Origin of the sequence: Pseudomonas sp. PDM04, assembly GCF_014851765.1 — a bacterium.
Lineage (GTDB): Bacteria > Pseudomonadota > Gammaproteobacteria > Pseudomonadales > Pseudomonadaceae > Aquipseudomonas.
The window spans coordinates 275,906-391,248 of sequence record NZ_JACVAI010000007.1 but is presented as its reverse complement, the minus strand read 5'-3'; the positions used below and the strand labels follow the sequence as shown (position 1 = coordinate 391,248).

General features: G+C 60.9%; 98 protein-coding genes, 1 tRNA gene and 3 pseudogenes (1 of these 102 cut by a window edge). 65 read left to right on the top strand and 37 right to left on the bottom strand.

Annotated features, from left to right (window positions below):
* The first annotated feature begins 74 nt into the window (after positions 1-74).
* The 20 genes from IB249_RS26440 (at position 75) to IB249_RS26345 (ending at position 23,090) form a co-directional block, all read left to right on the top strand.
* Positions 75-1,121, top strand: a complete 1,047-nt coding sequence (locus IB249_RS26440) for an ABC transporter substrate-binding protein (RefSeq protein WP_192308816.1) — start codon at positions 75-77, stop codon at positions 1,119-1,121.
* A complete protein-coding gene (locus tag IB249_RS26435) occupies positions 1,121-1,921 on the top strand; it encodes an ABC transporter permease (RefSeq protein ID WP_192308814.1) in 801 nt (266 codons plus the stop codon). The genes IB249_RS26440 and IB249_RS26435 overlap by 1 nt, the downstream gene beginning before the upstream one ends.
* Positions 1,922-1,930: 9 nt before the next feature.
* Entirely contained in the window at positions 1,931-2,701 is a 771-nt protein-coding gene (locus IB249_RS26430) for an ABC transporter permease (RefSeq protein ID WP_192308812.1), read from the top strand.
* Between the two features lie 14 nt (positions 2,702-2,715).
* Entirely contained in the window at positions 2,716-3,534 is an 819-nt protein-coding gene (locus IB249_RS26425; RefSeq protein WP_192308810.1) for an ABC transporter ATP-binding protein, read from the top strand.
* 225 nt (positions 3,535-3,759) lie between these two features.
* Entirely contained in the window at positions 3,760-4,851 is a 1,092-nt protein-coding gene (locus tag IB249_RS26420) for a sigma-54 interaction domain-containing protein (protein ID WP_192308809.1), read from the top strand.
* Between the two features lie 188 nt (positions 4,852-5,039).
* The gene (locus IB249_RS26415; protein ID WP_192308808.1) at positions 5,040-5,849 is read left to right on the top strand and encodes an energy transducer TonB; all 810 of its coding nucleotides are present in this window, start codon (positions 5,040-5,042) and stop codon (positions 5,847-5,849) included.
* A 48-nt stretch (positions 5,850-5,897) separates the two neighbouring features.
* Positions 5,898-6,623 carry a MotA/TolQ/ExbB proton channel family protein gene (locus tag IB249_RS26410; protein WP_192308807.1) on the top strand — a complete coding sequence of 242 codons (726 nt, stop codon included), beginning with the start codon at positions 5,898-5,900 and terminating at the stop codon, positions 6,621-6,623.
* A 1-nt stretch (position 6,624) separates the two neighbouring features.
* A complete protein-coding gene (locus IB249_RS26405; RefSeq protein WP_057023577.1) occupies positions 6,625-7,026 on the top strand; it encodes an ExbD/TolR family protein in 402 nt (133 codons plus the stop codon).
* Between the two features lie 287 nt (positions 7,027-7,313).
* Positions 7,314-9,593 (top strand): TonB-dependent receptor family protein, encoded by a 2,280-nt coding sequence (locus IB249_RS26400; RefSeq protein ID WP_225607202.1) that lies wholly within the window; start codon positions 7,314-7,316, stop codon positions 9,591-9,593.
* A gap of 50 nt (positions 9,594-9,643) precedes the next feature.
* Positions 9,644-11,236 (top strand): GMC family oxidoreductase, encoded by a 1,593-nt coding sequence (locus IB249_RS26395; protein ID WP_192308805.1) that lies wholly within the window; start codon positions 9,644-9,646, stop codon positions 11,234-11,236.
* An 11-nt stretch (positions 11,237-11,247) separates the two neighbouring features.
* The gene (locus IB249_RS26390; protein ID WP_192308804.1) at positions 11,248-12,657 is read left to right on the top strand and encodes an aldehyde dehydrogenase family protein; all 1,410 of its coding nucleotides are present in this window, start codon (positions 11,248-11,250) and stop codon (positions 12,655-12,657) included.
* A gap of 35 nt (positions 12,658-12,692) precedes the next feature.
* Entirely contained in the window at positions 12,693-13,898 is a 1,206-nt protein-coding gene (locus tag IB249_RS26385) for an MFS transporter (RefSeq protein ID WP_192308802.1), read from the top strand.
* A gap of 246 nt (positions 13,899-14,144) precedes the next feature.
* Positions 14,145-15,197, top strand: coding sequence for an ABC transporter substrate-binding protein (locus IB249_RS26380; RefSeq protein ID WP_192308800.1), 1,053 nt, complete (start codon positions 14,145-14,147; stop codon positions 15,195-15,197).
* Between the two features lie 325 nt (positions 15,198-15,522).
* On the top strand, positions 15,523-16,449 hold the full coding sequence (locus IB249_RS26375) for an ABC transporter permease (protein ID WP_192308798.1): 927 nt from the start codon (positions 15,523-15,525) through the stop codon (positions 16,447-16,449).
* Positions 16,450-17,244: an ABC transporter permease gene (locus IB249_RS26370; RefSeq protein WP_192308795.1), complete on the top strand. Its 795-nt coding sequence runs from the start codon at positions 16,450-16,452 to the stop codon at positions 17,242-17,244.
* A gap of 271 nt (positions 17,245-17,515) precedes the next feature.
* Positions 17,516-18,976, top strand: coding sequence for an NAD-dependent succinate-semialdehyde dehydrogenase (locus tag IB249_RS26365; RefSeq protein ID WP_192308794.1), 1,461 nt, complete (start codon positions 17,516-17,518; stop codon positions 18,974-18,976).
* Between the two features lie 159 nt (positions 18,977-19,135).
* Complete coding sequence (locus tag IB249_RS26360; RefSeq protein WP_192308793.1) at positions 19,136-20,224, top strand: ABC transporter ATP-binding protein; 1,089 nt, start codon at positions 19,136-19,138, stop codon at positions 20,222-20,224.
* Positions 20,225-20,486: 262 nt separating this feature from the next.
* The gene (gene gabT / locus IB249_RS26355) at positions 20,487-21,776 is read left to right on the top strand and encodes a 4-aminobutyrate--2-oxoglutarate transaminase (RefSeq protein ID WP_192308792.1); all 1,290 of its coding nucleotides are present in this window, start codon (positions 20,487-20,489) and stop codon (positions 21,774-21,776) included.
* Positions 21,777-21,873: 97 nt separating this feature from the next.
* Positions 21,874-22,560, top strand: coding sequence for a hypothetical protein (locus IB249_RS26350; protein WP_192308791.1), 687 nt, complete (start codon positions 21,874-21,876; stop codon positions 22,558-22,560).
* 38 nt (positions 22,561-22,598) lie between these two features.
* Positions 22,599-23,090: an Lrp/AsnC family transcriptional regulator gene (locus IB249_RS26345; RefSeq protein ID WP_081567735.1), complete on the top strand. Its 492-nt coding sequence runs from the start codon at positions 22,599-22,601 to the stop codon at positions 23,088-23,090.
* Between the two features lie 88 nt (positions 23,091-23,178).
* On the opposite strand, the gene IB249_RS26340 is transcribed toward IB249_RS26345, so the two are convergent.
* The 4 genes from IB249_RS26340 to IB249_RS26325 all read right to left on the bottom strand — a co-directional run bounded on the left by IB249_RS26340 (position 23,179) and on the right by IB249_RS26325 (position 27,043).
* Positions 23,179-23,889 (bottom strand): cupin domain-containing protein, encoded by a 711-nt coding sequence (locus IB249_RS26340; RefSeq protein ID WP_192308790.1) that lies wholly within the window; start codon positions 23,887-23,889, stop codon positions 23,179-23,181.
* A gap of 15 nt (positions 23,890-23,904) precedes the next feature.
* Positions 23,905-25,188: an NAD(P)/FAD-dependent oxidoreductase gene (locus IB249_RS26335; protein ID WP_192308789.1), complete on the bottom strand. Its 1,284-nt coding sequence runs from the start codon at positions 25,186-25,188 to the stop codon at positions 23,905-23,907.
* 60 nt (positions 25,189-25,248) lie between these two features.
* Entirely contained in the window at positions 25,249-25,953 is a 705-nt protein-coding gene (locus IB249_RS26330; RefSeq protein ID WP_192308787.1) for an HAD-IA family hydrolase, read from the bottom strand.
* 142 nt (positions 25,954-26,095) lie between these two features.
* The gene (locus tag IB249_RS26325; RefSeq protein ID WP_192308785.1) at positions 26,096-27,043 is read right to left on the bottom strand and encodes a LysR family transcriptional regulator; all 948 of its coding nucleotides are present in this window, start codon (positions 27,041-27,043) and stop codon (positions 26,096-26,098) included.
* A 137-nt stretch (positions 27,044-27,180) separates the two neighbouring features.
* Here IB249_RS26325 and IB249_RS26320 point away from each other — a divergent pair, with 137 nt between their 5' ends.
* On the top strand, positions 27,181-28,608 hold the full coding sequence (locus IB249_RS26320) for an aldehyde dehydrogenase family protein (RefSeq protein WP_192308784.1): 1,428 nt from the start codon (positions 27,181-27,183) through the stop codon (positions 28,606-28,608).
* 29 nt (positions 28,609-28,637) lie between these two features.
* Here the strand turns inward: IB249_RS26320 and IB249_RS26315 are convergent, their stop codons facing one another.
* From IB249_RS26315 to IB249_RS26305, 3 genes are all read right to left on the bottom strand, one after another.
* The gene (locus tag IB249_RS26315) at positions 28,638-30,371 is read right to left on the bottom strand and encodes a GMC family oxidoreductase (protein WP_192308783.1); all 1,734 of its coding nucleotides are present in this window, start codon (positions 30,369-30,371) and stop codon (positions 28,638-28,640) included.
* A 9-nt stretch (positions 30,372-30,380) separates the two neighbouring features.
* The gene (locus IB249_RS26310) at positions 30,381-31,430 is read right to left on the bottom strand and encodes an ABC transporter substrate-binding protein (RefSeq protein ID WP_192308782.1); all 1,050 of its coding nucleotides are present in this window, start codon (positions 31,428-31,430) and stop codon (positions 30,381-30,383) included.
* Positions 31,431-31,659: 229 nt separating this feature from the next.
* Positions 31,660-32,571: a LysR family transcriptional regulator gene (locus IB249_RS26305; RefSeq protein ID WP_192308781.1), complete on the bottom strand. Its 912-nt coding sequence runs from the start codon at positions 32,569-32,571 to the stop codon at positions 31,660-31,662.
* Positions 32,572-32,679: 108 nt separating this feature from the next.
* Here IB249_RS26305 and IB249_RS26300 point away from each other — a divergent pair, with 108 nt between their 5' ends.
* Both IB249_RS26300 and IB249_RS26295 read left to right on the top strand, forming a co-directional pair.
* Complete coding sequence (locus tag IB249_RS26300; protein WP_192308780.1) at positions 32,680-33,759, top strand: tartrate dehydrogenase; 1,080 nt, start codon at positions 32,680-32,682, stop codon at positions 33,757-33,759.
* A gap of 107 nt (positions 33,760-33,866) precedes the next feature.
* Positions 33,867-34,793, top strand: a complete 927-nt coding sequence (locus IB249_RS26295; protein WP_192308779.1) for a 2-hydroxyacid dehydrogenase — start codon at positions 33,867-33,869, stop codon at positions 34,791-34,793.
* A 171-nt stretch (positions 34,794-34,964) separates the two neighbouring features.
* Here IB249_RS26295 and IB249_RS26290 read toward each other — a convergent pair whose 3' ends face one another.
* Positions 34,965-35,957, bottom strand: coding sequence for a cytochrome-c peroxidase (locus IB249_RS26290; RefSeq protein ID WP_192308777.1), 993 nt, complete (start codon positions 35,955-35,957; stop codon positions 34,965-34,967).
* A gap of 644 nt (positions 35,958-36,601) precedes the next feature.
* On the opposite strand from IB249_RS26290, the gene IB249_RS26285 reads away from it, so the two are divergent.
* Both IB249_RS26285 and IB249_RS26280 read left to right on the top strand, forming a co-directional pair.
* On the top strand, positions 36,602-38,089 hold the full coding sequence (locus IB249_RS26285; protein WP_225607201.1) for a sensor histidine kinase: 1,488 nt from the start codon (positions 36,602-36,604) through the stop codon (positions 38,087-38,089).
* A gap of 537 nt (positions 38,090-38,626) precedes the next feature.
* A complete protein-coding gene (locus tag IB249_RS26280) occupies positions 38,627-39,853 on the top strand; it encodes an OprD family porin (protein WP_192308775.1) in 1,227 nt (408 codons plus the stop codon).
* A 40-nt stretch (positions 39,854-39,893) separates the two neighbouring features.
* On the opposite strand, the gene IB249_RS26275 is transcribed toward IB249_RS26280, so the two are convergent.
* Positions 39,894-40,670: an IclR family transcriptional regulator gene (locus IB249_RS26275; protein ID WP_192308773.1), complete on the bottom strand. Its 777-nt coding sequence runs from the start codon at positions 40,668-40,670 to the stop codon at positions 39,894-39,896.
* A gap of 371 nt (positions 40,671-41,041) precedes the next feature.
* Here IB249_RS26275 and IB249_RS26270 point away from each other — a divergent pair, with 371 nt between their 5' ends.
* The 5 genes from IB249_RS26270 (at position 41,042) to IB249_RS26250 (ending at position 46,731) form a co-directional block, all read left to right on the top strand.
* A complete protein-coding gene (locus IB249_RS26270) occupies positions 41,042-42,412 on the top strand; it encodes an aminotransferase (protein WP_192308771.1) in 1,371 nt (456 codons plus the stop codon).
* Positions 42,409-43,563, top strand: a complete 1,155-nt coding sequence (locus IB249_RS26265; protein WP_225607200.1) for an ABC transporter ATP-binding protein — start codon at positions 42,409-42,411, stop codon at positions 43,561-43,563. The genes IB249_RS26270 and IB249_RS26265 overlap by 4 nt, the downstream gene beginning before the upstream one ends.
* A gap of 83 nt (positions 43,564-43,646) precedes the next feature.
* Positions 43,647-44,696 carry an ABC transporter substrate-binding protein gene (locus tag IB249_RS26260; protein ID WP_192308769.1) on the top strand — a complete coding sequence of 350 codons (1,050 nt, stop codon included), beginning with the start codon at positions 43,647-43,649 and terminating at the stop codon, positions 44,694-44,696.
* Positions 44,697-44,716: 20 nt separating this feature from the next.
* A complete protein-coding gene (locus tag IB249_RS26255) occupies positions 44,717-45,928 on the top strand; it encodes an ABC transporter permease (protein ID WP_192308768.1) in 1,212 nt (403 codons plus the stop codon).
* 2 nt (positions 45,929-45,930) lie between these two features.
* The gene (locus tag IB249_RS26250) at positions 45,931-46,731 is read left to right on the top strand and encodes an ABC transporter permease (RefSeq protein ID WP_412548029.1); all 801 of its coding nucleotides are present in this window, start codon (positions 45,931-45,933) and stop codon (positions 46,729-46,731) included.
* Between the two features lie 125 nt (positions 46,732-46,856).
* Here the strand turns inward: IB249_RS26250 and IB249_RS26245 are convergent, their stop codons facing one another.
* The 4 genes from IB249_RS26245 to IB249_RS26230 all read right to left on the bottom strand — a co-directional run bounded on the left by IB249_RS26245 (position 46,857) and on the right by IB249_RS26230 (position 52,163).
* Positions 46,857-47,657, bottom strand: coding sequence for an IclR family transcriptional regulator (locus IB249_RS26245; protein WP_225607199.1), 801 nt, complete (start codon positions 47,655-47,657; stop codon positions 46,857-46,859).
* 73 nt (positions 47,658-47,730) lie between these two features.
* Positions 47,731-49,071, bottom strand: coding sequence for an MFS transporter (locus IB249_RS26240; protein WP_192308765.1), 1,341 nt, complete (start codon positions 49,069-49,071; stop codon positions 47,731-47,733).
* Between the two features lie 45 nt (positions 49,072-49,116).
* A complete protein-coding gene (locus tag IB249_RS26235; RefSeq protein WP_192308764.1) occupies positions 49,117-50,706 on the bottom strand; it encodes a GMC family oxidoreductase in 1,590 nt (529 codons plus the stop codon).
* A gap of 26 nt (positions 50,707-50,732) precedes the next feature.
* On the bottom strand, positions 50,733-52,163 hold the full coding sequence (locus tag IB249_RS26230; RefSeq protein ID WP_192308763.1) for an NAD-dependent succinate-semialdehyde dehydrogenase: 1,431 nt from the start codon (positions 52,161-52,163) through the stop codon (positions 50,733-50,735).
* Positions 52,164-52,346: 183 nt separating this feature from the next.
* Here IB249_RS26230 and IB249_RS26225 point away from each other — a divergent pair, with 183 nt between their 5' ends.
* The 4 genes from IB249_RS26225 to IB249_RS26210 are packed head-to-tail and all read left to right on the top strand — an operon-like array spanning position 52,347 to position 55,523.
* Complete coding sequence (locus IB249_RS26225) at positions 52,347-52,742, top strand: cupin domain-containing protein (protein WP_192308761.1); 396 nt, start codon at positions 52,347-52,349, stop codon at positions 52,740-52,742.
* Complete coding sequence (locus tag IB249_RS26220; RefSeq protein WP_192308759.1) at positions 52,739-53,497, top strand: HpcH/HpaI aldolase family protein; 759 nt, start codon at positions 52,739-52,741, stop codon at positions 53,495-53,497. The genes IB249_RS26225 and IB249_RS26220 overlap by 4 nt, the downstream gene beginning before the upstream one ends.
* A gap of 27 nt (positions 53,498-53,524) precedes the next feature.
* Positions 53,525-54,451, top strand: coding sequence for a DUF6282 family protein (locus IB249_RS26215; RefSeq protein WP_192308757.1), 927 nt, complete (start codon positions 53,525-53,527; stop codon positions 54,449-54,451).
* 10 nt (positions 54,452-54,461) lie between these two features.
* Positions 54,462-55,523: a dihydroorotate dehydrogenase gene (locus tag IB249_RS26210; protein WP_192308755.1), complete on the top strand. Its 1,062-nt coding sequence runs from the start codon at positions 54,462-54,464 to the stop codon at positions 55,521-55,523.
* 326 nt (positions 55,524-55,849) lie between these two features.
* On the opposite strand, the gene IB249_RS26205 is transcribed toward IB249_RS26210, so the two are convergent.
* Entirely contained in the window at positions 55,850-56,719 is an 870-nt protein-coding gene (locus IB249_RS26205; protein ID WP_192308753.1) for a helix-turn-helix domain-containing protein, read from the bottom strand.
* 151 nt (positions 56,720-56,870) lie between these two features.
* On the opposite strand from IB249_RS26205, the gene pobA reads away from it, so the two are divergent.
* The 6 genes from pobA to IB249_RS26175 all read left to right on the top strand — a co-directional run bounded on the left by pobA (position 56,871) and on the right by IB249_RS26175 (position 66,367).
* On the top strand, positions 56,871-58,055 hold the full coding sequence (pobA, locus tag IB249_RS26200) for a 4-hydroxybenzoate 3-monooxygenase (protein WP_192308751.1): 1,185 nt from the start codon (positions 56,871-56,873) through the stop codon (positions 58,053-58,055).
* 406 nt (positions 58,056-58,461) lie between these two features.
* Positions 58,462-60,165, top strand: coding sequence for a response regulator (locus IB249_RS26195; protein WP_192308749.1), 1,704 nt, complete (start codon positions 58,462-58,464; stop codon positions 60,163-60,165).
* 113 nt (positions 60,166-60,278) lie between these two features.
* Entirely contained in the window at positions 60,279-64,337 is a 4,059-nt protein-coding gene (locus IB249_RS26190) for an autotransporter outer membrane beta-barrel domain-containing protein (RefSeq protein WP_192308747.1), read from the top strand.
* A 181-nt stretch (positions 64,338-64,518) separates the two neighbouring features.
* A complete protein-coding gene (locus IB249_RS26185) occupies positions 64,519-64,803 on the top strand; it encodes a hypothetical protein (RefSeq protein WP_192308745.1) in 285 nt (94 codons plus the stop codon).
* 189 nt (positions 64,804-64,992) lie between these two features.
* Positions 64,993-65,709 carry a hypothetical protein gene (locus tag IB249_RS26180; protein WP_192308743.1) on the top strand — a complete coding sequence of 239 codons (717 nt, stop codon included), beginning with the start codon at positions 64,993-64,995 and terminating at the stop codon, positions 65,707-65,709.
* The gene (locus IB249_RS26175; RefSeq protein WP_192308741.1) at positions 65,702-66,367 is read left to right on the top strand and encodes a hypothetical protein; all 666 of its coding nucleotides are present in this window, start codon (positions 65,702-65,704) and stop codon (positions 66,365-66,367) included. Before IB249_RS26180 ends, IB249_RS26175 begins: the two co-directional genes overlap by 8 nt.
* Before the next feature lie 138 nt (positions 66,368-66,505).
* Here the strand turns inward: IB249_RS26175 and IB249_RS26170 are convergent, their stop codons facing one another.
* Entirely contained in the window at positions 66,506-67,456 is a 951-nt protein-coding gene (locus tag IB249_RS26170) for a LysR family transcriptional regulator (RefSeq protein ID WP_192308739.1), read from the bottom strand.
* Between the two features lie 240 nt (positions 67,457-67,696).
* On the opposite strand from IB249_RS26170, the gene IB249_RS26165 reads away from it, so the two are divergent.
* On the top strand, positions 67,697-68,122 hold the full coding sequence (locus tag IB249_RS26165; RefSeq protein WP_192308737.1) for an ester cyclase: 426 nt from the start codon (positions 67,697-67,699) through the stop codon (positions 68,120-68,122).
* Positions 68,123-68,247: 125 nt separating this feature from the next.
* Here IB249_RS26165 and IB249_RS26160 read toward each other — a convergent pair whose 3' ends face one another.
* Positions 68,248-69,426, bottom strand: a complete 1,179-nt coding sequence (locus IB249_RS26160; protein WP_192308735.1) for a XylR family transcriptional regulator — start codon at positions 69,424-69,426, stop codon at positions 68,248-68,250.
* 176 nt (positions 69,427-69,602) lie between these two features.
* On the opposite strand from IB249_RS26160, the gene xylA reads away from it, so the two are divergent.
* The 5 genes and pseudogenes from xylA to IB249_RS29875 all read left to right on the top strand — a co-directional run.
* Positions 69,603-70,919, top strand: a complete 1,317-nt coding sequence (xylA, locus tag IB249_RS26155) for a xylose isomerase (RefSeq protein WP_192308733.1) — start codon at positions 69,603-69,605, stop codon at positions 70,917-70,919.
* Positions 70,920-71,068: 149 nt separating this feature from the next.
* Entirely contained in the window at positions 71,069-72,070 is a 1,002-nt protein-coding gene (gene xylF / locus IB249_RS26150) for a D-xylose ABC transporter substrate-binding protein (protein WP_192308731.1), read from the top strand.
* Positions 72,071-72,236: 166 nt separating this feature from the next.
* Positions 72,237-73,793, top strand: a complete 1,557-nt coding sequence (xylG, locus tag IB249_RS26145; RefSeq protein ID WP_192308729.1) for a D-xylose ABC transporter ATP-binding protein — start codon at positions 72,237-72,239, stop codon at positions 73,791-73,793.
* A complete protein-coding gene (locus tag IB249_RS26140; RefSeq protein WP_192308726.1) occupies positions 73,794-74,930 on the top strand; it encodes a sugar ABC transporter permease in 1,137 nt (378 codons plus the stop codon).
* Positions 74,931-75,051: 121 nt separating this feature from the next.
* Positions 75,052-75,264 (top strand): annotated as a pseudogene (locus IB249_RS29875) (AAA family ATPase); the annotation flags it as partial.
* A gap of 337 nt (positions 75,265-75,601) precedes the next feature.
* Here IB249_RS29875 and cynR read toward each other — a convergent pair.
* Entirely contained in the window at positions 75,602-76,489 is an 888-nt protein-coding gene (gene cynR / locus IB249_RS26135; RefSeq protein WP_192308724.1) for a transcriptional regulator CynR, read from the bottom strand.
* 110 nt (positions 76,490-76,599) lie between these two features.
* Here cynR and IB249_RS26130 point away from each other — a divergent pair, with 110 nt between their 5' ends.
* The 6 genes from IB249_RS26130 to IB249_RS26105 all read left to right on the top strand — a co-directional run bounded on the left by IB249_RS26130 (position 76,600) and on the right by IB249_RS26105 (position 80,619).
* Positions 76,600-77,259 (top strand): carbonic anhydrase, encoded by a 660-nt coding sequence (locus tag IB249_RS26130; RefSeq protein ID WP_192308721.1) that lies wholly within the window; start codon positions 76,600-76,602, stop codon positions 77,257-77,259.
* A gap of 33 nt (positions 77,260-77,292) precedes the next feature.
* The gene (gene cynS / locus IB249_RS26125; RefSeq protein ID WP_192308719.1) at positions 77,293-77,763 is read left to right on the top strand and encodes a cyanase; all 471 of its coding nucleotides are present in this window, start codon (positions 77,293-77,295) and stop codon (positions 77,761-77,763) included.
* 110 nt (positions 77,764-77,873) lie between these two features.
* A complete protein-coding gene (locus IB249_RS26120) occupies positions 77,874-78,128 on the top strand; it encodes a DUF2790 domain-containing protein (protein ID WP_192308717.1) in 255 nt (84 codons plus the stop codon).
* Between the two features lie 293 nt (positions 78,129-78,421).
* A complete protein-coding gene (locus IB249_RS26115) occupies positions 78,422-79,396 on the top strand; it encodes a quinone oxidoreductase family protein (RefSeq protein ID WP_192308716.1) in 975 nt (324 codons plus the stop codon).
* A gap of 35 nt (positions 79,397-79,431) precedes the next feature.
* Positions 79,432-80,361 carry a LysR family transcriptional regulator gene (locus IB249_RS26110; RefSeq protein WP_192308715.1) on the top strand — a complete coding sequence of 310 codons (930 nt, stop codon included), beginning with the start codon at positions 79,432-79,434 and terminating at the stop codon, positions 80,359-80,361.
* Between the two features lie 105 nt (positions 80,362-80,466).
* Positions 80,467-80,619 (top strand): hypothetical protein, encoded by a 153-nt coding sequence (locus IB249_RS26105; RefSeq protein ID WP_192308714.1) that lies wholly within the window; start codon positions 80,467-80,469, stop codon positions 80,617-80,619.
* A 4-nt stretch (positions 80,620-80,623) separates the two neighbouring features.
* Here the strand turns inward: IB249_RS26105 and IB249_RS26100 are convergent, their stop codons facing one another.
* From IB249_RS26100 to IB249_RS26090, 3 genes are all read right to left on the bottom strand, one after another.
* A complete protein-coding gene (locus IB249_RS26100) occupies positions 80,624-80,986 on the bottom strand; it encodes a response regulator (RefSeq protein WP_192308713.1) in 363 nt (120 codons plus the stop codon).
* A gap of 23 nt (positions 80,987-81,009) precedes the next feature.
* Positions 81,010-82,449 carry an ATPase domain-containing protein gene (locus IB249_RS26095; RefSeq protein WP_192308712.1) on the bottom strand — a complete coding sequence of 480 codons (1,440 nt, stop codon included), beginning with the start codon at positions 82,447-82,449 and terminating at the stop codon, positions 81,010-81,012.
* Positions 82,450-82,637: 188 nt separating this feature from the next.
* Positions 82,638-83,417, bottom strand: a complete 780-nt coding sequence (locus tag IB249_RS26090; RefSeq protein ID WP_192308711.1) for an SDR family NAD(P)-dependent oxidoreductase — start codon at positions 83,415-83,417, stop codon at positions 82,638-82,640.
* Between the two features lie 394 nt (positions 83,418-83,811).
* On the opposite strand from IB249_RS26090, the gene IB249_RS26085 reads away from it, so the two are divergent.
* The 3 genes from IB249_RS26085 (at position 83,812) to IB249_RS26075 (ending at position 87,972) form a co-directional block, all read left to right on the top strand.
* Complete coding sequence (locus tag IB249_RS26085) at positions 83,812-86,217, top strand: glucose/quinate/shikimate family membrane-bound PQQ-dependent dehydrogenase (RefSeq protein ID WP_192308709.1); 2,406 nt, start codon at positions 83,812-83,814, stop codon at positions 86,215-86,217.
* Positions 86,218-86,318: 101 nt separating this feature from the next.
* On the top strand, positions 86,319-87,608 hold the full coding sequence (locus IB249_RS26080) for a carbohydrate porin (protein ID WP_192308707.1): 1,290 nt from the start codon (positions 86,319-86,321) through the stop codon (positions 87,606-87,608).
* Positions 87,609-87,711: 103 nt separating this feature from the next.
* A complete protein-coding gene (locus tag IB249_RS26075) occupies positions 87,712-87,972 on the top strand; it encodes a hypothetical protein (protein ID WP_192308705.1) in 261 nt (86 codons plus the stop codon).
* Here IB249_RS26075 and IB249_RS26070 read toward each other — a convergent pair.
* Positions 87,963-88,208, bottom strand: coding sequence for a hypothetical protein (locus tag IB249_RS26070; protein ID WP_192308890.1), 246 nt, complete (start codon positions 88,206-88,208; stop codon positions 87,963-87,965). The genes IB249_RS26075 and IB249_RS26070 overlap by 10 nt on opposite strands.
* Before the next feature lie 191 nt (positions 88,209-88,399).
* On the opposite strand from IB249_RS26070, the gene IB249_RS26065 reads away from it, so the two are divergent.
* On the top strand, positions 88,400-89,623 hold the full coding sequence (locus IB249_RS26065; protein WP_192308703.1) for a zinc-dependent alcohol dehydrogenase: 1,224 nt from the start codon (positions 88,400-88,402) through the stop codon (positions 89,621-89,623).
* 76 nt (positions 89,624-89,699) lie between these two features.
* On the opposite strand, the gene IB249_RS26060 is transcribed toward IB249_RS26065, so the two are convergent.
* The 6 genes from IB249_RS26060 to IB249_RS26035 form a co-directional block, all read right to left on the bottom strand.
* Positions 89,700-90,629 carry a ZIP family metal transporter gene (locus IB249_RS26060; RefSeq protein WP_192308700.1) on the bottom strand — a complete coding sequence of 310 codons (930 nt, stop codon included), beginning with the start codon at positions 90,627-90,629 and terminating at the stop codon, positions 89,700-89,702.
* Between the two features lie 45 nt (positions 90,630-90,674).
* Positions 90,675-90,902 carry a PLD nuclease N-terminal domain-containing protein gene (locus IB249_RS26055; protein WP_192308698.1) on the bottom strand — a complete coding sequence of 76 codons (228 nt, stop codon included), beginning with the start codon at positions 90,900-90,902 and terminating at the stop codon, positions 90,675-90,677.
* A gap of 93 nt (positions 90,903-90,995) precedes the next feature.
* Entirely contained in the window at positions 90,996-91,436 is a 441-nt protein-coding gene (locus IB249_RS26050; protein ID WP_192308888.1) for a DNA methylase, read from the bottom strand.
* A gap of 194 nt (positions 91,437-91,630) precedes the next feature.
* Positions 91,631-94,054, bottom strand: coding sequence for a TonB-dependent siderophore receptor (locus IB249_RS26045; protein ID WP_192308696.1), 2,424 nt, complete (start codon positions 94,052-94,054; stop codon positions 91,631-91,633).
* 98 nt (positions 94,055-94,152) lie between these two features.
* Complete coding sequence (locus IB249_RS26040; protein WP_192308694.1) at positions 94,153-95,115, bottom strand: FecR domain-containing protein; 963 nt, start codon at positions 95,113-95,115, stop codon at positions 94,153-94,155.
* Positions 95,112-95,618, bottom strand: a complete 507-nt coding sequence (locus IB249_RS26035; protein WP_192308692.1) for a sigma-70 family RNA polymerase sigma factor — start codon at positions 95,616-95,618, stop codon at positions 95,112-95,114. Before IB249_RS26035 ends, IB249_RS26040 begins: the two co-directional genes overlap by 4 nt.
* Positions 95,619-95,727: 109 nt before the next feature.
* Here IB249_RS26035 and IB249_RS26030 point away from each other — a divergent pair.
* Positions 95,728-95,918 (top strand): annotated as a pseudogene (locus IB249_RS26030) (carbohydrate porin); the annotation flags it as partial.
* 106 nt (positions 95,919-96,024) lie between these two features.
* On the opposite strand, the gene IB249_RS26025 reads toward IB249_RS26030, so the two are convergent.
* The 4 genes from IB249_RS26025 to IB249_RS26010 form a co-directional block, all read right to left on the bottom strand.
* The gene (locus IB249_RS26025; RefSeq protein WP_192308690.1) at positions 96,025-98,229 is read right to left on the bottom strand and encodes a hypothetical protein; all 2,205 of its coding nucleotides are present in this window, start codon (positions 98,227-98,229) and stop codon (positions 96,025-96,027) included.
* Positions 98,230-98,422: 193 nt separating this feature from the next.
* Positions 98,423-100,852 (bottom strand): TonB-dependent siderophore receptor, encoded by a 2,430-nt coding sequence (locus IB249_RS26020; RefSeq protein WP_225607198.1) that lies wholly within the window; start codon positions 100,850-100,852, stop codon positions 98,423-98,425.
* A 79-nt stretch (positions 100,853-100,931) separates the two neighbouring features.
* Positions 100,932-101,900, bottom strand: coding sequence for a FecR domain-containing protein (locus IB249_RS26015; protein ID WP_192308688.1), 969 nt, complete (start codon positions 101,898-101,900; stop codon positions 100,932-100,934).
* Positions 101,893-102,423, bottom strand: coding sequence for a sigma-70 family RNA polymerase sigma factor (locus IB249_RS26010; RefSeq protein WP_412548028.1), 531 nt, complete (start codon positions 102,421-102,423; stop codon positions 101,893-101,895). The genes IB249_RS26015 and IB249_RS26010 overlap by 8 nt, the downstream gene beginning before the upstream one ends.
* Positions 102,424-102,470: 47 nt before the next feature.
* Here IB249_RS26010 and IB249_RS30040 point away from each other — a divergent pair.
* Positions 102,471-102,630: pseudogene (locus IB249_RS30040) on the top strand (type II toxin-antitoxin system ParD family antitoxin); the annotation flags it as partial.
* Between the two features lie 84 nt (positions 102,631-102,714).
* Here the strand turns inward: IB249_RS30040 and IB249_RS26000 are convergent.
* The 5 genes from IB249_RS26000 to IB249_RS25980 all read right to left on the bottom strand — a co-directional run bounded on the left by IB249_RS26000 (position 102,715) and on the right by IB249_RS25980 (position 106,503).
* Positions 102,715-102,790, bottom strand: a tRNA-Gly gene (locus IB249_RS26000).
* Between the two features lie 62 nt (positions 102,791-102,852).
* Positions 102,853-103,413 (bottom strand): CDP-diacylglycerol--glycerol-3-phosphate 3-phosphatidyltransferase, encoded by a 561-nt coding sequence (pgsA, locus tag IB249_RS25995; RefSeq protein WP_192308683.1) that lies wholly within the window; start codon positions 103,411-103,413, stop codon positions 102,853-102,855.
* Positions 103,414-103,445: 32 nt separating this feature from the next.
* Positions 103,446-105,269 (bottom strand): excinuclease ABC subunit UvrC, encoded by a 1,824-nt coding sequence (gene uvrC, locus IB249_RS25990; protein WP_192308681.1) that lies wholly within the window; start codon positions 105,267-105,269, stop codon positions 103,446-103,448.
* Between the two features lie 2 nt (positions 105,270-105,271).
* Positions 105,272-105,913, bottom strand: a complete 642-nt coding sequence (gene uvrY, locus IB249_RS25985; protein WP_008015884.1) for a UvrY/SirA/GacA family response regulator transcription factor — start codon at positions 105,911-105,913, stop codon at positions 105,272-105,274.
* Positions 105,914-106,038: 125 nt separating this feature from the next.
* Positions 106,039-106,503 (bottom strand): GNAT family N-acetyltransferase, encoded by a 465-nt coding sequence (locus IB249_RS25980; RefSeq protein WP_192308679.1) that lies wholly within the window; start codon positions 106,501-106,503, stop codon positions 106,039-106,041.
* A gap of 616 nt (positions 106,504-107,119) precedes the next feature.
* On the opposite strand from IB249_RS25980, the gene IB249_RS25975 reads away from it, so the two are divergent.
* The 3 genes from IB249_RS25975 to IB249_RS25965 all read left to right on the top strand — a co-directional run bounded on the left by IB249_RS25975 (position 107,120) and on the right by IB249_RS25965 (position 109,663).
* Positions 107,120-108,193, top strand: a complete 1,074-nt coding sequence (locus tag IB249_RS25975) for a 3-deoxy-7-phosphoheptulonate synthase (protein ID WP_192308677.1) — start codon at positions 107,120-107,122, stop codon at positions 108,191-108,193.
* Between the two features lie 225 nt (positions 108,194-108,418).
* Positions 108,419-109,297: a lipase family alpha/beta hydrolase gene (locus tag IB249_RS25970; RefSeq protein WP_192308675.1), complete on the top strand. Its 879-nt coding sequence runs from the start codon at positions 108,419-108,421 to the stop codon at positions 109,295-109,297.
* Positions 109,298-109,381: 84 nt separating this feature from the next.
* Positions 109,382-109,663 carry a peptidylprolyl isomerase gene (locus IB249_RS25965; protein ID WP_192308674.1) on the top strand — a complete coding sequence of 94 codons (282 nt, stop codon included), beginning with the start codon at positions 109,382-109,384 and terminating at the stop codon, positions 109,661-109,663.
* Positions 109,664-109,747: 84 nt separating this feature from the next.
* Here IB249_RS25965 and IB249_RS25960 read toward each other — a convergent pair whose 3' ends face one another.
* Positions 109,748-110,638, bottom strand: coding sequence for a hypothetical protein (locus IB249_RS25960; protein WP_192308673.1), 891 nt, complete (start codon positions 110,636-110,638; stop codon positions 109,748-109,750).
* A 223-nt stretch (positions 110,639-110,861) separates the two neighbouring features.
* Here IB249_RS25960 and IB249_RS25955 point away from each other — a divergent pair, with 223 nt between their 5' ends.
* The 4 genes in view from IB249_RS25955 to IB249_RS25940 are tightly spaced (at most 39 nt apart) and all read left to right on the top strand, a layout consistent with a single transcriptional unit that may run on beyond the window.
* On the top strand, positions 110,862-112,727 hold the full coding sequence (locus IB249_RS25955) for an extracellular solute-binding protein (protein WP_192308672.1): 1,866 nt from the start codon (positions 110,862-110,864) through the stop codon (positions 112,725-112,727).
* Positions 112,727-113,788 carry a microcin C ABC transporter permease YejB gene (locus IB249_RS25950; RefSeq protein WP_192308671.1) on the top strand — a complete coding sequence of 354 codons (1,062 nt, stop codon included), beginning with the start codon at positions 112,727-112,729 and terminating at the stop codon, positions 113,786-113,788. Before IB249_RS25955 ends, IB249_RS25950 begins: the two co-directional genes overlap by 1 nt.
* The gene (locus IB249_RS25945) at positions 113,788-114,810 is read left to right on the top strand and encodes an ABC transporter permease (RefSeq protein WP_192308670.1); all 1,023 of its coding nucleotides are present in this window, start codon (positions 113,788-113,790) and stop codon (positions 114,808-114,810) included. The genes IB249_RS25950 and IB249_RS25945 overlap by 1 nt, the downstream gene beginning before the upstream one ends.
* 39 nt (positions 114,811-114,849) lie before the next feature.
* Positions 114,850-115,343, top strand: partial view of an ABC transporter ATP-binding protein gene (locus tag IB249_RS25940; protein WP_192308669.1) — the beginning only. It continues 1,084 nt past the right edge of the window; only the first 494 of its 1,578 coding nucleotides appear in the window; the start codon lies at positions 114,850-114,852; the stop codon falls past the right edge of the window.

The window sequence follows — 115,343 nt, the reverse complement described above, 5'->3', positions numbered from 1 at the left end:
CGTTGCCTCGGGCAGCCGGCTACAGCCCCTGCCCGTTTCGATTTTCAGTGCCATGACTTGTCTGGATTGCCTGCATGACAAAACCTCTCGATACACTCTGGTACACCCATAGCCCGGTTCCCACCGGGCTGGGCATCGCGGTCGAATCCGGCCGCCTGGCCGAAGCTTTCCGCCCTTACGGCACGAACATTCAAGGCTTGCGCGAATCTTCCGACCGGGAAGTGCGCGAGGCGCATTTCGACCACCACCTGGACAACTCGGTCCGCCACGGCGGCAACACCCCGGCGATCTGGGCCAAGGCCAGCGGCAAGAACACCCGTGTGCTGGGCCTGTCCTGGAGCGACGAAGTCCAGTTGATCCTGACCACCCCGGAAAGCGGGATCAAAACCACCCGCGACCTGCGCAACCGGCGCTTTGGCATTCCCAAATGGGCCAACGTACAGATCGACTTCGGTCGCGCCCAGGCGTTGCGCGCCCTGGAAAACGCCCTGCAACTCGAAGGACTGGGGATCGCCGACGTCGAACTGGTGGATTACCCCTACGGCGGCACCCACAGCGACGAACCGATCCAGCATGTGTTCGGCGCGCAAATAACCCTGAAGAATCGACGGCGCAACAACGAGCTGATCGGCCTGTTGCGTGGCGACATCGACGCGGTCTTCGCCAAGGGCGCTCATGGCGTGCAACTGGCCGAGGAGTTCGGGCTGCATGTGGTGATCGATACCGGCTCGCACCCGGACCCGATGATTCGCAGCAACATCGGCACCCCGCGAACCCTGACGGTGGACCAACACATGCTCGACGAGCATTTCGATGCCGCGGCACTGATCGTCGAAACCGTGTTGCGGGCCGAACAGTGGGCCTGGAGCCATGCCGACGAAACCCGCCGCTTCCTCGCCCGCGAACTCAACACCAGCGAATATTTCGTCGCCGCAGCCTATGGCGAAGACGCACACCGGCGGTTGGTCACCCGCCTCGAGGAACGGTCCCTGCTGGCCCTGCAGGACCTGACCCATTTCCTTCATCGGCATCACTTCATCGACCACGCCTTCAATGTGCGTGACTGGGTTGATTCCCGGCCGTTGGAGTCGGTGCTGGACAAAACCAGGCTGGCCATCTGATGAACAGCCTGATCAGTGCGACAGCCCAGCCACGGCTGTTTATTCGGCGGCTGCGCTTCAGCCGGCTCAGCGGGTTTGTGTCACCGTTGCTGGTGCTGCTGGCCTGGACGCTGGTGGCGCAATCCGGTCGCTATTCCGAGCAGTTGCTGGTGCCACCGGCGGTGGTCTGGGACACCTTCAAGGACTTGCTGCACAGCGGCGAACTGCTGGAGCACATCCGCTTCAGCCTGAGTCGCCTGGGCCTGGGTTTCGCCTTCGGCGCCAGCGCCGGGTTGCTGTTCGGTATCGTCCTGGCCCTGTCGAAAACAGTCGAAGTGTATTGCTCTCCGCTGTTCCACACCCTGCGGCAGATCCCCTCCATTGCCTTGATACCGATGTTCATCCTGGCGTTCGGCGTGGAAGAGACATTCAAGATCCTGATCGTCACCAAAGCCGTGTTCTTCCCGGTCGCGCTGGCTGCCAGCGAGGGGATCAAGGCGATCCCGCGCAACTACTTCGAGGTCGGGCGAATTTACCGCCTGCCGCTGCGCCATCTGATTGCCGACATCGCCTTCCCTGCCGCCGCACCGCCGATTCTCACCGGCCTGCGCATCGGCCTGAGTCGGGCCTGGATGGTCCTGGTCGCCGCCGAGCTGCTGGCGGCCGACAGCGGCCTGGGGCAGATGATCGAGATGGCGCGGCAGATGATGCGCATCGACATCGTAATGGTCGGCGTGGTGGTCATCGGACTGATCGGCTTCGTCCTCGATTACGGCTTTCGCCTTCTCGAAAAACGCCTGTTCCGCTGGAAAACCCGTTAGGAGAATCCCATGAATTCATTGGTTCGCGTGCTGCGTCGTGGTCGTGGCCTTTTGCTGCCGATGCTGCTGATCGGTCTGTGGGAAATCGCCTCGCGCCAGGGTGCCGCCCAGGCCTATGCCTTCGTCCCCCTCGAAGTGATCGGCCAGGGCCTGGTGGAATTGATCGACAGCGGCGCCTTGCTGATCAGCACCCTGGCCAGCCTGCAACGCACCTGCATCGGCTTGCTGCTGGGGGTCACGCTGGGCATAGGCGTCGGCGCAGCCATGGCGCTTTCGACCGTCGTCGAGCGGGTCATCGGCCCGCTTTACCACATCATGCGCCAGGTGCCGATCCTGGGGCTGATCCCGTTGATCGCCCTGTGGTTCGGCAGTGGCGAGGGGGCAAAGATACTGATCGTCAGCCTCGCCGCGTTCTACCCGATGACGCTCAACACCTTCGAGGGCTTCAGTCACATCGAGCCGCGCTACCGCGAAGTCGGCCGGGTGTTCGAATTAGGCCCACTCCAGCAACTGACCCAAGTGCTGCTGCCGAGCGCCCTGCCCTCCATCGCCAACGGCGTGCTGCATGCCCTGGCATTCGCCTGGGTGAGCTCCGTCGGTGTCGAGCTGTTTCTATCGACGGGCGCGGGTCTGGGCAACCTGATGATGAATGCCGAGGCTGGCTCACGCATGGAAGTCGTGGTCATCGGCGTGCTCTGCATCGGCCTGCTCGGCTACGCCATGAACCAATTGTTCTCGCGCCTGAGCCAGCACCTGCTGCGCTGGCGCGACACTCGTTGAAGGCTGGATCAATCATGAACGCATCACTCAAGCAACTCTGGCTGGATCAGACCACACACTCGCCCGGTTCCCTGGACATACGCGGCCTGGGTAAACAGTACGCCATCGAAGGCAAGCCGTTGACGGTCTTGCAGGACATCAACCTGTCGGTCAAGCCCGGCGAATTCGTCAGCATCGTCGGTGCCAGCGGCTGCGGGAAATCTTCCCTGCTGCGCCTGATCGTCGGCCTTGAAGCCGAGTACAGCGGCGACATCCTGCTGGACGGCGAACGGATCGACTCCACCAGCCTGGAGCGCGGCATCGTGTTCCAGGACCACCGCCTGTTCCCGTGGAAAACCGTCGAGCAAAACATCGCGCTGGCGCTGAAAAACCACCCCCTGACGAAAAAGGCAAAAGCGCGCCTGGTGGCGGAACACATTCAACTGGTCAACTTGCAAGGGTTTGAACACGCCTATCCGCATCAGTTGTCCGGTGGCATGGCACAGCGCGCAGCGATTGCCCGCGCGCTGATCAACCAACCGAAAATCCTCCTGCTCGACGAACCGTTTGGCGCCCTCGACGCGCTGACCCGCGTCCACCTGCAACGCGAACTGCAACGCCTGTGGGTGCAGCAACGCAGCACCATGATCATGGTCACCCACGATGTCGAGGAAGCGTTGTACCTGGGCGATCGGGTGATCGTCATGGACGCGCGTCCGGGGCGCATCAAGCACGAAATCCACGTCGATCTGCCCCACCCTCGCGAGCGCCATTCACCGCGCTTGCAGAAGCTCAAGGACGAGTTGCTGACGGAACTGGTCGGCAGTGATCACGTCGAGGTTGCGCCTGTGTAGGTGTTCATTTCCACGCGATTTCAGCCCTCCGACGGTACGTGCTGGCGGGGGTTTCGAGAGCGGGCCAGAGCCGTTACGGCCCCCTGCATCCTGGCGTTTCACACCCTCTTCAACCGATGAAACATATATTCCTGTTACGCATAACTAAATGCTAATTAAGAATTTTTTTATCTATATGAATATCGTGCATGATGTTTTGGCGGTCTTAGCTACAGGAATAGCACCATGGCACTGATTACCCATCCCCATGCTCGCGAGCTGACCAAATCGGTCCGGGCCACCGTACTGGTGTTCAAGGATCCACGCTCGCTGGAACTGCTCAATCGCATCGAGCGTCTCGCACCCAGCGACGCCAACGCGCTGATCATGGGCGAGACCGGTACCGGCAAGGAACTGGTCGCGCGACACATTCACAATCTCAGCCACCGGCGTAACGAGCCCTTTGTCGCGGTCAACTGCGGCGCGTTTGCCGAGACGCTGGTGGAAAGCGAATTGTTCGGTCACGAGAAAGGCGCCTTCACCGGCGCCACCACTAGCAAGGCCGGGTGGTTCGAAGCCGCCAAGGGCGGCACGCTGTTTCTCGATGAGATCGGCGACTTGCCGCTGAACATGCAAGTCAAGCTGCTGCGGGTGCTGCAGGAACGTGAAGTGGTGCGCCTGGGTTCACGCACTCCGATCCCGATCAATGTGCGCCTGGTGTCCGCCACCAACGTCAACCTGGCCGACGCGGTGGTGGCCGGCAACTTCCGCGAGGACCTGTTCTATCGCCTGCACGTCGCGACGATTCGCTTGCCGGCGTTGCGCGAGCGGCCGGGCGACATCCTGCCCCTGGCGGAGTTTTTCCTTGAAGAACATTGCCAGCGGCTGGGCTACAACCGCGCCACATTGAGCCCGGAATGCGAACGCAAGCTGCTTGAGCACAGTTGGCCGGGCAACATCCGCGAACTGGAAAACTCCATTCACCACGCGTTGCTGGTGTGCCTGAACAAACGCGTGCAACCGGAAGACCTGCACCTGGTGGACATGCGCAATCACGGCGCCCGCCCGAACGGTTCGCCGTCGGCTGTCGCTGCCGGCCAGTCACCTGCAAGTCTGGAAGACGCGTTGGCAAAACTGTTCGAACAGAACCTGCCCAACCTCTACGAACACATCGAGGAAACGGTGTTTCGCGAGGCCTACCGGTTTTGCCATGGCAATCAATTGCAGACTGGCAGAATCCTGGGCATCAGCCGCAACATTGTCCGTGCGCGCCTGGAGAAAATCGGTGTCCTCGCACAATCGCCACGCAGCGCCAGCCTGGAAGCCGCCAAACACTGAACACGCCTGCTGCTACAGCAGCAGTCGGACAGCAACGCTGCTGCGTGAATGGCAGCCCCCCCTCGAGTAATGAACACCACCGAGGCCTCTTCCTCCAACGTCGACAGCCACCAGGCCCCGTTTGGAAAGGTTGGGCACAGTAATTGCTCTTTTGCTCTCAACAGCCTTTTTCATAACTGGAGTCAGTAATGGGCAAAGTCCAAACCACTGCCGCTGTGCCGGAGACGCTATGGCGTCAGGCACCGGTCGGCGAGTTGGTCGACCTCGGCCGGGCACCTCGGGTGCCGTTGGCGCAGCTGCGCTTGCAGCGCGCGCCCAAAGGCGTGTTAAGCCGCCGCGAAGGCGTCCTGCTCGGTGTGCTAGCGTTGCTCGCACACGGCGCGGTGATCTTCTGGATCATTCAGCAACCGACCACGGTATTGCCGGTGGTGCCGCCGCAAATTCCGCCGATGACCATCGAGTTTTCGCAACCGGCGCCACCCGTTGTCGAACCCCCGCCGCCACCGCCACCGCCGCCTCCACCACCGGTGGTCGAACCGCCGCCGCCCGTGGTTGACGAACTGGCCGCGAAACCGGCGCCCAAGCCGATCCCCAAGCCCAAACCCGTGGTCAAGCCGGTGCCCAAGCCCGCGCCGAAAGCGGTCGAGCAACCGCCCGCGCCGCCGCAACCGCCAGCGCCGGTCGCCGCACCGCCCGCCCCACCGGCACCCGCGCCGGTGACGCCGGCTTCGGCCAATGCGGCGTACCTCAAGAACCCCGCGCCGGAATACCCGTCACTGGCCCAGCGTCGCGGCTGGGAAGGCACGGTGCTGTTGCGGGTACAGGTCCTGCCAAGCGGCAAACCGGGTGAGATCCAGATCCAGAAAAGCAGTGGTCGCCAGCAGCTCGACGACGCGGCGTTGAACGCCGTGAAACGCTGGAGTTTCGTACCGGCCAAACAGGGCGATGTCGCCCAGGTCGGCTGGGTCAGCGTGCCCATCGATTTCAAAATCAATTAATGACTGAAGGGGGCGGACACATCGCGCCCCACGCCGAGGGAAAACATCATGACGTTACTGGCATCTCCACTTGAATCCATCGAAAGCGCGGTCATCTGGCTGCTGGTGGTTTTTTCCGTCGCCACCTGGGGCCTGGCCCTGCTCAAGGGCGTGCAATTCGGCCGCCTGAAAGCCCAGGATCGCCGGTTTCACAAACAGTTCTGGGCCGCGCCGAGCCTGGATTCGGCCGCGGCATTGGCCGACACCCAACCCGGTGCCGCCGCTCGCGTGGCACAGGCCGGCTATGCCGCGATCCAGGTCGGTGAAACAGCGCCTGCAGCCGACCTGAGCCAGGCGATCAATCACCAGGACCGCCTTGAGCGCGCCCTGCGCCAGCAGATCGTCCGGGAACGCCGCTCACTGGAAACCGGCCTGGCCGTGGTGGCCAGTATTGGCAGCACCTCGCCGTTCATTGGTTTGTTCGGCACCGTGTGGGGCATCATGGAGGCCCTGAAAGGCATCAGCGCGGCCGGTTCCGCCAGCCTGGAAACCGTCGCCGGCCCCATCGGTGCCGCGCTGGTCGCGACCGGCGTGGGGATTGCCGTCGCCGTGCCGGCGGTGCTGGTCTACAACTACTTCCTGCGTCGCCTGAAACTCACCGCCGCCGACCTCGACGACTTCGCCCATGACTTCTACAGCCTGGCACAGAAGAGCGCATTCCGTGTGCTGGTGAACCCGGGCACGCGCAAGGTCGCGGTCCCGGGCACCGCGCACAAAGTGCAGGAGGCGTCCTGAGATGGCCTTCTCCACGCAAGACAGCGACGAGGTGCTGAGCGAGATCAACGTGACCCCGCTGGTGGACGTGATGCTGGTGCTGCTGGTGGTGTTCATCGTCACCGCCCCTCTGCTGACCAACGCCATCCCGATCAACCTGCCCAAGACCGAAGCCGTGGCGCCGGTCGAGCAAAAGGACCCGTTGGTGGTGAGCATCGATGCTGCCGGCAAGCTGTTCATCAACAAGGACGAGATCCAGCCGGACTTGCTGGAGTTCAACCTGACGGCAGCCAAGGCCAAGGACCCCGACGTGCGCGTGCAACTGCAGGCGGATGACGGGGTGAACTATGGCGAAGTGGCGCGAGCGATGGCATCGATCGAACGCGCCGGCATCACCAAGCTGTCAGTGATTACCGCACGATAAGGCTCCTGTGGTTTTTTGGGCCGTCTTCTGCAAAGAGACGGCCCTTTTTTTTGGGATCCTGACCGATGATTCGCCCTTGTAGTAGCGAGCCTGCTCGCGATGGTCAATGGCGTGAAGTCGCCGTTTTTTGCTTGCTGCTCCAGCAGCACCCTCCCCGCACACGTGCTGTGCTCCCAGCAACAATCGCCCCAAAAAAACACATAACTTATTGATAATTGTAGATTTAAATTGATGGCATATCGCTTGCAACGCTGTCCCCAATGCTTAAAAACCGGGGAACTAGACGCATGCAATATCTGAGTGGATTCAAACTCACCAGCCTGGCCATTTCGGTGTCAGGCACGTTACTGATATCGGCTTACGCCACTGCGCAAACCAAGGATTCGGTACTCGACACCGTGGTCGTGCAGGGGCAGAGCGAAACCGCCGAGACCTTTGTCGGCGACGCGAAAAAAGAGAAGGCGCCGCAATCCAGGGCCACCTTGAGCAAGGGCCAACTGGACAAGTTCGTCGGCCTGGACAGCGCCGTCACGGGCGCGCTGAAATACCTGCCGGGGGTGCACTCGAGCGGCGGCGATTCCAGTGGCATCACCGAAGGCTCGCTGAACATTCGCGGGTTCTCCCAGGATCAGCTGGGCTTCACCCGCGATGGCATTCCGCTGAACGACCCGCAGTTCCTGACACCCCACGCGGACTTCCTGGGCGACCCGGAAAACTATGAGTCGGTGTCGGTGCTGTACGGCTCCGCATCGATCAACGCACCGACCCTGACAGCCAGCGGCGGCAGCGTCGAGATCAAATCAGTCGCCCCGACCAAGGAAAGCGGGGTGCTGTACAAGCAGAACATCGGCAGCAACAACCTGTATCGCTCATTCGTGCGGGTCAATACCGGCGAGTACGAGGGCTTTTCGGCGTGGCTGTCGGCATCGCGCACCACTGGCGATCTGTGGGACGACTCCGACGGGGAGCTGTCGTCCAATCGCTACGAGGGCAACCTGCAGTACAAATGGGGGGACGGCAACCAGATCAACGCGTTGTTTTCCAGTTTCCTGATGCGCACCAACAGCTACCTGTCGCCGACCCTGGCGCAATACCGGGCCAACGATTACGACCACGGCTACCCGCGCAACGTCTACCCCACCGAGGGCGGCACCAACGGCGTGGCCGACATCACCGTGCCTGGAAGCAGCGCGGCCAACTCCCGGGCCGACTTCAAGATCCAGACCTATGGCCTCAACGGCGTGTTCAACCTGAACGACAGCGCCCAGCTGAAGATCAACCCATATTACGTGCGCGTCACCGACGGCACCGCCTCCATCGCCACGGCGGCGGTCAACGAACGCACGCTGGGTACCGACGTCAACCATGACGGCGATGCCCTGGACCCGGTGGTGCCGGCGTCGCTGCAACTGTTCCCGACCCAATACCGCGTCGGTTCGAGCAACAGCCTGGACTTGACCCTGGCCGACAACAATGTACTGCAACTGGGGCTTTGGACCGACTACACCCACGCGCGCAACCAGTTCGTGTTCACCCCGATCAAGAGCAACGGCAAACCGGCGAGCATCGATGGCAGCGACTCGATCCGCGACAGTCGTGGCAATGTCGCCTACAACACCAACCAGGCGAACCAGATCACCACGCAAAAGCTTTGGGTCCAGGACACCTGGAACATCAACAGCGCCCTCGCCCTGACCACCGGCCTGGCCTGGCAGCACACCGAACTCAAGGGTGCAGACCGCCTCACCGGTTACGACAACAGCGAAGACTACAATCGTTTCCTGCCCAGCCTGAGCCTGAGCTACCAGCTCGACCAGCAGAACCAGCTCTACTACAACACCACCTCGAACATGCGCGTACCCGCCATCGCGTCGGTGTACGGCCGAATCAACGGCGGCGACAAACAGAAACCCGAGCTGACCTGGAACCAGGAAATCGGCTGGCGCTACAGCACTGACAAGACGCTGGTCAGTGCCGCAGTGTTCTACGACAAGTTCAAGGACCGCCAGGCCGCCTATTCACCGGTGACCGGCGTGACCGAGTACTTCAACGCCGGCAACGTCACCACCAAAGGCCTGGAGCTGGCGGTGAACGGCAAGTTGCCAGCCAACTTCAACTACTTCGGATCCTTCACCTGGCTCAGTTCTACCCAGGATTCGGACTACAGCGCCGGCGGCCTGACCGTCGACACCCAGGGCAATCAACTCTACGACGCGCCCCATCGCCTGGTCAGCGCCGGCGTCGGCTATGACAACGAGGCGTTCTACGCCAACTTCCTCGGACGCTACACCGGCAGCTACTACGGTGACCTGGCCAACACCCAGAAAATCGGCGGCTACACGGTCTTCGACCTTAACCTGGGCTATCGCTTCAAGGACCTGGTCAGCGGGCTCAAGGAAACCACCGTCAGCCTTAACGCCAACAACATTTTCGACAAACAGTACCTCTCCGGGGTGAAGTCCGGAACCATCAACGCCGACCCGACCAACCCCAACTTCTTCGGTGCGCCGCAGTACTACAAAGGGCAGCCACGCTCGCTGGTGGCCTCTTTGACAGTCGGTTTCTGAACCGGCCTTTCGATTATGAAGGGACGGTCTGACCGTCCCGAGGAGCAGGCATGAGTACCGAACACTACGACTACATCATCGTCGGTGGCGGCAGCGCCGGCAGTGTCATTGCCAACCGGCTGTCTGCCCGCGCCGACCAGCGCGTGCTGTTGATCGAGGCGGGTGCCGACACCCCCGACAGCAACACCCCGGCGGAGATTCTCGACGGCCTGCAACCCTGGCGTCCGCGCCTGGCAGGCGAGCGCTTCTTCTGGCCGGACCTGACCATCCTGCGCGCCAGCGAACACCCGGACATCCCGCGCGATGCCCAGGTGTATGAACAGGGGCGCATTCTCGGCGGCGGCTCGAGCGTCAACATGATGGTCGCCAACCGCGGCTTGCCTCGCGACTACGACGAATGGGCGGAGCAAGGCGCCGAGGGCTGGAATTGGCAAGGCGTGCTGCCGTATTTCCGCAAGCTGGAGCGCGACCTCGACTTCGGCCTGAGCGATCCGCAGCAACACGGTCACGAGGGGCCGCTGCCGATTGCCCGGGTCGACTCGCGACGCTGGGGTCGCTTCACCCGCGCCTCCGCGCAAGCCCTGCAGACCCTGGGTCTGAACAACATCGTCGATCAGAACGGACGCTTCGAGGACGGTTACTTCGCCCCAACCGTGGCCATCGAACATGATCAGCGGGTGTCGAGCGCTCGTGCCTACCTGAGCAGCGATGTGCGTGCCCGCGGCAACCTGACCCTGTGGACCGACACCCCGGCGGGCCGATTGCTCCTGAGCGGCAACCGGGTGACCGGGGTGCAAGTGCTGCGCGACGGCAAGCGGCTGGAGGTCACGAGCAACGAGGTCATCCTCACCGCCGGGGCGCTGCAATCCCCCGCCTTTCTGTTGCGTGCCGGGATTGGCCCCGCGGACCAGTTGCGCGACTTGGGTATCGAAGTCGTCGCCGACCGTTCGGGGGTCGGGCGCAACCTGTGGGACCACAGCTCGATCGGGCTCACCGCCCCCCTGCACGATCCGCTCGCACCGAGCGACGAACCCGGTGCCGCCCACTTGCTCGCCGCACGTGTGTCGTCCGGAATCGACCCCAAGGTGCCGGCGGATTTGTACCTGGGCATCGCGTCCAATGCCGAGCTCGGCACCGCGAGTGCGGTGCTTTGGGTGAACAAACCGAGCTCCACGGGCCACCTGCGGTTGCGCAGCGTCGACCCGACGGACTACCCGACGGTGGAGTTCAATCTGCTGTCGGACCGGCGCGACCTGGATCGATTGCGCGAAGGCTTGCAGGTGCTTGCCCGCGTGTTCGCGGACCCGGCGGTGGCCGCCTTCAGCGGTCCGCCACGCTTGAGCCGTTTCGCCCAGGCCTCGACCGATGGGCCACTGCTGTCCGATCTCCTGGCCAACGACGCGGCACTGGAGCGCTACCTGCGCACCCATGTCGGCGGTGTCTGGCATGCCAGCGGCACCTGCCGTATCGGTCGAGCCGATGACCCGCTGGCCGTGGTCGATCACGCCGGTCGGGTGTATGGCGTACAGGGCTTGCGCGTGGCCGATGCGTCGGTGATGCCGAGCATTCCCACCGCGAACACCAACCTGCCGACCCTGATGATCGCCGAGAAAATCGCCGACGCCATTCTGGCCAACGCCTGAGGACCTTCACCATGACCCACTATGCCTTGTTGATCGATGGACAATTGCACACCACCGAGCACCTGGATGAAGTGCTCGACCCCGCCACCGAGCAGGTCGTCGGCCACGCCCCGCGTGCCAGCGAAGCCCAGGTCGATGCCGCAGTCGAAGCGGCGCAACGTGCGTTCGCCGACTGGGCGGCCGACCCGCAGGCGCGGCGCCAGGCGCTGGGCCTGGCGGCGGCCGTGCTGCGGGAAAACACGCAGCAGATCGCCGAGTTGATCAGCCTCGAGCAAGGCCGGCCCTTGCGCTTCACCCTGGGTGAAGTGGCGGGCGCAGCGGCCACGTTCGATCACTACGCCGGCTTTGAAGCACCACCGGCCGACGTCCTGCGCGACGATGATCAACGCCTTGTGCGCCTCGAGCGTCGCCCCCTGGGCGTCGTGGCGGCCATCACCCCGTGGAACGTGCCGATCATCCTGCTGGTACTCAAACTGGCTCCGGCGCTGCACGCTGGCAACACCCTGGTGGCCAAGCCGTCGGAGCACACTCCGCTGTCCACCGTGCTGCTGGGGTATTTGTTGAAGGACGTGTTCCCGGCCGGGGTATTGAACATTGTCGCCGGTGACGGCGCGATCGGTGAGCGCTTGAGCCGGCATCCGCAGGTGCGCCACATCACCTTCACCGGCAGCGTGTCCACCGGCAAGCACCTGTACGCCGGAGCGTCCGCCGACCTGAAGCGCCTGACCCTCGAGCTGGGTGGAAATGACGCGGCACTGGTGCTGGCGGACGCCGACATCCCCGCCATCGCCGAGTCGCTGTTCTGGGGCGCGTTCTGGAACAGTGGCCAGGTGTGCTTCGCCATCAAGCGGCTGTACGTGCATAAGAGCCTGTTCGAACCGCTGATTGCCGCTTTGGTGGCGCGCGCCGAAAGAACCCGCCTGGGCAGCGGCCTGGACCCCGACACCGAATTGGGGCCGCTGACCAATCGCCAGCAACTGGAGCGGGTCAAGGCCCTGGTGGCTGACGCACGCACCCACGGTGCCGTGGTCCATACCGGCGGCACACAGCCCGACGGTCCTGGCTACTTCTTCGCGCCAACCATCGTCAGTGGCATCGGCGCCGGTATCGCGCTGGTCGACGAAGAACAGTTTGGCCCGGTGCTGCCGGTGATTGCCTTCGACGACGTCGAGGATGCCATCCGCCAGGCCAACGCCAGTCCCTTTGGCCTCGGCGCGTCGGTCTGGACCCGGGACGTTGCCCAGGGCGAAGCAATCGCCCGGCGCCTCGACGCCGGCCTGGCCTGGGTCAACCAGCATCTGGACGTGCACCCCGGCGCACCGAAGGGCGGCTACAAATGGAGCGGCCTGGGCTACGAAGGCGGGCTGCGCGGCTATGACGCCTTCAGCGACCTGCAAGTGATCAACATTGCCCGGCGCTGAGCCGGGCACCTATCCCGAACATCAAGGATTTCCCCATGCGTGCCGGTAGCTGGCCCTCGATTATCCTCACCCTCGCGTTCGCCGTGATCATTGCGGCGTGCCATGGCAAAACCATCCTGCTGATCGCCGACATCGCCAAGGCCTATTCAGTCAGCCCCTCTCACGCCAGCTGGGTGGTCTCGGCGGTGGCCATCGTCGCCGCCCTGGCTTCGCCTATCGTCAACTGGGGCGTGGCGCGCGTGGGCGAACGTCACGCAATCATTTCGGGGTTGTTGGTCGCGGCGCTGTCGAGCTTCGCCGCCAGCCGCAGCGACAACTTCTCTGTGTTGCTGGCGCTTCGTGTCGTCGAAGGCGCCGGTTACATCAGCGTGGTGCTGGCGGCACTGGCCCTGTTGATCCACACCACTGCGGGCAAACGACGCACCAGCGCCCTGGCGTTCTGGTCGGTGGCTTCGCCACTGGGCGGTGCCATTGCGATTTTCGCCGTCTCGCCCTACATAGGCGGCGCCCATGAAGAATGGCGTATCGCGTTCAGTGGCCATGCGGTCGTGCTGTTGCTGCTGTTGCTGGCCACCCCGCTGCTACCGTCGATCAACCTCGCCAACCGTGTGGAACGCAAACCGTTGTCCCAGGTGTTCAGGATCTATGCCGACCCTTCGGTGCTGCGCCTGGCGCTCGCGGTCGGCGCGCCGCTGACCGTGGCACTGGGGCTGATCACCATAACCCCGACCTACCTGATCAACGTGCTGAACGTGGCACCCGCGACGATCGGGGTGATTTCCACGGTGGGGATTCTCTCCAGCGTCGTGGCCGGCCTGTTCGCCGGGTTCATTCTCAACCTGCGGCTGATCGGCCCGTTGGCCGTGATCGCCAGCGCCTTCATCGGGGTGACCCTGGAAATCCTGGTGTTCATTCCCGGCGTGAGCGCCGAATGGGCGATCGGGGCGAAAGTGGTCCAGGGCTTCTTCACCAGTTTCGTGGTGGCCTGGGTGTTTACCAGCATCCCGAAAATGACCCGCAACGGCGATGTGATGGGGGCCGGCGGCATTGCTGAACAGGCGCTTTACCTGTCGATGTTCCTTGGCCCGGTGCTGCTCTACCCGCTGTTCACCCTGCCCTCGCGCCTGCCGTTCTTCGCGGCCTTGATCGTTGCCAATCTGCTGCCGTTGTTTCTGCTGCCACTGGGCCTCAAGCGCGACCGCGACAGCGGCTCGCTCGAGACCGGGCTGGCGCGTTCCTGACCCGTCAATCCTCGCAAACCCCTGTTGCATGCCCACGGACGCCGTCCGTGGGCTTTCCCCCCGCGCTCGACGCACGAAATACCGTGACTGTTCCCATTTTCGCAATAAACAGCTTTTCATCCGCGCATTTGTAGCCGCTTCGTTCATGGACAAGCCGGTACATTAGACCTCCATGGTCCCGCAGAGCGACCGACAACAAAACCTACAGCTCGCCTCAGAAATCTGCCAACCATTCGGAGTCTTTCCATGAGCACATTGCGCACCACAGCTTTCCAACTCGCGAGCCTGGCCCTGTTCATCGGTGGCGCCACCCAGGCCATGGCCGAGGACATCACATTCGTTTCCCAGGGCGGTGCCTACCAGGAAGCCCAGAGCAAGGCGATTCTCGAGCCGGCCGCGAAAAAACTCGGCCTGACGCTCAAGCAGGACAGTTCACCGAAGGCCTACCCGATCATCAAGACCCAGGTCGAGAGCGGCAAGGTCACCTGGGACGTGGTCGACCTGCCCACCGGCGACTGCATCCGCGGCGAGGCCGAAGGCCTGTTCGAGAAACTCGACCTGTCGCTGATTCCCAACGCCGCGCAGATCCCGGACAGCCTCAAGGACGAATACAGCGTCGGCTACATCAGTTACTCCACGGTGCTGGCGTATCGCACGGACGCCTTCAAGGGCGACAACGTCCCCAAAACCTGGGCCGACTTCTGGGACACCAAGAAGTATCCGGGCCAACGCTCCCTGCGCAACTTGCCGCGCCCGACCCTGGAAATCGCCTTGCTGGCGGACGGTGTGCCGGTGGACAAGCTTTACCCGCTGGACGTTGATCGCGCCTTCAAGAAGCTCGAACAGATCAAGCCCGACATCACCACCTGGTGGACCTCCGGCGGACAGTCGGCGCAGCTGATCAGCGACGGCGAAGTGGACATGATCCAGGCCTGGAACGGGCGGATCACCGCCGTGCAGGCCGCTGGCGCCCCGGTGGCGTTCGATTACAACCAGGGCGTGCTGGAAACCAACTCGCTGTGCGTCCTCAAGGGTTCCCCGCACAAGGTGGCGGCGATGAAGTTCGTCAACGAAGCCATCGATGCCAAACTCCAGGCGGCACTGCCAATGATCATCGACTACGGCCCGCTGAATCCCGAGGCGTTCAAGACCGGAGTGATCCCGGCCGAGCGCGAGGCCAAGCTGCCGTCCTCTCCCGAGAACATCTCCCGCCAGGCCCTGCTCTCGGCGCAGTGGTGGGCTTCGGATGCCGGGGTCAAGGCAGAGGAACGCTGGCTGGCCTTCGTCCAGAAAAAGTAACGGCCGCTTTGCGCTGCGCCGCGGGCCAGACGCCTCGGCGCAGGACATGCCGTCTGCCTCCCCGATTTCGACATAAAGCACTTCGGCACCGGCCAATTCCACCCGCTTCGTTCGTTGGCATCCCGGTACATTAGGCCTGAGGGTCCCGCAGAGTGACCTGTGCAGACCACTCGCGCTCGCCTTGAGTACCTGCCCACCATTGGGAGTTCCTTACATGACAGTTTCCGAGCACCGCACCTCGCCGTCCGCGAGGACGATTGCCACCGCCAGCACTGTGCGCCAGCGCTGGGTTTCCTCCAGCGCCCTTCAATGACGAGAGGTCTCTATGTCAAACGCCTATCTCGCCAAATCCATGCCTGACTCCAGCGACCAGCAGCAACCGCCGTTGACCAGCGAACACGCCCTGGCCCGAGAGGAACGCAAGGAACACACCTCGATGCTGTTGCTGCTCACCCCCGCCCTGGTGATGGTGGTGGTGCTGTTGATCCTGCCGCTGTGCTGGCTGGCCTTGCAGTCGGTCCAGACCGAGGAAGGGTTTTCCCTGGCCAACTACATCCGGATATTCCAGGAGACCATCTACTGGGACACCTTCGCCCTGACCTTCAAGATCAGCTTCATGGTGACCGTCCTGTCGATCCTGATGGGTTTCCCCATCGCCTACGCCGCCTCGCGCCTGCAAGGTTTCTGGGCCAACTTGATCCTGATCTGCGTGATCCTGCCGTTCTGGACCAGCGTGCTGGTGCGGGCCTATGCCTGGCTGGTGTTGCTGCAACGCCGCGGGCTGGTCAACCAGACGCTGATGGATCTGGGCATCATCGACCAGCCCCTGACGCTGATGCACAACACCACCGGCACGGTGATCGGCACCCTGCACGTGATGCTGCCCTTCATGGTCCTGCCGCTGTATTCGGTGATGAAGAAAATCCCCCAGGACCTCATGCAAGCCTCGGAAAGCCTGGGCGCAAAACCTTTCTACACCTTCCGCCGCGTGTTCCTGCCGATGGCAGCACCGGGAATCATGGCCGGTTCGATCCTGGTCTTCGTGATCTGCCTGGGCTTCTTCATCACCCCTGAACTGCTCGGGGGCGGTCGCACGATCCTGGTGTCGATGCTGGTGCAACGCAACGTCGAGCTGTATCACGCCTGGGGCGCGGCCAGCGCGGTCGGCCTGGTGCTGCTGTTCGTGGTGTTCCTGATTTTCTGGGGCATCAACCGTTTCATTCCCATCGAACGCATTCTGGGAGCGCGCTAAATGAACCTGCTTGCCAACCTGCGTCACCTTCGCCTGTCCCACGTGCTGTTCACCGTGGTGGTGGCGGTGATTCTGCTGTACCTGATCATCCCGGTGCTGATCGTGGTGCCCATGTCGTTTTCCGAAGCCCGCTTCCTGCAATTCCCGCCCAAGCAATGGTCCTTCCATTGGTACGAAGCGTTCTTCAACAGCGTGGAGTGGATGTCGGCGGCACGGGTCAGCCTGATCACGGCGTTCTTCACCATGGCGATCAGCCTGCCGATCGGCATGGCCGCCGCCTACGCCATCAACAACTCGAGCCTGAAGGTGGTGCGCACGCTGCAGATCATTCTGCTGCTGCCGATGATGGTGCCGATCATCCTGATCGCCGCCGGCGTGTTCTTCGTGTATGCCCGGGTCGGTCTGATCAGCACGCTGACCGGGCTGGTGCTGGCGCACATCATGCTCGCGCTGCCCTACGTGATCATCGCGCTGCTGGCCGGCTTGCGTAACTTCGACATGTCGCAGGAAATGGTGGCGCGCAGCCTGGGCATGAACCGCTTCCGCGCGTTCATGGCCGTGACACTGCCGCAGATCAAGCCGAGCGTGGTGTCGGCCACGCTGTTCGCCTTCATCACCTCGCTGGATGAAACCGTGGTGGCGCTGTTCATCTCCGGCGGCGACAACCAGACCCTGACCAAACGCATGTTCACGGCCCTGCGTGACGAGATCGACCCGACCATTGCCGCGATCAGCTCGATCCTGATCCTGGCCTCCCTGATCCTGGTGGTGATCGCCGGTCGCAACAAGCAGTAAACCTTCCGCAAAAACGCCTTTGCCCGCCTGGGCGGTACGCCGGACAGCCTCAATGTCCGGGCTGTACCGCACTCGCGGGCAAAGGCGTTTCCGGGGCATCGTCCCGTCCCTGTCGATCACACGCCACCCGGTCATTTCCAGCGCCAGCACAGCCTGCCGTCATGCGCCTGATTTCAGCATCTATCACCCGTGCGCAGGCCCATCTCGGCATCGGCCACTGGACGGGGCTTTTTACAATGGACCCATCGTTCGCACCCTCAAGGCCCTGATCATGTTGAAAAACCAACTGCGTGACCCTTCCCTGCTTGTCGAACGCGCCTACGTCAACGGCGCCTGGATCGAGGCCGATGACGGCGCGACGATCGACGTGACCAACCCCGCCGATGGCAGCGTGATTGCCCGAGTCCCGGCCTTGCAGGCCGCGGAAACCCGCCGCGCGATCGAAGCGGCGCAGGCGCGCTTCGGCACCTGGCGCGAAGTGCCTGCCGCCGAACGCGCGCGCTACCTGGAGGTGTGGTTCAACCTGATCATGGAGAACCAGGAAGACCTGGCGCTGATCATGACCAGCGAGCAAGGCAAACCGCTGACCGAGTCCCGCGGCGAAATCGCCTACGGCGCCAGTTTCGTCAAGTGGTTCGCCGAGGAAGCCCGGCGCATCTATGGCGACACGATCCCTTCGCCAGCCGCCGACCGGCGCATTCTGGTGCTCAAGCAACCCATCGGCGTGGTCGCGGCCATCACCCCCTGGAACTTCCCCAATGCGATGATCACCCGCAAGTGCGCACCCGCCCTGGCGGCCGGTTGCACGGTATTGGTCAAGCCCTCGGAGATGACCCCGCTGTCGGCCCTGGCGCTGGCGGTACTGGCTGAACGCGCGGGCATCCCGGCCGGCGTGTTCAACGTCCTGACCGGCCTGCCCGCCGGGGTCGGTGGCGAAATGACCGCCCACCCCGATGTGCGCAAACTGTCGTTCACCGGTTCCACCCGGATCGGCCAGTTGCTGATGAGCCAGTGCGCCGCCACTATCAAGCGCCTGAGCCTGGAACTGGGCGGCAACGCGCCGTTCATTGTCTTCGACGACGCCGACCTTGACCTGGCCATCGCCGGCGTCATGCAGAGCAAATTCCGTAACGCCGGCCAGACCTGCGTTTGCGCCAACCGCATCCTGGTGCAGGACGGCATTTACGACCGTTTCGCCGAACGCCTGAGCGCCGCCGTGGCCGAGTTGAAAGTCGGCGACGGCCTGCAAAGCGGCGTCACCATCGGGCCACTGATCAACGCCGCCGCCGTGGACAAAGTGGCGCGACACATCAACGACGCCCTGGAGAAAGGCGCGAGCATCGCCATCGGCGGTGCACCTCAAGGCGAGGGGCTGTATGTGCAGCCCACGGTTCTGCGCGATGCCAACGCCGACATGCTGCTGGCCACGGAAGAAACCTTCGGCCCGGTCGCCCCGCTGTTCCGCTTCAAGGATGAGGCCGAAGCCCTGACCCTGGCCAATGCCACGCCCTACGGCCTTGGCGCGTATTACTTCACCCAGGACATGCGCCGCGCCTGGCGCGTCGGTGAGCGCCTGGAGTTCGGCATGGTCGGCCTCAACACCGGGATCATTTCCATGGAAGTCGCGCCCTTCGGCGGTATGAAGCAATCGGGCACCGGCCGCGAAGGTTCCAAGTATGGCCTGGACGAGTTTCTCGAGGTGAAGGCCTGGCACATCGGCGGCCTGGGCTGAGCGTCACCGGCGCAAAGCAGCCTGTAGCTCCCCACTCGCGCCGGACAGCAGATCCTGTTGACCCGGCGCCCCAAAACGGCACGAATCAGGCCCGCGCCTGTGTTCAGATAACCAGCAGGCTTATCGGGCAATCCCTGGTTCCACAGAGGACGACGCTTCATGAATTTCACTGAAGGTTTTGAATCGGTCAGCGTTAACAAAGTGTGCAAGCACTACGGCAACCTCAAGGCTTTGAACAACGTGGACCTCAAGGTCGAAGCCGGGGAATTCATGTCATTGCTGGGCCCGTCCGGCTCGGGCAAGACCACCTTGCTGAGCATCCTGGGCGGTTTCATCCGGGTCAGCTCAGGCAGCATTTTATTTGGCGAACGCGACGTCACCCTGATGCCGCCGCACAAGCGTGAAATCGGCGTGGTGTTTCAGAACTACGCGCTGTTCCCGCACATGACCGTCGGCGAGAACGTGGCCTTTCCACTGCGTGCCCGTGGCGAAAGCGCGAGCAAAAGCCGCGACCGGGTCAAGAGCGCCCTGGCGACCGTGGAGCTGTCGGGGTATGAAGACCGCAACATCGCCGCGCTGTCCGGCGGTCAGCGTCAGCGCGTGGCCCTGGCCCGCGCCATTGTCTTCGAACCCAAGCTGATCCTGATGGACGAACCGCTGTCGGCCCTGGACAAGCAACTGCGTGAAATCATGCAGATTGAATTGCGTGCCCTGCACAAGCGCCTGGGCGCCACCATGATCTACGTGACCCACGACCAGCGCGAAGCCCTGACCATGAGCGACCGTATCGCGATCATGCGCGGCGGTCAGTTGGTGCAGGTCGATACACCGCGTCGCCTGCACGATCACCCGGCTGACGATTTCGTCGCCAGCTTCATTGGCGAAAGCACCCTGGTGCCGCTGCAACGCGGTTCGGACAACGGCTTGACGCTGGGCGCCACGACCCTGCGCACGACGCGCCCGGTGCCGACGTCCGGCGACGTGTTCCTGGCCCTGCAATCGGAAAAACTGCTGCTGGACAACGGCAGCTCGGGACCGGAGTGGAACCGCCTGCGTGGCCGCGTGGCCGACATCGTTTTCCAGGGCGAAAGCCTGAAGGTGTTCGTCGACCTCGAAGGCGGGCCAACGGTCAGCCTGCGCCAACCCAGCCATCACGAAGGCAACCTCAACCTGCCGCCCATTGGCGCACCGATGATGATGCGCCTGCACCCGGAAGACACCATCGTCGTCCCCCGCGCCGGGGTCTGATTCATCCGCAACACTTCGGCCCGTAGCAGCACGGTTGGTCGGCATCAGCAATCCAGGGTCACGCCGACCAACCGCTCTGCCACGGGCCGATGTCGTTTCCGGGGCAAACGATACCCGGCGCCCGGCGCAGCGAAATATTTCGTCACACCCCTGCAAAACAGTCGATCACAGCGCCCGGCACCCCAAGTTCAGCGCTTGTGGTTCCGGGCAATCCTTATCCTGATGACATCACCCGCCACCTTCGGCGTTCACGGAGATCGAGATGAATTCTGCACTGACTGAAAACCAACGTCTGCTGGCCCTGCGCGAACAGCATGTACCGCGTGGCATCGCCACCGCCCACCCGGTGGTCGCGGCGCGCGCGCAGGGGGCCGAACTGTGGGATGTCGACGGCAAGCGCTATCTGGATTTCGTCGGCGGCATTGGCGTGCTCAACGTCGGCCATAACCATCCGAAAGTGGTCGAGGCCGTGCGTCGCCAGGTGGGCGAGATCTCCCACGCCAGCTTCCAGGTGGTGGCCTACGAAAACTACATTCAAGTGGCCGCCCGCCTGAACAAACTGGTCGGCGGCGACGCCCACTACAAAAGCGTGTTGTTCACCTCCGGCGCCGAAGCCGTCGAGAACGCGGTAAAGATCGCCCGTGGCTACACCAACCGCACGGCGGTGATTTCCTTCCGCGGCGGGTTCCACGGCCGCACCCTGCTGGGCGTGACCCTGACGGGCATGAGCCAGCCCTACAAGCAGAACTTCGGCCCCTTCCCCGCCGAGATCTATCACGCCACCTACCCCAACGCCTATCGCGGTGTCAGCAGCGATGACGCGCTGGCCGAGCTGGATGAGCTGTTCGCCACCGACGTCGCGCCGGATCGGGTCGCCGCGATCATCATCGAACCGGTCCAGGGCGATGGCGGCTTCCTGGCGGCGCCCAGGGAATTCCTGCAAGCCTTGCGTGCCCGCTGCACCCAGCACGGCATCGTGCTGATCCTCGATGAGATCCAGGCGGGTTTTGGACGGACCGGCACAATGTTCGGTTTCCAGCATGCCGACATTCAGCCCGACCTGGTGACCGTCGCCAAGAGCCTGGCCGGTGGCATGCCGCTGTCCGGCGTGGTCGGTCGCGCCGAGATCATGGACGCGCCGACCCCGGGTGGCCTGGGCGGCACGTACGGCGGCAACGCAGTCGCTTGTGCCGCAGCGCTGGCCGTACTGGACCTGTTCGAAGAGCAGGATCTGCTGGCTCAGGGCGAGACACTGGCCACTCAACTGCATGACGAGTTGCTGGCCCTGCAGAAACGTTACCCGAGGATCGGGGACGTGCGCGGCCTGGGCTTCATGCAGGCGATTGAAATGGTCGCCGACGATGCCGCTCACAGTCCGGATGCGGCACTGGCGCAAAAGGTCATCGATGAAGCCCGTCAGGCCGGTTTGCTGGTGATCAAATGCGGTGTGCATCGCAACGTGGTGCGGTTCCTCGCGCCGCTGGTGACCACGCCGGAGCAAGTGGCAGAAGCCTTGCAGATGCTCGAAAAAGCGTTGGCCGCCGCCTGCTGAACGCGCTGACGGTAACACCCGGCCCGACCTGCCCTGGCAGTGTCGGGCCGTGGGCCGAATCATGATGGAACCGGCATGGCCTACTCAGGAGCAACTCATGAGAGTCACCCATTACAAGGCGTTGGGCCTGTCCTTCGGCACGCTGGTTGACCGCGAACGGGGCATTCTCGAAGGCCTGCGACCGCTGGCAGTGCAGAGTGAAACCAGCGCCAGCGACGCGCAGCTGCTCAGCGCTTACCGACAAGTGGCGCAGGAGCTTGCCAGCCAGGCGCCGCAGATCAGCGCAACGGCTTTTCAAGGCCAGCTCTACCAACGTGTGGCGCAACAATTGCAAATCATTCCGGGCTGGGATGAAAGTGTGGCATTCAGTAGCTCTTCTTCCCTGTGGCCCATTTTCGAAGATGCTCCCGGTGCCCTTCAGTACCTGGGCAAGTTCTACCGTTTGATACTGATCGCCCCACCCCAGGGTATCGATGTACTTGCCCTGGCCCGTCGCCTGCCGGTCGAATTCGATGCGATTGTCGAACCCAGCGACGAGGATTGGCACAACAGCCTGGAAAGCGAGTTGCATCGCCTGGGGCTGGAGCGTTCGCAACTGTTACCGGTGCGCAGCACGGAAAGCGATGACCCGTGGAATCAGCGGGTGGATTTTCCGGTCTGCACACTCCGTCGCGGCCATGACCAGCCGTGGAACCATTCGCCTCAGGCAATGGACGGCAAGCGCTGTGAATACGCCAGCCTCGCTGACCTGGCCCATGCCCATCAAAGGGCATTGCACGCCTGAGGACGACGGCCCTGATTTGATATTGCGAGGACTGATCAATGGACGCTGCAACCAAGCTCGACCGAATCGACATCAACATCCTGGTCCAATTGCAGAAGGACGGGCGCATGACCAATGTCAGCCTCGCCGAAGCCGTTGGCCTGTCGCCCAGCCCTTGCCTGCAACGCGTCAAACGCCTGGAGGCCGCCGGCTACATCAGCGGCTATGAGGCCCACGTCAATCTGGCCAAGTTCGCCAATTCGGTGACCGTGTTCACCGAAATGACCCTCTCGGACCACAAGCGTGCCGACTTCGTGAAGTTCGAATCGAGCATCCGCAACATCGACGAAGTGCTGGAGTGCCACTTGATCAGTGGCGGCTACGACTACCTGGTGCGCTTCCTGTGCAGCAGCATTCAGCACTACCAGGAACTGATGGAATCGATCCTCGACAAGAACATCGGCATCGAGAAGTACTTCAGCTACATCGTGATCAAATCCCCCGTGGTCAAGAGCACCGTGCCGTTGCGCAGCCTCGTTCGGGCGGTCTGAAACAAAACCTGCAGCGGTGCGGCGGGCCCTGTCGTTGGCCAACCGCACCGCTGCAGGTCGGATGAATCCTCAAGCGCCTTTGCCGAACTCACGACAAGATGCAGAACACCTTGCGCACGGTCTCCTCGCTGACCCACGCGTTGGTGGCGCCCTTCGGTACGATCACCGTTTCTCCCGCCCGCACATGATGGCGGTCGCCCTGTTCAGCCTGCAGCGTCACCGAGCCTTCGAGGATAAACATCAGCTCGCTGTAACCGGGCTCGACCTGCTGGCGAGCGTACGCCTCGCATTGCCACAGCCCGATACGCAGGTGACCGGCGCTGAACAGGGTTTCACTCCAGGCCCTGGGTGTCGCGGTCAACAGCACACTGGCTGCCGGCGGGCTTGCGGGCGCAAGCGGCTGGGACAGGTCGATCCTGAGGGGACGGCCGGGCATTTGCGTGGAGGCTGAAAGCCCCGGAAACGCCATGAACAGCCGGCGCAATTGGCCGTGATGTTGCCAGCGCACACGGACGCCACGGGGCACGACGAAGCAATCCCCCGCCGTCAGTTGCAGGTCGAAACCCTCCCCCTGCAAACGCAGTTCTCCGGCTTCAACCACACCCAGTTCAACCCAGGGGAATGCCTCAATCAGCAGGTTCGCACCGGTGCTGACACTGCTGCCGGCGGCATAGCCCTGAACGGGGTCGTGGAAGTTGATGACCCGCCCGGCCGCCAGTGGATCGCCCTGCAGGGCGAACGCGGCGCAGGGCAATTGACGATCAGTGTGGGGGTGGGAGTAATGCAGAATCGGTGGCATACGCTTAACGCTCGCTCATCGGCCGATGATGTCTAGAAATTGCTGCCAGCCCGCCGCCAGGCGAACGCCCGGCGCCCGGAAGGCATGCAGAGGAATGGGGTTGAAATGCTCGCCCGCGAGCAAGCCGAGCTCGACCTTCTCGCCCGCCGTCATGGCGGCCAGTTGCTTGCCCATCCAGGTCGACATCGCGACGCCGCCACCGTTGTAGCCGATGGCGTAGTAGCTGCGCTCATCGAGCTGCCCGGCATGGGGAAGGTAATCCAGGGTCATGGCCACCAGGCCCGACCAGCGATAGGCGATGGGCTGGTCGCGCAGGCTCGGGAACACATCGCCCATGCTGCGCTGCAACGCGTCGAACGCGCTTTGTGAATCGCCTTTGCCGAACGCGCCACGACCGCCGAAAATCAGGCGATCGCCGATGACCCGAAACCAGCGCAACATGCGCTTGGTGTCGCCACACACCTGCCCGCCCGGCAGGATCGCGGCGAGGATGTCCGGCGGCAGGGGTTGCGTGGCGATGATTGCGCTGCGAAACGGAATCAACCGTCGATGCAAGGTATCGGTGGCTCGGGTCTGATCGGAATAACCGTTGGTGGCGTAGATCACCTGCCGGGCACTGACCCGCCCTTGCGGCGTCTGCACGATCACCCGGCCGCCTTCATGACGCACTTGCTCGGCCGGGCTGTTGATGAACATTTTCACGCCATGCTCGACCAGGTGACGCGCCATGCCGCGCGCGTAATTCAAAGGGTGGATACCGCCGGCCTTGGGGGTCAGCAGGCCGCCGGCGAAGATCGTCGAGCCGGTCATTTCCCGAACCTGCTCGGCCGAGATCATGCGTGATGACGTACCGCCGGTTTCACGCTTGATCCAGTCCGCAGTCGACCCCAGCGCACCCAGCGCGTGGACGTTGTGCGCCGCAGCGATATGCCCGCCCAGGTGCAACTCGGCACCGGTCAGGCCAAGGGTTTCGACCATCTCCACCAGGCTGTCCACTGCGGCATAACCGGTGTGGTACATCTGCAACGCCGTGTCGCGGCCAAAGCGCGACATGAGCGTGGGAAAGCCCACCCGGAACTTCGGTGACACCACGCCGCCATTACGTCCGCTGGCGCCCCAGGCCAAGGTATTGGCCTCGACGATGAGGGGCTCGCGACCACTGCGGGCGATGTGATGGGCTGCCGAGAGGCCGGTGTAACCCGCACCGATGATCACCACGTCGCACTGCCGCTCGCCTTCCAGGGATTGCAGCGCAGGTGCCGGTTGGGCGGTGGCCGCCCATAAGCTCTGAACAGTCATGCCAGCCTCTCGACTCAATAGGGATTGGCGCTCATGGCCAGGGCCCGAGCGCCGAGGGGATCAACCCAGCTCTTTCTCGACCGCGTCAGCCAGTTGCGCCAGCGAGGTGAAGTGGTAATGCGGTTCGGTGCGTTCCGATTCCAGGGTGCCGCCGGTGCCTTTCTGGGCAAAACGACGCTCGATCCAGCAAGTCTGATAACCCAGGCGCATGGCCACGCCGATGTCGTGATACTGGCTCTGGGCAACGTGCAGGATATGCTCGAACAGAATGCCCTGGGTCGCCAGCACACCCCGGGTGTAGGCAAAGAACTGCGGATCAGGTTTCTCGAAACGCACATCGTCGACGGTGACCCGTACGTCGAACGGCTGGTCGAGGGTTTCGGCCATATAGTTCAGGGCCCAGATCTGCGAGTTGGTGGTGGCCACCAGTTTGAAGTGCTTGCGCAGGCGCTTGAGTGCTTCGACCGAATCAGGGAACGCCGGGAAATTCTTCACCGCCTGCGCCAGGCCCTTGGCGTAGTCGTCGTTTTCCGGCAGCCCCAGCTTGGAAGCGATGACGTGGTAGCAACGCTCCAGGTCATCCGGCCACCAGCCCGAATCGGTGGAGGCGCGGGCCTCGCGATAGGCTTTGAGAATCTCGTCGTCGCTGCGAGCCTTGCCCGCTTCACCCGCGACTTCGCGGACATGGGCCAGAATTCCGGCTTCGAAATCGATCAGGGTACCGACAACGTCAAACGTCAGGGCTTTGAACTGCTTGAAAGACATAGGGCGCTCCGCAAGAAAAGTCATAAGGGTGAAACTGACTGGACAGGCCCATTATCTGCCCGCCTTCTCGCGAAATATTCTGTTTTGCCCTACCCCAGAGGCATAACCTACTGTTTTTTTACTCGACGTGCCGCACCTGTGCTCAACGGGTCGATTCCAGGGTCGCGAGCAACCCCAGATGAGGGTAAAGCGCGTCGATCCTGAGCATGTCCTCGCGCATCTCTTCGATGATCCAGTCACGCACGCTTTCCACGATCGGACGTACCGGACGGTTGGCCGGAACCACCAGGCAGCAACGCCGGGAATTGACCCGAAAGGCGTCCGTCGCCGGCACCAGTTCACCCTTGCACAAGGAGTTCGACACCACGTTCAACCACCCCAGCGCCATGCCCTGGCCCAACAAGGCGGCCTGGACCACCACGGCATAATCGGAGAACACCAGCGCATTGTCGGCGCGCCCCGGTGCCTCGAAAGCGGCGGCCCAGCCACGATCCTGATTGTCCATGCTGATCAGCGTCGGCACTTGTTTTTTGCCCTTGCCCTGAACGACATCGGCGAGGTACTGGGCGTTGCACACCGGCAGGGTAATTTCCGGAATCACCAGTGTATCCGTGGCTTTCAGGCTGCCGGCCTCCAGGTAGCGCATGCCCAGGTCGACGTCCACCAGGGGCCCACCGATCCGCCCGGACATCAATTGATAGCGCATGTCGACGGTGGGGAATCGCTGGCTGAAGCGGCTCATGCGCGGCATCAGCCAATGGGTGGTGAACGCGGTGGACACCGACAGCGTCACGGTCTCGATCCCCGTCGCCCGGGCTTCGATTTCACTGATTGCCGACTCGATGGTACTGAAGCCTTCCTGCACGCGGCGATACAAAATGCTGCCGCTCTCGGTCAGCCTCGCGCCGCCGCGAACACGCTCGAAAAGCTGCACGCCAAGGTGCTCTTCCAGACGCGACAACATGCGGCTCACGGCCGGCTGGCTGACGCACAGTTCATCCGCCGCCCGGGTGAAGCTGCCACATCGGGCAGCCGCTTCGAAGACGAACAGGGAGCTGGAGCTGGGGACCTTGCGGCGAAGATTGGACATGACCTGAGTTTATGCCTGGCACAACTATTAGTAAATTGTCCCGAACAAAATACCCCGCCTATTCTGGTGAGCGCCTGCGCAAGGCGATCCACGGCTATTCGGCGCGGCACTCCTCCCCTCACGAGACCCTCCCTGCTATGAACAACAACCTGAAGTTTTACATCGACGGCCGCTGGGTGGAGCCTCACAGCTTCGATCGGCTGCCGGTGATCAACCCCGCCACCGAGCAGGCATTCTGCGAAATCGCCATGGGCGACCTGACCGATGTCGAGTCTGCCGTCATGGCCGCCCGACGCGCCTTTCCAGCGTTCGCCCGGACTTCGCCGGCACAGCGTAAACAACTGCTGCAGCGAATTCTTGAGGTGTTCATGGCGCACTACGATGACATCGCCGACGCCATCGTTCAGGAAGTCGGCGCCCCGAAAGCCTTGTCCCACCACTGGCAAGCCGGAATCGGCAGGCGTCACCTGGAGCAACTGCTGCGCACCCTCGACACCTTCGAGTTCCAGAAGTCCCGTGGCACCACGCTGATTGCCCATGAACCCGTGGGCGTGGTGGCGTTGATCACCCCCTGGAACTGGCCGATCAACCAGATCGTCTGCAAGGTCGCGCCGGCCCTGGCCGCCGGTTGCACCATGGTGCTCAAGCCGAGTGAAATCGCACCGATCAATGCCTTGCTGTTTGCCGAGGTCATGCACGAGGCCGGCGTACCGGCGGGGGTTTTCAACCTGATCAATGGCGATGGCCCGACCGTGGGCGCCGCCCTGTCGGCCCATCCGCACGTGGACATGGTTTCGTTCACCGGCTCGACCCGCGCCGGGACGGAAATCGCGCGCCTGGCCGCACCGACGGTCAAGCGCGTGCACCAGGAACTGGGCGGTAAATCGGCCAACATTCTGCTCGACGACGTCGATCTGCAAGCGGCCGTGACCAGCGGTGTCGACAGTTGCTTTGGCAACAGCGGGCAATCCTGCAACGCGCCGACGCGCATGCTGGTGCCGGCTGCCCTGCATGATCAGGCCGTGGAGATTGCCCGCCGCGCCGCGCAAAAACACATCGTCGGCACGCCCGATGCGCCCGCCACGACCATGGGCCCGGTGATCAGCGAGCGTCAGTACGACAGCATCCAGCGGATGATTGCCATTGGTATCGACGAGGGCGCACAACTGGTGTGTGGCGGACCGGGTCGCCCCGATCACTTGCCCCGGGGTTATTACGTGCAGCCGACTATCTTCGCCGATGTCACCCAGGACATGACCATCGCCCGCGAGGAAATATTCGGCCCGGTGCTGGTCATCCAGGCCTACGAAGATGAAGCGCAAGCGGTCGAGATGGCCAACGACAGCGTGTTTGGCCTGGCTGCCTACGTTCAATCGGCGGACCGGGCGCGTGCTCGCGATGTCGCCCTGCAAATGCGTGCCGGCAGCGTCTACATCAACTATCCGGGCTGGGATTCCGGCGCGCCGTTTGGTGGCTACAAGCAATCGGGCAATGGTCGCGAATACGCGGAATGGGGACTGGAGGCATTTCTGGAGGTCAAGGGGATTGTCGGCTGGGGGGCTTGATGCCCCCAAACGGACAGGCAAGCCGCTTTCTACAGCGGCGCTGCCACCTCGGCCTCGCCGCCCGGCACCTTCGCCTCGGCCTTGATCAGATCGGCCATGCGCTCGGCGATCATCAGGGTCGGGACGTTGGTGTTGGCGCAGGGAATCGAAGGCATCAGCGAAGCATCACACACACGCAGCCCGGCGACGCCGATCACGCGGCCATCACCGGTGGTGACAGCCAGCGGATCGTCGGCGCGCCCCATGCGGCAGGTGCCAGACGGGTGCCAGGTACCGCCGACATTGCGCTGCACGAACTCGGTCAGGGCCTGGTCATCGGCGAGGAGTTTGCTCAGGGTGACGCCTTGCGTCACCAGGCCATGAATCAGCAAGCCCCGCAAGGGCCCGGCGATGTCCAGCAACAGGCTCAGGGCGCCGCGTTGCAGGGCATTGATCCAGCCCGGCATCGCGACCCTGGCCACCCGTGGCGAGTAGCTCGATGGAAACACCACGGCGCACTCGCGGCTCAAGGCTGGCGCCGATAACGTCTGGGCCCCAAAGCGCAACGCCTGCTTCAGACGCTCGAGGTCGCGGCCATCGCTGAGCATGTCGAAGCGCACCTGCGGTTCGTCGTGGGGATCGCTGGACGCCAGGCGCAGATGGCCACGGGAATAGGATTTGTTGACCCAGAAAAACATCGTGCCCAGTCGATAACCGATCGAATGCCAGCCTGATCGAGAAAGGATTGCACCGTGCATATCACAGGGCACCGTGTCGGCCAGCCCGGAGGAAAAACGCACGATGGCCTGTTCATGATGCTCCTCTGGATACGCCGTGCGACCTTCGCGGTTGAGCAGCGCAGACACCGCAATCGACGGATGCTCCATCAGGTTGGCGCCCACCCCCGGACGGTCCGCCACCGACGCAATGCCCAGCGACGCCAGATCATCCGCCGGGCCGATGCCACTGCGCAGCAGCACCGCAGGGCTGTGGATCGCACCGGCACAGACAATGACCTCACGCGCCCGCAAGGACTCGACGACGCCATGACGGTCGATAATCCTGGCGCCCGTCGCACGGCCCGCCTCGATCAACACCCGATCCACCACGCAGCGGGTGCGCAGGCTCAGGTTCTTGCGTTGGCGCACCTCATCGGTCAGGTAACACACCGAGGTGGGGATTCGCTCGCCCTGCTCGCTGACGCCAATGGCGCCGACAAACACGCCCTCCTCCCAGGTGCCATTCTGGTCGGCCTTGTGCTCGAGATCGCGCCCGCCCAGGACCTTCATCACACCCTTGACGAAAGGTGAAAGGCGCTCCGATGGCGTACGCCGGATCCTCACCGGGCCGTCGCTGCCATGCAGCGCCTGGTCCTGCGGGCTGCAGAAGTCGGTGTCGTTTTCCAGCTTGCGAAAGTACGGCAGGCAGGCTTGCCAACTCCAGCCCTCGGCGCCCAGCGCCTGCCATTCGTCATAGTCGGCCGGCGCGCCACGGTTGGTCATCAGCGCATTGATGGCCGAGCCGCCACCGAGGATCCGCGCCTGCTCGTAGCGCCGCGTGGCGCTGGCACGCTGGCCCATCAACGCGGTCAGGCGCTGCCAGATATTGCTGACATCCAGATAGGCGCGCCCCGGATACCGACTGCGTATCTCGGGGGGCATCGTCTGCCGGGAAATATCGCGCCCTGCCTCGATCAGGCACACCTGTTTGTCGGGGTCCTCGGAGAGCCGGGCGGCCAGCACGCAGCCGGCCGACCCACCGCCCAGAATCAAGTAATCGATCATGCCGACACCTTACTGAACGAACTTGAGCCAGCGATCCTTGGCGGCAATTCCTTCGGCGGAAGCCCACCACTCTTCCGACATCAGGGCTTGCCTGGCCGCGTTATCCGGCGAGCTTGGCAGTTCCTTGGCCCGCTCGGCGGTGATTTTGCCGGTAGCGAACGCCGCCGGGTTACCTGGACCGTAGTCGATGTAGAGCGGTAGGTTGGCCTGCAGCTCAGGCGATACCGCTTCGTTGAGGAACTTCACGGCCGCCGCATAGTTAGGCGCATTTTTCAGGATGCACAGCTGGGTGTTCTGCAACAGACCGTCGTTGTAGGTGAAGGCCACATCGGGGTTGCTCTTTTGCACGGCGCTGGCGCGACCGTTCCAGATCATCAACATGTCGACTTCGCCATCGGCGAGCAATTGCGCCGACTGACCACCCGAGGTCCACCATACGGCGATGTTCGGCTTGATCTGTTCCAGACGCTTGTAGGCACGGTCGACATCCAGCGGGTACAGCTTGTCGCGAGGCACGCCATCGGACAGCAGCGCCGCTTCCAGGGTGCTCATCGGGTCGTTACGCAAGGCACGCACGCCGGGGAAGTTCTTCACGTCCCAGAATTCGGCCCAGGTCTGCGGCACTTTTTTCAGGTTCTTCTTGTTGTAGCCAATGACCGACGAATAGAACTCGTAGGCCACCGAGTACGGTGTGCGATAGGCCGCCGGCATGTTCTGCACGTTTGGCAGCTTGCTCAGGTCCAGCGGTTCGATCAGCCCTTCCTTGCCGCCGCGCAGGCAGTTGGACGGTGGTGTATCGATCACGTCCCAGACCGGTTTCTTCGCCTCGCCCTGGGCCTTGACCATCGGCCAGGCATCGGGGGCGCTGTCCTGTTTGATGGTGATGTTCAGCCGCTTGGCCGCCGGATCCAGAATGGCCTTGGTCTGGGCCTCCTGGTAAGCACCGCCTTGGGAGACGAAGGTGATTTCCTCGGCCATGGCGGGCATCGCGCACGCCACCGAAAGACTCAACAGGGAAATGACGGAACCGAACGCTTGAGCAACAGACAAGGTTTTCATGGCAAATCATCCTGGACGTAGATTAATTCGGCAGCGTTAAAACCTCGACTGAACACCCTGCACCCGCGTGCTTTGCTCAGGTTTGATTTTATTGTTCGACCGAGCGGGACATTTCGACGTTACAAGAGCATGACACCCGGGGGCAATGCACGAATAGTCAGGACCACCATAACTTCAGATCATGCTTATTTCACCGGGCATGCGCCAGCGGCTTTCCCGTGCAACAGGCTCACTTGAGCGCGGCAAACGGCAAGCGCCTGGCCAGTTCCTGGGCGAGATACCGGGCGAATACCGAGATGCGTTGCGGAATATGCCGGCGATGCTGATAGACCACGAAGATATCGGCCCTGGGCGCCTGGTAATCGCTCAGTACCGCGCGCAAGCGCCCGCTTTCAAGGTGTTCCTGAACATTCCAGCGCGAACGCAGGATCAGCCCATGCCCGTCCAAGGCCAGGCGTAACGCCACTTCTCCATCGTTGCTCGACAATGTACCGCTGACCTTGTGCGAGTAATCCTGGCCATCCTTGCTGAAACGCCAGATCGCGTAATCACTGCCGAACTGACGCAGCACAATGCAGTTATGCCGGACCAGATCCGCCACCCCTGCCAGCTCAGGCATAGCTTCAAGGTATTGTGGAGAGGCGCAGAGAATGCGCGGGTTTTCCAGCAGGCGCACAGCAATCAGGCGCGAATCGGGCGGCTCACCCATGCACACGCTCAGGTCGAACTGATCGTCCAGCAGGCTGGAAGGCTGGCTGGAGAGCTCCAGAGACAGCTCCAGCTCCGGGTGCAACCGGGCGAAACTGGAGACCACCGGCGCCAGGTGCTGCCGGCCGAAACCCAGGGTGCCGTTGATCCGCAAACGCCCCTGCAAGGTCGGCTGCCGACTGTTGAGCGCACTCTCCAGCTCTTCCAGTTGCCGCAGAATCGGCCGCCCGCCTTCCAGGTACAACGTCCCTTCCGGCGTCAGCGACAACCGGCGGGTGGTGCGCTGCAGCAATTGCACCCCCAGCCGTGCTTCAAGCTGGCTCAAGCGTTTGCTCACCGCCGGCAACGACAGGCCGAGGTGGCGCGCCACTTCGGTCAGACTGCCGCGTGTCGCCACCTGCTGGAAGAAACTCAAGTCATCGATCATCGCCACGGATTGTTTCCTTAAAACTAAGAATGGCTTTCGCTCAAGGCTAATTATTAATACAGGGCGACTGCATACACTGGCAACCAGTCCCCATCAATCCCAGGAGTCGAATCCATGAGCAAAGCCCAGTACAAAATTGCAGTGATCCCAGGCGACGGCATCGGCAAGGAGGTCATGCCCGAAGGCGTGCGCGTCCTCGACGCCGTGGCCGCGAAACACAACCTGGAGCTGCAATGGGACTGGTTCGATTTCGCCAGCGCCGATTACTACCTGGCCCACGGCAAAATGATGCCCGACGACTGGTTCGAGATTCTCAAGGGCTACGACGCGATCTACTTCGGCGCAGTGGGCTGGCCAGACGTCGTACCTGACCACATTTCCCTGTGGGATTCGCTGTTGCAGTTCCGCCGTGAATTCGACCAGTACGTGAACCTGCGCCCGTGCCGCCTGATGCCGGGCGTCAAGGCGCCGCTGGCCAATCGCAAGCCCGGTGACATCGATTTCTGGGTCGTACGGGAAAACACCGAAGGTGAATACTCCAGCGTGGGCGGCAAGATGTTCCCGGGCACCGACCGGGAAATCGTGTTGCAGGAGACCGTCATGACCCGCGTCGGCGTCGACCGCATTCTCAAGTTCGCCTACGACCTGGCCCAGAGCCGGCCGAAGAAACACCTCACCTCGGCCACCAAATCCAACGGCATCGCCATCACCATGCCGTACTGGGATGAGCGCGTCGCCGAGATGGGCAAGAAGTTTCCGCAGGTGAAGGTCGACAAGTACCACATCGATATCCTCACCGCGAACTTCGTCCTGCACCCGGACTGGTTCGACGTGGTGGTCGCCAGCAACCTGTTCGGCGACATCCTTTCCGATCTCGGCCCCGCCTGCACCGGCACCATCGGTATCGCGCCGTCTGCCAACATCAACCCGGAGCGCAACTTCCCGAGCCTGTTCGAGCCCGTGCACGGTTCGGCGCCGGACATCGCCGGCAAGGGCATCGCCAACCCGATCGGACAAATCTGGTGCGGCGCGATGATGCTCGAACACCTCGGCCACCCGCAGGCGGGTGCGGCGGTGCTGACCGCGATCGAAACGGTGTTGGCCATGGGGCCGGAGAACGCACCATTGACCGCCGACATCGGCGGCAAAGGCAACACCGAAGCCCTGGGCAAGGCCATTGCCGCTGCTGTCTGACCCGGCCAATAACGCGCAATCTTCCGTTCACGGCCCGTGATACGGAAGATTGTTGCGCCTGACTTTGGCATCGTGAGAACACCTTTCCAGCGCTTGCGAGAACCCCCATGACCCTGCTGTTCAAAGTCGACGATGCCCGTGGCTGCGCCTGGAAATCGCTGTTCGAAAAACATGCGCCGGACATCGAGGTGCGTTTCTGGCCGGACATCGGCGACCCATCGCAAGTGCGCTACTTCGCCGCCTGGCAACCGCCACGGCAGCTGCATGAACGCTTCCCGAACCTGGAAGTGATCTTCGCCACCTCGGCGGGCGTCGATCAATTCGACCTTGGCGAGTTGCCGGAACACATTCAGGTCGTGCGCATGCTCGACCCTGGCATCGTCCAGGGCATCGTCGAATACGCCTGCTTCGCCGTGTTGAGCCTGCATCGCCAGATCCCGCTGTACCTGCAGCAACAACAGGCCGGCCGCTGGCAAGACCACCTGCTGACCCCGGCAGCGCAACGTCGCGTCGGCGTCATGGGCCTGGGCAACCTGGGGATCGCGGTGCTGCAAAACCTGCGTACGTTCAACTTCCAGCTGCATGGCTGGGCACGCTCGCAGAAGCGCATCGACGGCGTGCAATGCCATGCCGGCAACGACCAGCTCGAGCCTTTTCTCAACCAGTGCGACATCCTGATCTGCCTGCTGCCCCTGACCGACGACACCCGCGGTCTCTTGAACGCGAGAACACTGGCTGCACTGCCAACAGGTGCCAGCCTGATCAACCTGGGTCGGGGTGGTCACCTCCAGGAAGACGATCTGCTTGAGGCACTGGCGTGCGGGCAACTGAGCCACGCCATCCTCGACGTGCTCAACGAAGAACCGCCATCGCCGGACCACCGGTTCTGGCAACACCCACAGATCTGGCTGACCCCGCATGTCGGCGCAATGACCGCGCCGCAGAGCGCCTTTCCCGGGTTGCTGGAAAATCTCAGGCGCCATCAGGCTGGCGAGCCCATGCAAGGCCTGATCAAGCGCGATCACGGCTACTGACGCGTCAGTCCTGGGGGAGCGAGCCAGCTCGCAAACAGGTCGGTACACAGGCCACCTCGGCGGTGGATCGAGTACCCCCTTCGGCGAGCGGGCTCGCTCCCACAGGATTGGGTCTGACCTGGCGGGAATTTGCAGAAGGTCCTTCTTCTGCAAATCACACTGGTCGACCGGTCAGTTGAACGGCGCCGGGTGCGGTGTCTGCGCCGACGATGGCGGCAGAATCGGCAGCTTGAAGCTCGGCTGCTCGCCGGTCAGGGTATCGAGGAAAGCGACGATCTGACTGATTTCCTCGCTGCTCAACTTGCGCCCCAGTTGCAGCCTGGACATCACGTCCACGGCGTCCTCCAGTTTCCAATAGGCGCCGTCGTGGAAATAGGGATACGTCAGCGCGACGTTACGCAGGGTCGGCACCTTGAACTTCATCCGGTCGGCGTCCTTGCCGGTCAGGCCCGCCACGCCCAGGGCCGGGTTCTGGGTGGCATAGGGTTCGACCATGCCCATCTTCTGGAAGGAACCACCGCCCACGGCCTCGCCGTTGTGGCAGGCGACGCAACCGATACTCTTGAACAGTTGATAGCCTTGCAGGGCTGTCGGGCTGATGGCTTTCTTGTCGCCCTTCAGCCAGCGGTCAAACGGCGCATCCGGGGTGACCAGGGTTTCCTCGAACGCGGCGATGGCGTTGGTGACATCATCGAACCTGATCCCGTCATCGCCATAGACCTTTTTGAACGACGCGCGGTATTGCGGGATGGAGCGCAGCACATCCACCGCCAGATCGTGGGTGAACCCCATCTCGCCCGGGTTGGCGATCGGGCCGCCAGCCTGCTCCTGTAGATTGGCCGCGCGGCCATCCCAGAATTGCGCGATGCTCATGCTGGCGTTCAGCACCGTCGGCGAATTGATCGGGCCCTGGTGCCAGTTGTGCCCGACCGAGGTCGGCAAATTGTCGCTGCCACCCATGCTCAGGTTGTGGCACGAGTTACAGGAAATGAAACCGGATTTGGACAGGCGCGGATCGAAAAACAGCTGTTTACCCAGCTCGACCTTGTTTGCATCAGTGATCTTTGCCGGTTGCACCGGCAGGATCGGCTCACTCGGAGCGGTGTTGGCCCACGCCATGCTCCCCAGCATCACGCCTACGGTCAATATCAACGGTCTGTACATGGCGAACTCCCTTCAGGCTTATCGTTTGAGACACCCTGTACTGAGTGGCGGCCTGTTGCCATGACCTGGATCAGTCAAGCCCCCAACCTGCCTGCGACCTGCGGTCACGCGACACACATCAACCTCGCATACGCTCGCAAAAGGGAGGTTATCGCCAAACGGACAGGCCACCTTCAACACTCGGTCATAACCAGCAGGCTCTCCACCCCGCCGCAACCAAACCCGCCGTATGCCTTGGCGAAGGCACGGCGCGCAGGCCAAGGCCATTCCGTTGCTGCATGAATTCTCGGCGCAAACAAGCACCCGCCGCCGACTGGCCAGTCGACGGCGGGCTTTCAGCGTTACCCTGCGCGCTGACTAACCGAAGGTATGAGTATCTTGTCCGGCGTGCCGGCTGTTAAATTCTGAACCTGAGCAAGATCCAACGCACAGGTGAAACGACTTGCATTGGCATGCGATCGGTTGAACCCACCCGGCGAAATCGCCCTTATTCAGTCATGACGGCCGAATTGCTTTTCAATCAAGCGGCATCTGGCGACAAGCCCTACCGAGGGTTTACCCATCATTGACGGGCTTGGCAGCATCAAGCGGTGGCTGGCTCTCACGCTCATTGCAATGCACTCCCTCGAGGAAAATCCGTCGGAATGAATATGGCACCTTTAGTCCTGTCCATGCACCGCGCCACGATCAATACGGCGCCGTATGTGTGGGTGCTCAGGCTTGGAGCGATCACGCTCACACTGGTGATTTTTCTGGTCGACTGGTTGAGTTCGCTGGATGTGGCCATCGCGGTGCTGTACGTCGCGGTGATCCTCATTTCCAGCGATCTGTTTTCTTACCGGGGGATGCAGGCGGTATCCCTGATTTGCGGGCTGCTGACGCTGGCCGCGTATCTGCTTTCTCACACAGATGCGTGGCTGGAACCGCCATTCTTGCGATGCCTGGTGAGCCTGGCGGCGATCACCATCAGTGCAATCCTGGCGCTCAAGAGCAAGGCCGCCAGGGAGGCGCTCCAGCAACAGGTCCAACTGCTGCATCGTAGCGAGGCATTTTTGGCCGGCGCCCAACGACTGAGCCGCACCGGTAGCGTCGGCCTGAAGATGCCCGATGCAGAACTGGACTGGTCCGAGGAGGCCCGGCGCATATTTGAGTTTGATGGTCCCCTGCAGCCGACCCTGCAACAGATGATCGCTCGCACTCATCCAGACGACACGGGCGACCTGAAAAAGCTGATTCAGGACGCCTACGCCCAGCACGCCTGCCTGGAGGCGGAGTTCAGGCTGCTGATGCCCGATGGGCGCTGCAAAAATGTGCGCATGCTGGCGCAGCGGATGGCTGATTCATCCGGGGGCTGCGAGTACCTCGGCGCGCTGATGGATGTCACCGCGGCAAAATGCGCGGAAGAGGCGCTTCATCAGTCACAGTCCCAGCTGGCCCACGTGACCCGCGTCACGATCCTGGGCGAAATGGCCGCGTCCATCGCCCATGAGGTCAACCAGCCACTCGCGGCGGTGACGACCAACGCTGAGGCCGGTCTGCGCTGGCTCAACCGCGAAGAACCCAACTTCGCCGAGGTCTGCGGCGCCATCCAGCGCATCATCAACGAAGCTCATCGCGCGAGCGAAGTCATCCGCCGGATTCGAGCGCTGCTGCGCAAATCCGAGCCTCAGTACCTGTCAACGGATCTCCAGGAGGTGCTGCAAGAAGCCCTGCTGCTCACCCGCCGCGAGATAAGACGGCACAAGGTCAACATCGAATTCAAACCCCGGGGCGACATTCAGTGGGTCCACGGCGATCGCATTCAGTTGCAGCAGGTCATCATCAACCTGCTTTTGAATGCCTTGCAGGCGTTGTCCTGCGTGCAACCCAAAGGACGACGACTCTTGATCGTACTGGAAAGCGAACCGGGTCATGATGTGTTGTTGCGCATACAGGACAACGGTCCCGGCATCACCGCGCAGAACCTGCCCCAACTGTTCAACCCTTTCTTCACCACCAAACCAGAAGGAATGGGCATGGGCTTGTCGATCTGCCGCTCGATCATCGAGGCCCATGGCGGACGCATCTGGGCTGAAAGCGAACCGGGACAGGGGGCACGGGTGTGTTTCTCGCTTCCTGGCGCGCCAAGCTGAAAACCCGCTGAATCAGTCGCCCCCCCCCTCGACTGCCCTCCCCGCAACAAATCCTGCCCAGCGTGCCTGGTGCCCAAACTCCCGCCAAGCGCAGGGTGATTCGCCCCACCGACATAGCAGTCCCTCTTCAAGCAATGGTCGACTCCCGTCACAGCGACGTGGCTGGGCCCGCGTTGACTTCGTGCAAAGGTCACTGCGGCCAGACACACCTGTGGCCTCTGACATTTTCCAACCCTTGACAGCCTGTTCCGCGTTTCCTTACCATCCAGACACCAGAGAAACACTGTTTCGCTGTAAAAAACATAAATCACTGACTGATTGGCCGTTCGCTACCCGCAAGGCCAATTGGATCGGCGCTGCTGTACCCGTTTCCCTGGCGACCAAAACAATAAAAAAGACCAAGGAGATTCTTCGATTGAACACGCCCCCTCATTAGCACCACGCCGTCTTCATCCTTCCTGATTTATCCAAACCGAACGCTCGGATGTCATTCGCTCTGACCCCGCGCGCTCACGTACACGCCTGGACAATAACAATATGAATGCAAAGAAGACTTCACTGGCACTGGCTATTACTGGCGCGGTTTCCTGCAACGCGATGGCCGACACCGGCGGCTTTGTCGAAGACGCGCATTTCTCGATAAAAGCGCGAAACTTCTACATGAACCGCAATTTCCTCGACGACCGCACTTCACAGAATTATTCCGAAGAATGGGCGCAGGGTTTCATTGGGACTTTCGAATCCGGTTACACCCCGGGGACAGTCGGTTTCGGGGTGGACGCCATTGGCCTGCTGGGCATCAAGCTGGACACTGGGGGCGGCCGCAAAGGCGGTGGCACGCTGTTGCTCGAAGAAGACAGCGACGGGGCCAAAAGCAGCTATTCAAAAGGCGGAGCCGCGGTGAAGGCGCGGCTGTCGAACACGGTGTTCAAGTTCGGTGAGCAACTGATGAACCTGCCGGTACTGGCCACCAGTGACAACCGCCTGCTGCCGGAAACCACCCAGGGCTGGTTGTTGACCAGCAAGGAAATCACCGACCTGACCTTGCATGCCGGCCACTTCACCGCGTTGCGTAGCCGTGACCAGAGCGAGCATGACAGCGGCGGGCTGACTTCCCTGGACCTGATCGGCGGCACTTACAACCTCAACAAGCAATTCAGTGCCCGGGCCTACCATTCCGACGTAGAGGATTACTGGCGCAAGAACTATCTGGGCGCCACCCTGACCTTACCGATCAGCGAGGGTTACACCGCCAGGTTCGACTTCAACGGCTATGACACCCAAAGCCAGGGCCAGCAACGCGGCGGCGACCTGGACAACCGGATCTGGAGCCTGTCGGCAGCGCTTTCGGCAGGGCCCCATGGTTTCTTGATCGCCCATCAACGGGTGACCGGTACCGGGAACTACACCTATGGCGTCGACGGCAACAGCACGGTGTTCCTGGCCAACTCCGTGCAGTACTCGGACTTCAACTACGAGAACGAACGCTCATGGCAGGCTCGTTATGACTTCGACTTCGTTGCGCTTGGCGTGCCTGGGTTGAGCTTTATGGGCCGGTACTTGCGCGGTACGGACTTTCATACGGCACAGACTGACAATGGCCGCGCCTGGGAGCGGGATCTGGAGCTCAAATACGTGGTGCAATCGGGCTCGGCCAAGGACCTGTCGTTTCGCATCCGGCAGGCCAGCTTCCGCAGCCCGGATCGCGGGCTCGATTTCAATGAGGTGCGGCTGATTACCGAGTACCCGATCAATATTTTCTGAACGGCCCTGCCCGGCTCTGCCGGGCATGTCCCCACACCGATCAGAATTCTCCTTTGAACCCGAGGTTCCAGGAGGCGCGCAGCGCTGCCTTTTTCAATGCACGGACCTGTTCGGGGTCCCGTTCACGGGCAATATTCTGCACGGTCGCCACCAATGCCACCGTGCCGATAAATTCTTCGTTGATACCCAGAATCGGCGCGGCGATCGCAGAGATCCCCAGAGTCTCTTCCTCGATGGCAGATGCCCAACCCTGGGACCTGGCTTCGCTGACCTGGCGAATCAGCTCCGCACGGTCAGTCACGGTATTGACCGTGATCGCGGGCAATTCGCCCGGGAGTTGATCCATGCTCAACTGTTTGGCGAAGGCCAGCGCGACCTTGCCCTGGGCGTTGCAGTGCAACTGCAGCTCCGTGCCGATACGCACACCAATTTCAAGCGTGGATTTGCCCAGCAGCGTTTCGACCACCATCAAGCGGCGCGCTTGAAGCACCGATAACACCACCGTCAACCCCAACTCGTCTCGCAGGTCTCGAATGGCATCAGCAGAAGCGCTCAGCAGATCGATGCCACTGGCGGCGACCTGCCCGAGCACATAAGCCTGGATGCCCAATCGATACTTCGAGGTCTGCGGGTTCTGACTCAGGTAACCCCGCTCGACCAGGGTCTTCAGATGCCTGAACACTGAGCCTTTGGTCGTCCCCAGTTGCACGGCCAGCTCACTGACCCCCACCCCGTCGCCGGCGCTGGCGACCCGTTCGAGCACATCCAGTGCCAGTTGCACCGACCTGACTCCACCTTTCCCTGCATCGTCGCTCATGTTGGGACCCACTCCTGCAATTCATCCAAGCCCGAGTCGAGCTGGCAAGCTGTGTGCTTTAGAGATAAAAAATAACGTCGTTCGCGTAGGCGAAACGATACATCTGTATATCACGCCAAAACAAGTTCAGGGCACTTGCATTTTTGCTTCGTGAATTTTTTATCGCGCCAGAGGTTGAACCCAAACATAAGCGGCTGATTTTTCTGACAAAGCCCGTTTACTGGAAAAATCCCACCTGACAATTTTTCGCTCATAGAAACACCGTTACCACCAGCGATACACAAAACATTTGACGAGCACTCACAATCGTCGTAAAAATGAAACCACGTACCGCATACGCATACGATAGTTGAATGATAGAGGATGACGTCATGACCGCTCGTGATTCGGCCCTGGCCAAGCGAGATATCGCCCACCACCTCCACCCGCAGACCAATCTGCGACTGCACGAACAACTGGGCCCGTTGCTGATCGAGCGCGGAGAAGGCATTCATGTATTCGATGACCAGGGCCGGCGCTACATCGAAGGGATGTCGGGCCTGTGGTGTGCGACGCTGGGTTTCAGCCAGCCGCGCCTGGCCGAAGCAGCGTACGCGCAACTGTTGAAGTTGCCGTATCAGCAGACGTTTGCTCATCGCAGCCATGGGCCGGCCGCAGACCTGGCCGCCGAACTGATTGCTCACGCACCGGCAGGCCTGGGGAAAGTGGTCTTCCAGAGTTCCGGATCGGAAGCGATCGATACCGCGATCAAATTCGTTCGCTACTACCACATCGCCCTGGGGAAGCCGCACAAGACCCGCCTGATCGCCCGCCATCGCAGCTACCACGGCACGACCCTGGCTGCCGCCAGCCTTACCGGTCTGCCGAACATGCATAAAGGTTGGGGGGATCCTCTGGCCGACGTCATCCATGTGCGCTGCCCGCACTTCTATCGCCAGGGCCTCCCAGGGGAAAGCGAGGAGGCGTTCTCCACCCGCCTGGCCGAAGAACTGGAGCAGACCATTCTCGACGCGGGTCCTGAAACCATTGGCGCCTTCTTCGCCGAGCCGGTGATGGGCACCGGTGGCGTGATCGTGCCGCCAGCCGGCTATTTCGCCAAGGTTCAGGCGGTCCTGCGCAAGTACGACATTCTGATGGTGGCCGATGAAGTGATCTGTGGCTTCGGGCGCACCGGCTATTACTGGGGCTGCCAGGCGATGGGCATCCAACCGGACATGCTGACCTGTGCCAAAGGCCTGTCCGCGGCGTTTCAGCCGATCTCGGCTTTGTTGGTCAGCGATCAGGTCTACCAGGTCATCGCCGATCAGAGCAACGCACTGGGTGGCCTGGGCCACGGCTACACCTACGGCGGGCACCCGGTGGCCGCCGCCGTTGCCCTGGAAACCCTGCGGATGTACGACGAACTGGCTATCGTCGAACACGTCGCCGAGGTGGCCCCGGCCTTCCAGGCGGGCATCAAAGCCCTGGCCGATCATCCACTGGTGGGCGAAGCACGGGGCATCGGCCTGATGGCGGCACTGGAGTTCGTCGCCGACAAACACACCCGCGCCCCTTTCCCTGCCGAACTCAAAGTGGCAAGCAAGGTCAGCGACGTCTTGCAACGCAACGGCGTCCTGCTGCGGGCGCTGGGCGACACCCTGGTGATGGCACCGCCGCTGATCGTCGATGCCGATCAGATCCAGACTATTCTCAAGGCAGTGGCTCAGGCACTCGATGAAATCCTCGCGGGTATCCAGCCATGACCGCCCAATCGCGTCGCGCGCTGACCAGGGTCCCTATGCCGACACCCGACAACATCGCCGTCCCCGCCGTAGACAGTCCGGTACTGGTCCGGTTCGAAGGTGTACACAAAACCTATGACGAGCGCAGTTGGGTCGTAGACAACCTGGACCTGAATATCCGCCAGGGCGAATTTCTGTCCCTGCTGGGCCCCAGCGGATCAGGAAAGACCACCACCCTGATGATGCTCGCCGGTTTCGATGCACCGGACCGTGGCCGTATCCTCATGGACGGCAGCGACATCAGCAAGCTGCCGGCTTACAAACGCGACATGGGTGTGGTCTTCCAGAGCTACGCCCTGTTCCCGCACATGAGCGTGGCCCAGAACGTCGCCTTCCCCCTCAACCTGCGCAAAATACCGCCCGCCGAAGCCAAGGTTCGGGTCAAGGAAGCGTTGACCCTGGCGCGCCTGGAAGGCTTTGAAGATCGCAACCCCGCGCAGTTGTCCGGAGGCCAGCAGCAACGCGTCGCGCTAGCCCGAGCGCTGGTGTATCGCCCACGCATGCTGCTGATGGACGAACCGCTGGGTGCCCTCGACAAGGGGTTGCGCGAACACATGCAACTGGAACTCAAGGCCATCCACAAACAGCTGGGCATCACGTTTGTCTACGTCACTCACGACCAGGACGAAGCCATGACCCTGTCGGATCGCGTGGCGGTATTCAACGAAGGCAAGATCGCCCAGATCGACCGGCCGGAAACCATTTACAACCGCCCCGCCACTCGCTTCGTGGCGAACTTCCTGGGTGAAACCAATGTGCTGGAAGGTGTCCTGGTCAGTGTCAGCGGCGATCTCGCACGAATCCGCCTGAACGAGGGCGGTACGGTGCACGAGGCGTTTTGCTCTGACCCGGGGCTGGCCACGGGTCTCCCGGCAGCGCTGGCGATTCGTCCCGAGAACCTGCGACTGGCAGCCCCCGGAGAAGCCTCGATCCAGGCGTGCGTGGTCGACAGCATCTTCCATGGTGCCCACTGCAAGTTGCGCCTGGTGATGACCGATGGTTGCGTGCTGTCAATGACCTACAACCCGGGAAGCCTGAGCCAGGCCCCACCCCTGCCCGGCGAAAGCGTGCGCCTGGCATTGCCTGCCGCACAGGCAATGATCTTGCGCTGAGCGCCCAAAAACAAAAAGAACGCGTCGATCTGCTACGTCACTTCTGCCGACCACAACTAAATCAAAAGTCTGGGAGTCACATCATGTTCAATCCATGCTCCGTTCGCAGCCTCACCCTGGTTTTATGCGGGTTTGCCCTGCTCCAGGGAACCGCTCAGGCCAGAGACCTCACCGTCGCCTCATGGGGCGGTGCCTATCAGGATGTGCAACGCAAAATCTTCTTCGAACCCTACACCCAGGCCAGCGGCAATAACGTGGTGGATGACAGCTGGGAGGGCGGCATCGGCCTCTTGAGAACCCATGCCGAGGGCGCAGACAGCGGGTGGGATGTCGTTCAGGTCGAGGCCGAAGACCTGCAGTTGGGTTGTGGCGAGGGGCTTTTCGTTTCGATGGACTTCAAACGCATCGGCGGCAAAGACAACTACATTCCCAGCGCGGTCAGCGAATGCGGCGTGGGCAGCGCGGTCTACAACTTCGTGCTGAGCTACGACACCAGCAAGGTCGCTCGTACGCCCAAAGACTGGAGCGACTTTTTCGACACCCGAACCTTCCCTGGCAAACGCGCCCTGCGCCAGGGCCCCAAGGGCAACCTGGAAATCGCCCTCATGGCCGACGGTGTTGCGCCGGCCGACGTCTACACCGTCCTCAACTCGGCGGGTGGCGTAGAGCGCGCCTTCAAAAAACTCGACACGATCAAGAGCCAACTGCTGTTCTGGAAAGCGGGTGGCCAACCGATGCAGCTGCTGGCGTCAGGTGAAGTGAACATGACCACGTCCTATAACGGTCGGGTGACCAACGCCATCCACCAGGATCACAAGCCATTCGGACTGGTCTGGAATCAGTCCCTGCAAACCATGGACAGCTGGGTGATCCTCGCCAATTCGCCGAACGTCGACAAAGCCTATGGCCTGCTGGACGTGATGGGCAAAGCGGAAAACCAGAAGAAATGGCCAAGCCTGCAGCCGACCGGGATCACCTCGATCAAAGGCATTGCCGACACCGATCCGGCGGCGCTCGCCGACTCCCCGAGCGCGCCTCGCAACAGCGCCAACGTGCTGGTGCTCAATGACAAGTTCTGGGTCGACCGAATCGACGAGCTGAACGCCAAATGGACCGCATGGTCGGCCAAGTGATCCGAATCGAGTAAAAAGACATGAGTGCAATCGCAATCAATGCCTCGTCACCGGTGGTCGCCCGCAAGGATCGCGGCGCTCTCTGGCGCGCCTACGGCCTGCTGGCACCTTTGGTGGTGTTTCTGGTCCTGACCTTCGTCGGTCCGATCGGCACCTTGCTGTGGCGCGCAGTCGCTGACGGCGAATTGCCCCAAGCGATGCCGGCGACGGCCAGTGCCGTCTCGGACTGGGACGGCAGTTCAGCTCCGGACGAGCGTTTGTTCGAACCGTTGGTGCAGGACCTCAAGGCGGTATCACCCCGCGACCTCGCGGCGGCTGCCCGCCGCCTGGCCTACGAGGCACCGGAACTGCGTGGGTTGCTGATGGCGGCCAAACGCGAGGCCGGCGCCCTCGACGGCAGCCGCGCGAGCTTGCAGAAGCTCGACCCACGCTGGCTGGAAAATGCAACGTGGCAAACCTTCAAGCGCGCCTCAGGCCCTGTCGGGACTTATCACCTGCTGTCCGCCGTGGACGTAAAACACGACTACCAACAAGGCCTGGTCGCTAAGGATGAGGCCGGCCTGTACCGTTCGATCCTTGGGCGCACCTTTGGCATCGCGGCCATCACCACGCTGGTCTGTGTGCTGCTGGCATTCCCGCTGTGTGTGTTTCTGGACCGCCGAACGCCCAGGACCCGCAATGCCCTGTTGCTCCTGATCCTGCTGCCGTTCTGGACATCTATTCTGGTTCGTACAACCGCCTGGATGGTGTTGTTACAGGACCAGGGCATCGTCAACGCGATGTTGTTGAAGCTCGGATGGGTCGATAGCCCGTTGCACCTGCTGTACAACCGATTTGGCGTGATCCTGGCACTGGTTCACGTGATGCTGCCGTTCATGGTGTTCCCGCTGCTTGCCGCCATGTCCAGTTGCAATCGCTTGCTGGTACAGGCGGCCTATTCCATGGGAGCCCGCCCACTGCGGGTGTTTTTCCAGGTCTACCTTCCACAGGTCCTCCCTGGTCTGGTGGCCGGTGCATTGATGGTCTTTATCGTCACGCTCGGCTTCTACATCACGCCCGCCCTGCTCGGTGGACCCGCCGATCAAATGATCAGTTTCTACATCGCCCAATTCACCACCGGCACATTGAACTGGGGCCTGGCCTCGGCATTGGGGCTGGTGTTGCTGGTAGCGACCACCCTGCTCTACCTCATTCAGGCGCATCTGGCCCGCCGCAACACAGGAGCGAAGTGATGATCCGTAATCCCAATAGCGGGCCGATGGCCTGGTTCGGCAACTTCGGCGTGTCACTGAGTGGCTGCCTGGTCCTGGCCTTTCTGTTGCTGCCTATTCTCATCGTACTGCCGCTGTCGTTCAGTGACAGCCGCTACATGTCACTGCCCCTGGGGAACTTTACGCTGCGCTGGTATGAGGATTTCTTCGCCTCCTCGCAATGGCTGAGTGCGCTGTTCAACAGCATCGCGGTGGCCCTGGCGAGTACTGCGCTTGCGGTGATCCTGGGTGGGTTGGCGGCATTGGGGCTCCGGCACCCGGCCATGCCAGGCAAACGCTTCATCGAAGTCCTGCTGATCGCTCCCATGATCGTGCCCGCGGTCATCGTGGGCGTCGGCATGTACTTTGTGTTTTCCAACGCCGGGCTGACGCGAACCTACCTGGGCTTGATCCTGGCGCACACCACCCTGGCGGTACCGTTCGTGGTGGTCAATGTCGGTTCGGCACTGGGCGGCTTGAACCAGCGCCTGTTGTGGGCGGCGGCCAGCATGGGCGCGACGCCCTGGACAACCTTGCGCAAAGTGACCTTGCCGCTGATCTCGCCGGGCCTGGTGTCTGGCGGGCTCTTCGCCTTTGCCACCTCCCTGGATGAGGTGGTCGTGACCCTGTTCCTCGCCGGTCCCGATCAGCGCACGCTGCCTCGAGAAATGTTCACCACGGCCCGAGAAGCGTTGAGCCCGGTCCTGCTTTCCGCAGCCACGATCATGGTGCTGTTTGCCACCCTGCTGTTGCTGTTGTCACGCTCCGTGACCCGGCGCTCGTAACCTTCAGATCCTTATGCAAAAGGGACAGGCCTGCAAAGCAGGGCTGTCCCCTTATCTTGAGCCCGCAGGACCACGCCTGGGCCCCGAATCAGGCCGAAGGTCGGTGTTCGCGGCGTCTTCAGCCTTCACAAACGCTGGTAGGTTCCGGCATGCAAACGCTCGCTGATCTCCGCCGCAGCGGACTGCAACTCACGCAACATCGCGACTGGCGGTGGCGAGGGGATCGCCGCACTCGGCCCGACGATACCGATCGTCCCGACGATCTGGTCGTTATCGCGAAAGATCGGACAGCACACCGCATTGATACCCATCGTCACCTCACCGTCCGCGTCGTCATAAAGCCGCTCGCGGATCAGTGCCAGGCGCTGCGCCAAGGCTTCGGGATCGTGCAGGGTGCGCTCGGTGAGTTGCGGCATCTTGCGGCGCATCACCCGCTGCTGACTGGCGGCATCCGCGAACGCCAGCACCGTGCGGCCCTGTGCCGAACAATGCGGCAAAACCCGGTTGCCGGGCTTCACCGAAATGCAGACATTGGCCTTGGACTCGACGCAGGACACGACCAGCGCCGTGTCATGGGTGGCGACCGCCAGCAAGGCCGTCTGGCCGGTGGCGTCACGAATGCGGGTCAGGTAAGGGTCGACAAGGGCGCGCAGGTCGAACTGCTCTCCGGCGGCTTCGCCGTAGGCCACCAGGCGCGCACCGAGCATGTATTTCTCGGTGGTCGGGTCCTGTTCGAGGATGCCCAGTTGCCGCATCGATGCCAGGTGCCGGTAGGTGCGCGGCTTGGCAGTCTTCAATTGCTGGGCGAGTTCGGTCACCCCTAAAGGGCGCCGCGCGGCGGTCAACTCGTCAAGCAGGCGGAAAACCATCTCCACCGACTCAAGCAGGGCCGGGCCGCTCGCGGGCTTCTCGTCATCCTGGTTCAAGCGTTCACCTCGCATCGGGCTATGAAAGCCCCGATTGTATCGCTTGGCGAAACGCTTGTGTTGGTCTACGACATCAAATACCGGAAGGTTCGGCCATCACCGGCGCACGCTGCGGCTCGGGCGGTTTGACCGAAAACATGGCGTAGGCACCGAGCAGCGTCATCACCGCCAGCACATACAGTCCGTACTCCAGGTGACCGCTGCCCTGCTTCACCCAGCCCATCATGAAGGGGCTTGCGTACCCACCCAGGTTGCCGATGGTGGCAATCAGCGCGATGCCGGCCGCAGCGGCGGTCCCCGTCAGCAGTACACCGGGCAACGCCCACAGGACACAGAAGCCCGCCAGGCCACCCGACATCGCCAGGCTCAGCCCGGCCAGCGAGAGCACCGGCTGGTCATGGAAGAACGCGGCCATGGCCAGGCCCGCCGCCGACGCCAGGTTGCACAAGGTGCCGTGCCAACGCCGTTCGCGGGTGCGATCCGAGTGCCGGCTGACCACCAGCATCACCACCGAGGCCACCGCAAAAGGGATGGCGGCAATCAACCCGGTGTGCGTGAGGTTCTTCACCCCCAGCCCCTGGACGATCTGCGGCAGCCAGAAGCTGACGCCATAGGTCCCGCACAACAGCGCGAAGTTCACGTAGATCAGCCGCCACAAATCCTTGTTGACGAAGGCTGCACGGAAGTTGTGACCGGCGCCCGCCTGCTCGTGGGCCTGGCGTTGCGCCGCCAACTGGCGCACGACCCGTTGGTTCTGCTCCGGGCTCAACCAGTGCACGTTGCCAGGACGATCATCCAGATAGAAGTACACGACAATGCCGAGGATGACCGCCGGCGTACCCTCGATCAGGAACAGCCACTGCCAGCCGGCCAGGCCGTGCACACCGGCAAAGGTTTGCATGATCCACCCCGACAGCGGGCTGCCCATGACCCCGGCCATCGCGATGCCGAGGTTGAACCAGGCCATGGCCTGGGACCGGGCATAGGACGGGAACCAGTAGGTCATGTAAAGCACCACCCCCGGATAAAACCCGGCCTCGGCCATGCCCAGCAAAAAGCGCATGACATAGAACTGGTTCGGGGTCTGGACGAACATCATCGACACCGACAACACCCCCCACATCACCATGATGCGGGTGATCCAGAACCGTGCCCCCACCCGCTGCAGCATCATGTTGCTGGGAATTTCGCACAGGCAATAGCCAATGAAAAACACCCCGGCACCGAAGCCGAAGGCCAGGTCGCTCAAGCCGATATCCGCCGACATCTGCAGCTTGGCAAAACCGACGTTGACCCGATCGAGGAAGGCAATGATGTAGAGCACGAACAGGAACGGCAGCAACCGCCAGGCAATGCGGTTGTAGAGCACACTGTCCTGTTCGTTGTCGAACGTATTACGGGCTATGAGCTTCATCGGAGTACTCTTTTGTAATTGTTTTTAGTGGTGAAGCGAGCCTGATCAGGCCTGGGCCGACAGGATGAAATCGGCGCAGCGCTCGCCGATCATGATGCAAGGTGCATTGGTATTGCCACTGACGATCGTCGGCATGATCGAGGCGTCGGCCACCCGCAGCCCCTGTACGCCCCGCACCCGCAGGGACGGATCGACCACGGCGCCAGCGTCCGATCCCATCCGGCAGGTGCCGGCCGGGTGAAACACGGTCTTGGCAACGGTTCGTACGTAGTCCTCGAACACAGCGTCCGGTACATCGTCGTTTTCGGGCAGCATGAGCATGCGCTCGACCACATTGGCCAGGGCCGGTGCACGGAGGATCTTGCGAGCCAGCTTCACCCCCGCGACCATCGTGCGCATGTCTTCGGGGTCACTGAGGTAGTTGGCGTTCAGCGCGACATCGTCCAGCGGGTTGGCGCTTTTCAGGCGCAGCCGGCCACGGGAGCGAGGCCGCAAGGCACAGGGGTTGACGGAGATACCGTGGCCGGCCGGCGGCATGCGGTCGATATCGCCAACCAGCGCCGGCACGACGTGGAACTGCACGTCGGGGCGACCGCAGCCGGTGGCATCGACGAAGGCCCCACTTTCCACCACGTTCGAACTCAGCAAACCATGGCGGGTCGCCAGGTATTTGAGTCCATGACCGATCGCGCGCAGGCCACGATCATGTCCCAGCAGGCTGGAGGGCTCGCGGGTCTGGGCGTAGACCGAGGCGCTCAAATGATCCTGGAAGTTCTCGCCGACCTGCGGTGAATCCACGCGTACATCGATGCCCATGGCCTGCAAGTGCTCGCGCGGACCGATGCCGGAGAGCATCAGCAGTTTCGGCGAGGCAATGGCACCGGCGCTGACAATCACCTCACTGCGGGCGCGGAAGCCGAGCGCGCGACCCGCGTCGTCTTGCGCCTGAACACCGACCACGCGTGGTCCATCGAATTGCAAGCAAGTGGCGTGTACGCCCGTCATGACCTTGAGGTTGGGGTTCTTGCGCATCGGGCGCAAGTAGGAAACCGCGGAACTGGCCCGGCGTCCGTCGGCGGTCGTGGTCTGGTAGAACCCGGCGCCCTCCTGCTTCACCCCATTGAAATCGTCGGTGGCCGGCACGCCGGCTTCGACCGCCGCCTCGACAAAAGCGCTGCTGAGAAAATGCCTGTGCCGAGGGTCGTTCACCTTGAGCGGCCCCTGCTGGCCATGGAACTGACCACCGAGCCGCGCATTCGACTCGCAACGACGGAATACGGGCAGCACGTCATCCCAGCCCCACCCCGGGCAGCCGGCGTTTTTCCAGTCTTCGTAATCCTCCGCCTGGCCACGGATGTAGATCATCGCGTTGACCGAACTGCCACCGCCCAGCGTGCGACCTTGAGGGATGAACACCTCGCGGTTATTGACGAACGGCTCGGGCTCGGTGCGGTACATCCAGGTGCGCCGGGTGCCATGCACCCGGATGAACGTGCCGGGAATATGCACATAAGGATGATTGTCAGCGGGCCCGGCTTCCAGCAGCAGCACCTGCTTGCCGGCCTGGGCCAGCCGTGCGCTGAGCGCACAGCCAGCCGATCCGGCTCCGATCACGATGTAATCGAAAGTTTCCATTCTTGTTGTTCTCTTGGGTGGAAAGATCAGCCGACCTGACTGACGAACTTGGTGGTGAAGTACGCGTCCAGGCCTTCACTGCCCCCTTCGCTGCCATAGCCGCTGTCTTTCACGCCACCGAACGGTGTCTCCGGGGCGGCCAGGCCAAAATGGTTGATCGACACCATGCCCGACTGCAGCTCGTCGGCCAGGAGCGTGGCACGCTGCACCGAACGGGTGAAGGCGAAAGCCGCCAGGCCGAACGGCAATCCATTGGCCTTGCCGATGACCTCTTCGAGGCTCTCGAAGGCAACGATCGAGGCAATCGGAGCAAAAGGCTCCTCGCTCATGATCCGTGCGTTGTCCGGTACTTCGGTGAGCACGGTCGCCGGGTAGTAGAAACCGCCACCCTCGATGCCCTGCCCGCCCAGGCGCAATTGCGCCCCCACGGCCAAGGCGTCATCCACGTACGCCTGGGCTGCCGCGACCCGGCGCGGGTTGGCCAGCGGCCCCAACAGGGTGCCGGTGTCCTGGCCATCGCCCAGCTTCAGGCTGGCGCTGACCCGACAAAATGTTTCGACAAAGCGTTCGTACACGCTGGCCTGCACATAAAACCGGGTCGGAGAAGCGCAGATCTGCCCGCCGTTGCGGAACTTGAGATTGGCGCCGAGCGTGGCGACCGCCTCCACGTCGACATCGTCGCAGACGATGAATGGCGCGTGTCCGCCGAGCTCCAGGGTGCAGCGCTTGAGGTACTGCCCGGCCAACGCACCCAGCGCACGGCCAACCGGGACCGAGCCGGTGAACGAGACCTTGCGGATCACGTCGGAACGGATCAGGTGATCGGAGACTTCGGCCGGCACGCCAAACACCAGGTTGAGCACCCCGGGCGGTACACCCGCGTCCTGGAAGGCGCGACACAGTTCAATGCAGGAAGACGGGGTCTCTTCCGGCCCCTTGGCAATGATCGAGCAGCCGGCGGCCAGTGCCCCGGCGATCTTGCGCACCAATTGACTGACCGGAAAGTTCCACGGGCTGAACGCCGCCACCGGGCCGATCGGTTCACGCAACACCATCTGCCGTACGCCCGTGGCACGCGGCGGTATCACCCGACCATACGCACGACGCCCTTCTTCGGCGTACCAGTCAATATGGTCGCCGGCGCCAAAGGCCTCCATGCGGGCTTCAGCCAGTGGCTTGCCCTGTTCCAGCGTGATCAGGGCGGCGATTTCGCCAGAACGCTCGCGCACCAGTTCAGCTGCGCGGCGCAGCACCTTCGAGCGTTCGTACGCGGATGTCTTGCGCCACACCTCGAAACCACGCGCAGCAGCTGCCAGTGCCCGATCCAGGTCGGCGGAACCGGCCAGGCTCAAGTGGGCGACAACCTCGCCGGTGGCCGGGTTGAAGACTTCGGCGTGGCGCGGGTGATTGCCGGCGGACCACTGCCCGTCGATCAAAAGGGATTCTATGACTCGCATCAAGTGCACTTCCTATATATTGTTTCTTTCGTAGAAACACTGTTTTCTTGTACGACACAATCCTAGGTGCGTTCCCGAACCGTTGTCAAGGCTGAAAAAAGCCACTTGACCCCACTGTGAAAGCCGGCGTAGGTTTATCTCACAGCGAAACACTATTCCTACAAAAGAAACGGAGTACACCTGATGATCCCTGCAAAAGCCCTGCTGCACAACTGGAATGCGCTGCCCCGCGAAACCGTGCGCAAAGGCGTCGAACGCGTGGCATTCCGGGGTGACGACACCCTGTGCGTGATGAACTGGCTGAGCCCCGGGATGGATGTGTTCCCCCACAGCCATACCTTCGAGCAACTGGTGATCATCGTGCAGGGCCGCGTGCGCTTTCACCTCGACGACGAAGTGGTCGAAGGCGGACCAGGGAGCATGATCCGCATCCCGCCGCATGTTGTGCATTACGCAGAGCCGCTGGGTGACGAGGTGGTGATGAACCTCGATGTGTTCGCGCCGATCCGCGACGACTACCGCCACCTGATCGAGTATCAGGCCGCCGAGTTCGATACCGGCAAGGGTGAGCCGACATGAGCTTCGCCCTGCGCCTGCGCCAGGGCGAGCCGCTGCTCAGCGCCTTCATAAAGACACCCAGCCATGCCGTGATCGAGATTGCCGGCGATGCCGGACTGGACGCGGTGGTACTGGACGCCGAGCACGCGCCCTTCGATGCCGCCGCGCTGGACATCGCCCTGCTGGCCTGTCGCGCCGCCCGCACCGGCGGGCTGGTCCGCGTTCCGGACAAACGCCCGGCCACCCTGCAGCAAGCCCTGGACCTGGGGGCCGACGGGCTGGTGTTGCCTCACATCATCAACGCCGAGCAGGCCCGCTCGGTGCTTCAGGCGTTGCATTACCGGGACGGTAGCCGCGGCTTCTCCAATTCCCCCAGGGCGGGTGGCTACGGACGCGCCAGCCTGGCCGAACACCTGAGCGCAGAGGACGGCAGGCATGCGGTGATCGCCCAGATCGAAGACCGCGAGGCACTCGAACATCTGGACGAGCTGGCCCGCCTGGAGCGCATCGACTGCCTGCTGGTCGGCCGCGCTGACCTGAGCGTGTCCCTGGGTGCCGAGCGGCTCGACGATCCCCGGGTCGAGGACGCCGTGAGCCGGGTCCTCGACGCTGCCCAGGCAGTCGGCAAACCCACCGGCATGTTCGTTTCCTCCAACGAAGACCTGCAACGCTTCGCTTCCCGCGGCGTGAGCTTCTTCATCCTCGGCTCCGACCAGGCACTGCTGCGTGCCGGCTGGAGCCAGCAAGTTCGCCACTTTCACGGGTCGGCACGCTGACCTGCATCACAACAAGAGAGACCTTCCATGAATGCCATCATCGATACCAGCAAAGAACGCCAGGCCCATATCGACAGCTTGCTCCAGGGCGCCATCGACCTGCACTGCCATAGCGGCCCGTCGGTCATGCCGCGCTACTGCGACCATGTCGAAGCCATGCGCGAAGCGTCCGAAGCCGGACTCAAGGCCGTGCTGCTCAAGGACCACTATTACAGCTGCACGCCTGTCACCCATCTGCTGAACAAACACTTCAGTGAACTGAAGGTGCACATGCTCTCCGGTGTCCCGCTGAACAACGCGGTCGGGGGACTGAACGTGCATGCCGTGGAACATGGGCTGAAGCTCGGCGCCCAGCTGGTGTGGATGCCGACCTTCTCTTCGGCCAACCATATTGCCCATCATCACCAGGACGTGAAGTTCGTCGATAAATTCCCCCAGACCACCCAGCGCATGCTGCAGCCGATTCCGCTGACCGTGCTCGACGACGATGGTCGGCTCAAGGACGAGGTCAAGGCCATCCTCGACCTGATTGCCGCCCAGGACGTGGTGCTCTCCGCCGGCCACCTGAACATTCGCGAGATCTGGCCACTGTTCGAAGAAGCCCGTCAGCGCGGTGTCAAACGCCTGCTGGTCAACCACCCCACCTACGTGGTCGATGCGACGCTGGACGACATGCGCCAATTGGCCAGGGACGGCGTGTACATGGAGCACTCGATGTGCATGTGGGTACCGGGCTCGAAATTCAAATTCTACGACGACACCTTCCTGCGTGAAGTGATCGAAGCCGGCACAGTGGACCTCACCATTCTCGGCTCCGACCTCGGCCAGCAGGGCAACCCCGGCATCGCCGACGGATTCCGCAACGTGATCGGCCAACTGCTGGACCTGGCGTTCAGCGATGAGGACATTCGCAAGATGACCTCCGGCAACGCCGCCCGCCTGATGAACCTGTGAGGGCAAGGGCATGACACGACTGACGACGACGATCGGCCGGCTGACCCTGAAAAATCCGGTGATCTGTGGGGCTGGCGAGCAGACGATGACCGCTGACGCCATCCGCGCGGCCCTGGCCAGCGGAGCCGGGGCCGTGGTGGCCAAGTCCACCAACGAGTCCGCGGCGGCAAAAGAGCAACTGGACAAGACCGACTATGTGTTGCTCGACGCCCAGTGGAACCGCCTGCCCTGGGACTTCAAGCCACCCGCGCAGGCCAGCCTGTTTGGCCGCTCCGGCCTGGTTCAACGTGACTTCGACGACTGGCTTGAAGAACTGCGGGTGCTGGACCGTGAAGCCCGTATGCAGGATGCCTACGTGATCCCCAGCCTGATCCTCAGCGACCTGGAGCAGTGCGCGGGCTTTGCCCGGCGCATCGAGCAAGCCGGCTTGCGGGTGCTGGAGCTCAACATCGGTGCCCCCCATGGCGAAGAAGCGGCCAAGGGTGCGATCGTGCTGGAGCGCGGTGCGGAACGAATCGAAGCCATCGTTCGCCGCCTGCGCGAAGCGACCTCCCTGCCCCTGTGGATCAAGCTCACGGGTCAGAGCGAGGACGTGGTCGGACTGGCTCAGGCGGCCCGGCGCGGCGGCGCCGACAGCGTGGTCATGATGGGGCGTTTCATGGGTTTCCTGCCGGACCTGGAAACCGGCCTGCCGCTGCTGGGCACCAGCGCCGCCATCGGCGGTTCATGGGCCCTGCCGCTGACCGCACGCTGGCTGATGCAGACACGCCGGGCGATGGGCGACGACTACCCGCTGATCGCCACCAATGGCGCACGCAGCGGACTGGATGTCGCCCGCTTCCTGCTGGCCGGCGCCTGCGCCACCGAGATGACGTCGGCGGTCTTCACCGGGGGCTATCAGGTGCTGAGCGACGCCATCGAGGAACTGGATGCCTATGTGGCGAAGCGCGGATCGACCGTGACCGAGTTGCTGGGCAGCGCGGCCGATCAGGTTCAAACCTATCAGCAACAACCCAGCCGACCCGGCTGGTGGGAGGGTTTCGCCCCAAAGTGCCAAGGGTTTCCCGGTTGAAACGGGTGTGCCGGGAAATCACTGACAGCTGGCGGCTGATGTCGCCCTGACAGGAGGCGTTTGATAGAAGAGCGGTTTGGACGGGCCTCGATTCTCTTGGATTACCCGACGCCTCTCCTCACCTGCATTGATTCGCCTTCGAATCAATGCAGGTGAGGAACGCGGCATCAAATTTTGAATTGCTCCAACAAACTTTGCAGACGATTACCGATCACATTCAGCTCATCAACTGTCTTGAGAAATGAACAATCCACCCCCGGTCACCCCCTTGCTGTCGATGACCCCATTGAACAGCGCCCAATCAGGTGTTTTTTCCCTGGGCTGAACTAACGCTGGATCCGAAACTGCTTCGGTGACAGTCCCGTACCGCGCTTGAAAAAACGCGAGAAGTAAGCCGGTTCGGAAAAGCCCAGGCTGTCGGACACCTGGTGGATGGTCATGGTGGTGTAGACCAGGTCGCGCTTGGCCTCCAGCAACAGTCGCTGGTTGATCATCTGCAAGGCGGATTGCCCCGAAAGACGTCGGCAAAGCGCGTTGAGATGAGCCGCACTGATCCCCAGGGTGGCCGCGTAATGCTCGATCGGCAGGTGCTCGCGAAACTGCGTTTCCAATGTCCGGGTAAAGCGCTGCAGGTACTCACGGCCCCGGTCAAGCTGCCTGGGATCTGGTGACGACCGCTCCAGATTGCGACGGCTGAGCCAGACCGACAGCACCGTGATCAACGACTGCAGCATCGGATCACGGCCGGACTGGCTTTGAACGTATTCCTCGGTGATGGCAGCGTACAGGGTGTCCAGGTACTGCTGTCCGGCACCGACGGTGTAACAGGCCGCCCTGCTCAGCACCGGGGTATTGAGCGAGGCCCCCAGTTGTTCGGCCAAGGGCTGGGCCAGGCTGAGGACGTGGCCCTGAATATCTTCGGAGAATTTGAAGGTGTGCACGCTCAACGCGGGAACGACCTGCAGCGAGGGTGAATCCACGTAGATGACCACGTCTTCGACCTTCAGTGTCGCTTGGCCTGCCTGCACGTATAGCAGCTGCACCAAGTCGCTGTGACGATGGGGTTTGATCTCCCAGCCGTGCAGTTTGCTGCGTTCGGGAATCGACTCGCAATGAATCAGGTCGGGCGTCGGCCAAGCGCCGGTTTCGCCGTAAAGCTTGAACACCGGAACCGCTGCGGCCACTGATTTCGACATCCGACACCCCTTGACGATCATCCACGAAAAGTCCACGGAATGCGTTTGATATTGCCTTCTTATCCTGGCTTTATCCATCAAAAATACAGGAGACAACAATAACAATGCGCTGAAGCGCGTGCGCCTTCAGCGCGACAGAGAGGTTGCTGGAATGAAAACCAAAGTCGCCATTATCGGGGCCGGCCCATCCGGTCTTTTGCTCGGTCAGTTGCTGCATCGCGCAGGGATCGACAACGTTATCATCGAACGCAAGAACCCTGACTACATCCTCTCCAGAATTCGTGCCGGCGTGCTGGAGCAAGGCATGGTCGATCTGTTGCGCGAAGCGGGCGTCAGTGAACGCATGGACGCCAATGGGCTGGTACACGATGGCTTCGAACTGGCGTTCGACGGACGCTGTGAACGCATCGACCTTAAAACCCTGACCGGTGGTAAAACGGTCATGGTCTACGGCCAGACCGAGGTCACCCGTGACTTGATGGATGCCCGGGCCCGCGCAGGGGCGACGACCCTCTACGATGCCGACAATGTGCAGCCCCATGGCATGAAGAGCGAAAGTCCTTATGTGACCTTCGAGCTCAACGGTGAAACCGTTCGCCTGGACTGCGACTACATTGCCGGCTGCGATGGCTTCCACGGCGTATCACGGCAGTCGATACCGCCAGAGACATTGAAGATTTTCGAGCGGGTCTACCCGTTTGGCTGGCTCGGCGTCCTGGCAGACACCCCGCCGGTGAATCATGAACTGGTCTACGCCAACCATGAGCGCGGCTTTGCCCTGTGCAGCATGCGCTCCCCGACACGCACGCGTTATTACGTTCAGGTGGGTGCGCAGGAAAAAGTCGAGGACTGGTCGGACGAACGCTTCTGGGACGAACTCAAACGCCGCTTGCCGCCGCCTCTCGCCGGACAATTGGTGACGGGACCCTCCATTGAAAAGAGCATCGCCCCACTCCGCAGTTTCGTCGTTGAACCCATGCAGTACGGCCGGCTCTTCCTGCTGGGGGATGCTGCCCACATCGTCCCGCCCACCGGTGCAAAAGGACTGAACCTGGCGGCGAGCGATGTCAGCACCCTGTATCGAATCCTGCTCAAGGTCTACGGTGAAGGTCGCACCGATCTGCTGGAACGATACTCGCAAATCTGTCTGCGCCGCGTCTGGAAAGCCGAACGTTTTTCCTGGTGGATGACCTCTATCCTCCACCGGTTTCCAGACACTGATGACTTCAGTCAGCGCATCCAGAAAACCGAACTTGATTACTACATGAGCTCGACAGCTGGCCGCCAGACCATTGCGGAGAACTACGTCGGCCTGCCTTACGAAGCGATCGAATAATCTGCACGCATCGTTCGATAACGCATCATGCCCGGGGCATTTCAGCGGCTTGTGTGAAATGCCCCGACCATGCTCACCGGCACGGGCTGCCTCGATGGCGGCGTCCGGCAAGTGCGTGTCGGAAAGGTTGACTTGCGTCCGGAACGAGGCGATGTAACCGCGGCCGCCACCGTCCACTCCCACGGGTTGCCCCTCGTCCTCAGGCACCTTCAGCAGGGAGTCCAGTTCCCGAAGGTTTGTGTTTTTCCTGACGTGGTTGCCCTTGGCAGTCACCACCAGGCGCAGGGGGATTCGCCCTCCGGCTCAGTGTTGCAGTCAAGCTTCAGCGCGAAATCGGGACGCAGCCTGATTGCCGAATCAAAGGTTGAGACTAAACTGACCCGGACTCCAGCCAGGAGGCCCCGGGATGAGCAGGATTCTGATCGCCGACGAACAACCACTGATTCGTCACGCCATACGCCAGTTGCTCGAAGTACAAGGGCACTCGGTTGTCGCCGAACTGGATGATGGCGCAGATGCCTTACGGCAAGCTCTGCGGATCGAACCGTCTCTGTTGATTCTCGATCTGGCGCTGCCGCGTCTTGGTGGCCTGGAGATCATTCAGCGATTGCGTCAACAAGGCTGCAAGGTGCCAATCCTGGTGCTGACGGCGCAAAGCAACGAACACTTCGCCGGTCTGACCCTGCAGGCGGGCGGCACTGGCTTCATCAGTAAACAGGATGATCTCAATGAACTGGTCGAGGCTGTGCGCACGCTGTTGCATGGTCACAGCTATTTCCCCAGTCAATGGGTGGGCAGCGTCGCGCCACACATCGGCCTCAAAGCCGAAGAGGAGCAATTGCGCAGCCTGTCCGCCCGCGAATTGACCGTGCTGCGTTACCTGGCCAATGGTCGCAGCAACAAGGAAATTGCCGATAAGTTGGCCCTCAGTGATCGCACCGTCAGTACCTATAAAACACGCCTTCAGCAAAAGCTGAATGTCGACTCCCTGGCTCAACTGCTGGAGATCGCATGGCGACAGGGCCTGTTGGGGGGTATCGCAACGCAGTCAGAAACCGGCGCGCCGGATAACGCGCAATTTCATCACATGTTTGATGCCATGCCCTTCCCTGTTGCCCTACGCGATACTGAAGGCTGTCTGCTGGCCTGCAATGGCCGGTTCCTGGAGTTCCACGACATCAGCCCGGAACAGGCCACTGGGATGCGCATTATCGACAGCGATATGCTGCCGCCGGACCAAGCTCTCAAACTCCACACCCGTTACTTGCAGAACATAGCGCTGGAGCAACCTTACTGTTCTGATGAAATCCTGGACTACCAAGGCCGACGTATTGCCATTCGAACCTGGCAGGTACCTTTTCGTGACGACCAAGGAAACCTGATCGGCATGCTCTGCTCGACGGTAGATCTCTCCGAGCAGGACCAGCAGATCACCGCCCTGACCCAGGCCCAGGAGTCAGGCAAGGCAATCAGCCGCACCCGCACTCAGTTCCTGCACGATACTGGTGAGCACCTGCTGACCTTGATCCGATCGATTCAGAAGTCCGTACGTCCGCTGGTCGTTCAATGGCCTGATAACAAAAACGTGATCAAGGCCCGGGCCCAACTGCAGACGCTGCACGAACAATTTGAGGTGTTGCTGGATCTGGTGCGCATCGAACGGGGAACCCTCGTGCTGATGCCCCGCGCCGCTGAGCTGGGTCGACAGACCGATCTTGAAATCGCCGACTTCAACAACCGTTATCCGGGGTCAGTTCTGTTGACCCCGGCTCCATCGCCCGCCAGGTGTTGGGTTGACGCGCCCCGTTACCGGCAATTACTGCGGGCGCTGCTGGAATATTGCATCGACCTGGGACTACCGGACCTCAAGGTAGTGTGTCAGATGACTGCATCCGCCCAGGCCGAACTACTCTGGGAGTTGAGCGTGGAACCAGGTCCAACGTCGCGAGCCGAGGGACTCGCCGACGGTCTGGACCTGGATGAGATCAACCCGCGACGCGCGCTGTGCTCCCACCTTGCGGCGCTCATGGGCGGTGCGCTGGAACTCGAACAGCCAGCGGCTGAGCGCCCGCTCGCCCTCCTCTCCCTGCGGTTCACCCAGTCGGGTTGACGCGCAAGATGTTCCTGTAGGGATTGCACTACAGAAGACACAGGAAGTTACGACAGACCCTAATACCCCTGAGGCGAAAACTCTGAGCAACTCAATTCATCAGAGATTTCGCCATGACTACTTACACAAATACCACGCATGGTGCCCTTACCCACCTGCGTCGCAACAAGCTGGCTACTGCACTGAGCATGATACTGGCCGGCCTTTTCAACATCAGTGTCACCGATGCGCAAACCGCAGATTGGGCGACGATCCCCGGCACCCCTGACACTCCACCCTTCGACCTTGCAATCGCCATGAAGGCACTGCGCAATGCGCCCCAGGTTTTCCTGCTCGGTGCCACCGTGACCACGGCCGGCGGTGTTGGCATCGCCACTGACGGTGACCACAGCGACGAGTCGGTCACGTTACGTGCCGCGAACGCCACCGGCGTGCAAGCGCTGTCAGGCATCGCAATCAACTTCGATCGCGGCAAGGTGGACAGTGGCTCCACCAGCACGGTCTCGGCCAACGGTCAGCGTGGTTTGCACGCCGTCGACGGTGGCCGTATCGAAGCGCGGAATGCCAACGTGATTCTGATTCCGAAGAACACGGCGAATGTACCGCTCAATGTCAGCAACATGACCGGCGTCATTGCAGAGAATGGCGGCCAAATTGACTTGACCAACGCTACCATCAGCATGGGTGGCGCCTCAGGCAGCAACAACACCGGCCTGATCGCCCGCGGCGCCGGTAGTCGGATCGACTTCAAGGGCGGCGACGTCAGCACGGTTGCCAAGGGCTCCCGTGGCGCGGTGGCCCTGGAAGGCGGCCAGGTGCACCTGAGCAATGGCACGACCATTCAGACCTCCGGTGCCGCCACTTCGGACACCGCCAGTCACGGCCTGGTAGCCGATGGCGCAGGCAGCAGGCTTTCGGCCGATTCCGTCTCGGTCGGCACCACTGGTTCCGCGGCCAATGGTGTGCGGGCCACCCAGGGCGGCCAGGTGCAACTGAACAATGCTCAAGTCGCTACCACCGGGTCAGGCAGCCACGGGCTGCTGGCATTGGATGACGACAGCCGCATCGATGGCAACGGCGTCAAAGTGGATGTGACCGCAACCAACACCAGCGTGGTACGTGCTGAGTCAGGTGCGGCCGTCGCCTTGAAAAACAGCGAGCTGACCTATAGCAATCCCAACAACGTGAAGAGCCTCGGCATGGGTGTTGTGCACGCCGAGTCCGGTGGTTCGGTGTCGGTGGGCGGTGCCCACAGCACACTGGATGTCACCGGTGCCGGCATGTACGGCCTGCTCGCCAAAGGTGCCGGTTCGAACATCGACCTGGAAAACACAGATATCGTCATGCACGGCCTGACCGGCGGTACGGTCAATGGGCTGTCCCACGGTGTCGTGGTCAATGGTGGCGCTGCAGTCAGCTTGTCCGACAGCCGCCTGACCATCAAGGAAGATGTCTGGAATGGCAGCAAGGGCGTGAACGTTTACGATGCCGGGTCCAGATTCACCCTAGACCAGTCGAAAATTGTTTCCGAGAAAGCCGGCGCGCACGGCATCCTGGCTCAATCCCAGGCTGAAGTGAACGTCACCGATAGCTCGATCACCGCACTCAAGGACAACACCCAAGGCGTGCGCATCAACGGCGGCGTTCAGGATGCCGGCCTGCCGGCAAGCACTTTGAACGCCCGCAACATGCAAATAGAAACCTTTGGTAAAGGCGAGTCGGAAGGTCTTGTGCTCAGTACGGGCGCGCATGCCCGGCTGGAAGGCGGCTCGGTGACCACCCATGGCGACGCGGATCTGCTCGCGGGTACCCGCGCCATCGGGATTGCCTTGAAACCCAGCGGGGACGCCAGCAAACCCACTACGCTGTGGGCCGACGGTACCGCCGTCCACACCTTTGGTCGCATGGCCCATGGTGTCGGCGTGGATGACGGCAGTGTGGCCTATCTGAACAATCTGTCGGTCACGACTGAAGGCCAATCGGCCCACGGTTTGTATTCGCTGGTCGAATGGCCAGGGGACCATATTGTCGCGGGTTTGTTTGCCGACAATGTGAATGTCCGCACCTTCGGCGCCAGCGCGGCCGGTGCCATGGTCAAGCAAGACAGTGTGGCGCTAGGCGAACGCAAGGCAACCCTGACTCTCGACAACTCTTCGGTTTCCACCAGCGGCAGCAATGCCCCAGGCCTGAACGCAGTCAACGGTGGAGTACTGGCTGCTACCAACAGTGTGATCAACACCACTGGCGCCGGCGCTCATGGTGCGTACAGTCTGAGTAACGGGGAGTTTACCGCTGGCGTGCCCAGTGTCATCAGTCTGGAAAATGTCAGCACTTCAACCTCAGGTGTAAAAGCCCATGCGGCGATGGCGGAAAACGATGCGCGCATCGAGGCTGATCGGGTCACGCTGAACGCTTCCGGGACCGATTCGGCAGCCCTGGCCCTGCGTGGCAGCAACGTCCACACCCCGCATGCCAGGATCAACAACGGCATCCTGCGCAATGTCGATGGTGGCACCATCAACACCCGTGGTCCTGCGACGCTGCAACTCTCCGGTTCAAGCGTGGGTGGCAGTGGCTTGTGGCTTGACGCCGGGGCTTCGCCAAACGCGGCCGGCAAGGCTGTGATCGATCTGTCAGGCTCGGTCGTCACCGGCGCGGCCCTCACCGCTGCGGGCAGCAAGTCCGATGTCACCCTGCGCGACATAAGCATTTGGCAGCTCACCGGTTCGTCCAACCTCAGCAACTTGCGCAACGACGCCAGTCTGATCGACTTCAGCACACCACAAGGCAACCTCTTCAAAAACCTGACCGTGAACCACTACCACGGTGACAACGGCACCCTCGCCTTGAACACCTACCTGTTGAGCGATGGCTCGCCCTCCGATCGACTGGTACTCGATGGCGGCCAAGCCAGCGGCAGCACCAATCTGCAGATCAAGAACGCCGGCGGTGCCGGAGCGTTGACCACCGGCAACGGCATCATGGTGGTCGATGCGGTCAATGGCGGTACTACCCAGCCCGAGGCCTTCCGCCTGCTCAGCCAGGTCAAGGCCGGTCCTTACGAGTACACCCTTCACCGAGCCAGCCAGGACGACAGCAATGAACAGGCCTGGTACCTGCGCTCGACCAAGGACGCACCTGTTGACCCTGCCAACCCTGTCCCGGTATTTCCACAGGAGCCCAACTACCGCGCCGAAACATCGCTGTACCAGGGCGTCCCGGCCATGGCGCTACACTACAGCCGGGCCATGGTCGACACGCTGCACGAACGGGTTGGCGAAGAACGTCGACGGGCCACCGTCGACCCACTGCTCGACGAAGACGAACGTACTGCGGGCCCATCGCTGGGCTGGGGCCGAGTGATCTACAGCAACGGCAAGGACGCCACTGCCAGCTTCAACCATGACTACTCGGTGCGTGCCTTCCAGGTCGGTATCGACCTCTATCACAGCGAGGATGCCATCGGTCGTACCAACCAGGCTGGCCTGTCCCTGGGCATCGGCAGCATCGACGGCAGCGTCGATCACACTGATGGCCAGTACGCCGGCTCCGATGGCCTGCGCGCCGTCAGCCTCGGCGGCTACTGGACACACTTCACCCCGACCGGCAGCTATATCGACAGTGTATTGCAGTTGCATCGGTTCAAGGCCGAAGCCAAACCCGGTGACATGGACAAGCTGAACACCCGTGGCCATGGCGTAACCGCGTCGGTAGAAATCGGCCGGCCGTTCGTCCTCGATGCTGACAAGGAGATGTACCTCGAGCCCCAGGCGCAAGTGGTCTACACAAAGTCCAGCATCAAGAATGCCCATGATGGTGCTGCCGAAGTCCGCTTCAACGATGTCGACTCGCTGACTGGCCGCCTGGGCGTGCGGATCGACAAGGACTGGTTCCGTGAAGACGACAAAGGCGAACTGCAACGCATCAACGCCTGGGTGCGCCCAAGCATCTGGCATGAGTTAAAGGGCCAGCCGAAAACCGAATTCTCCTCGGCCGCCGGCTACGTGCCGTTCACCACAGACATGCGGGGTACCTGGGGTGAGCTGAACCTGGGTGTCGACTACCAGATCAACGACCGCACCTCCGTGACCGGCTCGTTGGGCTACCAGAAGGCTATCAAAGGCGATAGCCGCAGCTACGAAGGCATCTTGGGCATCAAGGTCAAGTTCTGACCCTGCGCGAGCCCCGAACCAGTGTCGGGGCTCTTTTTGTAGTGATTGCACTGCATCACCCTCGTGATTCGCCAACACCGCGGTGTCACCGCTGAGCGCGACCATGGCAAGCACATCAGATACAGGGGCGAATCTTCCTGAGGCGTCAGGCCATCATCGCCCCCTTCGCAGGAGATGAACCATGAGCACTTTTTTTCGAGTGATCAGGCACAAGCGCCGTCGCAGTTTATGCGCAGCAGGCTCAACGGAAGAGGTCCTGCGTGGTGCCCGCGAGGCGCTTGCGCGTGCGGTGGAAGAGCAAGAGGAAAAGAACCTCGCTTGGGTGATGCAGATGCACAGCCGGACGGCGACGCCCTTTGGCGCGTTAACCAAAGGAATGACCGATGGACGCCTGACGTCGACGTCAACAGCTGAAGCTGAAGCTGAAGCTGAAGCTGAAGCTCATAAGATCGGCGGTCAACGTTAAACGGTGAATATCGCAGGCTCCTTAGCGCTGGACGTTGGATGAACGCACATCGACGGTGGCGTATCCGGCTGCACGGGTTCCCGACCTCGCAAGGGAACACAACGCCCACGTTGTTCATATCAACACCGAACCGGCCGATACAACGGATACATTGAAGTCAGGCAAATATGATCGCAGGAAGGACGCCTCATGCTGCACGCATTCAGCCACAAGAAATCCAGGCTCTACCGGCGCTATCTCGGCCATCGCGATGAAACCAGCGAACACCGAGTGGCCGAGGAAGATGAAATCACCTCGACGCTGATGGGGCCGCTGGCTTTTCTGTCGCCTGCGGCCATCACTGCTTTCTGGGTCGCCGTGGTGCACCTGCGCAATCCCGAGTTCCCCTTCCCCACTGAGGCACCGACTCGTGCCGACATGCACTTTTGGCCACGTAAAGGCCGGATCGAGCCAGACCTGCGTGTGGATCTGACGTGGGGCTCACATACACAGATCCTGCTGGTGGAGTTCAAATGGCGTGCGCCCTTGAGCGGGAAGGAGCAGCTGCACGACCAGTGGGAAATCTACCTCGACGCGGATGAACAGCGCCGCGCGCTTCATCTGTTCATTGGCCTGGACACCAGCGAAGCGACCAACGCCTTGAATCGCCGGGACGCCTGGAACGGCAAGCTGCTCATGCGCTCCTGGTTTGACATCCTGACCGCCGTAACCACTATCCGCTCGGGGACGGGACTGGAACTGCGACGATGGAGCGAGCAGGTTCGCAAGTGCCTGAAACTGCTGGCCGTCGAGCCCTTTGGCGGCTTCGAATCCCTGTCAATACCGAAACTGCCAGCCGTTGCCGGCCATGTTTTTTTCGCTCGACCTGAGCCATCCAAGTCTTATGAGTGCACTTCCCATGAGTGAAACCGGTAAAGCCCTGTCTGCGTCCATCGCGTTCGTGTCCAAAGTCGGCGAGGAATGCGAAGCGCTGGCCAATTTGATCAAACAGGAGATCAGCGATCTATTGGGTAAAAACCCGCTGAACACACGCTACACACCCGGTGCGTGGTCAAGCAGTTATCGGACGGACAGCAGTGGCTGGATTTTCAGTGACGCGGCCTGGACGTTGCCCCTCACACCCAAGCGCAAACAAAAGCCAACAGCGCATTTAGCGTTCCAGATGAGCTTTCTTTGTGACAATGCCGAAGGTGGCTTCAGTCCCGAGCCTCTGCTTCATATCAACCTGTGGGATGCCCCCACGGATGTGAGGAATCAGAATTACATGGGCTTCGAAATGGGGGGCGTATCGCCCAGGTCTTTGCCCCGTTTTCAAAGGGGCACCGCGCGCCTTTTTCGATGGGAAACGGACAAGGGTGCAGCGGACCACTGGACGTACAGCTTGCGGCTGGCAGACATCAACAACCTGGATGACATCCGCAGCCACATCTGCACGCTGATCGCGACGCTGCTTACCAACGTCGATGAAGGCGAGGCGGCACTGGACGAAACACCGAGCATCGTACGCTGGTCGACGGTGGAAGATGCGGAGGACTACTACCGCTATTACCGGGTCGTTCTTTAGCATCGACTGATCAGAACGGGCGTGGCGCCCACGCCCGACTTGGGTAATTACCGTGATCTGTGCGCGAGTTTCCGGATGTGGCGTACCCCGACGACGGCTTGTGGCGAGGGGCTGTCGCAACGATTGGAACGCCTGCTCTCACAGAAGGGATTCCCCCACTTTTTGGGTGCTGCGCATAATCTCTCTCAGTGCGTCCAGTAAAGCGGAAGCCGCAGGTGACAATGTTGCGTCTGCTAGTCGGGAAACACCGATTTGCTCCAGAATCAGAGGTTCGAACGCCGGGAGGCGAATGAGCTCTTTACTGTGCGCGGGATCAGAAACAACTGACTGCGGCAATATCCCAATAAAATCAGTCTGTTTTAACAACCAAAGTATATTGAAGAATGATGCTGTTTCTATCGTTGCATGAGGTGGATTGATACCCTGCCGATGAAAAATATGATCGAACTGCTTGCGCAAAGTCGTTTCGATTGGCGGCAGAATCCATGCTTCACGCGCGAGTTCTTCCAACTTGACCTCCAGTTGCCGAGCAAGAGGATGGTCACGCCGCACTACGATGATGGCGTTTTCACTGAAAAGCGCCTCCTGAGCGACTACGATACTTGAGCTGACATCGGAAAGTCTCCCAATCAAGAAGTCCAATTCGCCCGAGATGAGCCGAGGTATCAGTTCGCCGCTTATACCATCGATGATTTTGATACGGATGCTGGGGCGGCTTGCCCAGAGTCGTGCGATAGCGGCAGGTACAAGATAACTTGATCCCGTTAACACGCTTCCTATAGCGACACGCCCGGCATGCCCTTTGCCAAGAGCGTCGATGGCTTGGGATACGTGATCCAGTTGGGCAAGAATCGTCCGGCTGCGCTGCACAAAATCCCGACCCAGCTCTGTCGGTGTAACGCCCCGACGATTCCGCGTGTAGAGCTGAGCCCCTACAGACTCTTCCAGATCCTGCAGCAGCTTGCTCGCCGTGGGCTGTGAGAGGTTCAGCGAGCGTGCGGCGTGCAAAACGCTGCCATATTCAAACAATGCAATCGCCAGGCGGAAATGCCTGACTGTGGCCCATTTTTCCAACCGTTCCAGGCTCATGTGGTATTCCCATAACCGATATCACATCTAATATATTCTAGATTTACGAATACCATAACCCCTCCTAGAATGTGCGTGGCTTGCTGGCTCGTTCCAATCGACTACTTGTGAAGTGTGCAAGAAAGTCTTGTTCCAATTGATATAGAGCTTCTGGAGTACGACTCCTTTTGAGTCGGGCGGCCTTATGTAAAAGCTTTTGGATTCATTACTTGCTATCAATGTGAGAGGAGTAAATGTTGCATGAGCGTAAAAAATCTGGACACAGTAAAGAACTACTTTAAATACTGTGTCGACGGTAAGGATGCAGAGCGAGTTTCCGAGTACTTCGATGACAATGTAGTTGTGCATCGACCAGACTGTGAGGCTCCGATTGGCGGCCTGGAGAACTTTAAGCGGGCCTTGAGTGCCAATGTTCTCGATCGATACCAGACAATTGAAACTACGTTCAGCAAAGAAGTTGTCACGGATGATGTTGTTGTCGTCGCGCTGACACACCGTGCAACTGGCTCGAATACTTGGCACGGCTTTAATGTAGAAGGCAAGAGCCTGACCTGGACCGCTCTGACGTATTTTCGGTTTAACGAAGAGGGAAAAGTGATCGAAGAGATAGTTGAGCGGAACGAACTGTTCATGGCAAAGCAACTCGGAATCATCAGCTACGAGTAACCTGGTTAAACGCCAAGGGGAAATAAATCCACCGTGGTGAAATTATCTTCTCCACGGTGGTCAGAGGCCGCTTTTGACCGACGCCATCCCTGCGCGCCCACAACAATCGCCCAATCCCTCCCACCTCACTGTCTAGCGCCCTGCTGATACTCACGAGGCGTACACCCGAACTCACGACGAAACACCGTGTGCAGATACTGTGCGGATTTGAAGCCACAACGGCGGGCAACGTCTGCAATCGCTGTCTCGGTATTTTCCAACCCTCTCGTAGCCGCCGCCAATTTGAAACGCAGAATTTCGTCGTGCACGCTGCAACCTCGTACGGTGCGAAAGTGTGACTCCAACGATGAGCGCGACACGCCGACATACGCCGCCACTTGTGCCGTCTTGATGCCCTGGCAGGCATATTGGCGGATAAACAGCAGTGCTTGCATGACGTAGGGGTTGCCCAACGGTTGGTGCAAGCTTGACACCTGAACGTTGATCGCATCTGGCGGGATCAGGATGTGCGTGCCCGTGGACGGCATGCCGTGCAGCATCTGGTGCAGTAGTTGCGCGGCGGTGCGGCCCATGGTTTCGGTGCCCTGGATGACCGAACTCAGGGGGACTCGGGTCAGGCTGCGTGTCAGGGGGTCGTTGTCGATGCCGATCAACGCCACCTGCTCCGGTACGGTGATTCCGGCGGTCAGGCAGGCTTGCAGCAATTGGCGAGCGCGGGCGTCACTGACGGCGATGATGCCGATGGGCTTGGGCAGGCTTTGCAGCCAGGCGATCAGTTGTTCGACGGCGCTGTCCCAGAGCGGAGCGCTGGTGCCCATGCCGCGATAGACCTCGGCGTGCAAGCCATCACGCTGCATCAGTCGTCGAAAGGCTTTTTCCCGCTCTTGAGCCCAACGATTGGCCTGCGATTCCGGCAGGCTGAAGCAGGCAAAACGCTGCAGTCCGGCCTCGATCAAGTGCGCGTACGCCAGGGAGATCAGTGCGTCATTGTCGGTGGCGACGTAAGGAACTCCTTTCGGATAATCGCGCTCATCCTGATAGGAACCCCCCACCGCCACCACGGGCAACTTGATGTCGGCCAGCGCCTCGCCAATCAGCGGATCGTCGAAGTCGGCAATGATCCCGTCACCTTGCCAGCGCTCGATCCCTTTCAAGCGGCAGAGAAAATCCTCTTCCAGGAACAGGTCCCAGGACGCACGGGTGCTGCTCAGGTAGTTGCCGATGCCGCTGATGATGCCCCGGTCATAGATCTTGCTCCCGTTGAACAACAGTGCGATGCGGTGAACAGGCGGTACTGTTTTCATTGTTTTCAGGCTTGTTCCAGAGCCCCTTCTCACGGAGGCGGTTTGCACAGACTAGGCGCGCAGACGGCGAACCTCAATACGCAAAATCGCACTCCGTGTTGGTGATTTTCATAATCAGCAGGGTTGGGGCCGTTGCTAGTATCGAGAAACCGACAAGAACAACAAGGACATTGCCAATGCTGTACTTCCCCGATGTCGACAAGATTCGCTACGAAGGCCCTGACAGCGATTCTCCCCTCGCCTTCCGTCACTACGACGCTGACAAAATCATCCTCGGCAAACCCATGCGCGAACACCTGCGCATGGCCGTCTGTTATTGGCACACCTTTGTCTGGCCGGGCTCCGATGTGTTCGGCGCAGGTACTTTCAAGCGACCATGGCAACACGCCGGCGCCCCGATGGAGCTGGCCATTGGCAAAGCGGAAGCCGCGTTCGAGTTCTTCTCCAAACTCGGCATCGACTACTACTGCTTCCACGACACGGATGTCGCCCCGGAAGGCAATTCGCTGAAGGAATACCGCAACCACTTCGCGCAGATGATTGATCACCTGGAGCGACACCAGGAAGAAAGCGGGATCAAGTTGCTGTGGGGAACCGCCAACTGCTTCAGCAACCCACGCTTCGCCGCCGGCGCCGCCAGCAACCCGGACCCCGAAGTATTTGCCTTCGCCGCTGCCCAGGTGTTTAGCGCCATGAACGCGACCCAACGCCTGAAAGGCTCCAACTACGTGTTGTGGGGCGGTCGCGAAGGCTACGAAACCCTGCTCAATACCGACTTGAAACGAGAACGCGAACAACTGGGGCGCTTCATGCGCATGGTGGTCGAGCACAAGCACAAGATCGGTTTCAAAGGCGACCTGCTGATCGAACCCAAGCCGCAGGAACCGACCAAACACCAATACGATTACGACAGTGCCACGGTGTTCGGCTTCCTCCAGCAGTTCGGCCTGGAAAAGGAAGTCAAGGTCAACATCGAAGCCAACCACGCGACCCTGGCCGGTCATAGCTTCCATCACGAGATTGCGACGGCCGTCTCGCTGGGAATTTTCGGCAGCATCGATGCCAACCGGGGTGATCCGCAAAACGGCTGGGACACCGATCAATTCCCCAACAGCGTCGAAGAAATGACCCTGGCCACCTATGAAATTCTCAAGGCCGGCGGGTTCAAGAATGGCGGGTACAACTTCGACTCCAAGGTTCGCCGCCAGAGCCTCGATGAAATCGATCTGTTCCATGGTCACGTCGGCGCAATGGACGTCCTCGCCCTGTCCCTGGAGCGGGCTGCCGCCATGGTCCAGAACGATCAGCTTCAGCGGCTCAAGGATCAACGCTACGCCGGCTGGCAGCAGCCGTTCGGGCAGGCGGTGCTGACGGGCGAGTTCAACCTCCAGTCACTGGCCGAACATGCCTTCGCCAACGAACTGAATCCGCAGGCCGTCAGCGGCAGGCAGGAAATGCTCGAAAACGTCGTCAACCGGTTCATCTATCGCTGATCGCCAACGGAGTCTGCGGGCGCAACAACGCTGTGACATTCGCACGACAAATCTGTGTCCATTGCGTCTGCCGATTCTCTACAGTTCTACCAGCCCGAGACTCATCGTCAGGCAGTGTCTTTCAAACAAAAATAAAAGGACGCACCACCATGAAGAATGTAAAACGCGCGTTATTGGCCAGCGCCCTGGCGCTGCTGTCGCTGCCGGTAATGGCCGACGCTGCCCACCCGAAAATCGGTTTCTCCATTGATGATCTGCGGCTGGAACGCTGGTCGCGTGACCGCGATTACTTCGTTGCGGCGGCGGAGAAAATGGACGCCAAGGTCTTCGTACAGTCGGCCGACGCCAACGAGCAAAAGCAGATTTCGCAAATCGAAAACCTCATCTCACGGGGCGTCGATGTCATCGTCATCGTGCCGTTCAACGCGACGGTGCTGACCAATGCCGTGGCCGAAGCGAAGAAAGCCGGGATCAAGGTCGTGTCCTATGATCGGCTGATCCTCAACGCGGATATCGATGCCTACATCTCCTTCGATAACGAAAAGGTCGGCGAGATGCAGGCCAGCGGCGTGTTGCACGCAGCGCCCAAGGGCAACTACTTTCTGCTCGGCGGTGCGCCCACCGACAACAACGCGAAAGTCCTGCGCGAAGGTCAGATGAAAGTGCTGCAACCGGCCATCGACAAGGGCGATGTCAAGATCGTCGGCCAGCAATGGGTCAAGGAATGGAACCCTACCGAAGCGCTGAGCATTGTTGAAAACGCCTTGACCCGTAACGACAACAAAATCGACGGCATCGTTGCCTCCAACGACGCCACAGCAGGCGGTGCCATCCAGGCACTGGCGGCTCAGCAACTGGCCGGCAAGGTGCCGATTTCGGGGCAGGACGCAGACCTCGCAGCCGTCAAGCGAGTGATCGCCGGCACGCAAACCATGACCGTGTACAAACCGCTCAAACTCATCGCCTCCGAGGCCGCCAAGCTTTCGGTGCAACTGGCGCGTAACGAGAAACCCGCCTACAGCTCGCAGTACGACAACGGCAGCAAAAAAGTCGACACCATCCTGCTCACTCCGACTCCACTGACCAAGGACAACATCGACTTGCTGGAACAGGACGGGTTTTACACCAAGGCGCAGATTGCCGGGCAGTGACCAAGGCATCGATCCCCGGTTATGCGAAAACCCTTGTGGGAGCGGGCCTGCTCGCGAAGACGGTGGTTCAGCCTGCATCGCGATTGAGTGTGCTGACGCCTTAGCGAGCAGGCTCGCTCCCACAAAGATGAGTGCCCTGTAAGTCTTTGGTATGCGAGCCCTCTCCATGTCCGACTATCTGCTGCAAATGAACGGTATCGTCAAAACCTTCGGCGGTGTCAAAGCGCTCAATGGCATCGACATCAAGGTCAAGCCAGGTGAGTGCGTCGGGTTGTGCGGCGAGAACGGCGCCGGCAAGTCCACGCTGATGAAGATCCTTTCTGCGGTGTACCCCCATGGCACCTGGGACGGTGAAATCCTCTGGGACGGTCAACCGCTGAAAGCGCAATCGATCAGCGAAACGGAAGCCGCGGGTATCGTCATCATTCACCAGGAACTGACGCTGGTTCCCGACCTGTCGGTGGCCGAGAACATTTTCATGGGCCATGAACTGACGCTGCCCGGCGGGCGGATGAATTACCCGGCGATGATTCACCGCGCCGAAGCCCTGATGCGTGAACTGAAAGTCCCGGACATGAACGTATCGCTGCCGGTTTCGCAATACGGCGGCGGCTATCAGCAACTGGTGGAAATCGCCAAGGCACTGAACAAGCACGCGCGCCTGCTGATCCTTGACGAGCCTTCATCAGCCCTGACCCGCTCGGAAATCGAGGTACTGCTGGACATCATCCGCGACCTCAAAGCCAAGGGTGTGGCGTGTGTCTACATCTCCCACAAGCTCGATGAAGTGGCCGCCGTGTGCGACACCATTACGGTGATCCGTGACGGTAAACACATCGCCACGACCGCCATGGCGGATATGGATATTTCACAGATCATCACCCAGATGGTCGGACGGGAAATGAGCAACCTCTACCCCACCCAGCCACACGACATCGGCGAGGTGATTTTCGAGGCCCGCCACATCACCTGCTACGACGTCGACAACCCCAGGCGCAAACGCGTCGACGATATTTCGTTCAACCTCAGGCGCGGAGAAATCCTCGGCATCGCCGGGCTGGTCGGTGCAGGCCGCACGGAACTGGTGACAGCGCTGTTCGGCGCCTACCCCGGTCGCCACGAAGGCGAAGTCTGGCTGGACGGCCAACTCATCGACACCCGCACGCCGCTCAAGTCAATCCGTGCCGGCCTGTGCCTGGTGCCCGAGGACCGCAAGCGCCAGGGCATCATTCCAGACCTGGGCGTCGGCCAAAACATCACCCTGGCCGTGCTCGACAGTTACTCGAAACTGACCCGCATTGATGCCGAAGCCGAACTGGGCAGCATCGGTCGAGAAATTTCGCGCCTGCACCTCAAGACCGCGAGCCCGTTCCTGCCGATCACCAGTCTGTCCGGTGGCAATCAACAAAAAGCCGTGTTGGCGAAGATGCTGCTGACCCAACCCCGTGTGCTGATTCTCGATGAGCCCACCCGAGGCGTGGATGTCGGCGCCAAGTACGAGATCTACAAGCTGATGGGGGCGCTGGCGGCCGAAGGTGTGTCGATCATCATGGTGTCGTCGGAACTGGCCGAAGTGCTCGGCGTTTCCGACCGCGTCCTGGTCATCGGCGAAGGCCAGTTGCGTGGCAACTTCATCAACCACGAACTCACCCAGGAACAGGTGCTCGCCGCCGCACTCAGCCAGCCTGATGGCCATGACAACAATGATCGGAAATCCGCGTAAATGAATCAGGTCAAACAACTCTTCACCCGCTACAAGATGCTCGCACTGGTGTTTGCCGTGGCGTTTATCTGGCTGTTCTTCAGCTGGCAGACCGAGGGCGGATTCCTGACACCGCGCAACCTCTCCAATCTGCTGCGCCAGATGTCCATTACCGGGATTCTCGCCTGCGGCATGGTGCTGGTCATCATCAGCGGCGAGATCGATTTGTCGGTCGGCTCATTGCTGGGACTGCTCGGTGGCCTCGCGGCCATTCTCGACGTTATCTACCACGTACCGCTGTTGGCGAATCTAGGCCTTGTGGCCCTGTGCGGACTGCTCATCGGCCTCGCCAACGGCTACATGGCCGCCTACCTGCGCATTCCGTCTTTCATTGTGGGGCTGGGCGGCATGCTGGCTTTTCGGGGGATTTTGCTGGGGATCACCGGCGGCACGACCATCGCCCCGGTGTCGCCGGAACTCGTCTACATCGGCCAGGGTTACTTGCCCCACACGATCGGCACGGGCCTGGGCGTTCTGCTGTTTGCACTGACGTTGTTCCTCACCTGGAAACAAAGGCGCAATCGCGCCCTTCATGGCCTCGCGGCACATTCACGGGTGCGTGACGTCGCACGCGTGCTGTTGATCGGCGCAGTGCTGGCCGGCTTCGTCCAGACCCTCAACAGCTACGACGGCATTCCTGTGCCGGTCCTGCTTCTGCTGGTTCTACTGGGCGGTTTCAGCTACGTGACCAGCCAGACCGTCTTCGGCCGGCGCGTCTATTCCGTGGGCAGCAACATGGAAGCGACACGCCTGTCCGGCATCAATGTGCAGGCCGTGAAGCTCTGGATTTTCGGGATCATGGGCGTAATGTGCGCCCTTGCCGGCGTGGTCAACACCGCACGCCTGGCCGCCGGTTCGCCCTCGGCCGGCAGCATGGGCGAACTCGACGCCATCGCCGCCTGCTTCATCGGCGGCACCTCCATGCGCGGCGGCTCCGGGACTGTCTACGGCGCCCTCCTCGGCGCACTGGTCATCACCAGCCTGGACAACGGCATGTCCATGCTCGATGTCGACAGCTATTGGCAAATGATCGTCAAGGGCAGCATTCTGGTGTTGGCCGTGTGGGTGGATGTGAGCACTCGGACTGGGAGGCGTTGATGCGCTGTGGGTGCAGTGGCCGACGGTAGTTCGCTTCCGGCCAGGCTTTTGACTGCCCATCCAAAACCTGCACAACCGCCGGCTCGTTCTGTGACAGGACGCCCATACACAACGGGTCGTCATTGCGGGCAATGCCGGTAACGGCAAATCAACCCTCTCCCGCACCTTGGGCAAGCGCCCCGACCTTCCCGTTGTGCACCTGGACATCCTGTACTGGAAGCCTGACTGGGTCGCCCCCGATGCCGAGCAGTTTCGCTTGAGCGTCAGCGAAGCGATCGCTACGAATGCCTGGATGTGTGAGGGCAACCATGCCCTTCATACATTCGAGCTCCGTAGGGAGTTTCGATCGTGGCTACCGTCCTACTGGGGTCGATGGCGGCCCTTCGCGCCAGGCAACAATCGGCCAGGAGCGGACGCGCGAACCATTACCCCAACGAGCAACTGACAACGCGTAAGAATGATGATCGCAGTAATACGCTGAACCCCAACAACTCGGCGCACAAAGCAACGATCAACAACCGGTCCTCCCAGATGAACCCCAATAACACAAGGTATCCGGGCCCCAGGAGTGACTGATAGAGCGCCGCACTTTTCTCGCCTGCAGAGAAAGCTGTGCGCTCGCTTCCTGACTAACGATATAGAGCCCCCTTCCCTATCGGCCAACACAGCTATTACCCGTCCAGTTGGGTGGATACCTCTTTTGCCAGCTCAGTGAAAACCCGAGCCGCAGCGCTCTGATAGGCACCCTTGCGCCGCATAAGAACGGCCGTGCGTTGCAAGCGCTCGGGCTCGAGTGTGATGGCGACCAGATCGTCGTGGGCAAAGGCCGTCTTTGCGGGCAACAAGGTCGACAAAGGCGTCCTGCGAACAATCTCGATCACTGCACCGAGAGCGTTGGCCTCCATCAGCACCTGAGGGTGAATGCCGTGTTCGCGACAATAGCGATCGATCTGGTCGCGCGTCGCGAACTCCGTACTGAGTAAAACCAGGGACTCGGCGTTAAGCGCCTGCAATCCAACAGATTTTTCCTTTGCCAATGGATGTCGACGGCTGACCACCAGAGCAAGGGTTTCGTCCAACAACGGGACGGAGTCGATGTCCGGGCTATTCACTTCATCGAAAGCGATCCCGACGTCCAACTCCCCCGCAAGGAGCAGATCCTCTATGCGCTCCTGAGAGATCTCTTTCAGGTTGAGGGTGATTTTTGGATACCGAGCGTGAAATGCCTCGACCACCGGCCCGACTAAATAGGTTGTGAAGGTCGGCGTCACAGCCACACGCAGTGACCCGCGGCTGAGATCGCTCACATCATGGATGGCGCGTTTGGCTTCCTGCAACTCCTGCGCAGCACGGCGGGCGTACTGGAGGTAGACATCTCCAGCATCGGTCAAACGTGTAGTACGCCCTGAGCGATCGAATAACTGGGCACCAAGGCTCTCCTCCAACTGCCTGACCTGCTGCGAGAGGGCAGGCTGAGATACATACAGTGCTGCTGCAGCCTTCGTGAAGCTGAGGTGTTCCGCAACCGCAAGGAAATATTGGATGTGTCGAGCAAGCATGCCTTAACCCATAAGATAATCTGATCAACAACATAATAATTGAGACTTTTACCTTATGTCATCCGTTGCTTAATCTTTGTTCCACACCCCGCGACATTGAGACAGCAACCATGAAAGCGATCATCGACGGTTTTCTGAAATTCCAAAAAAACGCCTTCCCTGAGCGAGTCAAACTGTTCAAGGACCTGGCCAGCCAGCAAAGCCCGAAGGCATTGTTCATCTCTTGCTCTGACAGTCGACTGGTCCCTGAACTGGTCACCCAGCGCGAGCCGGGCGATCTGTTTGTCATCCGCAACGCCGGCAACATCGTGCCTTCGTATGGCCCGGAACCGGGCGGTGTTTCGGCCTCTGTGGAATACGCGGTCGCCGGACTTCAAGTCGCCGACATCGTGATTTGTGGCCACTCCGACTGCGGTGCGATGACGGCCATTGCAACCTGCAAATGCCTGGATCACATGCCTGCTGTTGCCGGATGGCTCCGTTACGCGGACTCCGCCAAGGTCGTTAACGAAGCCCGCAAACACCCGGATCAGCCGAGCAAAGTTGCGTCCATGGTGCGCGAAAACGTCATCGCGCAATTGGCCAACATCCAGACACACCCATCCGTTCGCCTGGCGCTCGAAGAAGGCCGCGTGACCCTGCATGGCTGGATCTATGACATCGAAAGTGGGCGTATCGACGCCTTCGATGGCAGCACCGGGTCTTTCGTATCCCTCGCAGAGAACCCCGAAGTTCACGCCGTTTCCCAACAAGCCAGGCACGTTGCCTGAAGCCTTTGCCCTTACCTACTCAGGAGATTCACCATGATCCAGACTCAAGCCACTCGCACCGCTCGCCAGGAACTGACCGAAATCATCATTTTGGCCAAGGCCCGCAAGGACCTTTCCTTCGCCGAGATCGTTGACGGCACCGGCCTGTCCGAAGCCTTCGTCACTGCCGCCCTGCTCGGCCAGCATCCGCTGCCTGCCAGCGCCGCGGAAGTCGTGGGCAAGAAGCTCGACCTTGATGCTGATCAAGTCGCTCTGCTGCAATCGATGCCAATTCGCGGCAGCTTTTTCGACGGCGTACCGTCCGACCCGACCATCTACCGTTTCTACGAGATGATGTCGGTATACGGCACCACCCTCAAAGCGCTGGTTCACGAAAAGTTCGGCGACGGCATCATCAGTGCCATCAACTTCAAGCTGGACATCAAGAAAGTCGAAGATCCGGACGGTGGCCATCGCGCCGTGATCACCCTGGACGGCAAGTACCTGCCTACCAAGCCTTTCTGATGTCACTCAGCCCGGCGTCTTACAGCGCCGGGCTACACCCCAAACCTTTAAACGACCGAGCACCACTTAAGTGCTCTGGCCTTGTCACGCCCTCAATACAGGTGATTGCTATGAAACGCTTACTCGTTTTACTCCTCGGCTGCCTTGGCTCTATCGCGATGGCCGATGAGCAGAATACTCAGACTTCACAGGTGACGGTCGAACACTATCGTTACTCTCAGAACCTGGATATCGCGAACATAGTGTCCATGACCGAAGTGCCAGACGTCTGCGACGTAGTGCCGGTCCAGATGACTTACGACGACTCCAAGGGCAGCCGACACATCATGGAGTACCTCGTTTTCGGCACTGGCTGTACCAATTGATTGCTCTCCCACCGCCTCGACTGGCGCCTGATCGCTTGGCGCTGGTTGCAGGAGGCTCTAAACAACCGCCGCCACCTTTTCCCTTCGCCATCTACTGACCGATGCCGACGCGGACCGCTCACGTTCGCTTTCTAAGGCTGCGGAGGCATTGTTGAACAAAGGCTCATATAAACCCCCGCCTTCACCGATTTCATTGCTGCATTCGCTGCACATATGTACTGCAATCAACTCAACTAGTGCTCCTGACGCAGGCCTTTAGACTCTCCCCACGATCAACATTAGGGAGTACTCACATGGTCACCACTGCCGTCATCCACCAAACCGGAGAGCCCCAAGTCATTCAGCTTGAGCAATCCACCGCACAAACACCCGGACCCGGCGAGGTCTGGCTGGAGCAGTTCGCCATTGGCGTCAACCCGCTCGATTTGAGCCAACGTTCCGGTGCCGCACCACTGGCGCTGCCTTCAGGCTTGGGGTTGGAAGGTACCGGGCGGGTTGTGACGGTGGGGGCCGATGTGACGAACGTGGTGGTCGGCGACCGGGTCGCGTATGCCACGGGGCCTATCGGCGCCTATGCCAGCGCCCGCCTCTACCCGGCCAATCGGCTGGTGAAGATCCCCGACAGCCTGAGCTTCGAGGAGGCTGCGGCCGTGTTGTTCAAAGGCATCACCGCGCAGTATTTGCTCAAGTCCACCTACTCCGTCGGGCCGGGTTCGACAGTGCTGATCTACGGCGCGGCGGGTGCCTTGGGGCAGATCATGGTGCCGTGGGCGAAGCATTTGGGGGCTTTTGTGATCGGTGTGGTGTCCAGCGTTGAGAGTGTCGGGCGCGCCAGGTTGGCGGGTTGTGATGAGGTGTTGGTGTTCGATGCCGCGACGCTGGCCGACGCGGTCATCGACACCACCCAAGGCAGGAAAGTGGATGTGGTGTACGACCCGATTGGCCGAGTGTCTTTCGAGGCGTCGTTGAATTGCCTGCGCTCGCGGGGGTTGCTGGTGTCCTTCGGCATGGCGTCGGGCGCGCCGGCGCCGGTCGAGATCGGAACCCTGAATGCCAAGGGGTCGTTGTTCCTGACTCGACCGTCCCTCGCCGCCCACACTGCCACGCCGGAGGAATACCAGCAGCGTGCAAAGGACGTGTTGCAAGCGATTGACGCCGGTATCATCCAGCCCAATGTCGGGCATCGTTATCCGCTGGCTGACGCCGCCCGGGCCCATGCCGATCTGAACCGAGGCGGTTTGCAGGGGTCGGTTGTGCTGCTGACTTGAGTTTTTTCAGCGTCATCCACGAGGGTTGTCTTTGCATGGATCTGTTCGATAGCCGTCAGGCCGATGAAGTCGCCACCCTGCTGGCCCTGGCCGAGCACGGTTCGTTTGCGGCAGCGGGGCGCACGTTGCAGCGCCATCCCTCGGTGCTGTCCAAACGGCTCAGCGCGCTGGAGTTGCGCCTGGGGGTGCGGCTGATCGAGCGCACCACCCGGCAATTGCGTTTCACCGATGAGGGGCAACGACTAGCGGCGCGGTTCGGGCATGCGGTCAACCTGATCGCCGAAGCGGAGCAGGATGCGCGCGAGGGTGCCGCCGAAGTTCGCGGGCGTTTGTGCATCGCCCTGCCGGCCGCCATGGGTCGGCTGTGGCTGGGCGATATCGTCTCGGCGTTTGCACTCGCCCATCCGAACGTGGCGCTGGAAGTTGAATATGCCGAGCGCTTCGTCGATATCGTCGCCGAAGGTTTCGACGCGGCGATACGGATCGGCGAACTGGCAGACAATCGGCTGGTGGCGAAAAAGCTCTGCGATCACCATCGAATCCTGTGTGCTGCGCCCTCCTACCTTCAACAGCACGGAGAACCGAAAACGCCGGCGGACCTCGCCGCCCATCAGTGTCTGGGGTTCACCGGGCTGCATTCATATCCGGAGTGGAAGTTGACGCGTGCCGGGGAGAAAGTCGCCATTCGGGTGCAGAGCCGGCTGGTGAGCAACGACAACGAAGCGCAGCTGTGTGCCGCGCGCATGGGTGTGGGGATCTTGGCCGGCGGAGACTGGCTGATGACCAAGGACCTGCGCGAGGGGCGTCTGGTGCGGGTGCTTCCCGAGTGGCAACTGGATGCCGACAATGGGGTGTATCTGGTACGGCCGTCGGCGCGGTTCAACTCGGCAACGACCACAGCGTTCAAGGACTGGATCGAGAGCGCCTTTGCCGAGGCTGCACCTTGGCTAACCCCACCCCGCTGATTGATCACTGACTGCCCATTGTTTTGACTTATCTCTGCTGGCATCGCTTCTCTGTCGTCGCAAACAAAACCATGGTTTTACTGAGCAGAATGATTTCTGGCGGCCATGCTGGCGCGCCGTGCACCCCAAACGCTGCCGCTGACTACCTGGCTGCAGGAACAGCGGGCACGCTACACCGGTCGATCAGCCGAACGGCTGCTCAGCCAGGTTGATCTGCTGTTGCAACACAGTCAGCTGCCGCTCCCGATCCTGACGTGATTGATCAATCAGAGGCCAGCAGCTTCCTGACTTCAGCAATGATCAAGTCGATATTGAATGGCTTCGCCAAAACGACATCAAACAAATCCGATCTCTGCATGCCTATATGCGCCTGCGCACCGCTCATCAGGATTATTGGCAGATGATTGTTCGAGGGAAGGGAACGGACGGCGGTGGCGAACTCCAGGCCGTCCATGACCGGCATCATGAAGTCGGTAATGATCAGGGCTGGCCGTTCTCTATCCAGCACCTCGAGCCCTTTTTGTCCATTACCCGCAGTCACCACCATGAAACCCTCATCCTCCAGTGCGAACCTGAGAATGTCAGCTATCAAATACTCGTCGTCGACGACCAGGATGGTGGTCATGTTAATTCAACCCACGCAAAGACTTAAGATGTTGAACCGGGTGATGACTCAGTGAGTACTGATGGTTCATGTCTTGAAGCCTTTTTTAGGAAAACATCTTGATCACGGACGACAACCTCGAATCTGGAAGGGTCGTAAGAGCTGTCACGTACCTTAAGAATGGAAAGCGTTCTGCATAGTTCAGAGTGATTCTCAGAGAAGCGCATCAGCATCAGGTTGTCGACGATACTGGACAGGTCAGAGTTCGGTGCGCTGACCTCGGAGCCGAAAAGATCCCGCATTTCCCAAGAAGCGAATACGGTAACGCCCCTCGACCGCAGCTCGTTCATCAGGGCACTGAAGAAGTCAGTGATCCGCGCCGGATTCGTCGTGACTCGCGTCATGCCGCTCAGGCTATCGATGAACAACCGCTTGATGCCCTTTTCTTCAACCATGCTGAGCAGGCGTGCACCCAGAGCGTCAAGCAGACCCTCGGTGGTCGGTTGCCAAGCGATGCTCAGCGCACCACTCTCTTCCATGCCTTTGATATCGATGCCCAGTGACACGCCTTTCAAGCGCAATCGTTGTGGACTTTCATAAAAGCCAAAATGCAGACCCGGAGCATCCACCGTCGATTCCGCCAGGAACTTAAGACCCAGCGTCGTTTTTCCAATCCCGGAAGGTCCCATGACCAGAGACACACTTGAACTGTACAAGCCTCCGCCCAGTATGCCGTCCAGTGATTCAATCCCACTGGCGATACGGGTCATATCGGCGCTGTCAGGCGACGATGGATGGCTGTATAGACTTTCGAGTCGGGGATATACCACCAACCCCCTGTCGGTGATCTCGCACTCATGAAGGCCAGTCATCGCTCCGCTGCCACGTGTTTTGCGCAGTTGAATTCGACGCACTGAGCGGGTGCCATAGAGCTCCTCACCCATCTCGATTACACCATCGACCATCGTGTGCTCGGGGCTGCCATCATCGAGACGGGAACTGGTCAGAAACAGCACTGTGCATCCCGCGAATGCGGCGTGCCCTTGTAACTCCGAGATGAATTTCTTGGTGTCGATGGGCGAGTCGGCTTTTGAACGCGCATTGAGCAATCCATCCACCACCATCACTGTGGCTTTTTGCCGACTTATCTCACGGCGAAGCAGCTTCACCACCTCATCCAAACCTTCATTTTCCAGGGTGTCGAAAGCACTGACGAACTGGATGTCGGCGCCGACTTTAGAGGCGTCGAAAAAGCTCAGCGTTGAGAGAAACTGAAAAAGCCGATCATGCGATTCAGCCAACAATGTGGCGACCAGAACCCGACCGCCATTGCTGGCGTGATGAAATCCAAGCTGATTCGCGAGGATCGTTTTTCCAGATCCCGGGCGTCCCTGAATTATGTATGAAGCCCCTTCGACCAGCCCACCCTTGAGCAGGGCATCGAGCCCTTCTATTCCGCTTTGAAGGCGTTTTAGCTTTTCCACAATGCGACCCTGATCTGAAAAACGAGCTGTTTAAACCCTGTGAATGGGATGCTAACGCCATTTCTGATCAGGAGCCATTTAGATTGAGTCGAAAGTTGATGTGCTGATCGGACGACAGAGACTGAAAAATCGGGCGCGGGATGCCCAGCCCGAAGGCAGACCAGAACTGAAAAGACGGAACTCCGTGTTCAACGGGGACTTTTGTTCTCAGACAGGCAGTTACCGCCGTCGACCACAAGCACCTCGCCCGTAATGTAGCTGGACTCTGGAGAAGCCAGAAAGGCTACCGCGGCCGCGACCTCCTCCGGCCTGCCGGCACGCCCGACTGGCACGTACCGCGCGGCGGTCAATTCCTCAGCGGTGCTCGATTGCGTCGCGATCCATCCAGGGGCCACGGAGTTCACGGTGATACCGAATGGCGCGACTTCCAGCGCCAGGCTCATGTTCATCCCCACGATCCCGGCTTTTGCCGCCGCATAGGCTGCCTCGCCAGGATTGCTGACGCGGGTCCCCGTCGTAGAACTGATCTGAACGATGCGCCCATATCGACGGCGCTGCATCCCTGGCAGCACTGCTCGGGTCAGCAAAAATGCAGTCGTCAAATTACGCGCAATCGAGGTGTTCCAGGCCTCGACGCTCATATTGGCCACGTCGGAGAACACCTCGGCTTCGCCCTGAATGGCCATTCCAGCGTTGTTCACCAGTACGTCGATGCGCCCCCAGAGCGATTCCGCCCAGCTCACCAGTTCGGCGACCTGAGCAGGCTGGGTGAGATCGGCAGCGCGACCTTCCACTTCATAACCGCCCGCGCTGAGTTGCGCGACGCGATCATGGATACGAGCACTGCTGCCCGTGATGATCAGCTTTGCCCCCAAGTCTCCAAGACGCTTGGCGATAGCAAGACCGATCCCATGTTCGCTGCCGGCTCCACTGACTAACGCGACCTGACCACTCCAGTTTTTCAACATGCGATGCTCCACGGGGATACACGGAAAGTACTGCCTGACCTTACAGAATAGACGGAGCCTGAGCGGCATCGAACCGCCAGTGAACATAGGCTTTGTCTTTCACCCGCAGAGTCATCAGGCAGTGCAGGCTCCCCATCGCTGCCGTTGATCGGACGTCGTCCGGAATGACACATCGTGGGGGCGAACGTCGGTGAATCGTCGGTAATTCAGGCTTGTGTCTGTTGCATTCGATGCCACGCCGTGACCTGAACCTGTCACAAATTCCGCCGCTCCAGGCAGAAATGGGACTATTTTGAAGGTTGCATGCAGGACGCTGTCTGAGCATGAATCTTTGATTTAACTAGATAGTTAACTATCTATATACTGCTCGCCTCTTTTCAACGGGACATTCAACGTGAAGCAGGGTCGACGCCTCTCGGGCATATCAACATTCATTCTGGTCGGGCTGGGCGTGATCATCGCTCTGCTGGGGTTGGCATTAGCCGCTGGTGGCATGAAATTGGTCAGCCTTGGAGGATCCTGGTACTTCCTGGTGGGTGGCCTGGTGATGGCCGCTTCCGGTGTGCTGATCGCTCGCTTCAAACTGGCCGGTGCCTGGCTGTTTGCGCTGTTCCTGGTCGGGACAGCGATCTGGGCCGTCAGCGATGCCGGTTGGGTCTTCTGGCCGGTGTTCTCGCGCCTGTTCATGTTCAGCGCGGTCGGTTTGGCCGTGACGCTGGTCTACCCGTTGCTCAAGCGCGCCAACGGTGGCGTTCCAGGTCGTGGCGCTTACGGCGTTGCGGCTGTGCTGGCGATCGGGCTGGCCGTGGCTGCCGGCAACATGTTCGTCGCGCACCCCACTGTTGCCGCCACCGGCACTGGCCCGGGCCTGACGCCGGTTGACCCGGACAAGGCGCAAAAAGATTGGGCTCACTACGGTAACACCGAAGGTGGCAGCCGCTTCGCAGCACTGGATCAGATCAATCGCAGCAACGTCGACAAGCTCAAAGTCGCGTGGACGTACCATACCGGTGACGTCGCCGAGAGCGATGGCAATGGCGCCGAAGACCAGCTCACCCCGCTGCAGATCGGTAACAAGGTGTTCATCTGCACGCCGCACAACAACCTGATCGCACTGGATGCCGACACGGGCAAGGAACTCTGGAAAAACGCGATCAACGCAAAATCGAAAGTCTGGCAGCGTTGCCGTGGCATGGCGTATTTCGACGCCACCCGCGCTATCGCTCAGCCGAGCGATGCGACGATCACCGAAGCCAAACCGGCGCCGGCGGCCAATTGCCAGCGCCGTCTGCTGACCAACACCATTGATGCCCGCCTGATCGCGGTCGATGCCGACACTGGCGAGTTCTGCCAGGGTTTTGGCAACAATGGCCAGGTCGATCTCAAGGCCGGTCTGGGTGATGTTCCAGACAGCTACTATCAGTTGTCCTCTGCCCCGCTCATGGCCGGCACCACCGTCGTGGTCGGTGGTCGCGTGGCCGACAACGTGCAAACCGACATGCCAGGCGGCGTGATCCGTGGGTTCGATGTGATGACCGGCACCATGCGCTGGGCCTTCGACCCGGGCAACCCGCAGGATCGCAATGCACCGGCCGACGGCAGTACCTATGTGCGCAGCACGCCGAACAGTTGGGCACCGATGTCCTATGACCCGGCGACCAACACGGTCTTCCTGCCGATGGGCAGTTCTTCCACCGACATTTATGGTGTCGAACGCAGCAAGCTCGATCACACCTACGGCGCCTCGATCCTGGCACTGGACGCGACGAGCGGTGAAGAACGCTGGGTCTTCCAGACCGTGCACAACGACCTCTGGGACTTCGACCTGCCGATGCAGCCGAGCCTGATCGACTTCACCAAGGACGGCAAAACCGTTCCGGCGCTGGTCATCGGCACCAAGGCCGGGCAGATCTACGTGCTCGACCGTGCCACCGGCAAACCGCTGACGGCCGTTGAAGAAGTACCGGTCAAAGCGTCCAACATTCCTGACGAGCCTTACTCCCCGACCCAGCCAAAATCGGTGGGCATGCCGCAGATCGGTGCCCAGCACCTGAGCGAATCGGACATGTGGGGTGCGACCCCGTACGACCAACTGCTGTGCCGCATCGACTTCAAGTCGATGCGTTATGACGGTCTGTACACCGCGCCAGGCCTGGACAAATCCTTGAGCTTCCCGGGATCGCTGGGTGGCATGAACTGGGGCAGCCTCTCCACTGACCCGGTGCACGGTTTCATCTTCGTCAACGACATGCGTCTGGGCCTGTGGATTCAGATGATCCCGTCGCAGAACAAGGGTCAGGCCGCAGGGGGTGGTGAAGCGCTGAACACCGGCATGGGCGCCGTGCCGCTCAAAGGCACGCCTTACGCAGTGAACAAGAACCGCTTCCTGTCGGTGGCTGGCATTCCCTGCCAGGCGCCACCGTTCGGCACCCTGACCGCCATCGACATGAAAACGCAGAAAATTGCCTGGCAGGTTCCCGTCGGCACCGTTGAAGACACCGGCCCGCTGGGTATCCGCATGCACCTGCCGATCAAGATCGGTCTGCCGACCCTCGGCGGTACCCTGTCGACCCAGGGTGGCTTGATCTTCATTGCCGGCACTCAAGACTTCTACCTGCGCGCCTTCAACAGCGGCAACGGTGAAGAAGTATGGAAAGCCCGCCTGCCAGTGGGCAGCCAGGGTGGCCCGATGACCTACGTATCGCCGACAACCGGCAAGCAGTATGTGGTCATCACCGCCGGTGGTGCGCGTCAGTCGACCGATCGCGGTGACTACGTGATGGCCTACGCCTTGCCGTAAGCCGCTGTGCCCGAGTTCAACACGGGCGCTTCTCAAGCGCGGCACCTGCGGGTGCCGCACTGCTTTGCGATATCGCTGAATATTTGCGCAGGAAGAGTTTCATGTTTCGTTTTGATCATTCCGGCTGGCTCAACGGCGTGCTGTTGGGCCTGGCCTGCAGCACCGCCCTGCCCGCCTTTGCCGATGCTGATTCCAACCTTTTGACGCGCAATACCCTCACCGGTGATTGGGGTGGCCTGCGCCACCAGATGGACGAAGACGGCGTCAGGTTCACCGGCGACTACAGCGGCGAAATGGCCTACAACGCGCAGGGCGGCCTGCACCGCTCCGCTCGCTATTCGCAGAACATCAAGCTCGGCGTGCAATTCGACTTGAGCAAACTGTATGGCGTCGACAACGCCGGCAAGGTGCAACTGAGCATCAACGACCGACGCGGCAACAGCGCTTCCGAAGACTTGGTGGGCAACCGTCTGCCGATCCAGGAAAACTACGGTGGCCTCTACACACGCCTGACCGAGCTGAGCTACGAACGCACAGTGTTTACGCCGGCGCTGAACGTAAAGCTGGGCTACATGGCCATGGGCAACGATCTCGGCGGCCTGGACAGCGGCATTCTCTGCAACTTCATGAACGCCGGTTTCTGCGGGCATCCGCTGAACATGTCCGGAGGCAGCGGCTGGACCAACTACCCCAACGCCCATTTGGGCGTGCGGGTCAAATACGACCTGTCGTCGGCGTGGCAGCTGCGCGTGGCTGCGTTCAATGTCGATCCTGAAAGCAACGGCAACTCCAGCCGCGCTTGGCACCTGGGCCCGAAACACACCACGGGCACGGTGGTGCCGATCGAGTTGGTGTACAAGCACCCCGGTGAGTTGCCCGGCGAATACAAGGTCGGTTACTACTACGACAGCTCTGATGTGAAACGCATTGGCAGTGACAAGGAAGTCGCCGGACGCGGCGGTCATTACGTACTGGTCGATCAGGCTGTCTGGCGTTCGCCCTCGTCCGAAGGCCGAAGCCTGCATGCCTTCGGTCAATACTCGGCGGCCAGTGAAGCCGCTTCACCGTTCAGCAAGTGGTACGGCACCGGCGTGGTTCTGTACAAACCGTTCGAAGGTCGCCCGCGTGACACCGTCGCTCTGGGCTATGGCCGGGCTGTACCCAACCCGCGCAGCCGCGAAGTGCAGCGAGACGCCGCGCTGGCCAAAGGTACAACGTTGCCGAACCTGGACAGCGCCGAACAACTGATCGAACTTGGCTACGGCTACCAGGCCACGCCCTGGCTGACGCTGCGCCCGAATGTGCAATACATCATCGAACCGGGCGCGTTTTCCGGTCAGGACATCGACAACGCCCTGGTGCTCGGACTGCAGGTCAAAGCTTCGCTGTGAATGTGTGCGCTGTGAGCCCGCCGTCTTTTTAGCAGTGGAACGACGACCACAATGACCTGTCGACAGATCTTGAGAGTCAGCACATCGAAACTGTTGGGAGGACATGGTGGTTTATCTGGACTGGGTTCAATGGCCGGCGATGCTGGTGACGGTACTCGCGGCCTGGCTGATCGGCTCGCAGCGGCCAGGTCGGCGGATGATCGGGTTCGTGTGTTTCAGTTTGAGCAATGTGTTGTGGGTGATCTGGGGTGCCCATGCACAGGCGTACGCATTGATCGTGTTGCAGGTTTGCCTGTTCCTGATGAACCTCAGGGGGCTCAGGAAAAACGCCAAGGGCAAGGAACACCAGCAGTCTCAGGACTGACGGTGGCCATCGAAGTTCTTCTTGAAGCCTCGAGCGTTCATCCCCAGGAGAATGCACTCCAGCAGGATCAACGCGTAGGCGTCGGCGTGCAGCCCCCAGATCACCCACAGCGCATTACTGAGGATAAATCCCCAAAAAGCGATCATCCGCCGGTACGCTCGTTGCGAGCCGATAAACCAGGCTGAAGCCACGGTGATGAGCATGGCGGGCCATTGCACCCAATCGATGCCCTCCAACTCCATATCTCCCCTACCTTCGCTTCAAAGAGACTCCAACAGTCGACCTTCCCCACCCCCAATAGGTTTAAAAAATCGCTGGCGTGCATCAAACGCCGACCGCTAGTCATTCGCCCCTCGATCACTCTGAACTTACGTCTACCGAGACTCCTCTCCCGCTAACAACCATCGCAAGTCAGGGATAAAACGTCATGAGAGCTCTCACGTATCACGGCGCGCACAGCGTCAAGGTCGATAACGTTCCAGATCCGGTCATCCAGGACAGTGACGACATCATTCTTCGGGTCACAGCGACGGCAATTTGCGGCTCTGACCTTCATCTCTACCGAGGAAAAATTCCCACCGTCGAGCATGGCGATATCTTCGGTCACGAGTTCATGGGCATCGTCGAAGAAACAGGCCCGGCGGTGACCGCCGTACAACCGGGCGATCGAGTGGTCATTCCCTTCGTGATTGCCTGCGGCAGTTGCTTTTTCTGTGCGATGGACCTGTTCGCTGCCTGCGAGACAACCAACACCGGCCGTGGCGCGATCATCAATAAAAAGTCGATTCCACCAGGGGCTGCACTCTTCGGCTTCAGTCATATGTACGGTGGCGTGCCTGGCGGGCAGGCTGAATATGTGCGAGTACCGAAAGCCAATACCGGGCCTTTCAAAGTGCCGGGGACATTGTCGGATGAAAAGGTCCTGTTCCTGTCCGACATTCTTCCGACCGCCTATCAGGCTGTGACAAACGCAGGCATCGGCCAGGGCTCGAGCATCGCCATCTATGGCGCAGGCCCGGTCGGTTTGTTGAGCGCAGCCTGCGCCAGGATGCTCGGCGCCGACCAGATATTCATGGTCGACCACCACCCCTATCGCTTGGCGTACGCGCAGAAAACCTATGGGGTGATTCCGATCAACTTCGATGAAGACGACGATCCTGCCGATACGATCATTCGCCAGACCAAGGGCATGCGAGGGGTTGATGGCGTGGTCGACGCGGTCGGATTCGAAGCCAAGGGCAGCACCACCGAAACGGTGCTCGCCACGCTCAAGCTCGAAGGCAGCAGCGGCAAAGCGCTACGCCAATGTATCGCAGCCGTCAGACGCGGCGGCGTTGTGAGCGTCCCGGGCGTCTACTCCGGGTTCATCCATGGCTTCCTGTTCGGCGACGCCTTCGACAAAGGCCTGACATTCAAAATGGGCCAGACCCATGTGCATCGTTTCCTCCCTGAACTCCTCGATCACATCGAGACAGGTCGCCTGTCACCGGAAGTCATCATCAGCCATCGCCTGTCGCTGGAGCAGGCCGCCGAGGGATACAAGATCTTCGATAAAAAAGAAGAGGACTGCCGCAAGGTCATTCTGACACGTGGCGATAGCCACATCGCTTTGCCAGAGAACGATGGCAGCGGCACCGTACTGGCCACATAAAGGTTCGACAAACGAAGAGGACGAGAACCCGGTCCCCCACCGCGTTCTCGTTCTTCATCTACAGCTGGGCAACGCGCTAACCCAACGCAGTATCGAGAAACATCATGACCCCGAAACCGAGCATCAGCCCCAGCGTCGCAGGGGTCTCGTGACCATTGCGATGGGTCTCGGGAATGACCTCGTGGGACACCACAAAAATCATGGCGCCGGCTGCCAGGCCGAGTGCGATGGGGTAGCCCAATGCAAAGCTGCTGGAAATGCCCAGACCGACGATGGCGCCAATGGGCTCCATCAACCCCGAACCCACCGCAATCAGCGCGGCGCGCAGCGCTGAAATGCCGGTCACCCTCAAGGCCAAAGCGACAGCCAGCCCTTCGGGAATGTCTTGAATGGCAATCGCCGTCGTCAGCGGCAGTCCAACCTTCATGTCGCCGTTGGCGAAGCTCACGCCAATGGCCATGCCTTCCGGCAGGTTATGCAGGGTGATTGCCAGAACGAACAGCCAGACACGATTGATGCGCCGCTCTTGAGGCCCGCGACGGCCGCTTTTCTCGTGTTCGTGAGGCACGAATCGATCCAGGCCGACCATCAGCGACACGCCCAGGCCCAATCCTGCAACCACGACGCAGGCGGCGAGCAGTTGATTACCGCAAAGCGCCTGAGCCGCTTCGATACCCGGGATAATCAGCGAAAAGGAACTGGCGGCCAGCATCATCCCGGCGGCGAAGCCGAGCATGATGTCCTGGGTTCGGGCGGCGATATCGCGCAACGCAATCGCCACCACAGCGCCTACGGCCGTCGCAGCGAAACCTGACAGGCCACCGAGAAAGGCAAAGTGCAAATTTTCCTTATTGGCACCGACGAAAGCGCCATACCCGCTGATCATCAGGAGGACCGTCACGCCAACCAGAATTGACCAGAAGACTCGCCCACCCCAGCCGGAGCCTGAGAATCGGGCACACCAATAGCGAAAGGATCCGCCTGATGAGGTCAGCGGCTCGGGCATGGCAATCTCCTGTCTGCTCCAGATGCGCTTTTTCGTGGACGCTGCTTAGCCTTTGCTGTGTTCAGGCGACGACGGCCCTTCCTTGATCCCACGCGGCCCTGCAACACCCCATACGACCAAGCCAATCACCGGGAAGACGATCAACCCGATGGCCCAGGCGGCCTTGGTACCCACTGTTTTGTCACTGCGAAACACGCTGACCATGGCCCACAGATCAACGAGCAAGATGATCACCGCAACAGCGATCGCGAGATAACTGGTAGCTTCCGACATGATGACGCCCTCCTCAGCGTGGATAAGGCTTAGGCCTCACATCATCCCGAGCGTTCAAGGAATCTCATCTGGCACTCATTCATGAGTGATGTTTCACCCTTTCCAATCAAACAGCGCGTCCATTTCCCGCATGAAAATCTCGGCGGTCTTGGGCCCAATCCCGTCAAAGTCGCGCAATCGTCTCATGACCTCAGTGCGATCCTCGCTTGCCGAGAAGAGATGACTGACCTTGCCCGCGTACTCATCATCGATCTTCCGCGCCAAAGCCAGCAGACGAGTCGCCGTTGATTCGTCGTAACGAACGTAGCGAGCTTCACCCAACATGCGCACGAGCTCTCGATGAGTGCACATGGCCAGTTTGTGAGGAGTGTCTTTCTTGTGCTTGTTGACGATGACGCTGTAGGCCTCGACGGCGATGTCAGTCTGTATACGTTTGCCCATCAGAAAACTGGCAATGAACCATCTGAACACCCCGTCTTCGTTAGCTCCGTCGAGATTGATCCGCAAATCTTGCGCGGTGACGATATGGGCCATTTTTTGCCACTCCAGACCTGCCATTTCCGATTCCACTCCCGCTGGGTCGGAGCCATAAGTCCATCCGGTCGCCCGTTTTATTCCGCTTGAACGAAAGGCAGAGCAGAGCCGCCAACCTGCGGCCCGCTATTGAACTTACTCTCCTGCAGGATTGACGATGGCGCATCGACGACGTGCGCAAGCAAGCGCAGACCTTACCAGTTGTAACTCACCGAGCCGGTCACATTTCTGCGGTATCCGTATTTGCAGCTGTCACCCGTGTAGCCACACTGAGAGACATAGGTTTCATCGGTCAGGTTGGACGCAGTGAGCGCCAGCTTCGCACCGGCATAGGAAGCAGACAGCTTGCCAAGGTCGTAGCTCAGGCTGGCGTCAAACAGGGTGTAGTGGGGAATGCCTTCGCTGTTTTGCGAGTCGATGTAGCTGGGACCGACATAGCGTACCCCTCCCCCGATCGCCAAGCCCGACAGCGCACCGCCCTGAACCGTGTATTGCGACCAGAGCGAAGCCAATTGCTCAGGTGTATTGCCAGGCTGATGACCTTTTTCACCGGCCGTGTTGCTACGGGTAATTTCAAGGTGCGCATAGCTGTAGTTGGCAATCAGCTCCAGAGCATCGGACAACTGTGCCTTGCTTTCCAGTTCGATACCGCGCGATTGGATTTCTCCCGTCGCCACCGAAAAGCGATTGTTGGCGGGATCAGCAGTCAGTACGTTCTGACGAGTCAGATCGAACAACGAGACGGCTGTGTAGCTTTCGCTCCCCTTGGGCTGGAATTTGATCCCGACTTCGTACTGGCGACCGGTTTCGGGGTCGAAGGCACTGCCATCACGGGCTACTGCTGTGATGTTGGGAAAAAACGACTCGGAATAGCTCGCATAGGGTGCCAAGCCGTTGTCGGCCAGGTACATCACGCCCGTTCTCCACGTGAAGGCGTGGTCACGTTGCTTGAGGTCTGCCGCCGTGTCGGTGGCGTAATGGACCGTTTTCGAACGGGCCCAGTCCTGGCGACCGCCCAGGTTGAATACCCAGTGCTCATCGAATTTGAGCTGTTCCGAGAGATACACCCCCGCCTGGTCAAGTTGACGACGCTGGTTGATGTCGTAGAAGGCGTCGAGATCGCTGTAGTCCTGGTGATAGATCGGCGCATAGACATCCAGTGGGTCGACTACGTTGCCACCGCCCAACTGGTTGGTGCTGGCGTGTTGCAAGTCGATACCGAGCAACGTCGTGTGTTCGAAGCGGCCCACGTCCCACTGCGCCTGGAAGTGGTTATCGAGCAGCGCATTCTTCACTTTTTCGTGGCCCAGATAACCGAAGCGCCCCACTGTGCGCTGGTCGTCATCCAGGCCATATTGGTAAATCGTGCGCTGTTCCTGATAGGAGCGGCTGTAGCGGGCGTTTTGGCGGAATGTCCAGATGTCATCAAGGTGGTGCTCGAACTGATAGCCCAGCGACCATTGCTCTACGTCATATTTGTCGAAGTCGGGGTCGCCGACAAAACGGTCCGTGGCGATCCGGCCGTACCGCGAACTGTCGAGGGTGCCCACCCGTGGCAAGGCGTAGTAGCCCAGCACATTGCGGTCTTTTTGAAATGACGCCAGAACCGTCAGCGAGGTGTCTTCCGAGGGACGCCAACTGATTGCCGGGGCGATGAATTGGCGGTCATCCAGGGCGTAGTCGATCTGTGTACCGCTCTCTCGCCACAGGCCGGTGAGACGATAAGTCAAGACACCGTCATCCGTGAGCGGCCCGCCGAAGTCCCCTGCCAATTGCTTGCGATCAAAACTGCCTGCCTGCATCAACAGTTCATGCAGCGGCTCATCGGTGGGACGCTTGCTGATGACATTGACCATGCCACCCGGCGAGCTTTGACCATAGAGGACCGACGATGGCCCACGCAGCACTTCCACTCGCTCCAGACCATAGACTTCACCTACGGCGCGACTCTGGTTGGAAAAACTGTACTGGCGCAGGCCATCACGATAGATGCCGCCGCCGGTGGTCGCGTCAAAGCCACGGATGTTGATAGTGTCGCGCCGGGTATCGACGCCGTTGGCTTCACCATTGACCCCCGCCGTGTAGCGCAGCACCTGCCCGATACTTTGTGGTTGTTGAGCGTCCATCTGTTTGCGGGTGACCACGCTGATCGATTGAGGCGTCTCCATGATCGACGTATCGGTCTTGTTGGCACTCATGGTTCGGCTGGCGACCAGACCATCGTTGCGACCCAGCGAAGTGTCGTAGGCGGTGCCACTGATTGCGGTCGGCGCCAACTCCATGACGTCGCTGTTGACCGGCACCAACAGTAGGCTACCGTCGTCCTGGCGCTCAAAGCCCAGACCCGAACCGAGCAAGAGCTGCGTCAGCCCGGCTTCAGTACTGAAATCGCCCTGCAGCCCTTGGGTGCTCTTGCCAACCGTCAGCGCCGAACTGCCCGCCATGGTGATTCCGGCCTGTGCGCCAAAACGCGACAAGGCAGAATCCAGCGGGCCTGCGTCGATGCTGTAATGCTGCCGATTGCCATCGGCGAAAACGGCGAAGCTGCAAAGTGGCTGCACGCTGAGCAACAACAGTCCAAACGTACGGACACGCAGGGCGCGGGAAGGTGAAATCATACGGGGCTCCTAAGGGGTGAAAACCCACCTCTGGCGGGTGGGTGATCCCTATAGGCCAAGCGAGTTTGAAAAAACTATCGCGCCACCGAAAAAATAATTCAGGCAGGTACGATCGAAACCCAATACCGGGTCATGCGCTCGATGCGCACCGGCAGCGTACGAGCGACCAGCGTCAATGCGGCATCAGTGTCACCCAGCGAAAAACTGCCCGTCAGGCGCAACCCCGACACCTGTTCATGGCAGCGCAAGATACCGGGGCGGTAACGCGAGAGTTCGGCCACCAGGGCATCCAGGCGCAGGCGATCCGCTGGCAGAATCCCGCGCAGCCAAGCCTGGGTGACCAGCAGATCGGGACGGCTCGGTACGCCGATACCCAATTGATCCACCCGCGCCTGCCACCCAGCGTCAAGAGAAGCTGATGCTTGTCGGCCTCGCGAGTGCACCTGCACCTGGCCTCCCAGCACGGTGATCTGCGTGCCCTGCCGATCATGGCGCACTTGCAGATGCACTTCGCGACTCTGCAGGATCGCGTCCGGGGTGATCAGTTGCAACGGGCGCGAGCCTGCCCGCACATTCAAGGCCAGTTCGCCCTCGATCATCTGGAGGCGACGCACCTGATCATTGAAATCCAGATTCACGGCGCTGGCCGTGTTCAGCCAAAGCGAGGTGCCATCAGCCAATGTCCACTGGCGGCGCTCACCGGTTGCTGTGCGGTAGTTCGCCAGTGCGGAGCGCACCAGTGTGGTACCCGTGCCTTGCCAGGCGACACCGCCAACCGCACCAACGACCAACAGGCGCTTGAGCACCTGCCGACGTCGCTGCATGTTCGGCCCGGCCGACTCCAGCGCCCTTCGCGCGGTGGCATCGTGCAAAAGATTCGCCCCGGGCTGCTGCAACAGCGGCAAGCTGGCGACACGCTGCCAAGCATCTTCATGCTCTTCACTTGACTCGCGCCAACGCTGCAATGCCTCCAGATCAGGCGCACTCACAAGACCGGACTGCATCCTGACGAGCCAATCAATGGCGATATCGCGCACTTGCGGATTAACGGCAGCCCTCATTCAAAACGGCTCGCATAGCAAACGCTGAACGCTTTGCCCATGGCCCTTTGCACTTGAGCCACAGTCAGCCCCAACTGCACGGCGATCTGCGGGTAAGTCAGGCCATCGATCTGGGACAAAAAGAAAATCTGCCTGACGCGCACGGAAAGGCCAATGAGCAAAGAGTCGAGTTGCAGCAACGTTTCGATTACCAGGTACCGATCCTCGGGCGAGGACACCCTCGCTTCAGGCCGTGCAGCCAACGCCTCAAGATAGGCCCGCTCGATCTCCTGACGGCGCCAGCGATTGATCAGCAATCCATTGGCAATCGACGCGAGAAACGCCATGGGCTGGCGCAGCTCCGTCACCTGATGAGGGGCCCGAAGTACACGGATAAACGTGTCGTGCGCCAGATCCTCGGCATCGGCCCTGTGCCCCAATCGCCGGTGCAGCCAGCCCTGCAGCCAGCTGTGATGATTCTCGTACAACTGTTCGACGGGCGATGTGGGGCTGGCATCCTGCATTGGGGGGCTCACACAACATGAATGATAATTCTTCTCATCTTATTGATCGAGCGGGCGGTTGTACAGTGTTTACGGCGGTTTCGCTCGGTAGACCTCGCGGCCACCGGCGGTTCTGTACAAACCGTTCGAAGGCCGCCCGCGTTGGGCTATGGCCGGGCTGTACCCAACCCGCGCAGCCGCGTTGTGCAGCAGGACGCCGCGCTGGCCAAAGGTACAACGTTGCCGAACTTGGACAGTGCCGAGCAACTGATCGAGCTTGGCTACGGCTACCAAGCCACTCCCTGGCTGACGCTGCGCCCTTATCGTCTGCATGGAATTGGCGATCTGAAAATCAGTGCAAGTGAGGGTCTGCTGCGCACTGGGCAATCGCCTCAGCAAGCAGCGCGTAGCCCGCAACCTCCCCCAGTCATAGCAAACTACGAGCTTCCAGCCGGTGGGGATAGTCAGCTGCAATGCCCATCTGCGCGGCCTGAGAGCTCAGTTGATGGTCATACGTCAGCATTGCCTGATGTCGGTGCAATGCCAGCAGACAGCTGAGCGAGAACTCATCACTGCGATTCACATACCGTTGCTCGAGCTCGTCTCGCCATTTACCCACACCGGGCAGGTTTTCTGCCCATTGGCGCCAGTAAGACAGCCGCTCACTCGCCAAGGTGAAGGGACCACGGTTGAATCCGCTATCCTGCACCCTGTCGCCCAGTCGTCGAGGTGGGTTGTCATACACAGGCACCACCCATACCGCGCCCTTTCCAAGGTCTCGGACATTTTCAGGGTATCGGCAGGCACTGATCAGAGATTCAATCGTTTCCAGTTTCTTCGCGTATTTATCAGGCTCGCCTATCCGTCCGACATACGCTCTCAAGTATGCGCGGTAGCCAAGCAGGCGTTCGAAAGTCCGCTCGGTAATCACGGGTGTGTATTGCTCCAACAGCTGCCTGTGAACATTCTTAGCTGCTGCTCGGGCGAGCGTCGGGAAGTCGACCACGCGTTGATCCGTCAATTGAGCCTTGTACTCGCGCCAATGAGGCATGCCGCCGTCGTAATCCGCGGATGAATAAATGCAGCATTCAGCGCAGAGCTCGGGGAGCACGAGGTTGTCACGGCCACCAGACATGAACCGACTCAAATTCCTGTTGACCGAGTAACTCCCAAAACCGTATCGCGGAATGTTGAGCGGATTGACCCCGGTGATCGTTACATTGATACGTTCATCATGATTGAAAGGCTTGTTCAGGAGTTCGCTGCCGATACCAATCCGGGACCGCAGCCCCAGGGTATCGCCTACAGTGTAGTACCTGGCCATTGGCGCCCATCCACGGCGTACGACGTAGTAATAGCGGACAACGGCATGAGCGATAAGCGTGGTGTGTTCCCACGCTGTACCGGCATCGCGGTCCCGCAGACGAATCATCATCTGCAGCGCTGCATCCTGGACGTCGGGATTGCTCGACTCCATGATCAAAATCATCGCGAGGCACGCCAGTTTTTCCGGCGAACCTTCCATCTCGAAAATCTTATCCGCCAAAGCTTCGAGACTTCGGGTGAAGCTCGGTTTATCACCCACAACCAGGAACACGACGTCCGGGGATCGCAGATTCCCGACGATGCGGGCGGACCGCAAGTAAGCGAGGCAGCTGTCAACGCTCTGCATGTTGCCAATGCTGAACTCATGATCCAGAAGCGGAAAAGCGCTTCGTGAGTCGGCGGCTTGGTCATAGAGATCCAGCAAGGCCTTGCGCAGTTCAGGGCTGCGACTCCAGACGTTTTCGGGAGCCGGCGTCGCGGAATATCCGTAGCCTGGCTTTCGATGCAGACCGCGTCGTTGCTGGTCATACATGAAGGCATCTGCAAGGCATCGCTGCTGCACCAGCCTGCAAATTTCATCGGTCATCTGGTGGACTTGAACACGCATGCCCGCATCGACGCCTGAGCCAGGGTCATCATTGTAGAGCTCCCAGAGTCTGTCGCTCTTCTGGATGAGGCTGCATACCTTGTCCCACGTGTGCAGTTCAATTTCGAAGGACAAACCCTCCTGCACTTTGAGCGTTTGCAGGTTGTCGTGCAGGTTGACATCGTTTTTTGTGTTGGTCACCACGATGTACAAATAGACGCCTGCATAGTCCTCGGAGGTCATGATCTTGTCGCGCGCAGCCAGTATGTCATCCTTGACGGCAGCAAAGGCCAGCTCGTCTTTCGAGGTGTATTTACACTGCACAAAGACCATGCCTTTATGCTTGTTGATGGGGGCTGCTCGGTAATCGTTGAGGAGGATGTCCAGCCCGTGCTGGATCTGTCCGTGTCGCCCATACAGGCGCGAGCTGTGGTAGAGCTCTTCGTAGACATGCAGGCACATGTTCTGAAAGCTGTCCCAATTCTTGGCCTGGGGAATGTACTGCACGTCGCGGAAGTGAGCTTTGCTTGTCATCGGCAGGATTTCAGAAAGAAATGTGCCTGACTTTACCGCATAAAACCCTTCGGGTGATTCCCACCTTGCCTGAACACGCGCCATGCCATCGAATGGCGTGGCCTTCAAAGTGCTCGGTTTCATCTCGCCCTGCTCTGCCCTTCGGCTCTTTGCCTCGATGAACAGCCGGTCAGGAAAGATGTTCATGTTGGCAAAAAAACGTGCATAAAAAACCCGGCGCAAGGCCGGGTTTCACGAGGTGAACGAAGCAACGTGGTCGCATCACCGCCGGTAGGGCATCCCGCTGAGCAGCTGTCTATCGCCGGAGATGTTTCAAGAACGGGCCAACGGAGTCGATCTGCTGAGGACGTGATATGAGGCGATGCGACGTCGAACAGCCTTAAAAGCTGTAGCGCGCAGTCAGTTTCAAATTGCGTGGATCGCCGTAAATGTCATACGGGCTGTAGGCTCCGTTGGCCACGCTGCTGTAATAAGTACGGTCGAACAGGTTGTTGACGTTGAGCTGCAGATCCATTTGCTCGCTGGCCTTGTAGCCGGCCACCAGGCCGACCACCGTGTACGAGCCCTGCTGGTTTTTCCAGGCCGTGGCACCGGTGCCTCCGGAGGTGCGGATGCGGCTCTGCTGGTAGACATCACCGCCAATGCGCCAGCGCTGCAGCTCATCGGGCAGGTTGTAGATCGTGGCCAGTTTGAACAGCTGACGCGGCTTCTTGCGGTCGAAGTCTTCGCCTTCCAGGGCGGCATTGGCGTCGCTGACATATTGGGTCTGGGTGTAGGTGTAGCCGGCAGCCAGCTGCCAGTTGTCGGTCAGGGCGCCCTGGATTTCCAGGTCAACGCCCTTGCTGCGCACCAGCCCGGCAGCCTCGTAGCACGCACTGGCCGCGCCTGAACCGCAGCCTTTGGAATCAGGCAGCTCCTGGGCGCGATTCTTCTGGTCGATCTGGAAAACAGCCAGGCTGGCGTTGAGTGCGCCATTGAAGTATTCGCCCTTGATGCCCACTTCGTAGTTCTCGCCCACGACAGGCTCGATCACTTTTCTGTCCAGGCCCTTGCTGGTCTGCGGCTTGAAGATATCGGTGTAGCTGACATAGACCGAGTGATTGTCGTCGAGGTCGTAGACCAGGCCGGCATAACGGGTCAGATTGCGAGTGACCTTGAAGTTGGCTTCACTGCTGGCTTTGTCTTCGAATTCGTACCAGTCCAGACGGCCGCCGAGAATCAGCGACAGTGGCTCGCTCAAGCGCAGGCGGGTACTGGCATAGAAGCTGTCTTGAGTGGTGGTCTCGGGAAGGCCATTATCGCCAGTGACGTAATACGGTTTGTCATGATCACGGGGATCCCACTCGAAGAGATTGCTGCCCGCGTCGATGAAACTGCTCCAGGCGTCGCCGGAACGATAATCCAGCTCGCGCCGACTGACGCCCAGGGTCAGGTCATGCACTTGGCCGAGCAACTGGAAGGGACCGCTGAGCGCCAGGTCATAGCCGGTTTCCTTCTGCTCCATGGCTTCGGTCCACAGATAGTGCCGATTGTATTCCCACACCGATGAGGCCAGCACGTTGGTGTCGGTCTTCGTCTGCATCGCTGCCAGGCGTAGCGTCCAGTCGTTGGCGAGGCCTTGTTCCAGGGTCGCGAAATAACCCGTGGTGCGGTTGTCCGAGTATTCCCAGTCATTGCCCAGGAAGGTATCGCGTGGCAGCCCGAGATGGCCGTCGCCCCGGGCCATGGGCAAACCGCCCCAGATGTAGTTGGTATGGTTCTTCTGCCGGTAGGCACCGAGCGTCAGAGTGGTGCTTTCGCTCAAGTCGGCGTCCACCACGCCATAGAACAGTTGCGCGTCGCTCTCGACCGAGTCCCGGAAGCTTTTGGCGTCCTGCCCCGAGATCACGGTCCGGGCGCGCAAGGTCCCGCTTTCATTGAGCGGGCCTCCGACGTCCAGTGTGCTGCTGTAATCATCCCAGCTGCCGGCACTGCCGGTGAGCGTGCCCTGGAATACAGGGGTCGGGCGTTTGCGCACCAGGTTGATGGCGCCGGCCGGGTTGCCGGCGCCCTGGGTCAGGCCAGCGGCACCGCGAACGATTTCCACCCGGTCGTACATGGCCAGGTTGGCTTCTCCGCTGGGCAGGTAGGTCAGGAAGCTGGTGGGAAAACCGTCGTACAGGATGTTGTCGATGTCGAAACCGCGTGCACTGAACGTCGGCCGCCCTACCCCACCGGCGTTATTGAGGAAAATGCCCGGCGCGCTTTTGGCGACATCACTGATGCTGGTCATGGCCTTGTCGTCCATACGCTTGCGCGTGACCACGCTGACCGACTGCGGCGTTTCGCGCAAACTCAAGGGCAGCTTGGTGGCCGTCTGCATCGTTCCGGTGGTGTAGGAACCGCTGTTCTCGGTCGTGGCCGCCAGGTGCTGTCCGGTAATGCTGGTAGCGCCCAGTTCCAGGCTGGAGCCCGCTGTCTGCGGTGTCAGCAGGTAGAGGCCATTACCCTGCGGTGAAGCCTGCAGACCTGTGCCCTGCAGCAATTGCTGCAGGCCACTTTCCACGCTGGTGGCGGCATTCAGGCCGGGGCTGTGCAAACCCTCCACCAGGCCCGGCTCGATGGGCAGGGTGATGTCGGCCTGGCTGGCGAACTCGGAAAGGGAACGGCTCAGGTTGCCGGCGGGCACATGATAGGCACGGTTCTGTTGTACGCCTGGTTCGGCCGCCTGCGATGAGGCTGCAGCCAGACTGCCGCCCGCGATGATCAGCCCCAGTGCGGCCGTGTGTACTGCCCGTGCCAATGGTTGCATGCCCTGCGTCGTCGCCATGTGTTCGTCCCTACCCTGTGAAAGTGATGTGCTTACAGGAGGGACACGCAGCCTGAGGAAAACACGACAACGATTTTTATTACGCGTTTGCCCGGGTGGTAATGGTGACCCAGTAAGGCGTGCGGTAGTGGACATTCACCGGCAGAGTCTGACTCAGTGCGCGGAGAATCTGGTCGGTGTCGCGCAGCTGAAAGGCGCCGGAGATCAGCAGCCCGGCCACCGCTGGATCGCAACGCAGCAGGCCAGGCCGATAACGATCCAGCTCGGTGATGAAGTCATCGAGGCGCATCTTTTCTGCGCGCAGCACACCGCTGAGCCAGTCGAGACGATTCTGCGCCAGTGCCGTCGAGGGCTCCGCTGCCCGGCGGTTGACCTGGGTCTGCTGGCCAGCCGCCAGACGCCTCAGGCCGTCATCACCCGACAGGTAGGGGCGTATCTCGACAGCGCCCTCCAGCGCGGCGAGGTACGTGCTGTGCGGGTACTGACGCACCAGAAAGCGGCTGCCGAGTAACGTGATTTCCGCGTCGGCGGTATCGAGGATGAACGGGCGCCTGGCAAGCTCGCGGGGCACCTGCTCGACGAGCATCTCACCGGCGATGAGACGCACACGGCGAACGCTGTCGTCGTAGGCGATATCGACAGCGCTGCCGGTGTTCAGGCGAATCTGTCCGCCATCCGGCAGGCGCAGGGTGCGCTGCTCGCCCGTGGCGGTGCGCTCGTCCGCCTGCCACTCGCGCCACGGCAGACTGCGCTGTGCTGCCAGACCAAGGGGCGCGGCGACAATCAGCAACGCCAGGGTCTTGAGCACCTGTCGTCGCTCCAGGCCGCGCGGGCGCTCCAGAGCTGCCCGTCCGACACCACCGGCAAGTTGCTGGGCTCGATCGCTGAAGCGCTCGGCCAGTTGCCACGCCCGCTCGTGATCCGCGTGCCGCGCCCGCCATTCGGCGCCGGCCGCATGCTCGGCGGCGCAGGCGCCGCTGTTCTGCAAGCGCACGAACCAGTCGGCCGCCTCACGGGCAATACGTCGGTCGATGGGCTTGTCACTCATACCGCGCGCCCTGGCTGGCGAGCACGATGCATTCTTCGAACGCCCGTGCCAGGTAGCGTTGCACCGAACGCACGCTGAGATTGAGGCGGCTGGCGATCTCTTCCTGCGTGTAACCCTCCAGTTGCGCCATCAGGAACGTCTGCCGGGTTTTGGCGGGCAATATCGCGAGGACCTGGTCAATTTCGTCGAGGGCCTCCAGTACCAGCGCCTGATGCTCCAGTGACGGTGCCAGCTCTTCCGGCGTCTGCGCCAGCGCCGCCAGATAGGCTTGCTCCAGCGAGCGCCGGCGATAGAGATTGATACTCAGGCGATTGGCAATAGTGGCCAGATAGGCGCGCGGTGTCGTGAAGCTCAGCGGTTCGTCGGGCGCACTGCTGAGCAGCCGCACGAACGTATCCTGGGCCAGGTCCGCCGCGTCGGCGGCATTGCCCAGGCGCTTGCGCAGCCAACCCAGCAGCCAGCCGTGGTGGTGGCCGTAAAGCTGATCGATGGACTGATGCCGGTGGGGGGGTGCCGATGAGATAGAGTGCACGGGATAAGATAAATACAAATGAGAATTCATCTCATTCTATCAGTGGAAGCCCGGGTTGGTGCAAGTCAAAAGTTACCCCTATACAGGAACAGGTTATCCATGACTTGGTTCGGTCCGGCCGTTATCAGGATGCCAGCGAGGTGATGTGAAGGCTTGCGCCTCTTGGAACGGCGTGTCGCTGAAGACAACTCAAAAATCAGGCGCTGCGTGCCTTGGCGTCCAACTCGAACTCAAATTCCAGGCAAAAAAAAGCCACTCGATTGAGTGGCTTTTTCTTTGATTTGGAGCGGGAAACGAGACTCGAACTCGCGACCCCGACCTTGGCAAGGTCGTGCTCTACCAACTGAGCTATTCCCGCGTCTTGGTGTGGCGCATTTTATAGAATCCAGATGGCCCGTCAACCCTTTGATTCAAAAAAGTTTATTTCTTTTCCACGTCGATCTTCAGATGCGGCCATGCGGCTCGCAGGTACTGGACCATGGACCACAGGGTCAGGCCGGCGGAGATCATCAGCAAGGCATAGCCGAGCAGGACCCAGAAGGTGAAATGCGACGGGTTCGCCAGCAGGATCACCAAGGCCAGCATTTGTGCGGCGGTTTTCCATTTGCCCAGGTTCGACACGGCGACGTGGGCACGCGCACCGATTTCGGCCATCCACTCGCGCAATGCCGAGACCACAATCTCACGGCCGATGATGACGGCAGCCGGCAGCGTCAGCCACAGGTTGGCGTGCTCCTGCACCAGCAGGACCAGGGCCACGGCGACCATCAGCTTGTCTGCCACCGGATCGAGAAAAGCCCCGAACGGGGTGCTTTGCTCCAGGCGGCGGGCCAGGTAGCCGTCCAGCCAATCGGTGGCGGCGGCAAACGCAAAGACCGAAGCAGAGGCCGCGTAGCTCCATTGGTAAGGCAGGTAGAACAGCAAAATGAAGATCGGGATAAGCAGAACGCGTAGAACGGTAATCAGATTAGGGATATTCATCGGCACAACTGGCTACGAGGTGAGGGGGCATTCTACTCGCTGTGCAGATTTGCATAAATCAACTCTGCGAGCTTTTTACTGATCCCCGGTGCTTTGGCGATCTCTTCGATGCTGGCACGAGACAGCTCCTGCAATCCACCAAAATGTTTCAACAGATCGCGCCGACGTGTCGGCCCGACCCCGGCGACGCCTTCCAGTGTAGACGTGCGGCGTGTTTTACCACGGCGGGCGCGGTGCCCGGTGATGGCGAACCGGTGGGCCTCGTCGCGGATCTGCTGGATCAGGTGCAGCGCCGGGGAATCACCGCGCAGGGTGAATTCGTGGGCGGCATCGTTGAGGTACAGGGTTTCGAAACCGGCCTTGCGCGTCGCGCCCTTGGCCACGCCCAACAGGATCAGGTCGGGCACCGCCAGTTCGTTGAGCACATCGCGCGCCATGGACAGTTGGCCCTTGCCACCGTCCACCAGCAGAATGTCCGGCAGCTTGCCCTCCCCGTCCTTCAGCTTGCTGAAGCGCCGGGTCAGCGCCTGGTGCATGGCGGCGTAGTCATCGCCGGCGGTCACGCCTTCGATGTTATAGCGACGGTAATCGGACTTGATCGGGCCCTCAGGACCGAACACCACGCAGGACGCCACGGTCGCCTCGCCGCTGGAGTGACTGATGTCGTAGCACTCCAGGCGCTGCGGCGGTTCATCCAGTTTCAGCACATCGGCCAGGGCGTCGAAACGCGCGGCCACGTGTTGCCGGTTGGCCAGGCGCGCACCCAGCGCCTGCTCCGCGTTGGTCACCGCCAGTTGCTGCCAGCGGGCCCGCGTGCCACGCACCCGGTGACTGATGCTCAGTTCCCGGCCCCGCAGTTCGTGAATGGCCTCGATCAGCGCCGGGAAATCCTCATGCACCACGTTGACGATCAGCTCGCTGGGCAAATCGCGTTCGGGACTGCTGACGAAGTACTGACCGAGAAACGCCGCCATGACTTCGGACACGTCCTCTTCAATACCCACCTGCGGGAAGAAATTCTTGCTGCCCAATACCCGGCCGCCGCGCACGCTGATCAGGTGAACACAGGCACCGCCCGGGTTGACGAACGCGGCGATCACATCGACATCCCCCGACCCGCCTTCCATGCTCTGCTGGTCCTGGACCCGGCGCAGCAGGGAAATCTGGTCGCGCAATTCGGCGGCGCGCTCGAACTCGAGATTGATCGCCGCCTCTTCCATGCCCGCAGACAGTTCGTCGGTCAGCGCATTGCTGCGCCCTTCCAGGAACATCACCGAGTGACGCACGTCTTCGGCGTACACCTGGGGCTCTACCAGCCCGACACAGGGCGCCTTGCAGCGCTTGATCTGGTACTGCAGACACGGCCGCGTGCGGTTCTTGTAGTAGCTGTCTTCACACTGGCGAACGAAAAAGGTTTTCTGCAAAAGGCTCAGGCTTTCGCGAATCGCCCCAGCGCTGGGGTAAGGGCCGAAATACCTGCCCTTGGCCTTCTTCGCCCCGCGATGAATGCTCAGGCGTGGAAACTGGCCATCGGAAAGAAACACGTAGGGGTAGGATTTATCGTCGCGCAGCAGGATGTTGTAGGGCGGGCGCCATTCCTTGATCAGCGTCTGCTCGAGCAACAGGGCTTCGGTTTCGTTGGACGTGATCGTCGTTTCGACCTGGGCGATGCGTGCCACCAGCGCGGCGGTCTTCGGTGCGAGGCCGGACTTGCGGAAATAGCTCGACAGGCGATTCTTGAGGTTCTTGGCCTTGCCGACGTAGAGCAGACGCGCCTCGCTGTCGAACATGCGGTAGACGCCGGGGCGCCCACTGACCGTCGACAGGAACGCGCTTGGATCGAAGGTTTCAGTCATGTTCAGAGGCTGGCATCAACCATGCCGTGACGAACCGCCAACAGCGTCAACTCGACATCGCTGCTGATCGAAAGCTTTTCGAAAATTCGGTAACGGTAGGTGTTTACGGTTTTGGGCGACAGGCACAGCTTGTCGGAGATGATCTGCACTTTCTGGCAGCCGACGATCATCAACGCGATCTGGATTTCCCGCTCGGACAAGGCATCGAACGGCGAATCGTTGGTGGGCTGGAAGGATTTGATCGCCAACTGCTGGGCGATCTGCGGGCTGATGTAGCGCTGCCCGGCGAACACCAGGCGAATGGCCTGGACCATTTCCGGCAGCCCCGCGCCCTTGGTCAGGTAGCCCGCAGCACCGGCCTGCAACAAACGGGTGGGAAACGGGTCCTCCTCGCACACGGTGACCGCGACGACCTTGATGTCCGGGTGACTGCGCAACAATTTTCGGGTGGCTTCAAGACCGCCGATGCCGGGCATCTTGACATCCATCAGGACCACATCGGGTTTCAACTCACGTGCCTTGAGCAGGGACTCTTCCCCGGACTCAGCCTGGCCAACCACTTGCAGGCCATCGATGTCAGCCAGCATTCGTGTAATGCCTGTACGAACGAGATCATGGTCATCGACTACTAGCACCCTAATCAAGCAGACACCTCGCGATATGGTCTTATTGAGTTGCCGACACCTTAGCAAAAAGCGACTGGCAGACCTAGCGGCAAGCGCCATATAAAAGTTTCAATACATCTTGAAAGGCTTGTCTTGCAGGTGTTTCAGCGATTTGCGCGCGCAACCTCGCACTGCATTCTCAGGAAACACTCGTCCGTGCCAACCACCGTCAGGCCCTTTCGCTCATAGAGCCTTTTGGCCGGATTATTTTCGAACACCGTCAAGCGCAGGGCCGGCCGTCGTTCGTGGCGCGCCAGCGCCAATACCTGATCGATCGCCCAGGATCCGGCACCCTGCCCACGAAAGGCCTCGATGACGTGCAGTTCTCGGATGTACAGCGCTCTGGCGTCCCGACTCAGGCTGACAAAGCCCAGCGGGACGGCGTCGCGCACGATCAAGCGGTTGTCGCGGCCCGCCCAGGCCACGTCAAAGGCCTCGTCCTGCCACGGCAGATCGTGCCGAATGTAGTAATGGAGCAAGTTCTGACAGGTCAAGTCGCGGGCAAAGGCCAGGTCGGCCGCCGTTGCAGGGCGCCAGTCAAATCCGCCGTTGGGGGGCGATGAGTTCATGGTTCGTCTTGGGATGCCTTGATGAACCCCAAGTGTGTCACACCCTCGGGCCCACTCAAGCGATAGACAACGCCACCGGCCATTGATAGCAATTTCTGATTGAATCCGCGTACCGCCCTCTAGTAAGCTCGGGGCATTCATCGGAGACACACCATGTTCAACGCCCTCTCACCGCTTCTTACTGCCAGCGTTTCGCGCTCGGTTGCGGCTGCCCGGGCGAACAGCGTTTGTGCTTCGGTCAGCTTTTATTTTGGGTATTGGTTTAGCCACTGGCGCGCCTGATACCCACACGGCGCCCACTTTAAACGGGTCGCCACCAGAGAATTCTCAACCCCCGGTCGGCCTCCCGACCGGGGGTTTTGTTTTTCAGCCCCGACACTTTTTCGCAACAACCAGACAATTTGAGGATTTACCCCATGAACTACGCCACCTGTTACCGCTACGACACCTTCACCGCCTGGCGATTTAGCAGCCTCCGCTCGGGACAGCCTGCCGCCTCCGATCGGTCACCCACTGGTGGCAAGCACACACACGCAGCCAATCCGGCCAATTGTCGAACACCCCTGTAGGGCCGAGTGCGCGGGAAGAACCCGCCGCTCGCCCAGGAAGCCTGAACATGAACTCGTCCGTCTCTGCCTTGCCACTGTCCACCCTGAGCCCGGCCAACGAAGCGCTGACCCTGCGCCTGCCCAGCTCCTTGCAACTCAAACAGCAGTTGCCCCTGAGCAACGACCTCACCCGACAAGTCGCCGCCCACCGCGACGCTGTCCGCGCCATTCTCAACGGTGAAGACGCCCGATTGCTGGTGGTCGTCGGCCCCTGCTCGATTCACGACCCGCAATCCGCCCTCGAATACGCCAGCCACCTCGCCCGCCTCGCCTCCGACGTCAGCGACCAAATGCTGCTGGTCATGCGCGCCTACGTGGAAAAACCGCGCACCACGGTCGGCTGGAAGGGCCTGGCCTACGACCCACACCTGGATGGCAGCGATGACATGGCCGCCGGCCTGACCCTGTCCCGCGAGCTGATGCGCGAAATGCTCCGCCTCGGCCTGCCGGTGGCCACGGAGTTGCTGCAACCCATGGCCGCCGGCTACTTCGACGACCTGCTCAGTTGGGTCGCCATCGGCGCCCGCACCACCGAATCGCAGATCCACCGGGAAATGGCCAGCGGCCTGAACATGCCGGTCGGCTTCAAGAACGGCACCGATGGCGGCGTCGGCGTCGCCAGTGACGCGATGCGCTCGGCCGCTCACCCTCACCGGCATTTCGGCGTCGACAGTCAGGGCCACCCGGCGATCATCCAGACCCCGGGCAACCCTGACACCCACCTGGTCCTGCGCGGTGGCCATCGCGGCCCGAACTACGATCGCGCCAGCGTGGCCCAGGTGAACAGCGACCTGAGCAAGTTGAAAATCCCGGCGCGGATCATGGTCGATTGCAGCCACGCCAACAGCGGCAAGGACCCGCTGCGTCAACCCTCGGTGTTCAACGACGTGCTTGAACAGCGCCTCCAGGGCGACCGGTCCTTGATCGGGATGATGATCGAAAGTCATTTGTTCGAGGGGTGCCAGCCGTTGACGCCTTCTCTCAAGTACGGCGTATCGGTGACCGATGGTTGCCTGGGTTGGGAGGGGACGGAAGATCTGTTACGGTCGGCGGCACAAAGGTTGCGTGCGACTCGCAGCTGACAGCTAACGACTCCCGGGAGGTAGGGCATTACAGACGACTGCGCTACCTCCGCTTAAAAGGCCTCCTGACATTCCGAAAGAGGCCTCCCGCCGATTCGAAGATTCGCGTCTTACCTATTCCGTTTTCACCCATTTACAGCGGCTTTTTCATACATCGCGCGACCGTCCGAGTGCTTTAGAGTGAGGCCCACGTACACCCACGAACTCCTGCGAAAAGGTATGAACATGCAACGGAATGCAAGCACTCTCCATCCCATCCTGCTGGTTCACGGCCTGTTCGGTTTCGACCGGATCGGCCCCTTCGGACTCTTCCACGACATCAAGCAAGCCTTGCGCAGTGCAGGCGCCCGGGTGTTCATCCCCTATCTGTCGGCGACCCACACCCACGAAGCACGGGGTGATCAGCTCCTGGCGCAGGTCGAGCGAGTACTCGAGGGGACCGGTGCACAAAGGGTCAACCTGATCGGTCACAGCCAGGGGGCGCTGGCCGCACGGTATGCCGCCGCCGTCGCGCCCGGGGTCGTCGCATCGGTGACCTCGGTCAGCGGCCCGAACCATGGCTCGGAGCTGGCCGACTACCTGCGCAAGGCGCTGACGCCAGGTCGACTGCCGGAGCGTGCCGCGGAAACGATCGCCACCCTGTTCGCCGATTTCCTGTCGTTGTTGAGTGGCCACCCGCAGTTGCCGCAGAACGCGATTGCCGCGTTGAATGCGCTGACCACCGAAGGCGTCTGCGGCTTCAATGAGAAGTACCCCCAGGGTCTGCCCAGAAGCTGGGGGGGCAAGGGCCGCGAACTGGTCAATGGGGTTCGTTACTATTCCTGGAGCGGCACCTTGGGCAGTGTCGACGACGAAAGCCTCGACAAGCGGGATCCGCTGAACGGTTGTTGCCGGGCCTTTTCCCGCTATTTCACCACCGAGGCCGATCAGAACGACGGAGTGGTCGGCCGTTTCAGCTCCCACCTGGGGACTGTCATCCGCTCCGACTATCCGCTGGACCACCTGGCTGTCATCAATCAGGGCACCGGACAGTTGCGCAAAGGTGTCGACCCCGTCGAGCTGTACGTGCGTCACGCCGAACGTCTGCGAAAAGCCGGCCTTTAAGCTTCGCCAGGAACTTTGAGAAGAAATGGGCCACTGAATCCGGTAGGCTCGACACTTTACTGAACGTTGAAGGAGTATGTACCCATGGCAAAAGCCACTGCCCGCCACATCCTGGTTGCCAGCGAAGACAAGTGCAACGAACTCAAGAGCCAAATCGAAGGCGGCGCTGATTTCGCCGAAGTGGCCAAGGCCAACTCCACTTGCCCGTCCAGCCGTCAGGGCGGCGACCTGGGCTCGTTCGGTCCAGGCCAGATGGTCAAGGAATTCGACACCGTGGTCTTCAGCGCACCACTGAACGTCGTGCAAGGTCCGGTCAAGACCCAGTTCGGCTACCACCTGCTGGAAGTGACCAGTCGTCAGGACTGATCGATTTGGCGTCTGTTGCGGACGCTGAAATGCAACGCCGCCTGCCCTCATGGGCAAGCGGCGTTTTCAGGTGAGCTCAAACCATCATGCATCGGGCGCATCCGACTGCGGTTCCTTGATAGGGTGATCGTCCTCTTTCTCCCACTCTTTATCCCACTCGGGATCCCACCATCTCAATGGATTGAATTCACTGAGACCGATATCTGTGATCATGAAGGGGCAATAAGACCGTGTTTGATCGTGGGTCAGAATCTCGACGGTGGTGCTCGCTGATCTGGCCGTAATACCAAGCTCGATGGGCAGGGTGCGATTAAGTGTACTGTCAAAGTACCAATAACTGCTTCTTCTACCCTCTTTCAGAACAACAATAACTCCCTTCAGCGTCGGGGATGGCAGCGAGAAAATCCCAACGCTCATCATGTACCGCTTACCCTCCACCAAATTGAACGTTCGAGAAATAATGAGTTTTCTGGACGCCTTCTCGTCAACGCTATAGAGCAGGCATTTCTTTCCTTCATGCTCTACAAATGTCACCTCACCCGGCTTCACTTCGGGCCCCAGGCTCCACCCTTCCAACTGCCCGGTACTGAAATCGGTCAAATGCGTGTGATCGTGCTTTATCATGTAGCGAGGCCATGCAAAATGAGTTGGCACCCCTTCAATATTAGCCAAAAACTTTAATAGAATTTTGCGCTGATCAACGAACTTCCTTAGTAACGACTTCCCAAGCACTATTTCCAGCTCGCCTTTCTCAATATCTTCTTTCGTCAGCCTATCGTTATATACAATCTGATCATAACCTCCGCCCTCTTCATCAATCGTACCTTGCACCTTCAAGGCGTACTCCTGCCGAACAGCGGCGCCATCCCACATCTTGATTTTGATTTTGAAAGGATCGGGGAGCGCCCTAACATAGATGGTACCGGTGTGCGCGCCTTCAATTCTGGGAGAGATTTTCTTGGGATCAGTGCTCATGACGAGACTCCTTCGCCGATTCATTACGGGATACCGTGATGCGTAATACCCAAATCGCCTGCGATATATGGCGCTCGCCCATGCTTGATGTCTACTGTCATAAATGACAGGTAACACCACGCCATCACTTGGCCGATCCCCCGCCGACATGGCAATGTGGTTTACTGCCCGGTAATCTCCACCCCAAACGCCGTCACCCCCGACTCATGCCCCAAGGCCGACAATGCGATTGTTTTTATCTTCACTGTTGATCACCCTGGCCTTGCTCCCAGGCTTGCCACCCGCTGCCGCCACACCGCAACACGCACTGACCGTCTACGGCGAACCGGCGAAATACCCGGCGGGCTTCAGCCACTTCGAGTACACCAATGCGCGTGCCCCCAAGGGCGGGACGATGCGCCGTTCGGCCGTCGAAATCGGCCACTTCGACCACGTGCTGCCTTATATAGACAAAGGCATCGGCGTAACGCAGATCGACGGCTTGATTTACTCGCCGCTCGCCCAGCGGTCGCTGGACGAGCCGTACACCGTATATGGCCTGGTGGCGCAGAAGATGGAACGCTCGGACGACGGTCTGTCCCTGCGCTTCTACCTCAACCCCAAGGCCCGCTTTGCCGATGGCACGCCGATTACCGCCGAAGACGTGCGCTACACCTTCGACCTGCTGATGACCCAGGGCAGCCTGCGCTATCGCACGCAGTTCGCCGACGTCAAAGGCGTGGAAGTGGAATCACCGCTCAAGGTGCGCTTCGACTTCAAAAGCAACGAAAACCGCACCCTGCCCCTGGATATCGCCACCTTGCCGGTATTCCCCGAACACTGGTGGAAAACCCGTGATTTCGCCGGCGGCGGTGGCTATGAGCCGCCACTGGGCAGCGGCCCCTACAAGGTGAGCAAGGTCGATTCCGGGCGCAGCATCACGTTCGAGCGCAACCCCGACTGGTGGGGCAAGGACTTGCCGGTCAGCCGTGGCCTCTACAACTTCGACCGTTTCAGCATCGAGTACTTCGGCGACACCGACGTGGCGCGCCAAGTGCTGCGCGGCGGTGCCTACGACTACAACCGCGAATTCTCCGCCACCGGCTATTCCATCGGTTACGACAGCCCTGCCCTCAGCGACGGTCGCCTGCAAAAGGCCCACCTGGCGCAAAACGCGCCGCAATCGGCGCAAGGCTTCGTGTTCAACCTGCAGAACCCGCTGTTCCAGGACCGGCGCGTGCGCCAGGCCCTGGTGATGCTCTGGGATTTCGAGTGGAGCAATCGGCAGATGATGCGCAACCTCTACATCCGCCAGCAAAGCTTCTTCTCCAATACGGACCTGGCCGCGCGCGCGCTGCCCGACGCCGCCGAACTGGCGATTCTTGAACCCCTGCGCGGGCAGATCCCCGACGAAGTGTTCACCCAGGTCTTCGAAGCGCCGAAAACCGATGGCAGCGGCGTGATCCGCGACAAACAGCTGCAAGCCCTGGACCTGCTGGAACAGGCCGGCTGGAAACCCGAGGGCGATCGACTGGTGAATGCCGACGGCCAGCCGCTGAGCTTCACCTTCCTCGTCAGTCAGAACGGCATGGATCGCCTGTTACTGCCCTACAAGCGCACGCTGAAGCAGATCGGCATCGACCTCAACATCCGTCGCATCGACTCCTCCCAGTACGTCAACCGCTTGATGTCACGCGATTACGACATGATCGTCACCGGCTACCCGGTCACCACTTCGCCGGGCAACGAGCTGAACAACTACTTTGGCTCGGCCTCCGCCAACGATCCGGGCTCCAACAACTACATGGTGCTGAAGAACCCCGCAGTGGACACCCTGGTCGCCGGCCTCGTGCGCGCCACCACCCAGGCCGACATGTTGCGCTACGCCCACGCGCTGGACCGGGTGCTGCAATGGAACTACTACTGGATTCCCAACTATTACCCGCCCGGCAGTTCCACCGTATGGTGGAACCGCTTTGGCATTCCCAGCGTGCAAGCGGCGAATGACGAAGCCATCGAGAGCTGGTGGGAAGTGAGCACCGTGCCGTTGACCAATCAGCAGATGACCGCCGAATTGATCAAGCGCGGGCAACCCGGAGGGCCGCACTGATGTGGGCTTACATTCTGCGGCGTCTGCTGCTGATCATCCCGACGCTGGTGATCATTCTTCTGGTCAATTTCGTCATCGTCCAGGCCGCGCCGGGGGGCCCGGTGGAACAGGCCATCGCGCACCTGCAAGGCATCGGCGGCGCCAGTGTCGGCGGCGGCTCCAGCGACATCGCCAGCGGCAGCTCTCGGGCCAGTCGCGGCCTCGACCCGCAGCTGATCAAGGAGATCGAAAAACAGTACGGCTTCGACAAACCCGCGCCGGAACGTCTGTGGCTGATGCTCAAAAGCTATGCGCAACTGGACTTCGGCAAGAGCTTTTTTCGCGGCGCCACGGTCACTGACCTGATCCTGCAAAAAATGCCGGTGACCATTTCCCTCGGCCTCTGGGCCACGCTGATCACCTACCTGGTGTCGATCCCCCTGGGCATCCGCAAGGCCGTGCACCATGGCAGCCATTTCGACATCTGGAGCAGCACCGCGATCATCATCGGCTATGCCATGCCGGCGTTCCTGTTCGCGATGTTCCTGATCGTCGTGTTCGCCGGCGGGACGTCGCTGAACTGGTTCCCGGTGCGCGGCCTGGTCTCGGACAACTTCGACTCGCTGTCCACCGTGGGCAAGATCGCCGACTACTTCTGGCACCTGGTGCTGCCGGTGACGGCGCTGGTGATCGGCGGGTTCGCCACCCTGACCATCCTGACCAAAAACTCGTTCCTCAATGAAATCACCCGCCAGTACGTGGTCACCGCCCGCGCCAAGGGCATGAGCGAACGCCGGGTGCTGTACGGCCATGTGTTCCGCAACGCCATGCTGCTGGTGGTGTCGGGCATTCCCCAGGCGTTCATCAGTGTGTTTTTCGCCGGTTCGCTGTTGATCGAGGTGATCTTCTCCCTCGATGGCCTGGGCCGCATGAGTTACGAAGCGGCTGTCTCCCGGGATTACCCGGTGGTGTTCGGCTCGCTGTTCATCTTCACCCTGTTCGGCCTGCTGATAAAACTGGTGGGCGACCTCTGCTACACCCTGGTCGACCCCCGTATCGACTTCGCCGCGAGGAACGCCTGATGTTCAAGCTTTCACCGTTGGCCCGTCGCCGCTTTGACCGCTTCAAGAAAAACCGCCGTGGCTGGTGGTCGCTGTGGCTGTTCGTCGGCCTGTTCCTGCTGACCCTCGGCGGCGAACTGATCGCCAATGACAAGCCCCTGGTCGTCAGCTACCAGGGTTCGCTGTACTTTCCGGTGTTCAAGCGCTACACCGAGCAGGAGTTCGGCGGACAGCTGCCCTTCCAGGCCGATTACCGCAGTGACTATGTGCAGAAGCTGATCAAGAAGGACGGTGGCTGGTTGCTCTTCCCGCCGATCCCGTTCAGCGATGACACCCCCAACTACGACCTGAACAAACCCGCGCCGAGCCCGCCGTCGAGCGTCAACTGGCTGGGCACCGACGATCAGGCGCGCGATGTCATGGCCCGGGTGATCTTCGGTGCGCGGGTGTCGATCCTGTTTGCGTTGATGCTGACGTTTGTCAGCGCGTTGATCGGCATCGCCGCCGGCGCCCTGCAGGGCTACTACGGCGGCTGGGTCGACCTGATCGGCCAGCGTTTGCTGGAGGTCTGGTCAGGGTTGCCGGTGTTGTACCTGCTGATCATCCTGTCGGGGTTCGTCGAACCGAACTTCTGGTGGCTGCTGGGGATCATGGCGCTGTTTTCCTGGCTGGCACTGGTCGACGTGGTGCGCGCCGAGTTCCTGCGCGGACGCAACCTGGAATACGTCAAGGCCGCCCGCGCACTGGGCCTGACCGATCGCAAGGTGATCGTGCGGCATATCCTGCCCAACGCGATGAACGCGACCTTGAGCTACTTGCCGTTCATCCTGACCGGGGCGATCTCGACGCTCACCGCCCTGGACTTCCTCGGCTTCGGCATGCCGGCCGGCAGTGCCTCGCTGGGCGAACTGATTGGTCAGGGCAAACAGAATCTGCAAGCTCCCTGGCTGGGCCTGACGGCGTTTTTCACCCTGGCGCTGATCCTGTCCTTACTGGTGTTCATTGGCGAGGCATTGCGTGATGCATTCGACCCACGATCTTGATCACAGGCTTGATTCGCGAACCTCAAGCGAGCATTTGACATGAGCAACCTCATTGAAATCCGCGACCTCTGCGTGGCCTTCAGCGGCCAGACCGTGGTGCGCAACCTGTGCCTGGACATCCGCCCCGGCGAGTGCCTGGCGCTGGTCGGGGAGTCGGGTTCCGGCAAATCGGTGACCGCGCACTCGATCCTGCAATTGCTGCCCGAGACCGGCACCCAGTCCACCGGCAGCATCCGCTATCGCGGCAAGGAACTGCTCGGGGCCTCCTCGAAGGTGCTGCGCGAGCTGCGCGGCAACCGCATTGCGATGATCTTCCAGGAGCCGATGACCTCGCTCAACCCGCTGCACAGCATCGAAAAGCAGATCGGTGAAACTCTGCTGCTGCACAAAGGCATCACCGGCAAGGCAGCCCAGGCACGGATTCTCGAGCTGCTGCACCTGGTGGGCATCCAGAAACCCAAGGAGCGGCTCAAGGCCTATCCCCATCAGTTATCCGGTGGCCAGCGCCAGCGGATCATGATCGCCATGGCCCT

Excerpts from the sequence above, each read along its gene's own strand:
- IB249_RS26440 (WP_192308816.1), top strand. The coding sequence starts at position 75 with ATGACAAAACCTCTCGATACACTCTGGTACACCCATAGCCCGGTTCCC.
- IB249_RS26435 (WP_192308814.1), top strand. The coding sequence starts at position 1,121 with ATGAACAGCCTGATCAGTGCGACAGCCCAGCCACGGCTGTTTATTCGG.
- IB249_RS26430 (WP_192308812.1), top strand. The coding sequence starts at position 1,931 with ATGAATTCATTGGTTCGCGTGCTGCGTCGTGGTCGTGGCCTTTTGCTG.
- IB249_RS26425 (WP_192308810.1), top strand. The coding sequence starts at position 2,716 with ATGAACGCATCACTCAAGCAACTCTGGCTGGATCAGACCACACACTCG.
- IB249_RS26420 (WP_192308809.1), top strand. The coding sequence starts at position 3,760 with ATGGCACTGATTACCCATCCCCATGCTCGCGAGCTGACCAAATCGGTC.
- IB249_RS26415 (WP_192308808.1), top strand. The coding sequence starts at position 5,040 with ATGGGCAAAGTCCAAACCACTGCCGCTGTGCCGGAGACGCTATGGCGT.
- IB249_RS26410 (WP_192308807.1), top strand. The coding sequence starts at position 5,898 with ATGACGTTACTGGCATCTCCACTTGAATCCATCGAAAGCGCGGTCATC.
- IB249_RS26405 (WP_057023577.1), top strand. The coding sequence starts at position 6,625 with ATGGCCTTCTCCACGCAAGACAGCGACGAGGTGCTGAGCGAGATCAAC.
- IB249_RS26400 (WP_225607202.1), top strand. The coding sequence starts at position 7,314 with ATGCAATATCTGAGTGGATTCAAACTCACCAGCCTGGCCATTTCGGTG.
- IB249_RS26395 (WP_192308805.1), top strand. The coding sequence starts at position 9,644 with ATGAGTACCGAACACTACGACTACATCATCGTCGGTGGCGGCAGCGCC.
- IB249_RS26390 (WP_192308804.1), top strand. The coding sequence starts at position 11,248 with ATGACCCACTATGCCTTGTTGATCGATGGACAATTGCACACCACCGAG.
- IB249_RS26385 (WP_192308802.1), top strand. The coding sequence starts at position 12,693 with ATGCGTGCCGGTAGCTGGCCCTCGATTATCCTCACCCTCGCGTTCGCC.
- IB249_RS26380 (WP_192308800.1), top strand. The coding sequence starts at position 14,145 with ATGAGCACATTGCGCACCACAGCTTTCCAACTCGCGAGCCTGGCCCTG.
- IB249_RS26375 (WP_192308798.1), top strand. The coding sequence starts at position 15,523 with ATGTCAAACGCCTATCTCGCCAAATCCATGCCTGACTCCAGCGACCAG.
- IB249_RS26370 (WP_192308795.1), top strand. The coding sequence starts at position 16,450 with ATGAACCTGCTTGCCAACCTGCGTCACCTTCGCCTGTCCCACGTGCTG.
- IB249_RS26365 (WP_192308794.1), top strand. The coding sequence starts at position 17,516 with ATGTTGAAAAACCAACTGCGTGACCCTTCCCTGCTTGTCGAACGCGCC.
- IB249_RS26360 (WP_192308793.1), top strand. The coding sequence starts at position 19,136 with ATGAATTTCACTGAAGGTTTTGAATCGGTCAGCGTTAACAAAGTGTGC.
- gabT (WP_192308792.1), top strand. The coding sequence starts at position 20,487 with ATGAATTCTGCACTGACTGAAAACCAACGTCTGCTGGCCCTGCGCGAA.
- IB249_RS26350 (WP_192308791.1), top strand. The coding sequence starts at position 21,874 with ATGAGAGTCACCCATTACAAGGCGTTGGGCCTGTCCTTCGGCACGCTG.
- IB249_RS26345 (WP_081567735.1), top strand. The coding sequence starts at position 22,599 with ATGGACGCTGCAACCAAGCTCGACCGAATCGACATCAACATCCTGGTC.
- IB249_RS26340 (WP_192308790.1), bottom strand. The coding sequence starts at position 23,889 with ATGCCACCGATTCTGCATTACTCCCACCCCCACACTGATCGTCAATTG.
- IB249_RS26335 (WP_192308789.1), bottom strand. The coding sequence starts at position 25,188 with ATGACTGTTCAGAGCTTATGGGCGGCCACCGCCCAACCGGCACCTGCG.
- IB249_RS26330 (WP_192308787.1), bottom strand. The coding sequence starts at position 25,953 with ATGTCTTTCAAGCAGTTCAAAGCCCTGACGTTTGACGTTGTCGGTACC.
- IB249_RS26325 (WP_192308785.1), bottom strand. The coding sequence starts at position 27,043 with ATGTCCAATCTTCGCCGCAAGGTCCCCAGCTCCAGCTCCCTGTTCGTC.
- IB249_RS26320 (WP_192308784.1), top strand. The coding sequence starts at position 27,181 with ATGAACAACAACCTGAAGTTTTACATCGACGGCCGCTGGGTGGAGCCT.
- IB249_RS26315 (WP_192308783.1), bottom strand. The coding sequence starts at position 30,371 with ATGATCGATTACTTGATTCTGGGCGGTGGGTCGGCCGGCTGCGTGCTG.
- IB249_RS26310 (WP_192308782.1), bottom strand. The coding sequence starts at position 31,430 with ATGAAAACCTTGTCTGTTGCTCAAGCGTTCGGTTCCGTCATTTCCCTG.
- IB249_RS26300 (WP_192308780.1), top strand. The coding sequence starts at position 32,680 with ATGAGCAAAGCCCAGTACAAAATTGCAGTGATCCCAGGCGACGGCATC.
- IB249_RS26295 (WP_192308779.1), top strand. The coding sequence starts at position 33,867 with ATGACCCTGCTGTTCAAAGTCGACGATGCCCGTGGCTGCGCCTGGAAA.
- IB249_RS26290 (WP_192308777.1), bottom strand. The coding sequence starts at position 35,957 with ATGTACAGACCGTTGATATTGACCGTAGGCGTGATGCTGGGGAGCATG.
- IB249_RS26285 (WP_225607201.1), top strand. The coding sequence starts at position 36,602 with ATGAATATGGCACCTTTAGTCCTGTCCATGCACCGCGCCACGATCAAT.
- IB249_RS26280 (WP_192308775.1), top strand. The coding sequence starts at position 38,627 with ATGAATGCAAAGAAGACTTCACTGGCACTGGCTATTACTGGCGCGGTT.
- IB249_RS26275 (WP_192308773.1), bottom strand. The coding sequence starts at position 40,670 with ATGAGCGACGATGCAGGGAAAGGTGGAGTCAGGTCGGTGCAACTGGCA.
- IB249_RS26270 (WP_192308771.1), top strand. The coding sequence starts at position 41,042 with ATGACCGCTCGTGATTCGGCCCTGGCCAAGCGAGATATCGCCCACCAC.
- IB249_RS26265 (WP_225607200.1), top strand. The coding sequence starts at position 42,409 with ATGACCGCCCAATCGCGTCGCGCGCTGACCAGGGTCCCTATGCCGACA.
- IB249_RS26260 (WP_192308769.1), top strand. The coding sequence starts at position 43,647 with ATGTTCAATCCATGCTCCGTTCGCAGCCTCACCCTGGTTTTATGCGGG.
- IB249_RS26255 (WP_192308768.1), top strand. The coding sequence starts at position 44,717 with ATGAGTGCAATCGCAATCAATGCCTCGTCACCGGTGGTCGCCCGCAAG.
- IB249_RS26240 (WP_192308765.1), bottom strand. The coding sequence starts at position 49,071 with ATGAAGCTCATAGCCCGTAATACGTTCGACAACGAACAGGACAGTGTG.
- IB249_RS26235 (WP_192308764.1), bottom strand. The coding sequence starts at position 50,706 with ATGGAAACTTTCGATTACATCGTGATCGGAGCCGGATCGGCTGGCTGT.
- IB249_RS26230 (WP_192308763.1), bottom strand. The coding sequence starts at position 52,163 with ATGCGAGTCATAGAATCCCTTTTGATCGACGGGCAGTGGTCCGCCGGC.
- IB249_RS26225 (WP_192308761.1), top strand. The coding sequence starts at position 52,347 with ATGATCCCTGCAAAAGCCCTGCTGCACAACTGGAATGCGCTGCCCCGC.
- IB249_RS26220 (WP_192308759.1), top strand. The coding sequence starts at position 52,739 with ATGAGCTTCGCCCTGCGCCTGCGCCAGGGCGAGCCGCTGCTCAGCGCC.
- IB249_RS26215 (WP_192308757.1), top strand. The coding sequence starts at position 53,525 with ATGAATGCCATCATCGATACCAGCAAAGAACGCCAGGCCCATATCGAC.
- IB249_RS26210 (WP_192308755.1), top strand. The coding sequence starts at position 54,462 with ATGACACGACTGACGACGACGATCGGCCGGCTGACCCTGAAAAATCCG.
- IB249_RS26205 (WP_192308753.1), bottom strand. The coding sequence starts at position 56,719 with ATGTCGAAATCAGTGGCCGCAGCGGTTCCGGTGTTCAAGCTTTACGGC.
- pobA (WP_192308751.1), top strand. The coding sequence starts at position 56,871 with ATGAAAACCAAAGTCGCCATTATCGGGGCCGGCCCATCCGGTCTTTTG.
- IB249_RS26195 (WP_192308749.1), top strand. The coding sequence starts at position 58,462 with ATGAGCAGGATTCTGATCGCCGACGAACAACCACTGATTCGTCACGCC.
- IB249_RS26190 (WP_192308747.1), top strand. The coding sequence starts at position 60,279 with ATGACTACTTACACAAATACCACGCATGGTGCCCTTACCCACCTGCGT.
- IB249_RS26185 (WP_192308745.1), top strand. The coding sequence starts at position 64,519 with ATGAGCACTTTTTTTCGAGTGATCAGGCACAAGCGCCGTCGCAGTTTA.
- IB249_RS26180 (WP_192308743.1), top strand. The coding sequence starts at position 64,993 with ATGCTGCACGCATTCAGCCACAAGAAATCCAGGCTCTACCGGCGCTAT.
- IB249_RS26175 (WP_192308741.1), top strand. The coding sequence starts at position 65,702 with ATGAGTGAAACCGGTAAAGCCCTGTCTGCGTCCATCGCGTTCGTGTCC.
- IB249_RS26170 (WP_192308739.1), bottom strand. The coding sequence starts at position 67,456 with ATGAGCCTGGAACGGTTGGAAAAATGGGCCACAGTCAGGCATTTCCGC.
- IB249_RS26165 (WP_192308737.1), top strand. The coding sequence starts at position 67,697 with ATGAGCGTAAAAAATCTGGACACAGTAAAGAACTACTTTAAATACTGT.
- IB249_RS26160 (WP_192308735.1), bottom strand. The coding sequence starts at position 69,426 with ATGAAAACAGTACCGCCTGTTCACCGCATCGCACTGTTGTTCAACGGG.
- xylA (WP_192308733.1), top strand. The coding sequence starts at position 69,603 with ATGCTGTACTTCCCCGATGTCGACAAGATTCGCTACGAAGGCCCTGAC.
- xylF (WP_192308731.1), top strand. The coding sequence starts at position 71,069 with ATGAAGAATGTAAAACGCGCGTTATTGGCCAGCGCCCTGGCGCTGCTG.
- xylG (WP_192308729.1), top strand. The coding sequence starts at position 72,237 with ATGTCCGACTATCTGCTGCAAATGAACGGTATCGTCAAAACCTTCGGC.
- IB249_RS26140 (WP_192308726.1), top strand. The coding sequence starts at position 73,794 with ATGAATCAGGTCAAACAACTCTTCACCCGCTACAAGATGCTCGCACTG.
- cynR (WP_192308724.1), bottom strand. The coding sequence starts at position 76,489 with ATGCTTGCTCGACACATCCAATATTTCCTTGCGGTTGCGGAACACCTC.
- IB249_RS26130 (WP_192308721.1), top strand. The coding sequence starts at position 76,600 with ATGAAAGCGATCATCGACGGTTTTCTGAAATTCCAAAAAAACGCCTTC.
- cynS (WP_192308719.1), top strand. The coding sequence starts at position 77,293 with ATGATCCAGACTCAAGCCACTCGCACCGCTCGCCAGGAACTGACCGAA.
- IB249_RS26120 (WP_192308717.1), top strand. The coding sequence starts at position 77,874 with ATGAAACGCTTACTCGTTTTACTCCTCGGCTGCCTTGGCTCTATCGCG.
- IB249_RS26115 (WP_192308716.1), top strand. The coding sequence starts at position 78,422 with ATGGTCACCACTGCCGTCATCCACCAAACCGGAGAGCCCCAAGTCATT.
- IB249_RS26110 (WP_192308715.1), top strand. The coding sequence starts at position 79,432 with ATGGATCTGTTCGATAGCCGTCAGGCCGATGAAGTCGCCACCCTGCTG.
- IB249_RS26105 (WP_192308714.1), top strand. The coding sequence starts at position 80,467 with ATGCTGGCGCGCCGTGCACCCCAAACGCTGCCGCTGACTACCTGGCTG.
- IB249_RS26100 (WP_192308713.1), bottom strand. The coding sequence starts at position 80,986 with ATGACCACCATCCTGGTCGTCGACGACGAGTATTTGATAGCTGACATT.
- IB249_RS26090 (WP_192308711.1), bottom strand. The coding sequence starts at position 83,417 with ATGTTGAAAAACTGGAGTGGTCAGGTCGCGTTAGTCAGTGGAGCCGGC.
- IB249_RS26080 (WP_192308707.1), top strand. The coding sequence starts at position 86,319 with ATGTTTCGTTTTGATCATTCCGGCTGGCTCAACGGCGTGCTGTTGGGC.
- IB249_RS26075 (WP_192308705.1), top strand. The coding sequence starts at position 87,712 with ATGGTGGTTTATCTGGACTGGGTTCAATGGCCGGCGATGCTGGTGACG.
- IB249_RS26065 (WP_192308703.1), top strand. The coding sequence starts at position 88,400 with ATGAGAGCTCTCACGTATCACGGCGCGCACAGCGTCAAGGTCGATAAC.
- IB249_RS26060 (WP_192308700.1), bottom strand. The coding sequence starts at position 90,629 with ATGCCCGAGCCGCTGACCTCATCAGGCGGATCCTTTCGCTATTGGTGT.
- IB249_RS26055 (WP_192308698.1), bottom strand. The coding sequence starts at position 90,902 with ATGTCGGAAGCTACCAGTTATCTCGCGATCGCTGTTGCGGTGATCATC.
- IB249_RS26050 (WP_192308888.1), bottom strand. The coding sequence starts at position 91,436 with ATGGCCCATATCGTCACCGCGCAAGATTTGCGGATCAATCTCGACGGA.
- IB249_RS26045 (WP_192308696.1), bottom strand. The coding sequence starts at position 94,054 with ATGATTTCACCTTCCCGCGCCCTGCGTGTCCGTACGTTTGGACTGTTG.
- IB249_RS26040 (WP_192308694.1), bottom strand. The coding sequence starts at position 95,115 with ATGAGGGCTGCCGTTAATCCGCAAGTGCGCGATATCGCCATTGATTGG.
- IB249_RS26035 (WP_192308692.1), bottom strand. The coding sequence starts at position 95,618 with ATGCAGGATGCCAGCCCCACATCGCCCGTCGAACAGTTGTACGAGAAT.
- IB249_RS26025 (WP_192308690.1), bottom strand. The coding sequence starts at position 98,229 with ATGAACATCTTTCCTGACCGGCTGTTCATCGAGGCAAAGAGCCGAAGG.
- IB249_RS26020 (WP_225607198.1), bottom strand. The coding sequence starts at position 100,852 with ATGGCGACGACGCAGGGCATGCAACCATTGGCACGGGCAGTACACACG.
- IB249_RS26015 (WP_192308688.1), bottom strand. The coding sequence starts at position 101,900 with ATGAGTGACAAGCCCATCGACCGACGTATTGCCCGTGAGGCGGCCGAC.
- pgsA (WP_192308683.1), bottom strand. The coding sequence starts at position 103,413 with ATGAATATCCCTAATCTGATTACCGTTCTACGCGTTCTGCTTATCCCG.
- uvrC (WP_192308681.1), bottom strand. The coding sequence starts at position 105,269 with ATGACTGAAACCTTCGATCCAAGCGCGTTCCTGTCGACGGTCAGTGGG.
- IB249_RS25980 (WP_192308679.1), bottom strand. The coding sequence starts at position 106,503 with ATGAACTCATCGCCCCCCAACGGCGGATTTGACTGGCGCCCTGCAACG.
- IB249_RS25975 (WP_192308677.1), top strand. The coding sequence starts at position 107,120 with ATGAACTCGTCCGTCTCTGCCTTGCCACTGTCCACCCTGAGCCCGGCC.
- IB249_RS25970 (WP_192308675.1), top strand. The coding sequence starts at position 108,419 with ATGCAACGGAATGCAAGCACTCTCCATCCCATCCTGCTGGTTCACGGC.
- IB249_RS25965 (WP_192308674.1), top strand. The coding sequence starts at position 109,382 with ATGGCAAAAGCCACTGCCCGCCACATCCTGGTTGCCAGCGAAGACAAG.
- IB249_RS25960 (WP_192308673.1), bottom strand. The coding sequence starts at position 110,638 with ATGAGCACTGATCCCAAGAAAATCTCTCCCAGAATTGAAGGCGCGCAC.
- IB249_RS25955 (WP_192308672.1), top strand. The coding sequence starts at position 110,862 with ATGCGATTGTTTTTATCTTCACTGTTGATCACCCTGGCCTTGCTCCCA.
- IB249_RS25950 (WP_192308671.1), top strand. The coding sequence starts at position 112,727 with ATGTGGGCTTACATTCTGCGGCGTCTGCTGCTGATCATCCCGACGCTG.
- IB249_RS25945 (WP_192308670.1), top strand. The coding sequence starts at position 113,788 with ATGTTCAAGCTTTCACCGTTGGCCCGTCGCCGCTTTGACCGCTTCAAG.